A 113,002-nucleotide genomic window follows, 5' to 3' on the forward strand; every position below is an offset into this window, starting at 1 on the left:
GGCTGGACGCGGCGCCGCATCTGTCCTGCGTCGGCGGCACGCGCGAGGAGCTGGGCGAGTTGATCCGGCGCTACAAGACGCTGGGCTGCCGCCGCATCGTCGCGCTGCGCGGCGACCTTCCGTCCGGCATGGGCCACACCGGCGATTTCCGCTACGCGTCGGAACTGGTGGAATTCATCCGGCGCGAGCACGACGGCTACTTCCACATTGAAGTCGGCTGCTACCCGGAGTGCCATCCGCAATCCGACGACGCGCTGACCGACCTGCGCCACTTCAAGGCCAAGATCGACGCCGGTGCCGACGGCGCGATCACGCAGTACTTCTACAACGCCGATGCGTACTTCCGCTTCGTCGACGACGCGCGTCGGCTGGGCGTGAACGTACCGATCGTGCCGGGCATCATGCCCATCTCCAATTTCTCGCAACTGCGGCGTTTCTCCGATGCATGCGGCGCGGAGATCCCGCGCTGGATCGGCAAGCGCATGCAGGCGTTCGGCGATGACGTCGAGTCGATCCGCGAATTCGCCGCCGACCTGGTCGCGGACATGTGCCGCCGGCTCGTCGAAGGCGGCGCGCCCGGCCTGCACTTCTACACCCTGAACCTGACCAAGCCGACGCTGAACGTTCTTTCGCGGCTGGGCTGAAAAAGGCGTTCTCACACGCCTCATTGACGGTCCGGGGGAGACGATGACCGCTCCCGCTCCTCCCGGGCCGAAGCATGAACACGCCGCGTTTTTGGGCGGCATGGAGCCTGATGCTGGCGTTGTGCGCGGTCGCCCCCGCGCAGGCAGGCGGTGCCATCCACCGCTGCCAGACGTCGGACGGCATGTCTGTCTACACCGACGCAGCCTGCGCGTCGCTGGATGCGCGACCGGCTCCGATGTCCGCCGAACTGGTCAGTCGCCTGGCCATGGACCCAATGACGCCGTCGATGGACTCAACGTCGCTGCGCAATCGCATCGCGGCAGTACGACGCGCGCCGCAGTACGGCTGCGCGCGCAATCCGCGGCAGCTGACGATGGACCTGCTGGGATCGTTCGCGATGGGTGACATCAACCGCATCGCAGAAAGCTTCCACTGGCCCGGCCTGCGGCACCGTCAGGCGCATGAGGTCATGCGGCGACTGCAGCAACTGTCACGGCAATCGCTGGTCGACGCGAGCTTCTGGCCCGGCAGCCTGGCCGGCACGGGCAGTGGCGCGATGCAGCTCACGTTCGCGCAGCCGCAGCGCGTGCTCGAACTCGGAGTCGAACGATATGCAGGCTGCTACTTCGTGAGGTTCTGATACCGGCGTCGCGTCATGGACAGTCCGCCAGTGCAGAGTGCGACGGCGGCACTGTCCGGCGCATGACGCGATGGTTAGGCTGCGCCGATGCCGTTGTCGCCGCGAACACTTCCCCTCCTGTCGTTGATCGCGCTCCTCGCGTGGTCGTTGCCGGTCACCGCGCAGGTGCGCCATTGCGTCACGCCGGACGGGCAGCACATCTTCACCGACCGCGAATGCGCGGCCATGGGTGGCGTCGAACAGGTCCAGCCGCGACAACCCGTGGCTGCGGCTACGCAGGCCAGGCGCAGCGGCTGCGCGCGCAACATCGACGACCTGGTGTTCGAAATGACCAGCGCGTTCGACACGCACGACGCCAACCGCCTGGCAGGCGTCTATCACTGGACCGGAATGTCCGGCACATCGGCTTACGACGTGATGGCGCGTCTGGACACATTGGTGCAGCGGCCGCTGGTCGACATCGTTCCGGTGATGCCCGAGCCTGAACCGGTGACAGACCCGCAGTCCGATATCGCCGCTTCGTCCGATGCCTCGTTCGAGACTCCGGGGAACGCCTCTCTTTCGCTGCCGGAACCTGCCGAATCGGCGCCCCCAACCCGGCGGCAGCAACCGGTCGCCCTGCGGATCGAACAGACGCTGGCCAACGGTGTCACGCCGGCACGCACAGTCTTCGGCCTGCAGAAGCACTTCGGCTGCTGGTGGATCAAGGGCTAGACCCGGACCATGCCGCCTGCCGCATTTGGGACCGGATACCTGCGCGAGGCACAATAGCCGTTTCCTCCTGACGGAAGCCGGCGATGCAATACCCCGATTGGATCTGGCACAACGGCGCGATCAAGCGCTGGGCCGAAGCCACCACCCACGTGATGTCGCATGCGCTGCATTACGGCTCGTCGGTATTCGAGGGAATCCGCTGCTACCAGACCCCCAACGGGCCGGTGATCTTCCGCCTGACGGACCATAACCGCCGCCTGTTCGCGTCGGCGCGGATCTACGACATGGCGATGCCGTACTCGCTGGAGCAGATCAACGAGGCCTGCCGCGAAGTCATCCGCGCCAACGAGAACACCACCGACTACCTGCGCCCGGTGGCGTATCGCGGCCTGGGTGGCTTCGGCCTGTCGGCCGACACGCCCACCGACGTCGCCGTGGCGACCTGGAAGATGGGCCAGTACCTCGGCGCAAGCGTGCTGGAACAGGGCATCGATGCGTGCGTGTCCAGCTGGCAGCGGTTTGCGCCCAATACCATCCCGGCCGGCGCCAAGGCCGGCGGCAACTACCTCAGCGGCCAGTTGGTCGCGCGCGAGGCGCGCCGCCTGGGCTTCGGCGAAGGCATCGCACTGGCGTCCACGGGGTTGCTGTCCGAAGGCGCAGGCGAAAACCTGTTCCTGGTATTCGACGGCGCGCTGCACACCACGCCGGTCAGCGCCGCGCTGCTCAACGGCATCACCCGCAACACCATCATCACGCTGGCGCGCGAAGCCGGCATCGACGTGATCGAACGCGACCTCCCGCGCGAATACCTGTACCTGTGCGATGAACTCTTCATGTGCGGCACCGCCGCCGAGATCACGCCGATCCGCTCGGTCGATGGCCGCCAGATCGGCGCCGGCAAGGCGGGCCCGGTGACGCGCCGCATCCAGGACCTGTTCTTCGGCCTGTTCGAAGGCCGCACGCCGGACAAGCACGGCTGGCTGGAGCCGCTCTGACCTTGCAGCCGGCCTGACATTGCCGCTCGCGCTGGCGTCGCAACGTGCGTCATGCGTGCCGCTGTCCGCGCGGCACGCTTCAATGACGGTGACAAAGTCACTGAACCGCTTGGCTGGCCTGCCTATCTTGCGTCCCGAACGCCCGCATTCCGCGGGCCATCGCGCAAAGGCAGGGAAACAGGCATGTTCAATCGCAACATCGGAGCTGCGGATCGCACGATCCGCGTGCTGATCGGCATCGTCCTCATCGCACTGGTTTTCGTCGGCCCCAGGACGCCCTGGGGATGGATCGGCCTGGTCCCGCTGCTCACCGCCCTGATCAGCTGGTGTCCGCTGTATCAGCTGGTCGGCCTGCGCACCTGCCCGCGCGGTTCCTGCAAGTCCTGATCGCGCCACGCACATCCACGGCTCGCGGCATTTCATCGGTGCAGGGAGTCTGCACTTCTGTTAGGACCTGTCATGAACATCACTAACAAGGCACGGCGCGTGGCGCTGTGCCTGGCCATCGCCGGCTCATTGACGGCAACCACCGCGGACGCAAGGAAATACCTCCTGGTCTGGAGCGGCGACCAAGTGCTCGACAACGGCGTCTACGGTGAGCCCGACTTCCTCGCCGTCGTGGACGCGACGCCCGGATCCAGAACCTACGGCACGGTCGTCAACTCCGCACTCATGCCCGCGATCTTCGGCCAGCACCTGCTGGCCGAAACCGAGAACGTCGTGGACAACCTCGCCCGACGACTCGATCCCCGCAGTCCCGCCGGAATGGGCGATGCGCTGGACAGGGGGCTCAACCTACCTTCTTCGACGTTGAACGAGGCACATCACATCAATGTCCGTCTCTATACCGAGCCGAAAACTGGCCACAAATACTTGGGTGGTCTCATCAGCTCCAACATTTTCGCGTGCGACGTCACCGATCCACTGCACATTAAACCCGTGCCGGGAACAGCTCCCAGCCAAGTAAATCCGCTGACGTGGTCGGGAGCCGCGCCGGCCGACAACATCTGCGGGCTTGCAGTGGGCAGCCGAAAACTCCGGCGGACGAGTGCGGTGGACGATTTCCTACTGCTTCCCAACGGAAACATCGTCGTCACCCAGATGGGCTACAAGGGCCGCATCAACGACGCCGCCCTTAGCCCGCTTGGCCGGTACACAATCAGCAGTATGCCGGGCATCGCCCAGGATGCCGTCAGGTTCCCGCAGTCCACCCTGACACCGACGCTGCAGACGCCGGGCGGACTGCTGGAGTTCGATCCGCGCGGAAATGTCGTGGGCGAGTATCCCGCAGCGATCCCCACCGGTGCGCTTTACCCGACCGGCCTCCTGGCAGGCCAACGGATCGCTCCCCTGCGCTTCCGCGCCCGCCAGTATCTGGGCGATGGCCGTGCGCTCGACACTGGTCCCGAAGCCCATCCCCACGGCATAGGAGTGCGCGCGGACCTCAACTCCCGCTCACCGTACTGGGGCTACTACCACGCGGGCGGCATGAGCGCGTCGGACGCTTCGAAGGTCGGTGGCAAGGGCATTTTAGTGGTATCGGACTACGCCGACCCGCTCAGCCTCGCCGTGTCGCAGGACACGGACATGCACGTCGACCATGGCACCACGGTGCGCTTCTACCATCAAGCTCCGGGACGGGCCGTACGCCGTGGTGCAGATGCCCGATGGCCCCCGAGTGGAAGCGATCGAGCAGCACGAGGAACCAGAGGGGTTGATGGCGATGGCGACTACCAACCCTGCCCGGACATACCGGCATGTTCGTGGCCGCGATGGGTGGCGGCGGGCTTTACTACTCCGCTGACATCACGGCTCCGCGTCCGGAATTCCAACTTGTCTACGACTTCGGCCCGGGGTCGGGTCCGTCCTACTTCTTCGTCAGCGCCGACGACCGTCACCTGGTCATTCCCAAGGCATCGATGATCAGCCCGGGCATGCGGGATGCGAACGGCCCGCTGTACGACCGCGACCACTCTTCTGAACACGACCGCGAAGTAATCGTGCTCGACATCAGTCTGCTCACCAAGGGCAATCACAAACCGCTGTGCAATGCGCCCCCGGCACTACTACTTTCCAATACCGGCAAGCCACAGCCTGGGAGCGGAAAGCCGACCACAGTCGGACCTAGTCCTTGGGCTCCTCCGCGCTTGGACTCGCTGCTTACGGAAAGGACAGTGTCCAGGTTCTGGCCAAACAATGGCGCGCCGGACTGTCCGCTGCCGGTTTCCAAGGTGAAGCTCGACTCGCCCGAAAACCTCGCGACGATGGGCGGCCCTCATATCGTCGTACCCGACCGGACGCAGGACTACATCGCGGTTTCGCAATACTTCGTCGATCTGCGCAGGTTCGCCGTCGCCGGCGCATGGACCATGTTCGGCATCGAACCGTTCGATCCGTTCCGGGGCAAAGGCAATAGCCTGAACTTCGTAGCCGACTTCCTGCCGGGATCCGGATCGGTGGGCGACAACACCATTTGCATGACCCGTTTCAACAAGCTTACCGGTGCGATCGCGCTGGATCCCAAGTTCATCGATTTCACGACGAACGGGAGCACAGTCAAACCGGGGTGCATTTCATGGGCGCGGAAAGCCTGGCCGCACGGGGCGACGGGGAACGCCTCGCCGCATTCGGTGACCTTCATCGAGACCCCTTGAGGAATCGATCTCGGGCGCCCGGTACCAGACACCCGGGGCCGCTACTCACGGCCAAGTTGATCCGTCTCAGGATCGGGCTGCCCGAGCGCCGATGGGATCGACAGGCAGATGCGAGTCTGACGCATCACGGATGTTGGCAATGGGCGAAGGGAACCAGGAACTGCTGAAACACATCGGTTGCGAGAACCTGCCGCGAACAAACATCGTGCCCGCCCCGGCGGGCTCGGTGTTGTTTCGTGTCGGCGACTCCTGTCGTCGCGCGCTGATCCTGCTGCGCGGGCGCGTTCGCGTTACGCGCGTGTCGCCCTCGGGCCATGAGGTCGTGCTTTACCGCCTCTCGGCAGGTGCGGCATGCGCCATCACGACGGCCTGCGTGCTTGGAGGAGAGCCGTACCCGGTGGATGGCCATGCCGAAACCGATGTCGTGGCGCTTGCGCTGCCTGCTTCGGAGTTCCAGTTGCGCCTGATGCGGAGCGAGTCGTTCCGCGATTTCATCTTTCGCCACCACGCGCAGCACCTCAACGACCTGATCGGCCGCATCGAGAGCCTCACCAGCGAGCGTGTCGACGTGCGCCTCGCCCGTTGCCTCCTCTCCCGCGCAATCGACGACCACGTCACGGCAACGCACGGGCAACTGGCCGCGGACATCGGCAGCGCGCGCGAGGTGGTGAGCCGCCTCCTGAAACCGCTAGAACGTCAGCAACGTGTGCGGCTGCGCCGCAATTCGATCGACCTGCTTGATCTCGCGTTCCTGCGTTCGCTCGCCTCGGACGTCGACGCGCCGGCTCAGCGCGCCGTTTCGCGCCCGTTTTCCAGCACCGACGGAGCGTCGAACGTCAACGTCGCCACCACGCCGCAGCGTTCGCCCGGGCGCACCTGCACGTCCCACTCGTAGAGGTTGCACAGGCGCCGCACGATCGACAGGCCGATGCCGCCACCCTGCGAGTGGCCGGCGTGCGTGCCACGGTAGCCGCGTTCGAACAGCTTGGCCGCGTCCTCCGGGCTGAGCCCGGGGCCGGAGTCGACCACGTCCACCGAGCGTCGACCGATGCGCACGACCACTTCACCCTCGGTCGTGTACTTCACCGCATTGCCGATCAGGTTGCCCAGCGCCACCGATACCGCTGCTTCCGGCGCGTCGACGACCAGCGCACGGCCCCCTTCCAGGCGCAGCTCCAGCGGCTTGCCGCCCAGCTGCGCCCGATGCGCGTCCAGCAACTGCTCGGCCGACTTGGCCACGTCGGTCGCACCATGGCCGCGCTCGTTGCGGGACAACAACAGCAACGCGCTGATCAGGTCGGTGCACTGCTGTTCTGCACGCTGGATGCGCAGCAGGCGGTTGCGCGTCTTCTCGTCGACGTCCGGTCGCGACAGCAGCAGTTCCACCGCGCCCTTGATCACCGCCAGCGGCGTACGCAGTTCGTGGCTGACGTCGGCGTTGAACTCGCGGTCGCGCTGCACGACTTCGGTCAGGCGTTCGGCGTAGTCGTCCAGCGCCTCGGCGAGCTGGCCGACTTCGTCGTCGGGGAAGTGCGAGGCGAGGTTCTCCGGCTCCGAACTGCGCCCGGACTGCTTGAGCCGGTTGGCCAGTTCCGACACCGGGCTCATCACGCGCGAGGCCGACCACCAGCCGACCAGCAGCGACAGCAGCGTGAACACGAACACCGAAGCCCAGATCGCCCGCTGGAACTGCGCCTCGCCGCGCGATGCCTGCGACATGTCGTAGGCGAGGAAGAACCAGGCCTTCGGGGTCTTGCGTACCGCCAGCTTGTACGAGAACGGCTCGCCGTCCTGCCCCACGCCGGTCATGCCGTAGATGCCGTCACGCAGTTCGTACCACTCCGGCCAGTTCACGCGCACCGAATCGAACTTGTCCGCGGTGTAGACGTAACCGCGCATCTGGTCGACGGCGAACGACGGATCGTCCGGGTTCTGCTCGAACTGGCGCGCCGCCTGCTCGATGTTCCGGTTCATCACGTCCTCGACCAGCTGGTTTTCCACACGGTTGCGCGTCCAGTTGGTCGCCCACGCGAACAGGCCCGTCAGGCCGAAGCCCAGCAAAACGAAGGCGAGGATGATTCGGCTGCGGAGCTGGCGGCGGAAACGCGTGCGCCGCCGCGCGGGCGCGGGTTCGTCCGCGGCCACTCGCTCAGCCGTTGTCGGGGGCTGCGATGCGGTAACCGATGCCATGGCGCGTCTGGATCAGCGGAACGTCGAAGGGCTTGTCCACCACCGAACGCAGACCGTGGATGTGCACGCGCAGACTGTCGGAATCCGGCAGTTCCTCGCCCCATACGCGGGTCTCCAGTTCCTGGCGGGTCACCACGGCCGGCGAGGCCTCCATCAGCGCCTGCAGGATCTTCAGCGCGGTGGGGTTGAGCTGCAGCAGCTTGCCCTGGCGGCGCACTTCCAGCGTGTCGAGGTTGTATTCCAGGTCGGCCACATTTAGCACGCGTGTCTGCACGCCACGGCCGCGGCGCGAGAGCGCATTCAGGCGCACCTCGACTTCCTGCAGCGCGAACGGTTTGATCAGGTAGTCGTCGGCGCCTGAATCGAACCCGGCCAGCTTGTTCTCCAGCGAGTCGCGCGCGGTCAGCATCAGCACCGGCGTCTGCTTGCGCGCCTCGTTGCGCAGCTTGCGGCACACCTCCAGGCCGTCGAGGCCGGGCAGGTTGAGGTCCAGCACGATCGCATCGAAGTCATGGACCACGGCCAGGTGCAGGCCGGTGACGCCGTCGGCGGCGAAGTCCACGGTGTGACCGCGGTCTTCGAGAAAGTCGCCAAGGTTGGCGGCGATGTCCTGATTGTCTTCGATGACGAGGATGCGCATGAGACCTTTCCTGGGTAATGGGCATTCGACCGCGCGGAACCTCCGTGGTTCGCGCCGGCATGAACACGCGGCAGAGCGACTCGCCGCGGCGACCGTGTGATTCTGCCAGAGCCTTAATCGCGGACCGACGACATCACGCATGCAGTCGAGCGCAGTCAAACAAAGGCCCAGGCACGGGGCCACCGCGCCTGGGCCAAAAGGGTATTGCCCCGATTACCGTAACCTGCGTCGACCAGAGTGCTGACTTGGAGGATGGGCAGTGCTGCGGTAGGGACAGGCTACGCCGAAATCGATTAAACCGCCGTTAAAAACACGCGTTAAGATTTCGTTGTTCAGCAGGGGAAATGTTAAGCAAGCAGCCAAGGGCGGCAAAATACGGCGAACGTCGGCGAATGTGCCGAATTCAGGTTGCCAGGCGCGCTGCGGGCTTTTTGGAAGGCGGGCGCTTCACCCGCCCAGCGACATGCGCGACCACCTCGCCCGCCACGTCCACGCCGGTGGCGTCTTCGATGCCTTCCAGGCCGGGCGATGCGTTGACTTCAAGCACCAGCGGGCCGCGCTTCGAACGGATCAGATCAACGCCGGCGATACCCAGCCCGAGCACGCGCGCGGCGCGGATGGCGACCTCTTCTTCCTCCACGCTGGCGCGCACGCCCTTCGCCGTGCCGCCGCGATGCAGGTTCGAGCGGAAGTCGCCGCGTGGTGCCTGGCGCTTCATCGTCGCCACCACGCGCCCGCCCACCACGAAGCAACGCAGGTCCGCGCCACGCGCCTCCTCGATGAATTCCTGGACGAGGAAGTTGGCGTAAAGGCCGCGCAGCGCTTCGATCACGCCACGCGAGGCCGAGAGCTTCTCCGTCAGCATCACGCCGGCGCCCTGCGTCCCTTCGTTGAGTTTGATGACATGCGGCGGCGCGCCGAGCATCGACAGCAGGTCGTGGGTGTCGTCCGGGTTGTCGCCGAACACCGTGGTCGGCAGGCCGATGTTCTCGGCCGCCAGCAACTGGTGGCAGCGCAGCTTGTCGCGCGCGCGCAGGATGGCGTCCGACGAGTTGGGGGTGAAGGTGTCCATCAGCTCGAACTGGCGCAGTACCGCCGAGCCGTAGCGGGTAATCGAGGCGCCGATGCGCGGGATCACGGCCTGGTAGCCGGAGATCGGCTTGCCCTTGTAGCGCATGCTGAATCCGTCGCTGGCGATGCGCATGTAGCAGCGCAGCGGATCCAGTACCCGCACGCTGTGGCCCTGGTCGCGCGCGGCTTCGACTAGGCGCCGTGTGGAGTACAGCTTGCTGTTGCGCGACAGGATCGCAAGTTTCATCGGAGCGACTTGAGGGAGACCACCGGTGCCGCGTTCGCCGGCAGGCGGCCATGCAGGAAGGAACGCGCAGGGTCCACGGTGAACACCCTCGCCAGCGCGGTACGGCCGAGCAGCATCGGAAACAGCATGCCGCGGCGATCGGACAGATTCATTTCGATGGTGCGCTCCACCCCGGCCAGCGCCAGTGTGGTCCGCACGAAGACACGGCGCGTGCAGTGGCCGCCCGAGTCGGTCACCTCCCGCACGTCGAACACCGGGGCGGCAGCTTCGATCATGCCTGCGCCGTGCCCGGGACTGAGGCGGAAACCGACCCATGGCTCGCCGCGCTCATGAAAATTCCACTGGGTGTCCACATGCAGCGCCGAGCTGCGCGCGCCGCTGTCGACCTTGGCGCGCAGACGCCCGACGCCCAGGTCCGGCAGGGCCGCCCATTCGCGCCAACCCAGCACGATCTTCGTTGCCATCGCGCCTCCAGGCCCTGCCTGAAAGACAAAAACGGCGGCCACTGTAAAGCAGGCCGCCGCTGAAAATGTTTGGAGCGGGTGATGGGAATCGAACCCACGCTAGCAGCTTGGGAAGCTGCAGTTCTACCATTGAACTACACCCGCGCGTTGCGAAGTCTATGCCTCCCGTCGGAGGCTTGGCAACGCGGCGCCACAAGGGCGCCGCGTGCCGGTTCAGCCGATTGAGGCGCGGGTCAGAAACCTCCGCCGAAGCTCACGAACACCGTCGCGTCGTTGCCGCCCTTCTGGCCGACGGTGAGGCTGGCACCGATGTCGGTCTGCAGGCCGAACAGTTCGGTGCGCGCACCCATCATCAGCGTGCCGTAGTTCTGGTCGTAGCTCAGGCCCGGCACCGAGTAGGCGGGCGAACCCGGCAGCGAGCGCAACGATGCGGACACTTCCTCGGCGGTGTCCTCGAACTCGTGGTCGTAGGTCAGACGCGCGTACGGACGCAGGTGGCTGTTCAGCGTGTAATCGACCTGCCAACCGATGCTGCCGATCAGCGAGTCGAACTCCTGCTTGCCGAACGACAGCGCTGTCGCCTCGGTGCTGTTCTCGTCGTAGCCATCGACCTCGATGGTCTGCGACAGCACCTGCACGACCGGGCCATGCTTGAGCGCGCCCTGGCCGAAGTTCCAGCCGGCCGACAGCGCTGCGGTGAGGTTGGTGCCGTCCGGCGAACCGGTGTGGTTGCGCGACGTCGGGCCCAACTGCACGCGGCGGTCCACGTCGTAGGACACCCAGCTGTAGCTGACCTGGCCGTTCAACCAGGCACTGCCGCTGGACCAGCCCAGGTAGCCACCGAGGGTGGCGTCGTCCTGGTCGAAGTCGCCGCGGTTGCGACCCCAGTCCATCTTCTGCTGGCCGTATCCGGCAAAGCCGCCGTACACCAGGCCACCGCTGGCCCAGTCGAGGCCGACGCTGACCGTCGGGCCGATGCCGTCGTAGTTGTCGCCATGGCCGTAGCGCTGCGAATCGGCGCGCACGTCCGCCCACCAGCGCATGCCCTCGCCTTCCGGACGCGAACCGATCTGCGCGGCGACGCGCTCGGCACGGGAACGGCCGACCATCGCTTCGGAGTGCGGCAGCACGGCCAGCTGGCGCGGCGCCTCGAGCAGCGAGTACGCGTAGTCGGCCAGGATCGCGTGCGCGCCGGTGGACGGATGCACGCCGTCGGCGAACACGTAGGCCGAGGCCGCATCCGGTGCCGCGTACGAGCCCGGATTGCAGAACAGCGAGGAGTCGAGCGCCGGCGCCGGCTGCGTGAGGCAGGCGACGCCCGTCGCGTTGCGGAAGCCGTACGGTGCCGGGTTGTTCACGATTTCCTGCAGCAGGTGGAACGTATCGACCGGAATGAAGCGCGCGCCCGACGCCGCCAGGCCGGCATACAGCGCGTCGTTGTAGCCGGTGGCGAGCGCCGTGCCGCCGGCCATGCCCGCCGCGCCGCGCGCGCGGAACTGCGGCGTGATGCCCAGGTCGGGAATGTTGGGCACGAGGATGTAGCGTGCACCCGCGTTCTGCAGGGTCATCACGTTGGCGACCTGGCCGGTCACCGCGGCGCCGACGATGGCCTGTGCCTGCGCCGGCGGTGCAACAGCGGCCGCGAACAGGTCATTGGCACCACCCCAGACGGTGTACAGCGCATCCGGATTGGCGCGACCGCCATTGGCACCGAGGTAGGCATTGATCTGGCTGCGCAGCGACAGCGTAGGCAGTTGCGGCGTCAGGCCGGCGCGGTCGGTCGAGACCGTCGCACCGCCGATGGCGTAGTTGCTGCCGCCCTGGTTCACCGCGCCGGCGTTGGTGCCGTACTGGTCGGCCAGTTCTTCCGCCCAGACCAGGCCCGGGTTGGTGGTGAAGCGCCCGAGAATCGCCCCCGACGAACCCAGCTGCGCTACCAGCGCCGGGCGGAAGTAACCCGCGTCCGTCAGGCTGTCGCCGAAGAAGATCGTTTGCGAATACGTCTGGGCGAAGGCCGGTGCAGTGGCGAGCGCCAGCGCGGCGGCCAGCACGGAGCGTGCGGGTTTCATCATCGAAGGTCCTGTTTGCGATGGAAGGAATCCCGGGCACATACGCCCGCGGATGGGAGATCGAAACATGCGGCGTGAACGCACTCACGCCGCACTGCGTCAAAAACCGTGCCGACTGGCCCGGCCCGACGGAGGCGGCGACAATACAGGAATGGACATCGTTCTGAACGGCGAGCCGCGCGCGATCGCGGCGGAGACCACCGTGCTGCAACTGCTGCAGGCCGAAGGCCTGGGCGAGCGTCGCGTGGCAGTGGAAGTCAACGGCGAAATCGTCCCGCGCGGACGTCACGGCGAACACGCACTCACCACAGGCGACCGTGTGGAAATAGTCCACGCGCTGGGAGGTGGGTGAGAGCATGTGCTGGCGCGGCACTGCCGCGCGCATGCTCGAACGCCCGGCCAAGGATGGCCGGGCTGGGCTCTCCGAAAGCCCGTAACGTTCCGCCAGGGACGGCAGCAATACACATAACCGCGGCGAGCATTGCCGCGCGGCATGCCAAACGCCCGGCCAGGGATGGGTGAGAGCATGTGCTGGCGCGGCACTGCCGCGCATGCTCGAACGCCCGGCCAAGGATGGCCGGGCTGAGCTCTCCAAACGCCCGTAACGTCACGCCATGGACGGCGGCAATGCACATAGGCGAGGAGCCAGCTTGCTGGCGACCCCGTCCACGTCAGAGGTGTGTCGCACCAGTCGCCAGCAAGCTGGCTCCTACGGGCGCAAGCGACCCGTATCCGACGACGGAGCGCCCTCGCCCGCGCTGCTAGACTATTTCGATGACCGCTCCGCTTTCCCCGAATTTCCCCGCCGATCCGCTGCTCATCGCCGGCAAGGCCTACGCCTCACGGCTGCTCACGGGCACCGGCAAGTTCAAGGACCTCGACGAGACCCGCCGCGCCACCGACGCCGCCGGCGCGCAGATCGTCACTGTCGCCATTCGCCGCACCAACATCGGACAGAACCCCGGCGAGCCGAACCTGCTCGACGTGCTGCCGCCGGACCGCTACACCATCCTGCCCAACACCGCCGGCTGCTACACCGCCGAGGACGCGGTGCGCACCTGCCGCCTCGCGCGTGAACTTCTCGACGGCCACAACCTGGTCAAGCTGGAAGTGCTGGGCGACCAGAAGACGCTCTACCCCGACGTCGTGCAGACGCTGGTGGCGGCCGAGCAGCTGGTGAAGGACGGCTTCGACGTGATGGTCTACACCTCCGACGATCCGATCCTGGCCAAGCGCCTGGAGGACATCGGTTGCGTGGCGGTGATGCCGCTGGCGGCGCCGATCGGTTCCGGGCTTGGCGTGCAGAACAAGTACAACCTGATCGAGATCGTCGAGAACGCGAAGGTGCCGATCATCGTCGACGCGGGCGTGGGCACCGCTTCCGATGCTGCCATCGCGATGGAACTGGGCTGCGACGGCGTGCTGATGAACACCGCCATCGCCGGCGCGAAGGATCCGGTGCTGATGGCGCACGCGATGAAGCTGGCGGTGGAAGCCGGCCGCGCCGCGTTCAAGGCCGGACGCATCCCGCGCAAGCGCTTCGCCAGTGCGTCCTCGCCGGTCGATGGGCTCATCTCCTGATGGAGCTGGTTTTTCGACGCGGATGGACGCCGATGACCACGGATAAGGCAGTTTCTGCATCATCCGATTCATTCGTGTTGCCTGCCTTTTCCGCGTTTTCCGTGTCCATCTGCGTCCAGACGCCTCCGGGCACGCCATGAGCGACACTGGTAAACGCGTTCCGCCCAAGCCCTTCACCGTCGAGGAAGGCCGCCGCCAGGTCCGCAGCTTCGTGCTGCGCCAGGGTCGGTTCACCGATGCGCAGCAGCGCGCGTTCGACACGTTATGGCCACGCTTCGGTCTGGAGTACACCGGACAGCCGCGCGACTTCGATGTGGCGTTCGGGCGCAAGGCGAAGCGCGTGCTCGAGATCGGCTTCGGCAACGGCGAGGCCCTGCGCTTCGCCGCCGGGCACGATCCCGACCGCGACCTGATCGGCATCGAGGTGCATGCACCAGGCGTCGGCCGACTGCTCAATGCGCTGGCCGAGGACGACGCGCGTAACGTTCGCCTGTACCACCACGATGCGGTGGAGGTGCTGCGCAACGAGATCGCTGACGGCTCGCTCGACGAGATCCGCATCTACTTCCCGGACCCCTGGCACAAGAAGCGCCATCACAAGCGCCGCCTCGTGCAGCCGGAGTTCGCAAACCTGCTCGTTTCCAAACTGGCGGCCGATGGGCGCTTGCACCTCGCCACCGATTGGCAGGACTATGCCGAACAGATGTGGGACGTGCTGGATGCCACGCCCGGCCTGGTCAACCGGGCAGGACCACGCGGCAGCGTGCCGCGGCCGGAATGGCGGCCGCAGACCCACTTCGAAACCCGCGGCCAGAAACTCGGCCACGGCGTGTGGGACCTGTTGTACGACCGTATCCCCGCCCTGACCGAGAGCCGCTGACCACCCGGCATGGACACCGCGCTGACGCTCACCACCGACATGAAGCTCGTGCTCGGGCTGGTGGGCTTCACGATGGTGATGTTCCTGTTCGAGCGCATCCGCGCCGATGTCGTGGCGCTGGTCGTGCTGGTGCTGCTGGGCCTGTCAGGCTTGGTCGAACCCGAGGAACTGTTCAACGGTTTCTCGGGTAACGCGGTCATCAGCATCATCGCGACGATGGTCCTGGGCGCAGGCCTGGATCGCACCGGCGCGCTCAACCGCCTGGCCGGCTGGCTGTTGCGCCGCGCCAGGGGCATGGAGCAGCGACTGCTGCTGCTGACCAGCGCGGTGGCCGGCATCAACTCCTCGATCATGCAGAACCCGTCGGTGATGGCGCTGTACATGCCGGTCGCCGCGCGGCTTTCCTCGCGCACCGGCCTGACGCTGCCGCGGCTGCTGCTACCGATCGCCGCCGCCATCGTGATGGGCGGTGGCCTGACGATGGTGGGCAACTCGCCGCTGATCCTGCTCAACGACCTGCTGATCGCCGCCAACAGCAACCTGCCCTCCGGTGCGGCCACGCTGGAACCGCTGAAGATGTTCGCGCCGCTGCCGATCGGCCTGGCATTGCTGGGCGCGTCGCTGGCGTACTTCCATTTCTTCGGCGACAAGCGCCTGCGCGACGAGGACGGCAAGGGCGCTACGCCCGCGCGCACTCAGAGTTACTTCGCGAAGGCCTACGGCATCGATGGCGACGTATACGAACTTACCGTCAGTGCCGACAGCCCACTGGTCGGCATGTCGCTGGGTGAGGCCGAAGCCCTGCGCGGCGCGCCGCTGTTGCTCGCGCTGAAGAGTGACGGCGAGGCGCGCCTGGCGCCGCCTGCGGACACCCGCATTTGGGTCGGCAGCGTGATCGGTGCGATGGGGTCCAAGCAGCAGGTCAGCGACTTCGCGCAGAACCATTTCCTGCGCATGTCATCGCGGCTGCGCACCTTCGGCGACCTGTTCAACCCGAGCCGCGCAGGCATTTCCGAAGCCGTCGTGCCGGCCACGTCGAAGTTCATCGGCAAGAACGGCCGCGACCTCCAACTGCGCAAGCAGATGGGCCTGAGCCTGCTGGCGATCAACCGCGACAAGGCGGTGCTGCGCGAGAACGTGCGCGACGTGAACCTGCGTGCCGGCGACATGCTGGTGTTCCACAGCATCTGGACCGACCTGCACGTGGCGGCCGCAAGCAAGGACCTGGTCGTCGTCACGGACTATCCGAAAGGCGAGCAGCGCCCCCACAAGTTCAAGATCGCCATGGCGATCTTCGCCGTCGCGATGCTGCTGGCGCTGTCATCGCGCCTGCCGGTGTCGATCGCATTGATGACCGGCGTGGCCGGCATGCTCATCGCCGGCGTGATCCACATCGACGAGGCCTACGCCGCGATCAACTGGAAGACGGTCTTCCTGATGGCGTGCCTGATTCCATTGGGCTGGGCGATGGATTCCAGCGGTGCCGCAGCGTGGGTAGCGGGGCACACGGTCGAGCGATTGCCGACAGGCACGCCCGTCTGGTTGCTGGAAATCATGATCGGCCTGCTGACGACGGCGTTCTCGCTGGTCATCAGCCACGTCGGCGCGACCATCGTCACCGTGCCCATCGCCATCAACATGGCGCTGGCCGCCGGCGGCAATCCCACCGCGTTCGCCCTGATCGTCGCGCTGTCCGCCTCGAACAACTTCATGACGGCGTCCAACCCGGTCATCTCGATGATCACCGGTCCCGCCGGTTATTCCGGCAAGGACCTGTGGAGGATCGGTGGCCCGCTGTCGCTGATCTATACGGCGGTGATCGTGGCGATGGTCAATCTGCTGTACTGATTCGGGATTAAGGGTTTCGCACTACGGCCCTTCATCCCTTGGTATCGGCGAGGCCGCGACCGAGGCCTGTAACCAAGGCCATCAATCGTCCAGTGAACCGCACCGCTGCTGAAGGCGCCGCTAGGCAAGCACGTTCGCGACGACCAACGCCCACAGCCCTAGCACCGCGAGGAAGTTGACGGTAAACACCAAGCCCCGCAGCTGCACATTCGTCGTGGGAATCTGCACCAGGCTATGCAACACGCGACCGGCGATGAAGACCCACGCCAACGCCTGCGGCAGGCGGCCGGCATCGCCGGCGAGAATCAGCAGTACGCATGCGACGTGGAAGAACAGCGGCCATTCGAACTGGTTCGACAGGTTCGCGCTGATGCGCGGCTCGATCTTCGACCACGGATTGCTGCCATCGGCGCGACGGCCGATGCCCCACACCGCAGGGGCACGCGCGAGCGTCAGCAATACATAGAGGAATGCGGCCAGCGCCACATGCACCGCCATCGGAAGGATCAGCGGGCTCGCCACCTCAGCGCGCGCCCGTGCCCAGCCACACCGCCCCGTCGCGCACGCTCACGCCCACTGCGCGCAACGATTCGCCACGGCACGGACCGCCCACACATTCGCCGGCAGTGAGTTCGAAACTCGCGCCGTGGGCGGCGCAGACGAGAAGGCCTTCCTTGCTCTTCAGGAACTGGCCCGGTGCCCAGTCCAAACGGCGGCCGGCATGCGGGCAGATGTTGAGCCACGCGCGGACTTGATCGCCGTCACGGTACAGGATCAGGGATTCCGCATCGCCTTCCAGGACGGCTTCGACTTCCGCGAAAGCCCCGTCCGGCAAGCGTTCCAGCGACAACAAGGGCGCCTTTTCGGCATTCGCCACGTGCGGATTGCTTAACGAAGTTCTCACACCCTCGGTCATGGCTGGCCCGATACTCCCTTGCCCGGCAATTGCTGCCGCATTGTGTCACGACGCATTCCGATGTTTGCCCAGACCTTCCGCTTCGGTAGTTCCCAGTTCCATTCGCGCGTGCGTTCGGCGTTCGAGCCGCGCAAGCCGCGCCACCGCATGCTGCGCTTCGCGCTCGGCGTGGTCGGCCTGGGCGTGCTGGCGGTGCTGGTTATGTTCTCGGTGGTGCTGGGTGCGGCGATGATCGGCGCCGGCGTGCTCTACAAGCTGTGGAAGCAGCGCGGCAAGCCGGTCGCCGGCGACACCCGCGTGGTCGAAGGCGAGTTCCGCGTCGTCGGCCAGCCGGTGCTGGAGACCCGTCGCGAGACGCAGACCAACGCCCTGTAAGCGCATGAGCGACGTCATCGCGGCGCCGCCGCAGCCTCGCGTTCCCGTCCGCGGAGCAGCGGATCGATTCTTCCCCGTCCACCGCATCTACTGCGTCGGTCGCAACTTCGCCGACCATGCGCGCGAGATGGGCGCCGCCGTGCCGGCCTCGCGTGCGGATCGCGGCAATCCGGTGTTCTTCCTCAAGCCGGCCGACGCCATTGCGACGCAGGCCGACGTGCCCTACCCGCCCGGCACGCAGGACCTGCACCACGAGGTCGAGCTGGTCGTAGCCCTGGGCGAGGACGCGCCTGCCGGAGAACTCGACCCTGCCGACGCGCAGCGCCTGATCTACGGTTACGCCGTCGGCCTGGACCTGACCCGGCGCGACCTGCAGGGCGCGGCCAAGGCCAAGGGCCTGCCGTGGGATACCGGCAAGGCGTTCGACCACGCCGCGCCGATCAGCGCCATCGTTCCGGCAGCGGAAGTCGGCGAGCTGGGCGACCGCACGTTGCAGCTGACGATCAATGGCCAGACCCGGCAGCAGGGGTCGCTGGCCGATCTCATCTGGACCGTGCCCGAAATCCTGCACGAGTTGTCCAAGCTGTATGCACTGCGTGCGGGCGATCTGATATTCATGGGTACGCCGGCTGGCGTGGGCCCGCTGCAACCAGGCGACCGCTTCCACGCGGTCCTGGACGGCGTAGCCGAACACAGCGGCCGCATCGTCGCCGCCTGAGCGGCAAGCTGGTTGCGGCACATCGCCGCCCCTTACAGCCAACGCAGGAGAGAGAACGCTGCCATGGGTCTGGTTACCGAGTTCAAGGAATTCATCTCGCGCGGCAACGTGGTCGACCTGGCGGTCGGCGTGGTGATCGGCGCGGCGTTCGGCAAGATCGTCACCGCCCTGGTCGACGGCATCGTGATGCCCGCCATCGGCGCCTTCACCAAGGGCGTGAGCGTCAGCGACTGGAAGTACGTGATCAAGTCGGCGCAGCTGGATTCGTCGGGCAAGGAAGTCGCGGCCGAACTGGCGATCCGCTACGGCATGTTCCTGCAGACGGTCATCGACTTCCTGCTGATCGCGCTGGTGATCTTCCTGTTCCTGAAGGCCTACAACCGCGTGCGTACGCCGGCGGCGGCCCCGGCCACCCCGGAAGACATCCTGCTGCTGCGCGAGATCCGCGACGAGTTGAAGAAGTGAGGTAGCCGGCAGGCCGCCTCTGTAGGAGCCAGCTTGCTGGCGACCTGCGCATGGACACCCTGGCAGCGCAGGTCGCGAGCAAGCTCGCTCCTACGTCGATCCGTCACTTCCGCCAGACGCGGCATGCTGCGCGTGACTACCGACACCCCGCCGGACTGCCGCGAATTGCTACGCTCGCAGCTTCGTCCTGAGGGGAGTCGGTTTGATGCGCGCTACGTTGTCGGTGGCAATCGCCACGCTGTTGTCGGTCGCGGTTCTGGGCGGGTCGGTGGATGCCGCGCAGCGCGAGACGCGCATTCCCGATCAGGCCATCGCCACCGCGGCGCAACTGCGTGAAACCGCGCTTGCCAGCGACCTGGCCTACCGCATCACCGAATCGCTGACGACAGAGGTCGGCCCCCGACTGGCCGGCAGCGAAGCCGATGCGCGCGCGGTGGCGTGGGCGGTGGCCAAATTCAAGGAACTCGGCTTCGACAAGGTCTGGACCGAACCGGTGACCTTTCCGAAGTGGGAGCGCCGCAGCGAGTCGGCCCGGGTGGTCGGTGCCAATGCCCAGCCGCTGCACCTGACCGCGCTGGGCGGGAGTCCGGCCGGCACGGTCGAGGCCGAAGTGGTCCGCTTCGCCGACTTGGCCGCGCTCGAGGCTGCAGCGCCCGGTTCGCTGACTGGCAAGATCGCCTTCATCGACTACAGGATGGAACGGGCCCGCGATGGCGCCGGCTACGGCCCCGGCTCGCGCGTGCGCAGCCGCGGCCCGTCGGCGGCGATCCGCGCCGGTGCCAGCGCCTTCCTGATGCGCTCGGCGGGTACCGATTCGCATCGCAACCCGCATACCGGCATCACCCGCTTCGACGAGGGCCTGACGCCGATCCCGTCGGCCGCGCTGTCGGTGCCCGATGCCGACCAGCTCACCCGCCTGCTCAGCCGCGGTCCGACGAAGGTGCGCGTCTCGCTGGACTGCGGCTGGGACGGAACCTACACCTCGCAGAACGTCATCGGCGAGATCCGCGGCAGCCGCAAGCCCAATGAGGTCGTCGTGATCGGCGGTCACCTGGACTCGTGGGACCTGGGCACCGGCGCGATCGACGACGGCGCGGGCGTGGGCCTGACCATGGCGGCGGGCAAGCTCATCGGCCAGCTCAAGCAGCGGCCGGCGCGCACCATCCGCGTGGTGGCGTTCGCCAACGAGGAGCAGGGCCTGCACGGCGGCAAGGCCTACGCCGCCAAGTACGCGGGCGAGGTGGCCAAGCATCAGCTCGCCGCCGAGAGCGACTTCGGTGCCGGCCGGATCTACGCCTATTCCAGCTCCGCCCCGGACTACGCCAAGACCGCCGACGCGCAGATCGCGCAGGCGCTGGCCCCGCTGGGCATCGAATACGCCCCCGGCGAGGGCGGTCCCGGTCCGGACATCGGCCCGATCGCGCAGAAGGGCGCAGCCTGGGCGCGCCTGGCCCAGGACGGCACCGACTACTTCGATCTTCATCACACCCCGGACGACACGTTCGATAAAATCGACCCGCAGGCGCTGGCCCAGAACGTCGCCGCCTACGCAGTGTTCGCCTACCTGGCCGCCTCGGCCGAGGGCGATTTCGGCAGTCGACCGTCGGCTACCCCCACCAAGACGGAATAGCTCCAGGGTTTCATGGCTCAGCGGTACGACGATCCGGTTGATACCGCGGTAGACCCCATCACGGGACTGCATCGGCTGGGTGCCAACGGCCCCAGCCTGGCCACGGCCATCGCGGTGGCCGGCGCGACCAAGCGGCGCATCGCGCTGCTGCACATCGACGTGGACATGTTCCGGTCGATCAACACCAACATGGGCACCGCCACCGGCGACCAGGCGCTCGCGGCCATCGCCCAGCGCTTGCGGCGCGCGGTACCGCGCGAAGCGTGGATCTGGCGCCTGACCAGCGACGAGTTCGTGGTCGGCATCGGCTATCGGGAAGGCGAACTCGACGGCGCCGGCCTGGCCGAACGCCTGCGCGACGCCTTCGAAACCCCGCTGTCGATTCCGCCATACACACTGCCGGTGACCCTTTCCATCGGGATCGCGGTGTTCCCCGATCACGCGCCCAATGCCGCGACGCTGCTGTCGAAGGCCGAGGAAGCCCTGCGCCGGGTGAAGCAGGAAGGCCTGAACAACGTCGGTCTGTACTCGGCTGCGGTGGATCGCGCGCCGCCGAGCGACGGTCTTGCGCAGCGCTTCGTCGACGCCATCGACCGCGGCGAGTTCCGGCTGTATTACCAGCCTCAGGTGGCCGCGCACGACGGCGGGGTGACCGGCTTCGCCGCGCTGCTGCGCTGGCAGACCGACCGCGGCCTGCTGCGGCCCAGCCAGTTCCTGGAACCGATCAACCGCGTCGGCCTGGCCGCGCGGCTGGGCGTGTGGGTGATCGAATCCGCCATCGCGCAGCTGGCGCAATGGCGCGCGGAAGGACTCGACTACCTGTCGATGTCCGTGCACCTGTCGGGCCCGCTGCTGGTGCAGCGCGACTGCCTGGACCGCATCGGCGCCCTGCTCCACCGCTACGGCTTGCCGGGCAATGCGCTGGAGTTCGAGATCCCCGAAAGCGTGCTGGCCACCGACAGCCATCGCATCCACGACACCCTCGCCGGCCTGCGTTCGCTCGGTGGAACGCTGACGGTGCAGGACTTCGGCCTGGGCGGACTGAGCTTCGCCGCGCTCGGCCAGTACCCGCTGGACCGCATCAAGATCGACCGCAGCTTCATCCGCAACGTCGCCAGCGACCCGCGCAGCGCGGCCATCGTGCGCGGCATCATCGCGATGGGCCACCAGCTGGGCATGAAGGTGATCGCCAAGGGCGTGGAGAGCGAAGCTGAACTCGGCTTCCTTCGCCGCAACCACTGCGATTTCTTCCAGGGCTATCTGTTCAGTCCGTCGCTGCCGGCCGACCAGTTGGGCGAACTCGTGCGCAAGCGCTTCCTGCTGCCGGGCGCATTCGCCGCGACGCGACCGGAACGCACGCTGCTGCTGCTGGACGACGAGGAAAACGTCCTGCGCTCGCTGGTGCGGCTGTTCCGCCGCGACGGGTACCACATCCTCACCGCCAACAGCGTGCGCGAAGCCTTCGACCTGCTGGCCAGCAACACGCCGCAGGTGATCCTGTCGGACCAGCGCATGGCCGACATGAGCGGAACCGAATTCCTGACGCGCGTACGCGACCTCTACCCCGACACCATCCGCATGGTCCTGTCGGGCTACACCGACCTGTCCACGATCACCGACGCGATCAACCGAGGCGCGATCTATCGCTTCCTGACCAAGCCGTGGAACGACGAGGAACTGCGCGAGCACATCCTCGATGCCTTCCGCGCGCACGAACGCCGCGCGGCCGGCGAATCGCTGTACTGACGCTCAGCGCGCCGGTTCGATCCAGATCAACGAAGCCATTCGTCCGGTGCGCTGGTCGCGCCGATGCGAGAAGAACCGATCTGGCTCGGAGATCGTGCACAGCCCGCCGCCGTCGATGTTCGCCGCGGGCACGCCGACGGCGGTCAGCCGGCGCCGCGCCAGCGCATAGAGATCGACCCGCCAGTGTCCAAGGCGCGTTGGGGTGAAAGCCGACGCGGCCTCCGGATCGCGCGTAACGAAGGCTTCGAAGACTTCCTCGCCGATCTCGTAACGCTGCGGACCGGCCGCCGGCCCGAGCCAGGCCCGCACATTTCGCGGCGAAGTGCGCATAGCCGCGAGCGTGTTTTCCAGTACGCCGCCGGCCAGCCCGCGCCAGCCCGCATGCGCCGCGCCGATCTCGCTGCCATCGTCGGCGCAGAACAGCACCGGCATGCAGTCGGCGGTGAGGATGGCCAGCACGGTGCCCGGCGCGGAAGTGACCGCCGCGTCCGCCTCGCGTTCCTCGCTGCATGGAGCATTGAAGCGTTCGACCGCCACGCCGTGCACCTGGCGTAGCCAGCACGGCCCGGCAGGCAGGTTGGCGTGCTCCGTCAGCAGGCTGCGGTTGCGCTGCACAGCGTGAGGTTCGTCGCCCGCGCGCAGTCCGAGGTTGAACTCGTCGAAAGGTGCCTGCGACACGCCCAGCCCATGACGCAGCGTGGTGAAGCCATGCACCTTCGCCGACACCGGCCATGCGGCCTCCAGCCACGCCTTCGCCATGCTCAACGCTCCCGCTCGGCGGCCGCCACGCTGTCGTCGCGCAGCACGCGCAACAGGTGCTGCAGGTCTTCAGGCACCGGCGCGGTGCAGCGCACGGGCTCGCCCGTGACCGGATGGGCGAACTCCAAGGTCTCCGCATGCAACGCCTGCCGGCGGAAGCCGCGCAGCGTTTCGATGAGCGCTTCGGTCGCACCGCGCGGCAGCTTGAGGGGGCCGCCGTACAGCGGATCGCCCACGATGGGATGCTTCAGGTGCGCCATGTGCACGCGGATCTGGTGCGTGCGTCCGGTCTCCAGGCGACATTCCAGCAACGTGTGTGCACGGAAGCGCTCGCGCAGGCGGTAATGGGTGACCGCGTCGCGGCCATCCTCGCGCACGGCCATGCGGATGCGGTCGCGCGGGTGACGGTCGATTGGGGCGTTCGCCGTGCCGCCGGATACGAGGGAGCCGACGACCACGGCCAGGTACTGGCGGTGGACCTCGCGCGAGGAGAGCTGGTCGATCAGCGCGGTGTGCGCCTGCAGCGTGCGCGCCACCACCATGACGCCCGAGGTGTCCTTGTCCAGCCGGTGCACGATGCCAGCGCGCGGCAGCGTGTTGAGCGAGGGGTCGTGGTGCAGCAGTGCGTTGACCAGGGTGCCGGCCGGGTTGCCCGCGCCGGGATGGACCACCAGCCCCGCCGGCTTGTTGACCACGATGACGTGCTCGTCCTCGTACAGCACGTCCAGCGCGATGTCCTCCGGCTGCGAGTGCGTCTGCACCTCCAGCACGGCGTTCAGCGTGACCTTCTCGCCGCCGCGCACGGGATCGCGCGGACGGGCTTCGCGGCCGTCCAGACGCGCGTCGCCCGACTTGATCCAGCCGGCCAGCTTGGAACGGGAGAAATCGGGGAACAGGTCGGCCAGGACCGCATCGAAACGGCGGCCTGCGGCCTCGTCGGGAACGGTGGCCTGCAGGGGCGTGGCGGGGCTCGTCGGGGAGGCGGTCATCGGAGGGGGAGGATTCAGGGCTGCCGCGTGGGGACTGCTATTATCCGGTCTTCGCATCTTCGGCGCCCGTCGACCTCCCATGACCCTACGTTCCACCTCTTCGCGCCTGCTCGCCATGCTGCTGATCGTCGCCTTCGCGGGCGTGGGCTGCAGCCGATTCAAAGACAAGGACGCGGACGAGGGCGTGCCGGTCGAGCAGCTCTACGAGAAGGCCCACAAGTCCATGACCAATGGCAACTGGGCGGCCGCGGAAACCACTTTCAAGCGCCTGGTCGCGCAGTACCCCTACGGTCCGTACACCGAGCAGGCGCTGGTGGAGACGGCGTACGCGCAGTACAAGTCGGGCAAGCACGACGATGCCATCAGCAGCATCGACCGCTTCATCCGCACGTACCCGACGCACAAGAACATTGCGTACATGTACTACCTGCGCGGTCTGTCCAACTCCAGTCGCGACACGGTGTTCCTGCAGCAGGTCTGGAGCCTGGATGCCAGCCGCCGCGACCTGGCCACGCCGCTGCAGGCGTTCAACGACTTCTCCATCGTCGCCGACCGCTACCCGAACAGCCGTTACGCCGAGGACGCACGCAACCGCATGCGCGGCCTGCGCGACATGTTCGCGCGCCACGAACTCGACACGGCGCTGTACTACCTGCGTCGCACGGCCTACGTCGCCGCCGCCGAGCGCGCCAAGTTCCTGCTGGAAACCTACCCGCAGAGCAGCTACCAGTACGACGCCATCGCCACGCTGGCGGCCGCCTACGACGGCCTGGGCAACAAGGCGCTGGCGGACGATGCGCGTCGCGTGCTGCAGCAGAACCAGCCGGACCATCCGTTCCTCGCCGGTCGCTGGCCCGATTACCCCAGCAACTGGCGCAAGCTCAACCCGTTCGCGGGCGAGAAGTCGGCGCTGGACAACGACTGACCGGCCGGGCTTTCGCAGAGAGAAAAACGCCGCCCTCGGGCGGCGTTTTTTTTTGGCTCGTTTTCGTCGGCTCCGGTTCGCAGCGACTGCCTTCGCTCAGCCCTTGTATCCGTTGCTGATCGGATAGCGCCGCTCGCGTCCGAATGCACGGCGCGACACCTTCGGCCCCGGTGCGGCCTGGTGGCGCTTCCACTCGCTGATGCGTACCAGGCGCAACACCTTGTCGACGGTCGCCGGATCGAAGCCTGCCGCGACGATCTCGTCACGGGACTGTTCCTGGTCCACATGACGCAACAGGATCGCATCCAGTACGTCGTACGGCGGCAGCGAGTCCTGGTCCTTCTGGTTTTCGCGCAGTTCGGCCGACGGCGGACGATCGATCACCGCCTGCGGAATCACGCGGTCGCCAACCGTGTTGCGCCAGCGTGCCAGCGCGAAGACCTCGGTCTTGTACAAATCCTTCAGTGGCGCATAGCCACCGCACATGTCGCCGTAGATGGTGGCGTAGCCGACGGCGTATTCGCTCTTGTTGCCGGTGGTCAGCAGCAGGCCACCGAACTTGTTGCTCATTGCCATCAGCAATGCGCCGCGCGTACGCGACTGCAGGTTTTCCTCGGTGGTGTCGACCGGCAGATCGCCGAAGTGCTCGGCCAGCGCATCCAGATAACCCTGGAACGGTTTTTCGATCGGCACCGTCAGCAGGCGCACGCCCTGCATGCGGCACTGCTCCGCGGCCAGATCGTTCGACAGGTCCGCGGTGTAGCGCGACGGCATGCGCACCGCGGTGACGTTGTCCGCGCCCAGCGCATCCACCGCTATGGCCAGCACCAGCGACGAATCGATGCCGCCGGACAGACCCAGCCAGGCCTTCGTGAAGCCGTTCTTGCGGCAGTAGTCCTGGGTGCCGCGGACCACTGCCCGCCACGCCAGCGCGTCGCGGCTTTCGTCGCCGTCCTCCACCCATTGCACCGGCGAGAAACAACGCGTGTCCGGATCGAAATCGACCACCAGCCACTGCTCGGCGAACGCGACCGCGGCCGGGTGCACGGTACCGTCGCCATCGGCGACGACCGAGCCCCCATCGAACACCACCGCATCCTGTCCGCCGACACAGTTGACATAGACCAGGCCGACCCCGGTTTCCTGCACGCGCCGCGCCATCAGCTCATCGCGGTCTGCGTGCTTGTCGCGTTCGAACGGAGAGGCATTGGGCACCACCACGATTTCCGCGCCCTTGGCCACCGTGCTCGCCAACGGCTCCGGGAACCACAGGTCCTCGCAGACCAGCAGCCCGATCTGAACGCCGTCGACATCGAACACGCAGTCGTCGCGGTCCGGGTCGACGTCGAAGTACCGGCGCTCGTCGAACACCGCATAGTTCGGCAGTTCGCGCTTGCGGTACGTGTGCGAGATATGGCCGTCGCGCAACACGCTGGCCGCGTTGTACACCACGCTGCCCGCCGCCTGCGGCCAGCCCACCACCGCCACGATGTCGCGCACGCCTGTGGCGACACGCTCGATGGCGGCCTCGCAATCGGCCAGGAACCCCGGCCGCAGCAACAGGTCCTCCGGCGGGTATCCGCTGAGCGCCAGTTCCGGAAAGACCACCACATCCGCCCCGTACTCGTCGCGCGCCTGCGCGATCAGTGCCGCGATGCGCTCGGCGTTCTGGTGCACGGCACCGACGGGAAAGTCGAACTGGGCGAGGGCGATGCGCAAGTGGGTCATGGCAGGTCAGTTCACGGTGCGACCGGAAGATGATGCCGCAGTTGAACCCTTTGGACCTTTCGAAGATGTGAGCATGGGACCAACTCGACGCATGACAGCATCCGACAGCGACTGCACGTAGCTGGCATTGAGATGCTGCGCGTCCCGGTAGGCGAGTTGTCCGTTCACGGAGGCCGAACAGGCACCTTGTGGACAGACCAAATCGTTCAAATCGACAAAGTGCGCGCGTTCCACGCCAGTAGTTGCGGACTTGAGCGCGCTTATCACGTCCGTATGCTCAACTTCCTTCAGGGGCGCCGCGCAATCCGGAGCATCAAGGAATCCATCCCGCCTCTCGCGGCCCCGTGTAGCGATACAGTTCGGCGCGCTGAACGGCAGGATCGGAGTGGGCGCCAGCACGAGCAATTCCATCTCAGGGGACGCAAGCGACCCGAGCACTGCGGCGGTACCATCACGCCATTGGGTCGCGACAATCGGATATGCCCCCGATGAACCGATGACCAGCACCTTGGGACGAATCTTCCCGATCACTTCGATGGCGCGCGCTCTCCACTGTTCGCACTCTACATAGCGGCGCTTGATCCGCTCGTATACGAAGGGCACGTTCGCGATCAGGCAGGCCGACTTCGTCATCACAACGAGATCGAGACCACGATTCCTGGCGAGCGGTTCCAGTGCGGGTAGCCATTGGGCCCCCACGCTGTCCGCCAACACCACCATCGTGCCGTTCACCCCGCCATCCGTGCCGATACGGCATGGCACGACGTCGGACGAGTGATACCACTGATCACATCCTGGAGTCGAATAGATGTCAGGCACCGTGATCCGCGCCTTGATTCTGGATTCGAACGATTCCTGTTTTGCCAGATCCTGTTCGGCAAGGTGCGAGACCCCGATCGACCACTGCAGTCCAGCAGTGACAGCGAGCGCGCCGAGCACGCCCGCAACGACCGCTAAGCGAGGAGTGATGGAACGCCTGCGTCGCAACGGCTGCTCAACCAGAATGCAACTACCCCACGCCACGAGGAGGGAAACCAGCACCAAGGCAAGGCGTTGAGGCCGGGTGGGCTCACCAAACGCCATCGCAGGCAGGATGGCCAGGAACGGCCAATGCCAGAGGTACCAGCTGTAGGACACCTTCCCCAAAAAGCGAAGTGGCGGTGTGGCAAGCCATCGGTTCCCACCTCCGCCTACTACGAGCAGCACTGCGCCTAGCGTTGGAAGCAGCGCGATCATGCCCGGATACGGCGAGCTTTCGTCGATGAGGAGTAATGACACGACGACCAGAGCAGTTCCGATCATTCCCGCGCCTCGGGAAATGTTGGCGCGGCTAGTTGTCGCCACGTACGCCGCCGCACCTGCGGCGAGCTGCCACAGCCGCGTTGGCATCAGGTAGTAAGCGGCCATCGCGTCCCAGCGACTCACCGCAACGCAAAGCAGATAGCCGCACGCGCTCAGTCCTGCGTAAAACGGCCACGAACGGAAGCCCTTCTTCCAGGCAATTGCCATGACCGCTGGCCAGAGCAGGTAGAACTGCTCCTCGACGCCCAGTGACCAGGTGTGCAGGAACAGGTTGGAAGTCGCGTCGTGGTCGAAATATCCGTAATCCGCTACGGCAAAGTAGATGTTCGACACCCACAGCGCGGCCCAACGGGCCGCGGAGAGCTGATCCGAAAAAACGGACGGCGGTAACAACAGTGCGGCCATCGGCACGACCACAGCGAGCATCAGCAGCAATGCCGGCACCAAGCGACGGACGCGCCGTTCGAAGAATGCCCAGTAGTCGATCTGATCCCGGGTGCGCAGCTCACTGAGAAGCTGTCCGGTAATTAGGTAGCCGGAAATGACGAAGAACACGTCAACCCCGATGAAACCACCCTGGAGCCCCGGCACGCCGGCGTGCGCGAGGACCACCAGCAGGATTGCGACCCCTCGCAAACCTTCAATGTCCGCTCGAAACTGCATCCCCTGCCCCCGCCCCTGAATCTGGAACTTCCTGGCCCCAAACAAGGAAGGGGCCGTAAACGGCCCCTTCCTCTGAAACTATGTTGCCTTCATGCTCGGTTACTTCGCCAGCCGCTTCGCAATCGCCGCGCCCAGGTCGCCCGGCGACTTCACCGTGGTGACGCCAGCCTTTTCCATCGCGGCGAACTTGCCCTCGGCCGTGCCGGAGCCACCCGAGGCGATCGCGCCGGCGTGGCCCATGCGCTTGCCCTTCGGGGCGGAGGCGCCGGCAATGAAGCCAACCACCGGCTTGGTCACGTGCTTGGCGATGAATTCCGCCGCTTCCTCTTCGGCGCTGCCACCGATCTCGCCGACCATGATGATGCCTTCGGTCTGCGGATCGTTCTGGAACAGCTTGAGTGCGTCGATGAAGCTGGTGCCGTTGATCGGGTCGCCGCCGATGCCGATGCAGGTCGACTGGCCCAGGCCCACGTCGGTGGTCTGCTTCACGGCTTCATAGGTCAGCGTGCCGGAGCGCGACACGATGCCGATCTTGCCCGGCATGTGGATGTGGCCCGGCATGATGCCGATCTTGCACTCGCCCGGCGTGATCACGCCCGGGCAGTTGGGGCCGACCAGCACGGTGTCCGGATAACCCTTCAGCACGTTCTTGGCGCGCAGCATGTCCAGCACCGGGATGCCTTCGGTGATGCACACGATCACCTTGATGCCCGCGGCGGCCGCTTCCATGATCGCGTCGGCCGCGAACGGCGGCGGGACGTAGATGACGGAGGCGTCGGCGCCGGTGGCCTGCACGGCTTCGGCGACGGTGTTGAAGACCGGCAGGCCAAGGTGCTCGGTGCCGCCCTTGCCCGGCGTGACGCCGCCGACGACCTGGGTGCCGTACTCGAGCATCTGCTGGGCGTGGAAGGTGCCCTGCGAGCCGGTGAAGCCCTGGACGATCACCTTCGTGTTCTTGTTGATCAATACGCTCATGGTGTCGTCAGTCCTTACTTGCCGGCGACGGCCGCAACCGCCTTCTTCGCGCCGTCGTTGATGTCGTCGGCCGGGGTGATCGCCAGGCCGGAGTTCTTCAGCATCTCCTTGCCGGCTTCGACGTTGGTGCCTTCCAGTCGAACGATGACCGGGACCTTGACGTCCACTTCCTTGACCGCGGCGATGATGCCCTCGGCGATCATGTCGCAGCGGACGATGCCGCCGAAGATGTTGACGAAGATCGCCTTGACCTTGTCGGACGACAGGATGAGCTTGAAGGCCTCGGTCACGCGCTCCTTGGTGGCGCCGCCGCCCACGTCGAGGAAGTTCGCCGGCTCGCCGCCGTTGAGCTTGATGACGTCCATGGTGGCCATCGCCAGGCCGGCGCCGTTGACCATGCAGCCGATGTTGCCGTCCATCGTGACGTAGTTGAGGTCGTGCTGGCTGGCCTTGACCTCGGTCTCGTCTTCCTGGCGGATGTCGCGCATCGCGGCCAGTTCCGGGTGACGGAAGGTCGCGTTGTCGTCGGAGTTGATCTTGCCGTCCAGCACGGCGAGGTTGCCGTCGGTGAGGATGGCCAGCGGGTTCAGCTCGACCAGCGCCAGGTCCTTCTCGTTGAACAGCTTGAACAGGCCCAGCATGATCTTGCTCAGCTGGTTGACCTGCTTGGCGTTGAGGCCCAGCGCGAAGCCCAGATCGCGGCACTCGTAGGGCTGCAGGCCCTGCACGTAGTTCACGTGCAGCGTCTTGATGGCTTCCGGCTTCTCGTGCGCGACCTGCTCGATGTCCATGCCACCCTCGGCGGAGGCGATGAACGTGATCGACTTGCTGTCGCGGTCGACCAGCACGGACAGGTAAAGCTCCTTGGCGATGTCGGTGGCCTGGGTGACCAGCACCGAATCGACCGGCAGTTCGACGCCGGCGGTCTGGTAGGTCGCCATCTTCGTGCCGAGCATGCCCTTGGCGTACTCGCGGACCTCGTCGTAGGTCTTGGCGAGCTTGACGCCACCGGCCTTGCCGCGGCCGCCGGCGTGGATCTGCGCCTTGACCACCCAGAAATCGCCGCCGATCGCCTTTGCCGCGTCGACCGCTTCTTCCGGCGTGCGCGCTACGCGCCCGGCCGGAACTGCGATGCCGTAGTCGGCAAACAGCTGCTTTGCCTGATATTCGTGAAAATTCATGCGTCACCGAGGGGAGTGAAAAGAACCCCGCGGCCTGGCACCGGTGCGGGCTGGCCCGACCGGCCGAGCGCGAGGGGGCCGTATTGTCGCCCATCCATGCGGCCCGGGCAAAATCGCCGTGGCCTATCGTTTTGCCGAAACGATCCCGGGGCGACGCTGGCGAGCGACTCCCGCCGCCGGCCATACTCCGCCGGTCATTCCATGGGGTCGCCGCTTGTCGAAAGTCCTCGCCCGCCAACAGACCGACGACGCCGACCGTGCCCTGCGCCGCGAGCTGTACTTCTTCACCCTCTACCGCCTGCTCGAGGCGGCCCTGCTGGTGTTCTTCCTATTCGGGCCGGTCACCGGGCTGATCGAGCCGCTGCGCCATGCCCTGCTGGCCCGCTCCATCGCGCTGTCGTACCTCTTCATCGCAGCGCTGCTGTTCGTGTTCGGCCGTCGCGGCGAACTGCGCAGCCAGACGCTCACCGGCATCGCGGCCGACCTGTTCTTCGGCTTCCTGGCCATGCACACCATGCCCGCGGCGGGCACGGGCATCGCCCTGATGCTGCTGTTCAACGTCGGCGCGGCCGCGCTGCTGCTGCCGCCGCGCTACGGCCTGGGAGCCGCCGCGGTGGCGGTGGCGGCCCTGTTCGGCGAGTACGTATGGAGCACGCTCGACGCCGACGGCGACCCGCGCACGCTGGCCGAGCCGATGATGTTCTCGATCGGCTACGTCGCTATCGCGACCCTGACCAGCATTCTTGGCCGGCAGATGCGCGAAAGCTACGACCTGGCCGAACGCCGCGGCGCCGAGGCCGCCCACCTGGGCGAGATCAACGAACTGATCATCCGCCGGCTGCGCACCGGCGTGCTGCTGGTGGATCGCGGCGACCGCATCCGCTTGGCCAACGAGGCCGCGATGCTGCTGCTCGGCGATGCGGGCGAAAGCGTCGACCTGCAGGGTCACCGCAGCCTGGCCGTGGCCGCGCCGGAACTCGCCCGGCGCCTGGAGCGCTGGCGCCAGGACGGGACCCACAACGATAGCCCGCTGCAGCTTGCGCCCGACCTGCCCGAAGTGGTCCCGCGTTTCACCCGCCTGCTGGCCGGCAGCGAGCAGGTATTGATCTTCCTGGACGACACCTCGCTGCTGTCGCGCCATGCCGAATCGATGACGCTGGCGACGCTGGGCCGCTTCTCCGCCAGCCTCGCCCACGAGATCCGCAACCCGCTGGCCGCGATCAACTACGCCGTGCAGTTGCTGGAAGAATCCGACGACGTGCCGACCGCCGAGCGGCGCCTGCTGGAGATCATCCGGCAGCAGGGACAGCGCATGAACGGCATCGTCGAGAACGTGCTGGGCATGGCCCGCCGCGAGCCCGCCAAGCCGGAGCACGTGGAGCTGATCGGCTTCTCGCACCAGTTCGTCGAGGAGTACCTGGCCAGCCACCCACTCGATCTGGACACCTTGCGCGCCACCGGCAACGTCACGCGCCTGCCGGTGCTGATCGACCCGCGCCAGTTGCATCAGGTGCTCACGGTGCTGGTCCATAACGCGCTGACCTATGGCCGCATGCCGGGCGAGCCGGCTCGCGTGACCGTGCACGTGCACCCCGATGACGCGGGCCTGCCGTGCATCGACGTGCTAGATCGCGGGCCGGGCATTCCGGAGTCGGTGTCTTCGCGCCTGTTCCGCCCGTTCTTCACCACTTCCAGCCATGGCACCGGGCTCGGCCTGTACATCGCACGGGAGTTGTGCCGCGCGAACCAGGCCACGCTCGATTACGTCCCCATGCCAGGCGGAGGAGGATGCTTCCGTATCCGGTTGATCGGCAGCCACACGCTGCTGACGGCCTGAACTGCGCCATCCGTGCTTGGCGCTTCAGGCAACCTTAAGTTATCGTGAAGGCCGGAGGACGGGATGGCCGAAACACGCAGTGCATTGGTGGTCGACGACGAACGCGACATTCGCGAACTGCTCGTCATGACCCTCGGCCGCATGGGCCTTCGTTGCGATACCGCCTCCACGGTGGGTGAGGCGCGCAGCCAGCTGTCGCGCAACCGTTACGACCTGTGCCTGACCGACATGCGCCTGCCCGACGGCTCGGGCATGGACCTGGTCGCCGAGATCAGCCAGAAGCATCCCGAAACGCCGGTCGCCATGATCACCGCCTTTGGCAATGTCGAAGCGGCGGTGGATGCGCTGAAGGCCGGCGCGTTCGACTTCGTCGCCAAGCCGGTCGACCTGGCCGTGCTGCGCGATCTGGTCCGCCACGCCTTGGACCTGGGCGAGAGCCGCAAGGCCGGCAACGCACCGCCCGCCGATGCTGTCGCTGCCCGCCTGTACGGCCAGTCGCCCGCCATGGCCCAACTGCGTCAGACCATCGGCAAGGTCGCCCGCAGCCAGGCACCGGTCTACATCGTCGGCGAGTCCGGCACCGGCAAGGAACTGGTCGCCCGCACCATCCACGCCGAAGGCGCCCGCTCCGCTGGCCCGTTCGTGCCGGTGAACTGCGGCGCGATCCCGGCCGAACTGATGGAAAGCGAGTTCTTCGGCCACAAGAAGGGCAGCTTCACCGGCGCCCACGCCGACAAGCCTGGCCTGTTCCAGAGTGCCGACGGCGGCACGCTGTTCCTGGACGAGATCGCCGAGCTGCCGCTGCCGATGCAGGTGAAACTGCTGCGCGCGATCCAGGAGAAATCCGTCCGGCCGGTCGGCGCAAACAGCGAAGTGCCGGTGGACGTGCGCATCCTGTCGGCCACGCACAAGGACCTGGGCGCTCTGGTCGCCGACGGCAAGTTCCGCCAGGACTTGTACTACCGCATCAACGTCATCGAACTGCGCGTCCCGCCGCTGCGCGAACGCCAGGACGACCTGCCGGGCCTGGCCGCGAAGGTGCTGCAGCGACTGGCCCCCGCACAGGGCCGCGCCGTCCCGCTTCTGAGCAGCGACGCGCTGGAAGCCCTGCGCGCGTACCGCTTCCCGGGCAACGTGCGCGAGCTGGAGAACATCCTCGAACGCGCCCTCGCCCTGGCCGAGGGTGACACCTTGGCAGCCGACGACCTGCGCCTGCCCAAGGCTGCCGTGAGTTCGCAATCCGCCCCGCAGGCCCAAGGCTCTCCGGGCTCTGCGGCGCCAACTGGTGCACCGCCCGTCGTCATCCCCGGCCAACCGACCGTCGCCATCGACCCGCGCACCCTCAACCCCCGCGATACCGCCAGCAGCCCCCTGCCCTCGTACATCGAGGAAATCGAACGCGCCGCGATCCAGCAGGCGCTGCAGGAAAACCGCTACAACAAGACGCGCACCGCCGCCGCACTGGGCATCACATTCCGCGCCCTGCGCTACAAGCTCAAGAAGCTCGGCATCGATTGATCCCATCCCCCTCCCGGCGGGAGGGGGATATCGTCAGGAAATGCTCGGCGCCGCGGCTCAACGGCTGCCGGCGGCGCTCGCGTTACGGCCGGGCTGGTCGGCCCAGGCCATCAGGTAACCCCGTACCAGGCCCAGGCGCGCGGACGGCGCGATGCCTTGTCCATACGCGCGGTCGATTGCCTGCACTTCCCCGTTCGCACCGGTGCCGATCGCACCCAGTTGCGCGATGACCAGCACCTGCTCGCGAGCCGCCGGGGCCAGCGCGGCCACGTCGTCACGTCGCAACAGGGCGATGGCCGACTGATGCATCGCTGCCGGATCGCGCGCCGCGGCTGCGGCATACACCTGCATCAGCTGCTGCACGAGTTCGGGTTGCTGGCTCGCATCGATCCATGCCGGGCGGGTCCACAGGCCTTCCTGTTCTTCCGCAGGCAGCAGGCCCAGCGTGCCCCCGGCGACGCTGGCCGCCAGCCCGGACCAGTATTCGACCTGATCCTGCGTGATGACGCGCGAGGAGGCTTCACGCAACGCCCCGGCAACGTTGGCATACGACGGCGCCGCCCGGGCGACCACGCTCGCATCGCCATTGACCAGGGCGTCACGGATCGCCCCTGCACCACGGGCCGCATCGGAGAAGCGCGAAGCCTCCCGGTCAGTTTCGTGGACCGGCAGGTAGGGCTTTCGGCCATCGAGCAGGTCGAGCACGGGCAGACCGTTGTCCACCAGCATCATCAGCGAATCGGCGAGTTCTTCCCTGAAGCGACTGCGCGGCGCATTCAACGCCACGGTGGGATAGAAATCCGAGTAAGGCTTCGAACCGGTGTAGCGGACATAGGTCTCGAGCACGCGCGGCCCACCGATCCTCCGGACGGCGAAATCGCCCGGACTTTCCAGGCCGACACGGCGCAGTTCCGATGCCAGCGGCTCCTCGCCCAGCACCGACCAGTCCGGCCTGGCCCTGTTCCCCTTGGATGCGACGAAGACGATGTCGTTGGTGTTGGTGACGTAAAGCTCGGTGTTCGGGAACTCGCTGAGCAGCGCCGCGACCATGGTGCCGAGGAGCTCGTCGTTGAGTTCGTACGTCTGCAGCCACTGCACCAGCACGCCGTCGTCATTGAGGTGCTGCTTGATGAAGCCGTAGAACTCCCGAGTGAAGAGGCTGGCGACGCCACTCACCCAAGGGTTGGAGGGCTCCGAGACGACCACGTCGTAGCGGCGGTTTCCGGTGGAGAAGTACGTGCGCGCATCCTCGAAACGGACCTGCGAACGCTTGTCCTCGTACGCACGTGCCACGCGATCGCCGAACAGCCTGGCGCCGTCGTACATGGCCTGTTCGATTTCGATGGTCTCGATCGACTCGGCCCTGGCGCTGCCCGCCAGCGTATGCGTCGTGAGCCCGGAACCCCAGCCGATCACGGCGATGCGGCGCGGCTGCGAATGGTGGATATACGGAAGCACGCCCGCCATCACCATGGTGATCTCGTCGAACGTGGGCCGCTTGCGCGGGTCCATCGACAGCGACGCGTCGGGCTTGCCGTTGGTCGAAATGAGCGTATGGCCGATGGGGTGCGCACTCACAGACACCGTGGCGGTCTTGCCGTCCCTCAGGTACGGCACGCGCATCTGGGTTGCCGTGACCACCCCGGTACGGAAGACGCCCGCCACCTGCTGCCTGGCATCCGGTCGGCCGATGTACATCGCGACCAGCAGCGCCGCGACCGTGGCCGCGCCACCGATCGCGTAACCCACGGTGCGTCGTGCCGGGCTGACCGCACGGATGAGGTACAGGCCCAGGACGGCATCGGCCAGCGCCGCCAGGATCACGCCCAGCCGCACACCGATGACGGGAATCAGCAGGTGCATCATCAGCACCACGCCGGCAATGGCGCCCAGCGTGTTGGCCGCGTAGACGCGACCGATAGCGCGCTCGCCTGCGCCCTTGTTCAACAGTGCGAGCGTGAACAGCGGCAAGGTCATGCCGGCAAAGAACGCGGCCGGGAACATCACCAGCAGCGCGACCAACGCGCCGCCGAGGTTGAACAGGACATAGCCGCCATCCGTGCGCGCCAGCGCCTGCATCATCCAGCCGACCCAGTGGAACGACTGCGAGAACGCGACCAGCGACAACAGTGCGGACACACCCATCAGGATCTGCGCGCCGCCCGCGTACGCGATGGCGTCGGTAATGCGCTTCGCACGGCGGCGGATCCACAGCCCGCCGAAGGCCAAGCCGAAGATGAACGCCGCAAGCATCAACTCGAACGAGTGGACCGTCGTACCGAGGGCCTGGTTGAGCAGGCGCACCCAGCCGATCTCGTAGATGAAGGACGTAGCGCCGGTGACGAACGCCGAAGCCAGCAGGATCTTCGACAGGCGCCGGATCTCGTCGTTGTCGGCGGCCGCGGGCACGGGGTTTTCGACGACGCGTTCGGGGCGCGCGGACAGCGCCTTCGACACGCCCCAGGCGATCAGCGCGACGAGGATGTTGAGTATGCCCGCCGTCAGGATCGTGCCCGGCATGCCGACCATCGGCAGCACCACGAAGGTAGTGAGCAATGCGCCGGCCGCAGCGCCAATGCTGTTGCTGAAGTACAGGCCGCCGAGCACCTCGCCGACACCTTCCTCCTGCACGCGCAGCAGGCCCGCGCTCAGCAACGGGAACGTGGCGCCCAGCAGGATGCATTGCGGCAGGATCAGCAGCGACGCGCTCACCCACTGATACAGGTGCGCCGTCGACGCGCTGGACAGCGCCGGCAATACGGTGTGCTGCGAGAAATCGGTGTACGCGACGAAGACCCCGTGGAAGACGAGCCCCATCACGCCGATGGCCAGTTCGATCACCGCGTACGCAAGGATGAGGTGGCGCAGCCGCTGGCTCCAGCGGCTTGCCAGCCACGCACCCGCCGCCATGCCGCCCATGAAGATGGCCAGCACCAGTGCCTGCGCGTAGGCGGCATGTCCGAGGACGAGACCGAGATAGTGGGACCAGATGGACTGATAGATCAGTCCGGCGACGCCCGACAGCACGAACAGCAACAACAGCACAAACGACAACTTCGATTGCCTGAACATCCGCATCCCCTGTAAGCCCCCACGCTATATGTCAGCTGGAGCCGATTGAGGCAACTGTTTTCCGCTGACGTTGTGACAGGCGCGCACCTGCTGCGGCGTCACGCGGCCCGGCCAGTGGTAAGAGACATCGTGGCGGTGACGAGCCGTAAACGGACCTGCATCACAACGATGGGCGTGTTGCGCCCATCCGGGACGGCTGCGCAACGGGATGCGTCACAATCCGCCCCAGCCCCCTGCTTACCGGCGAAGTGACCAAAAAGGTCACCTGTCGCGGCCACTGACAATCTGCGTCACACGGCGCTTGGCGAGTTCTGACATTTAGCGTGACCTCATGTCCAGTTCAGCACCGGCGTTGTGGGAAATACCCATTGGCACGGCTTATGCGTGTACCTTTGCGGCACGTGCAGGTGAGCACGGCTGCCCGAGGACCGGATACGCCCGGCCCACAGGCACGTGAAGTTCAACACTCCTAGGGGAAATCGCAATGAAGAAGCAGCAAGGCTTTACCCTGATCGAACTGATGATCGTCGTCGCGATCATCGCCATCCTGGCCGCCATCGCTCTGCCGGCTTACCAGGACTACGTCGCCCGCTCGCAGGTTACCGCCGGCCTGGCCGACATCCGTGGCGGCGTGACCGCGTTCGAAGAGATCGTCAACAAGGGTACGCCGACGGCGTACAACAACGCGGACATCGGCCTGCAGGACAAGACCACCCGCTGCAGCACCATCGCCACCACCGCTGGCGCGGCCGGCAAGATCGCCTGCACCCTGTCCGGCAACCCGAAGGTCTCTGGCAAGATCGTGACGCTGACCCGTTCGTCGACCTCCGGCGCCTGGGCCTGCACCGTGACCAGCACGCTGGACGCCAAGTACCGTCCGGCTGGCTGCAACTGATCCATCCGTTGTCGCTTCACTGGAAACCCCGGCATTCGCCGGGGTTTCTTGTTTTCCGGGGCGCATGGCCCGTCATCGACCGATGTACGTGCTGGCGACGTGAGAATGCGCTTGCCGTCCGTCCCGCCCACGGACCGGCCATCGGCCGCGAAGCGCGATTGCGGTTCGTTGGCACGCTACATGCTTGAACAGAAGCATCGAATGCGACGGGGGAACGTCATGCGTGCACAGAAGGGCTTTACCTTGATCGAACTGATGATCGTGGTTGCGATCATCGCGATTCTGGCGGCGATCGCCCTGCCGGCCTACCAGGACTACACGATCCGCAGCCAGCTCACAGCCGGCCTGTCCGAGATCACCGGCGGCAAGTCCACCTTCGAAGCGCAGGTGGTCGCCAACAGCATGACCACCTTCAACGTCGAGGATCTTGGCCTCCAGCAGAACACCTCGCGCTGCGAGGTAACGATGGATCCCGGCGCCAGCGGCTACATCCGCTGTACGCTCAAGGGCCATCCGCTGATCGCCGGCAAGGCCATCGAGATCGATCGCAGCACCACTGGCGTGTGGACCTGCCGCGTGTCCAGCCAGATCGCCGAAAGACACCGTCCTACCGGCTGCAGCTGATGCTGCACCGGTGGATGATTCACCGTACGGGTTGCTTGAATGCACGCTAGTCGCAAGCTGTTTCTGCTGTATGTCCTGGTCGCAGTGGTCACGGCGGTCGTATTTGCCCCAGGCCTGAGCGGCGGATTCCTGCTGGACGATTTCCCGAACATCGTCACGAACTCGCGCGTGCAAGCCGAATCGTTGACGTGGGAGTCGCTGGTACGTGCGGCATCGGCGTACCAGCCAGGCGTGTACGGCCGTCCACTGGCGACGATGACCTTCGCCGTCGATTACGCGATCGGCGGGAAGAATCCCTGGGCCTTCAAGCTCACCAGCCTGGCCGTGCATATCGTCAATGCGCTGCTGGTGTTCTGGCTGGTGCGCCGCCTCTTCGCGCTCAAGGCCGACGGCATGACGCGAAGCGCCACAGCGGCGTTCGTCGTCGCCACGCTGTGGGCGATCCATCCGCTCCAGGTTTCCTCGGCGCTCTACATCGTCCAGCGCATGGAGACGCTGTCGCTCACGTTCGTACTGCTGGGGCTGGTGGCCTATCTCAAGGGACGGCTGCTGCAGAACCAGGCAAAGCGTGGATGGCCATGGCTTGCGGCTTCGGCGCTGCTCGCAGGCGTGGGAATGCTAAGCAAGGAGAGCGCGGTCCTCTTCCCGCTCTATACGGTTGCACTCGAGTTGACCATACTGGGGTTCCAGGCGTCGCGACCGGCTACCGCGCGCGCACTCAAGTGGACGTACGGCATCGGCATCGCGGCAGCGATGCTCGTCTTTGTTGCGGTCGTCCTTCCGCCGTACCTGGCACCGACGGCATTCGACGGTCGCGAGTTCACCCTGTACGAACGCCTCATCACGCAGTGCCGGGTACTCGTGCTGTACCTCTCGCAGATTCTGCTTCCGCTGCCGTCCACGCTGGTCTTCTATTACGACAACTACCCCAAGTCGACGGGCTGGCTCAGCCCGGCCAGTACGCTGTTGAGCGCGCTCTTGCTCGCTGCCCTGCTGACAACGGCATGGCGGCTGCGGAAGAAGGCACCCTACCTGTCGCTCGGCATCTTGTGGTTCTTCGCCGGCCACGCGCTAACGAGCAACGTCTTCAACCTCGAGCTGGTGTTCGAACATCGCAACTACTTCGCGTTGCTGGGCGTGTTGCTGGCACTGGCCGAACTGGCACGGCTCATTCCCACGCGGGATGGCCCCGCGCTGAAGCGCGCGGCAATCTCCGCGATCGTGGTGGGATTCGGCTTCCTGGGATTGCTGCGCGCGGCGACCTGGGGAAATCCCCTGAACTTGGCGATGGACCTGGTGGCGCGCAATCCGACGTCGACCCGGGCCAGCAGCGATCTGGCCACGCTTTACGTCGCGATGTCCGGCAGCGATCCGGGCTCCCCGTTCTACAAACTGGGACGCAACGAGTTCGAACGCGGCTCGCGCCTGCCCAACGCCTCGCCATTGCCGGAGCAGGGACTCATCCTCATGGCCGCGACGACCGGCCAGCCAGTCGAGCCGGAGTGGTGGGATCGCATGCTGCACAAGGTTAGGACCCGACCGGTCGGCACGCAGGAAATCATGGCCGTCGCCGGTCTGATGCAGCAACGTTACCGCGGCATCGAACTGGATGATCGCCGGCTGTCCGATGTCTATGGCGCGCTGCTGGACCGTGCGCCGATGCCTGCGCCCATGTATGCCCAGTACGGCGACTTCGCGCTCCGGCATCTCGGGGACGATGCACTTGCAGATCGCATGTTCGTGGCCGCCATCGAGCGCGACCCCAAGGATGCGCAGTACGCACAGAAGGTCCTCGGGGCCCTCGTGATGGACGGACACACGCGGCAGGCGGAGGCAGTGCATGCGCGTGCGCTGGCACTGGGCCTGCTTCCGGAACGTTGACGCTAGTTCGCGCGAGCTTCGGCGGCTGAACGCAGCACATCCGATAGACGAAGCGCCAGTTCGTCCCACGACACGGGGCGTAGCGTGGATGCACCCGCCGCGGCTTCCAGCCGCGCGCGCAGCTTGACCGCAAGGCCTTCATGGTCGCCGGGGGCGTACAGACTGTCGTCCCGGTAGTCCAGGCGCTCGGCGACGCCTCCCGCACGCGCCGCCAACACCGGCGTGCCGCATGCAATCGCTTCTTCGAGTTTCATTGGATAGCAATAGCGGCCGAACTCGCTATCGCGATTGCAGATGACCGCTACGTCGAGCGCGGACAGGAGTTCGGGCACGGCATGCTGCGGCAGCAGGCCGAGATCGCGCATCCTGGGGTGCGGGAAGGACCGGGGCGTGCCATCGCGTGGCCCGGCGTATGCCAGCCACAGGCGATCGTCGTGTTGCGCAAGCTTCCCGAACGCGCGGAACATGTCGTCGATGCCGCGGTGGCGCGTGATAGATCCGGCGGTGCCGATGATGCGTGCCTGCTCGGGCAGACCCAGCTTTCGCCGCATGGCGCGCCGGTCCCGTGGATGGAAGATGCTCCGGTCGACGCCGTTCCCCAGCATGGCCAACGCGCCCCGCGGCCGGTATTGCGCGCGCACCTTGTCGTGCAGCGCATCCGTGACGACCGTGACTGCGGCAGCCTCCGCGCACGCCCGGCGCAGCCCGGCGCGCAGGCCGGGCAGCCGTGTCATGCCGAAGCTCTCGTAGTTGTCGTAGAGGTCGACGACATATGGAATCGCGTAACGTCGTGCCAACGCGCGCCCGACCATGGCGTGCATCGCATCCGAGCTTGCCCAGATGACATCGGGCTTCCAGCCCGCGACCGCCTTGTCCACCTCGGCTGCGTAATGCAGCGCCCCCAGCGGAAGTGCGTTGATCGATCGCCATTCCACGCCGGCCGGACTGCGGTGTTCGACCTGTGGCCTGCGGCGATAACTCAGCGCAATCCCACGCACCTGCTGGCCCGCGGCTTGAAGGCGTTCGGGCAGCTCGAAAAGACGTCCGTACCGGTCGTCGATCAGGTCCTTGCCTGTATATTGGCGCTTGCAGACAACCAGAATGCGCATCGAAGGGGCAACCGGGCCAGGGGGCTGGTTGCAAGAGTACGAAACGCCGCGACGCGGCGAAACGCATTCGCGATACGCGTCACGTCCACCGTCCATACGACCACGCCAATCCCATGTCCCACAGCAGTTTCCTGGCTACCGTGCGCGCGTGGGAACTGACCAGGGCGCGCGAGCACATGCCGCCGGCCGCGTCACCGGCGGGCGCACGCAAGTTGCTGGAACTTGGCGCCGGCACGGGCCAGCAGGCCCTCCTGCTGCGCGACATGGGATACGACGTCACGGCGATCGACCTTCCTTCCAGCCATTACTTCCGCGAACGTGTTTTCCCGGTGACGGACTACGACGGGCACCACATCCCCTGCCCGTCCCGGAGCTTCGACATCGTCTTCAGCTCCAACGTCCTGGAGCATGTCAGGAACATCGACCAGATACTGGGCGAGACGCGTCGCGTCATGGCCGACGACGGCATCGCCATCCATCTGCTGCCCACGCCATCGTGCCGTTTGTGGAGCATTCCGGCCCACTATCTGTGGTTGATCCGGCGCGCATGGGCGGCCGCCCGACCGAAGGGACGCAGGCATTTGCCCGACGCCGCCCCCTCCACCCAGCCCCGGATGCCCGCAACCGCCCGGGAATGGGCGGGCACGCTCTTTCCCCTCCGGCATGGCGAGCGCGGCGTCACGCTGACCGAGCCCTACTTCTATTCGGGACGCTGGTGGAAACGCACTTTCGAACGCAATGGGTTTCGCATCGAGGAACTACACGGAAACGGCCTGTTCTATACGATGGCCAATTCCGCAACGCATTCGCTTTCGATAGAGACCCGGATGCGGCTGTCCCGGCTCTTTGGCAGCGCATGCAACGTCTTTGTCCTACGCAAAACCGGATCGACATGAGCCCCGAACACATCCTCGCGTTACGCAAAGCGGCCAGGCGGGCAAGCCTTGGCGGCCGCTTCCTGCTTCCTCTTCGCGTGTTGCGGCGCATGTTCAACGGCTCCCCGGGGACGATCCGGATCGACGATTTCGATGGTGACCTTTCACTGACGCTGCGCATTTCGGAACACATGCAGGGCCGCATCTTCTGGATGGGCTACTACAACCGCGAAGTGGTCGCCACGCTCAACCAGTTGCTCAAGCCTGGAATGACCTTCCTCGATATCGGCGCGAACATCGGCGAGCTGTCGATCGTCGCAGCAAGACGCGTCGGCCCGCACGGCAAGGTGATTGCCTTTGAACCCCTGCCGCAGCACGCGGACCGGCTCCAGATGCACCTTCAGGCCAATGCGATCGGATGGGCAAGCGTCGAGCGTCTGGCGTTGGCCGACCGTGCCGGAGAGCTGACCATGTACGTTCCCTCCGCCAGTGCCGGGGCGCCCGGCGAGAATTTCGGCCTAGGCACGCTGTACGGCAGCGGAAGTGACGCGCCGATCGGCACTGTGCCGGTCACCTCGCTCGACGAGTACCTGGATCAGCACCCGATCTCCCGCATCGATTTCATCAAGATCGACGTCGAGGGCGCGGAACTTCCTTGCCTGGTCGGGGCACGCAGGATGATTGCCCGCCATCTGCCGCATTTGATCGTCGAGGTGCAGGTTGCCTCCGCGCGTGCCGCGGGATACGAACAGAGCGCGATCCTCGACGAACTGCGCGCGCACGGGTACACCTTCCGCCGGATCACGCTGGCCGGTGCCGGGGATCCGATCGACGAGGGCACGCTGGGCGAGTACCAGAATGTCCTGTGCGTTCCGCCCTCGCAGGCCCCCGCTTACAACCGATGAACGTCGCGATCGTGATTAGCCGCTTGTCCAATGGCGGCCTCGAACGCGTCCAATCCCACCTTGCGCACGCTTTTGCGCAGCGAGGGATCCATACGGCGGTCGCCGCAGGCGTGATCGTCCATCGTCACGCCGGCGACTTTCCGCCCGAAGTACCCGTGGTGGAGATCGCCAGCGCTGGACGGCTAGCATTCGCTCCGGGGTTGCTCAACTTCCTCCGGCGCACGCGACCGGACTGCGTCTTCACGACGTCCAACGATGTCGCATGCATGGCCGTGGCGATGAAGCGCCTTTTCTTCCCGCAGCTGCGCGTGGTTGTCACACAGCATCTGTCGCTGTCGGGCCCGCTCGGGCACTCCAGTGGCTGGCAGCAGACGAAGTTGCGCATCGTGCGGGCCATCATGCGTCTGCTGCTTCGCCACGCGGATGCCTTCGTGGCTGTCACGAACCAGGTCGCCAATGATCTGGCCGATGAGATCGGCCTTGATCGACGGCGGATCCATGTCATTCATAACCCGATCATCGGGAGCGACTTTGCTTCCCGCCTGGACGAACGGCCACCCGTCTATCTTTGGGGAGCCGGCGAAACACCTACCATCGTCTACGCGGGCCGGCTGGCACCGGAGAAGCGTCTTGACCTCCTCCTCGATGCTTTCTCTGAGTTGCTGACGCGAAGGCAGGCACGGCTGCTGATCGTTGGAGATGGTCCGGAGCGCACGGCTCTCGAACAGCGCATTTGCCTGGCTCCGCTAAGCGGTCGCTGCATGATTAGCGGATTCGTGGACAACGTTTTCCCGCTCATTGCAGCAAGCGACGTGCTCGTGTTGCCCTCCGATTACGAAGGGTTCGGTAACGTACTGGTGGAGGCGATGGCCTGCGGCGTGCAGGTCGTGGCTACCGATTGTCCGCATGGTCCCCGGGAAATCCTCGAGGACGGTCACTATGGCCAGCTGGTGCCCACGGGCGACGCGGCGGCATTGCTGGAGGCCATCGAGCGGGTCCTGACCGGAGAAGCCCGCATCGAGCCGGAATTGTTGCGCACACGCGCCAGGCAGTTTGGGGTCGATCGCGCCGCGGACGAGTATGTGTCGCTGATGCGAGACGTCATCGCAGCCCCCGCTGGTTGACTGCCATGCGCTTCACCGCGCGCCGGATGGTCGGCACGGCCAGGCACCAGGTCAGCGTTGCAAGGAATGCCTCGGCGCAGACGATCATGGCCACGGCTCCCGCGACACCGTGCGACGGCACCCACCAGACCGCCGTGAGCGCCATCAGCACCAATGCGCCGGCGTCGATGGCAACGCGCGTCATGCGGCGGTCGTACGTCACCAGCACGTGTCCGCCGAGTTGCCGCAATCCGTAGAACGGGATCATCAACGCGATGCCATGCACGGCGTCGGCAGCGGCACGGTAGTCCGAACCGAGCAGCCACGGCAAGAACGGTGCGATCACGAACACCAGCAACGCGGCGACAAGGCCGAATGCGAGGATGGCGGCCACGGAGTGGCGCATCAGCCCGTTGTCGCTGCCACCCAGACCACCGCGCCGGAACATGCGCGGCGTCATCGCCATCACCAGTGAATCCATGGGCAACGCAACTAGCGACGCGAGGCGATGCGCGGCCGCATACAAGCCCGACACCTCCGGACCGGCGAGCCTCAGCACGAGCGCCTTGTCGAGGGAGGTCATCGCGATCCCGGTGAACCACACGGCGCTGAACGGCAGGCTTTCGCGAAGGTCGCGCCATGACGGAATTGCGGCAAGGCTGCTGTCAGGTTTCAGCAGCAGCCGCACTGCCATCAGGCTCACCGTCGCCGCGATCATCGACGATCCAAGGTGGAACCACAGGTACCCACCGACGCCCCCGCCTGCACCCGATGCCATGAAAACCAGCAGGGCCAGCAGCCTGACCGCTCCGGCAAGTGCGGGCAACGCCGCGGACCACCCCAATCGCTCGTGGGCGGCCAGTGCATACGCTGACGCCGAGACGAATGGATAGGCCAGCACTTCGGACAACGCGATCAGCCAGATCGATGCCGCCGGCACTTCAGGGAACATCGCGAACGCGACGAACGCCAGACACACGCCCAGGACGGCGCCACTGGCCAGGTAGGACACCATGGTTTTGGGCCAGTATCCATTGAAGCATTCCGGCCTCAGCGCGACCTCTCGATACGTGAGGTATCCCATGCCCAACCCAGAGAAGCCCGCCAGCGCGGTCGCCAGACCGGCCACGCCCGCGAACACGCCATAGCCTTCGACCCCAAGGCTGCGCGCCGCGAGCACCACCCAGGCGGCCAATGCCGCCATTCGGCACAGTTGCCACGCCAGCACGAGCACGGTGTCGCGCGCCACGCGACCGCGTGGCACCTTGCGCAATACGGAGATCAGGCGCGTCCGCAGATCAGGCACCGCGGCGCCCTCTGGCTTCCGCCAGCCGGAACAGGCCATCGGCGTAATCGCGCGCCACGGAGTCCCAGTCGAACGCTTCGCTCAGGCTCGAGGGCGCCCCGGGCGTGCACGGCTTGCGCAGGCGTTTAAGCACGGCATCGGCAATGGCATCGGGCTCGGCGCGAATGACGTCTACCATCGACGGGGCGGCCGTCTGGACATCGGCAACTGCGCCCACGTCTCCGAGGATGACCGGGCAACCGCAGGCGAGTGCCTCGATGGAAACCAGACCCAATCCTTCCTGGTCGCCATCGCCGGCACGGACGAACGGCGCCACCAACACGGCTGCACGGGAGTAGTAGGCCGGCAAACTCGACTGCGTCACTGCGCCAACGAACGTGACCCGATCCTGCAGGCCCAAGCGGCTCACCTGCTCGTGGCACCTCGAGAGTTCGGGCCCGAAGCCAACGATCGTCAATCGCGCCTCCGGTTCGGAGCGCGCTATGGCGGGCATCGCGTCTATCAGATGCCGCAATCCCTTCTTTTCGACCAGCCGCCCAACAAACAGTATCTCGCTTCGCGAGCGTGGCGTGTCGGGATCTGCCTTGAACCGTCCAGCAAGGTCCACGCCCATCGACCGAACCGTTGTTCGACTTTGTGGCGCGCCCAGCGCCAGGACCACAGGCAGCATGGAATGGCTGACCACGGTGATCCACGCTGCACGACGGACGACCCATTGCTTCAGCAAAGTGGGTACAGCGCCCCGTAACGTAAAAAGGTCCGCACCATGGGAAGTCACGGCGAAGGGACCTGCGCGGGGCGACCACAGGCTCAACGCGGCTATCAACCCCTGCGGAAGTAGCCAATGTGCGTGAACCACATCAGCTTGGAAGCGTCGAATCGCATTGACCGTGGCGATGATCGATGCGAGTAGGAATCCCGGAACCAGCAGCCACTTCCATGGACTACGCTTGAGGTTTCCACCGATGCCACCGTCACTCACTAAGGTTTCGAGGCTTGTAGGTGCATAGCGGAATCGCACCACCTCGACGCCGTCCATAATCTCGCAGGTGGCAGCCCCTTTCGCATGAGGTGCAATCACTCTCACATCGAAACGGTCAACAAGACGCCGGCACAGTTCGTGCACGAAACGGGGTTCAGCATCTCCGCTCCAGCGCGGATAAGTCGAGGCAAGCACCAGCAGCCGCGGCTTTACCACGCAGTTCATTCCGACTTCCCGCCGCCGCTCACCACTAGGAACTCACGTCTCATCCTGAGGTGCGCGCGCACCTAGGTAAGTTAGCCCGGTGATCTGTTCCGAAACCAGACCAATCAGGAAGATGATCACTGATGCACTGAACAGCAGCACGCTCATGTTGGTCAGGCGATGCTGGGTGAAGAAAGTGAAGCCGTAGTACCCCAGGCCGATGAGAAAGAATGTCAGTCCTGCCGGCGCAAACAGCTTCAGCGGCGAATACAGCGTCGCAATCTTGAAGATGATCAGCAGGAAGCGGATGCCGTCCTTGATAGGGCGGATGTGGCTGTTGGTACCAATTCGCTTGGCAACCGGGATTGGCACGTAGGCCACCGGGTACGCACTACGGAAGAACGCCATCGTGCTCGTCGTGGGATAGCTGAAGCCGTTTGGCAGCAGGTGCAGGAACTCGCGGAACTTCTCGGCGCGGGCAGCCCGAAAGCCCGAGGTGAGGTCGAGGATGGCGTGCCCGGTCATCCAGCTGGCCAGGCGGTTGTAGAGCGCATTGGCGAAGCCGCGGTGCAGGTTGGCCTGGCCGCTGCTGTCGCGCGCACCAACCACCATGTCGTATCCCTCCGCCAGCTTGTCCAGCAGCAGGCCGACGTGGGCGGCGCTGTGCTGGCCGTCGGCGTCCATGAATACGATGACGTCACCGGTTGCCGCACGGGCCCCACGCTTGATGGCAGCGCCATTGCCCATCGAGTACGGCGACGAGAGCACGCGGGCGCCGTTCGCGGCGGCCACGCCGACGGTGTCGTCAGTCGACCCGTCGTCGACGACGATCACTTCGGCATCCGGCCACTGCTCACGTAGTTGCGGCAGCGTCCGCGCCAGGCCCTCGGCCTCGTTCTTGGCCGGCAGTACAACAGAAACGCGCATTGCTCCCCCTTTGCCACAGAGTAGGGGAAACGCCTCTCCTTCAGAAGGTGCAGCCGTCTCCATTTCACGCCTTAACAGGGGGCCGGAGCTCCAAACGTGCGCGCTGTCCGCTACAACGCCATGGGTTTGCGGTAGAGTCGGTTCGGGGAAATTCAGGGGGTTCCATGAGCACCGTCGCCACTGCCAATCTGGTGGGGATCACCGGCATCGCCCGGCGCTTGGTGCTGGACGGTGCTCTGGACGACGCTGCCGCCCGCCAGGCCCTCGCATCGGCCACGGCCCAGCGGCAGCCGATCGCGCTCTATCTGGCCGAAAAGCGCCTGGTCACGCCGGTCCAGATGGCCGCCGCGAATTCGGTCGAGTTCGGCGTGCCGCTGCTGGACGTAACCGCATTCGACCCTGGCCAGTCCGGCATCAAGCTGGTCAGCGAAGCGACCATCCGCAAGCACACGGTGCTGCCGCTGTTCAAGCGTGGCAACCGGCTGTTCCTGGGCATCTCGGACCCGACCAACTCGCAGGCGTTGGACGAGGTCAAGTTCCAGACCAATTTCGCGATTGAGCCGATCCTGATCGACGAGGACCGGCTGCGTCGGGCGATAGATCAGTGGTTGGAGGCCAGCGACACGCTTGCCGACACGGTCGGCGACCAGGAAGGCCTAGAGACGCTGGACGTCTCTGGCGGCGATGCCGACCTGTCCAGCGAGAGCGGTGTCGACGTCAAGACGGACGACACCCCCGTCGTGAAGTTCGTCAACAAGGTGCTCGTGGATGCGATCCGTCGCGGCTCCTCGGACATCCACTTCGAGCCCTACGAGACCGAATACCGGGTCCGCCTGCGCATCGACGGCCTGCTCAAGCAGGTCACCAAGGTGCCGCCCAACCTGTCGGCCCGCATCGCGGCCCGCCTGAAGGTGATGGCACAGCTGGACATCGCCGAGAAGCGCGTGCCGCAGGACGGCCGCATCAAGCTCAACATTTCCAAGACGAAGCAGGTCGACTTTCGCGTCAGCACCCTGCCGACCCTGTTCGGGGAGAAGGTGGTGCTGCGTATCCTCGACGGCAGCGCGGCCAAGCTGGGCATCGACAAGCTGGGCTACGAGGACGACCAGCGCGAACTGTACGAGCAGGCTCTGGCCAAGCCGTACGGCATGATCCTGGTGACCGGTCCGACGGGTTCGGGCAAGACAGTCTCGCTGTACACCGGCCTGAACATCCTCAACCAGGAACAGCGCAACGTCTCCACGGTCGAAGACCCGGTCGAAATCCGCGTGCCGGGCATCAACCAGGTGCAGATGAACGCGAAGAAGGGCATGACCTTCGCCGCGGCGCTGCGCAGCTTCCTGCGCCAGGACCCGGACGTGGTGATGGTCGGCGAAATCCGCGACCTGGAAACCGCGGAGATCGCGGTGAAGGCGGCGCAGACGGGCCACCTGGTCCTCTCGACGTTGCACACCAACGACGCCCCGCAGACCATCTCGCGCCTGATGAACATGGGCATCGCGCCCTACAACATCACCTCGTCGGTCACGCTGATCATCGCGCAGCGACTCGCGCGGCGCCTGCACGATTGCAAGCGTGAAGTCCACCTGCCGGAGCATGCGCTGCTGGCCGAGGGCTTCACGCACGAGGAGATCACGGCTGGCCTGAAGATCTACGAGCCCGTCGGCTGCCCCGACTGCACCGAGGGTTACAAGGGCCGAACCGGCATCTATCAGGTAATGCCGATGACCGAACAGATCCAGGCCATCGTCCTGGAAGGCGGCAACGCGTTGCAGATCGCCGAGGCCGCACTGCGGTCGGGCGTGCGCGACCTGCGCCAGTCCGCCTTACTGAAAGTGAAGAACGGCGTGACCAGCCTCGCCGAAATCAACCGCGTAACCAAGGACTAAGCCATGTCCGCGACCCGCTCCGCCACCCGTCCGAACACCGTCCGCAGGGCCGACCCACTGAGCGTTTTTGTCTGGCAGGGCACGGACAAGCGCGGCAAGGTCATGAAGGGCGAGCAGCAGGCCAAGAACGCCAATGCGCTGCGTGCCGAACTGCGGAAGCAGGGCATTCAGCCCAAGGTGGTCAAGCCCAAGCCGAAGCCGCTGTTCGGCGCTGCCGGCAAGCGCATCACGCCACTCGACATCGCCGTGTTCAGCCGCCAGATCGCGACGATGATGAAGTCGGGCGTGCCGATCGTCGGCGCCATGGAGATCATCGCCAACGGCAACAAGAACCCGCGCATGTCGTCGCTGGTAAACACCATCCGCGCCGACATCGAGAGCGGCTCGTCGCTGTATGAAGCGCTCAGCAAGCATCCGGTCCAGTTCGACGAGCTCTATCGCAACCTGGTGAGGGCCGGTGAAGCGGCGGGTGTGCTTGAGACGGTGCTCGACACGGTGGCGACCTACAAGGAGAACATCGAAGCCCTGAAGGGCAAGATCAAGAAAGCGATGTTCTACCCCGCGATGGTCATCGCGGTCGCGCTCATCGTGAGCTCGATCCTGCTTGTGTTCGTGGTGCCGCAGTTCGAGGAGGTCTTCAAGGGCTTCGGTGCGGACCTGCCCGCCTTCACCAAGATGATCGTCGCCCTCAGCCGCTTCATGGTGAGCTGGTGGTGGGCGATGCTCCTCGGCGTCGTTGGCGTGATCGTCGCATTCATCATGGCCAAGAACCGCTCCGTGGCGTTCTCGCGCCTGCTCGACCGGATGATCCTGAAGTTGCCTGTGATCGGTCAGATCATGCACAACTCGGCCATCGCCCGCTTCTCCCGCACGCTCGCGGTCACGTTCAAGGCCGGTGTGCCGCTGGTGGAAGCGCTGGACACCGTGGCCGGCGCGACCGGCAACGTGGTGTACGAAGATGCGGTGCGCAATATCCGCGATGACGTCTCGGTGGGCTATCCGGTCAACGTTGCGATGAAGCAGGTCAACCTGTTCCCGCACATGGTCGTGCAGATGACGGCGATCGGCGAAGAGGCCGGTGCACTGGACACGATGCTGTTCAAGGTCGCCGAGTTCTACGAGCAGGAAGTCAACAACGCGGTGGACGCGCTGGCGAGCCTGCTGGAGCCGCTGATCATGGTGTTCCTGGGCGTCATCGTCGGCGGCATGGTCGTGGCCATGTACCTGCCGATCTTCAAGCTCGCGGCCACCGTGGGCTGATCGGGACGACGACTTAGGCCACAATTCCGCGCATGGCATTCCTCGATCAAAACCCCGCCATCGGTTTTCCGCTGGCGGCAGGATTCGGCCTGCTGGTCGGCAGCTTCCTCAACGTGGTGATCCTCCGGCTGCCCAAACGGCTGGAGTGGCAATGGCGGCGCGACAGCCGCGAGGTGCTGGGCGAGCCGGAAACCTACGACCCGCCACCGCCTGGCATCGTGGTGGAGCGCTCGCACTGCCCGCACTGCAAGCACCAGCTGGCGTGGTACGAGAACATCCCGGTGTTCAGCTACCTCGCCCTGCGCGGCAAGTGCCGCAACTGCAAGGCGCCGATCTCGCCGCAGTATCCGCTGGTCGAACTTCTGACCATGCTGCTGGTGATCGCCTGCGTGTGGCGGTTCGGATTCGGCTGGCAGGGCTTCGGCGCCATCGTCTTCACCTGCTTCCTGATCGTGTTGTCGGGCATCGACCTGCGCACGCAGCTGCTGCCCGACCAGCTCACATTGCCGCTGATGTGGCTGGGCCTGATCGCGGCGTCGGACAACCTGTACTTTCCGGCCAAACCCGCGTTGCTGGGTGCGGTAGCCGGTTACCTGAGCCTGTGGACCGTCTGGTGGCTGTTCAAGCAGCTCACGGGCAAGGAAGGCATGGGCCATGGCGACTTCAAGCTGCTGGCCGCCATCGGTGCGTGGACGGGACTCAAGGGCATCCTGCCGACCATCCTGCTGTCGTCGCTGGTCGGCGCCATCATCGGCTCGATCTGGCTGGCGATGAAGGGTCGCGACCGGGCGACGCCGATTCCGTTCGGCCCGTATCTCGCCATCGCTGGCTGGATTGTCTTTTTCTGGGGCGAGCAGATGATCGGCGCCTACATGCAGTACTCCGGGCTGAAGTAGCCGGCTTTCGCGCTCGTGGTAGCGCCAAGTCGCTAACATCGCGCGGATGAGCGATTTCATCGTGGGCATTACCGGAGGCGTGGCGTCCGGCAAAAGCGAGGTCACGCGCCGTTTCCAGGCGCTGGGAATTTTCGTGGCCGATGCGGACCTTGCCGCGCGCGAAGCCGTGGCCCCGGGATCGCCTGGACTGGCGGAACTGGTGGAGCAGTTCGGGCCCGGCATGCTGGCAGCTGACGGAAGCCTCGATCGGGCCGCGATGCGTCGCCACGTGTTCGCCGACGAAGCCGCGCGCAGGCGCCTGGAAGCCGTCATCCACCCACGCGTTCGGGCCGCCTTGCGCGAGACCTGCGCGGCCGCACCGGGACCGTATGCGATGGCCGCCATTCCGCTGCTGGCGGAGGGTGGCGGACGAGAGGCCTATCCGTGGTTGTCGCGCATCCTGGTGGTCGACGCGCATGTCGATGTGCAGCGCGCGCGCGTGATGGAACGAGACCGAGTCGATGCCGAACTCGCGCAGCGCATGATCGCGGCACAGGCCACCCGCGAACAACGGCTCACGATCGCCGACGACATCATCGTCAACGATGGCCCGCTGGACAGGCTGGATGCGCACGTCGCGGCGCTGGATCGTCGCTATCGCGCCTTGGCCGGCGCGTCCGTCTGAAGAAAAGCGCTCAGACGGCCGGCCACAGTCCCCGGATCGCCGCTATGCCCTGGGCACCGCACTGCCGAGCCCCGTCCAGATCCTCGGGTGCCAGCCCGCCGATGGCGTAGATCGGCAGGGACACGCCTTCGCGAAGCGCCGCAAAGCCGTCCCAGCCGATGCCGGCGCGTCCCGGATGACTCGGCGTCGGCCGAAGGTTACCCAGCACGGCGAAGTCGCAACCAAGCGCTTCGGCGGCATGCAGATCCTCGGCAGTGTGGCAGGACGCGCCGACCGGAATCGCCGTGGGCAACGGGCGCCCATCCAACGAATGCAGCAGCGCCGCCGGCAGGTGGACGCCGATGCAGAACTCGCGCGCGAGGGCGACGTCGGCGTTGACCAGCACTTCCGCCCCGGCCTGCCGGCACAGGTGCACGGCACAGGCCACCAGCGATCGCCAGCGCTGCGGTTCGACGCCGGGTGCGCGCAGCTGTACGCGCCGCACGCCGGACGCGAGTGCGGCCTCGAGGCTGGCGAGCCACGACGCATCGCCGCCGTCGGGCATAGGCGTCACCAGATAATGAGGTGGCTGCAGCAGGGCCGCGACCACCGGCCGGTCGGCCGGCGGCATCGAATAGGTGGGGAGCTTGCCAGGCGGTACCCACACCAGCGCCTGCCCTTCCCGCCCGTGCGCATTTCCGCGCCAGGCAGTGATGACGCGTACGTCCAGGCGCAGCCGCTTGTCCGGATAGCGTTGGGGTACCGTGATCAGCGCCGGGCCGATCTCGACCTCGATCCCCAGTTCCTCGTGCAGCTCACGGGCCAGTGCTTCCTCGGCCGACTCGCCGGGCTCGCGCTTGCCGCCCGGGAATTCCCACAGGCCTGCCAGATCGCGTCCTTCCGTACGTCGTGCCAGCAGCACACGGCCGCGGGCATCGCGGATCACGCCTGCAACCACTTCGACGACGCGAAGCGGCACGCCGGCGCTCGAAGGCGTCGCAACGCGGCTGTCTGACAACGGAGGTACCGAAGTGACCGAGGGCATCAGGCGCCTCGCGTCACGACGCCTTCCCCCTCATGCGGGGAAGGCGATGTGCGGGCCGATGACTCAGGCCAGCTGTCCATGGCAGTGCTTGTACTTCTTGCCGCTGCCGCATGGGCAGGGGTCGTTGCGGCCAACATTGGCGAACGCGTCGCCACCGGCCGCGCCACGCGCCTGCGCCTGCTCGGCTTCCTCGTCGGCGCCGTAGCCACCGGCACTGGCGTGCTGAAACTGCATCTGCCGCGCCTGCGCCTCGGCGGCGGCGCGCTCCTGCGCCTCCAGGGCCGCGACTTCCTCCTCGCTGCGGATGCGCACACGCGCCAGCAACGTGACGACTTCGCGCTTCACCTTCTCCAGCATCTCGGAGAACAACTCGAAGGCTTCCTTCTTGTACTCCTGCTTGGGCTGCTTCTGCGCGTAACCACGCAGGTGGATGCCTTGGCGCAGGTAATCCATGCGGGCCAGGTGCTCCTTCCAGTTCTGGTCCAGCACGTTGAGCATGATGTGCTTTTCCAGCAGGCGCATGGTTTCGCTGCCGAGTTGCTTCTCGCGCTCGTCGAAGTGCTGGCGCACGGTTTCCTGCACCCGCTCCTCGATCGTCTCCGCGTCCAACTCCTCGCTTTCCTTCGCCATCGCGACCAGCGGCATCTGCACGCCGAATTCCTGCGCAAGCGTCGCTTCCAGGCCCGGCAGGTCCCACTGCTCGTCGATGGAGTTGGGCGGCACGAAGCGGGCGACGATGTCGGCGACCACATCGCCGCGGATGCCCTCGATGTTCTCCTGCACGCTTTCGGCTTCCAGCAACTCGTCGCGCTGGGCGTAGATGACCTTGCGCTGGTCGTTGTTGACGTCGTCGAAGTCCAGCAGGTTCTTGCGGATGTCGAAGTTGTGGGCCTCGACCTTGCGCTGCGCGTTGGCGATCTGCTTGGTCACCAGCGGGCTTTCGATGATGTCGTCTTCCTTCAGACCCATGCGCGCCATCACGCGCTGCACCCAGTCTGCCGCGAAGATGCGCATCAGGTTGTCTTCCAGCGACAGGTAGAACCGGCTGGAACCCGGGTCGCCCTGTCGGCCGGCGCGGCCGCGCAGCTGGTTGTCGATGCGGCGGCTCTCGTGGCGCTCGGTGCCGACGATGTGCAGGCCGCCGGCGGCCTTGACCGCTTCGTGACGAGCTTGCCATTCCGACTTCAGGCGCGCCTTGGTGACCTCATCGATCTCGCCGTCGTTCTTGGCTTCCAGCTCGGCCAGTTCGTTCTCCAGCGAGCCGCCCAGCACGATGTCGGTACCGCGGCCGGCCATGTTGGTGGCGATGGTGATCGCGCCCGGGCGACCCGCCTGCGCGACGATCTGCGCCTCCCGCTCATGCTGCTTGGCGTTGAGCACCTCGTGGTGGATGCCGGCGTCCTTCAGCTGCTGGCTCAGCATTTCGGACACTTCGATCGAGGTCGTGCCCACCAGCACCGGCTGGCGGCGCGCGTTGGCTTCCTTGATCTCGTTCAGCACCGCGCGGTACTTGCCGTTGCGGTTGAGGAACACCGCATCCGGGTGGTCCTTGCGTTGCACCGCCTTGTTGGGCGGGATCACGATGACTTCCAGGCCGTAGATGCTCTGGAATTCGTACGCCTCGGTGTCCGCCGTGCCGGTCATGCCGGACAGCTTCTTGTACATGCGGAACAGGTTCTGGAATGTGATGCTGGCCAGCGTCTGGTTCTCGCGCTGGACCGGCACGCCTTCCTTCGCCTCGACCGCCTGGTGCAGGCCGTCCGACCAGCGACGGCCCGGCAGCGTGCGTCCGGTGAACTCGTCGACGATCACCACCTCGCCATCGCGCACGATGTAGTCCACGTCGCGCTGGTAGATGGCATGCGCGCGCATGGCGGCGTTGAGGTGGTGCACCACGCTCAGGTTCTGCGGGCTGTACAGCGAGTCCTCGTCGCCCTGCAGGATGCCCGCCTGGCGCAGCAGCGCCTCGGCATGCTCCTGGCCCGATTCGGACAGGTGCACCTGCTTGCTCTTCTCGTCGACCCAGTAGTCGCCCTCGCTCTCTTCCGTCGCCTGGCGGACGAGGTTCGGAACGATGCGGTTGACTTTGATGTACAGCTCCGGCGACTCGTCGGCCGGGCCCGAAATGATGAGCGGCGTGCGCGCCTCATCGATCAGGATCGAGTCGACCTCGTCCACGATGGCGTAGTGCAGGCCACGCTGGAAACGGTCGTCCTTCGACAGCGCCATGTTGTCGCGCAGGTAGTCGAAGCCGAACTCGTTGTTGGTGCCGTAGGTGATGTCGGCGGCGTAGGCGGCGTGCTTGTCCGAGTGCGGCATGCCGGGGTACACGACGCCCACCGTCAGGCCCAGCCAGTTGTACAGCTTGCCCATCCAGGCGGCGTCGCGGCGGGCCAGGTAGTCGTTGACGGTGACCACATGCACGCCCTTGCCTTCCAGGGCATTGAGGTACACCGGCAGCGTCGCGACCAGGGTCTTGCCCTCGCCCGTGCGCATCTCGGCGATCTTGCCCAGGTGCAGCACCATGCCGCCGATCAGCTGCACGTCGTAATGGCGCATGCCCAGCACGCGCTTGCCGGCCTCGCGGCAGACCGCGAACGCCTCCGGCAGGATCTTGTCGAGCGACTCGCCGTCGGCGATGCGCTTCTGGAATTCCGGTGTCTTGGCCTGGAGGTCGGCGTCGGAGAGCTTCTGCATCTCCGCTTCGAGCGCGTTGATCTTGGCGACGGAACGTTGCAGTTGACGCAGCAGGCGTTCGTTGCGACTGCCGAAAACGCGGGTAAGCAGGCTGTTGAGCATGTACGGATCCGGAAAGCGGAGCAGGAGACCGGCAGGCAGGACGCATTCAGAGTCCGCGTCCGCCGGCAAGTTCCCCTGGAGGATGTCTGGCCGGCTCAAATGGAATCGGGGCGCCGTGCGCCCCGATCGTATCGAGCCTGAACTGTGGCCGCGCCGATTGTATCTTGAGGCGCCCGGACGTGCTTGCAAGCCCGGACCGGTAACCGGCATGCGGCCTTCGCGGATGGCGGGCGGCTCAGCCCTTGATCTGCATCTTCAGCGGAGACTGCTGGCTTAGAAAATTACGCGGGTTGACCACGCGGCCGTTTTCCCAGACCTCGAAGTGCACGTGGGCGCCCGTGGAGCGACCCGTCGAGCCGGCCTTGGCGATCTCCTGCCCGGCACGGACCAGCTCGCCGACCTTGCGGGTCAGGCGCGAGTTGTGCGCATAGCGGGTCACGTAGCCGTTGCCGTGATCGACCTCGATCACGTTGCCGTAGCCCGAGCGCACGCCCGAGTAGCTCACCACGCCGTCCGCCACCGCCAGCACCGGATCGCCGACGTTGGCCTTGAAGTCGATGCCCTTGTGGTTGGCATGGCCACCGCTGAACGGATCGGCGCGACCGCCGAAGCCGGAGGTGATGTAGCTGTTGGCGATCGGTTCGCGGCCTGGCACGGCGTTCATGTCGAGCTGGCGGTTGAACAGCAGCGACTCGAGCACCGAGAGCTGCTCGCCCGACGCCTTGAACTGCGCGTCCAGCGTGGCCATGCCCTCGTCGAGTTCCGGCTTGGTCATGTCGCGGACCGGGCCGACGCCACCGACGCCGACCGGCTTGTCGAAATCGAACTCGCCGTCCTGGAGCTGGCCGATGCGGGTCAGGCGCTCGCCGAGGGCGTTGAGGCGGTTGGCTTCGGCCTGCAGCTCGCCCATGCGGGCCGCCAGGGCGTTGATCTCGCGCTGGGCGTCCCGGCGCGTCACTTCGAGCATTGCTTCCTGGCGTTCGACCTTGCCGCGCAGCAGCGCGTTGTCGGCCAGGCCCACGCCGGCACCGAGTGCGGTACCGGTACCCAGCAGCAGTGCCATCGCCAGGGCGGGACGCTGTGCGCCCCAATGAGCCGCCCGCTGCAGCCAGTACGCCAGTTGCACGCGGGTTTTGTTTACGATGGTTGGATAGGTCATTGTCTGAATGTCTGATTCCAAGCCCAGGTCGCCGCGAGGCCACCCTTCGACCCCACGCGCCGCGCTCGAAGCGCTGCTCGCCGAGCCCGCTGGCGGCCCGGTTCGTCGTGCACTGTGGCTAGACGAACTGGACCAACGGTTTCGCCCACTCCTGCCGCCTTCGCTGGCCGCCCATGCGCGGCTGGCCAACTACGAGCGCGGCAGGCTCGTGTTTGTCGTCGATGCCCCGGTGTGGCGAGCCAAGCTTCGGCTCGCAGCCCCTGAACTACTCGACGCGGCCCGTTCCATCGGGCTGGATGCGGCTGAACTCATCGTCAAAACGACAACGCCGGTGACTGCCTCCCCGCAATCGGACCGGAAAGCCAAACCCATCTCCGCGGCTGCACTACAGGCTCTGCAGGCAGCCCTGGCGTCCCTGAAGGAACCGGACCCCTCCGGGTCCAAGGACGCCACCTGAGCTTCACGCCGGCTCGGCAGTTGGAGTGCCGGGAACGGTCGATACGCCAGGGTTCGGGGCATGCTAAAGGCCTAACCCCTTGAAATTGTTAAGAGGTTAGAAACCTTTCGCAAGGGTTTCGTTATAAATACGTTAACACGTCACGCGATGTTCACGTCTGTGACGTTCGCCCAATTCAGGAAAACGATTGCGGCGATCAATGCGCCGCACTGCTGCCGCCAAGCTCAGGCCGTGGCGGGGATGCCGTAGGTGACCGGCGGTTCGCTGGCCTCGGTGTCGGCGAAGGTGACCTCGTCCCAAGCGGAACGTTCGGCCAGCAGGGCGCGCACGAGCTTATTGTTGAGCGCGTGGCCGGACTTGTAGCCGGTGTAGGCGCCGATGATCGGATGGCCGGCGAGGTACAGGTCCCCCACCGCATCGAGGATCTTGTGGCGGACGAATTCGTCGGCGTAGCGCAGGCCGTCCTCGTTGAGGACGCGGAACTCGTCCAGCACGATCGCGTTGTCCATCGAGCCGCCCAGGCCGAGGTTGCGGTCGCGCATGTACTCCAGGTCGCGCATGAAGCCGAAGGTGCGGGCGCGGCTCACTTCCTGGATGTAATTGGCGGTGGAGAACTCGACGACGGCACGCGACTGCGACGCCGGGATCGCCGGGTGGTCGAACTGCACGGTGAAGTCTAGGCGGAAGCCGTCGTAGGGTTCGAAACGGGCGATCTTGTCGCCATCGCGCACTTCCACGGGGCGGCGGATGCGGATGAAGCGCTTGGGCGCCTCCTGCTCCATGATCCCCGCCGATTGCAGCAGGAACACGAACGGTCCCGAGGAGCCGTCCATGATCGGAACCTCGGCAGCCGAGAGTTCCACATATAGATTGTCGACGCCGAGACCGGCCAATGCTGACAGCAGGTGCTCGACTGTCTGGATCTTGGCCGGACCGCAGGTGAGACCCGTGCACAGGGTCGTCTCGGTCACCAGTTCGGCGCTGGCGGGCACCTCCACCACCGGGTCCAGATCGACGCGGCGGAACACGATGCCGGTATCGACCGGTGCCGGGCGCAGGGTGAGAAAGACCTTCTCGCCGCTGTGCAGGCCCACGCCGGTGGCGCGGATCACGTTCTTGAGGGTGCGCTGGCGCAGCATCGGAGGGGACCTGTGGGGCGGCCTGTGTTCTTGTCGGAATCTGGGTACTGCGGCGGGCGGATGCAAATCATTCCCGCCTGAACGGCCGGGAAGAATAGCACCGCGGGGCCTGAACCTTGTCGGAAACGGGTCACGCCCGCCACGCAAACTGGCCGGTCGGGCCCGGAGGCGCCGACCGGCCCAAAAGCCCCGGACGGGTCCGGGGCGCTAGGGACGACGCATCCCGCCCCGGCTGGCGGGCCGGGACGGAGGTGGGAATCGCGCGTCCGGGTGCAAACGCGCGGTTCCCGGCTCCCACGGGGGAGCAACTGCTACTGCTTCAGTCTCCCTGGCGACGCAGAGCCGGCAAGCCAGCCGGCCCTGCGATCCAAGGCGGAGCTACTCAGTCTGCCTGGCGACGCAGGAACGCCGGGATGTCCAGGTAGCTGCTGTCGCTGCCGAAATCGGCCACGGCCGGCGTGGACGACGGCTCGACGGCGCGACCGCTGGCGCCGCCGCGCAGGCTGGCGCCGAACCCCGGACGGGCGGCCGGCGTCGGCTCGCTCATCGAGGTGAATTCCGGCTGGCCGGTCGTGGCGTTGCGAACCAGCGAGATCGGCGCACGGGCCACCTCGCGTTCGTTGCCACGCACGGACTGGCGGGCGACCGCGCGGTTCAGGCCCGTAGCGACCACGGTCACCTTGACCTCGTCCTGCATGTCCGGATCCAGCACCGTGCCGATGACGACGGTCGCGTCCTCGGAGGCGAAGTTCTCGATGGTGCGGCCGACCTCGTCGAACTCGGCCATCGTGAAGTCCGGACCGGCGGTGATGTTGACCAGGATGCCGTTGGCGCCGGACAGGTTCACGTCGTCCAGCAGCGGGTTCTGGATCGCCGCCTCGGCCGCGGCCTGCGCACGGTCGTCGCCGCGCGCCGCGCCGGTGCCCATCATCGCCAGGCCCATCTCGCTCATCACGGTGCGCACGTCGGCGAAGTCGACGTTGATCAGGCCCGGACGCACGATCAGGTCGGCGATGCCCTGCACGGCGCCCAGCAGCACGTCGTTGGCCGCGCGGAAGGCCTGGATCATCGTGGCGTTGCGGCCCAGGACGGTGATCAGCTTCTCGTTGGGGATGGTGATCAGCGAGTCGCAGTGGTGGCTCAGCTCCTCGATGCCCTTCAGCGCGACCTGCATGCGGCGACGGCCTTCGAACGGGAACGGCTTGGTCACCACCGCCACCGTCAGGATGCCCATCTCCTTGGCCAGCTGCGCCACGACCGGAGCCGCGCCGGTGCCGGTGCCGCCGCCCATGCCGGCGGTGATGAACACCATGTCGGCGCCGGTCAGTGCGTCCATGATGCGTTCACGATCTTCCAGCGCGGCCTGGCGGCCGACTTCCGGATTCGCGCCCGCGCCCAGCCCCTTGGTCACATTGCTGCCGAGCTGCAGCTGCAGCTTGGCGCCGCAGTTCTTGATGGCCTGCGCGTCGGTGTTGGCGGTGATGAACTCCACGCCATCCACGTTGCCGCTGACCATGTGTGCGACGGCGTTGCCGCCGCCACCGCCGACGCCGATGACCTTGATCACCGCATTCGGGGCCATTTTTTCAACCAGTTCGAAATGTGCCATGTCGTCGTCCTCGTTATGTATTGCTAGTTATGTGATGTGTCTTTCGAAATCGCTGATGCCGCACAACCGCAAGTACCGCTTCGCCTTCGCCTCGCCTTCCCGCGTGGCCCGGGCTGCCTCCCCGGACCGGGAACCGGCGTCGGCCCGTGCCGCGTCGATTCCGTGAAACCTGTGGCGCGTCCGATCATCAGAACTCGCCGCGATACCAGTTCTTGAGCTTGCTGAAGAAGCTGCCGGCGCGACCGGTCGGAATGACCGGGCGACGCGGATGTTCGATCTGGCTGCCCATCAGCAGCAGGCCGACGCCGGTGGCGTGCACGGGATTGCCGACCACTTCGCCCAGGCCCGTCACGTGCTGCGGAATGCCCACGCGCACCGGCATCTGCAGCATTTCCTCGGCCAGCTCGACCACGCCTTCCATCTTCGCGGCGCCGCCGGTGAGCACCATGCCGGCGCGCACGTGCTGCTCGAAGCCGCTGCGACGCAGTTCGGCCTGGATCATTTCGAAGATCTCCTCGTAGCGCGCCTGCACGGCCTGCGCGAGCGAGGCGCGCGGCATGCGGCGCGGCGGACGATCGCCGACGCTGGGCACCTGGATCGATTCTTCCGCCGTCGCCATCTGCGCCAGCGCGCAGGCATAGCGCACCTTGATCTGTTCTGCTTCCGGCGTCGGCGTGCGCAGCATGTGCGCAATGTCCTCGGTGACCTTGTCGCCGGCGATCGGCAGGCTCGCGCTGTGCGCGATCGCGCCCTGCACGAACACCGCGATGTCGGTGGTACCCGCGCCAATGTCGACCAGCACCACGCCAAGTTCGCGCTCGTCGTTGGTCAGCACCGCCTGGCTGGAGGCCAGCACGCTCAGCACCAGGTCATCGACCTGCAAACCGCAGCGCTGCACGCACTTGCTGATGTTGGCCGCGGCCGACTGCGCACACACCACCAGGTGCGCGTGCACTTCCAGGCGCACGCCGGTCATGCCGACGGGATTGCGGATGCCTTCCTGCGAGTCGTCCAGCACGTAGTCGCGCGGGATCGCGTGCAGGATCTTCTGGTCGGCCGGAATGGCAACGGCCTTGGCCGCCTCCAGCACGCGGTCCAGGTCGCCGTAGGTCACTTCGCCGTCTCGGATCGGCGCGATGCCCTGCGAGTTGCGGCACTGCACGTGGTTGCCGGAGATCGACGCGTAAACCGAGCGGATCTCGCAGCCGGCCATCAACTCGGCCTCCTCGATGGCGCGCTGGATCGACTGCACCGTCGATTCGATGTCCACGACCACGCCGCGCTTGAGGCCGCGCGATTCGTGCGAGCCGATGCCGATCACCTCGATGGGGTTGCCCGGCGAGTATTCGCCGACCAGCGCCACCACCTTCGAGGTGCCGATGTCGAGGCCGACGATCAGCGACTTGTCACCCTTGCGATTCATGTTGACCCTTGTTGTTGCGGCACGGGCGCGGGTGCCGGCATCGGCGCCCACGTCAGTGCGAATCCGTTGGTGTAGCGAAGGTCGGCGCGCTGCAGGATCTGCGCCTGCTGTGCCAGCAACTGCGGCAGCAGGCGCACGAAGCGCCCGAGTCGTGCGCGTGCCTCGCTGCGCCCGACGACGATGCGCGCACCGTTGTCCAGGCCCAGCGTCCAGCTGCCGCGCGCGTCGAGGCCGACCTCGCGCACGTCCAGCCCGATCGGCGCGAACATCGCGCGCGATTCGTTGTAGATCTCCACCACTTCGCCCACGCGCGTCGCCGGGCCGCCCAGCAGCGGCAGGCCCTTCGGCACGTCGATGCCCTTGGCCGGGAACAACTTGCCCTGCTCCGAAAGCAGCTGGTCGTTGCCCCAGCGCGCGAACGGTCGGTGCTCGGACACGGTCACTTCCAGCACGTCCGGCCAGCGCTTGCGCACTTCGGCGCGTTCCACCCACGGCAGCTTCGACACTGCGTCCTGCGCCGCTGCCAGGTCCACCGCGAAGAAGCCACGCTGCGCGTAGGGCAGCAGCGTCTTCTGCAGCAGCGCGGCATCCACGCGTTCGAACTCGGCGGTGGCGCGCAGCTTGGTCAGCGGCCAATGGCGCGCACCGACCCAGCCGTTGAGCACGGCAACGATCGGCAGCACCACCAGTGCCAGCGCGAGGACCCACCCGACGAGGCGAAGCATGGCGTTCACGCCGCCGCACCTCCGGTGTCGGGGAAGCTCGACTCCAGCACGCGCCAGCACAGTTCCTCGAACGCAATTCCGACCTGGCGCGCCGCCTTCGGCACCAGCGAATGACTGGTCATGCCCGGCGCGGTGTTGATCTCCAGCAGGTACAGCTGGCCGCTCGCGCGGTCACGCATGAAATCCACGCGCCCCCAGCCGCTGCAGCCGGCGGCAATGAACGCCTCGCTTGCGAGACGTCGGATCTCGTCCTCTTCCGCGCCTTCCAGCCCCGGGCACAGGTACTGCGTGTCGTCCGCGAGGTACTTGGCGTGGTAGTCGTACCACTCGCCCTTCGGCACGATGCGGATGGACGGCAGCGCGTGGCCACCCAGCATCGGCACGGTCAGTTCCTCGCCCACGATCAGCTGCTCCATCAGCATCTCGCCGGGGTAGTTCGCGGCCAGCTCCACCGCGCCGTCGATGTCGGATTCCTCCAGCACGCGCGACACGCCGACGCTGGAGCCTTCGCTCGACGGCTTGATGAACACCGGCAAGCCCAGCGAGCGCGCAGCAGCATGCACGTCGTCGCCCTTGCCCAGTCGCACGTAGCGCGGCGTCGGCAGGCCGACGCTCAGCCACACCTGCTTGGTGCGGATCTTGTCCATACTCAGCGCCGAACCGAGCACGCCCGAACCGGTGTACGGCACGCCCAGCGCGTCGCATAAGCCCTGCAGGACGCCGTCTTCGCCACCGCCCTTGTTGCCGTGCAGGATGTTGAAGACGCGATCGACCTTGCCGGCGCGGATGGCATCCACCAGCGCCGGTATGCCGTCGATGGCGAACGCATCGACGCCGCGCGAGCGCAAGGCCTCGAGCACGTTGCTGCCGGAATCGAGCGAGACCTCGCGCTCGGCACTGGTGCCGCCCATCAGCACGGCCACGCGGCCGAATGCAGCGGGGTCGCTGATGCGGGGCGGGCCGATCTGCGGCGTTGCGGACTGCGCGCTCACTTCCTGCTGTCTCCGTTGAAACCGTTGGCCGCGATCTGCTGCGCGGCGTAGCCGATGTCGCCCGCGCCCATCATCAGCAGCAGGTCGCCATCGTTGAGGACGTCGGGGAGCACGCCGGACAGGTCGCCCGCGCCGCACACCACGATCGGATCGATGCGGCCGCGCGCGCGGATCGCTCGCGCCAGCGACTTCGCGTCGGCACCGGCGATCGGCGCTTCGCCCGCGGGATACACCTCGGTCAGCACCAGCACGTCCACGCTGGACAGCACCGCGGCGAACTCGTCGAACAGGTCGCGCGTGCGGCTGTAGCGGTGCGGCTGGAACGCCACCACCAGTCGCCTGTCCGGCCAGCCGCCGCGCGCAGCGGCGAACACGGCTTCCAGTTCCTTGGGGTGGTGTCCGTAGTCGTCGACCAGTTGCACGGTCGCGCCTTTGGCGGTGGTCGGGCTGGCCAGCAGGTTGAAGCGACGGCCGACACCGGCGAAGTTCTGCAGCGCGCGGGCGATCGCATCGGCCGCCACACCGAGCTGCCACGCCACCGACGCCGCGGCGAGCGCGTTGAGCACGTTGTGGCGGCCCGGCAATGCCAGCGTGATCGGCGTACGCGTCGCGTCGGGCAGGCACAGCACGAACTGCATGTGCGGACCATGCTGCTGGACGTCTTCCGCACGGACGTCGGCCTCGGCGCTGAAACCGTAGGTCATCACATGGCGCGGCGTCTTCTTTGCGAGTGCCGCGACTTCCGCATCGTCGATGCACAGCACGGCCAGGCCGTAGAACGGCAGGCGATGCATGAATTCCTCGAAGGCCGCCTGCACCTTGGCGAAGTCGCCGCCGTAGTTCTCCAGATGATCGGCATCGATGTTGGTGACGATGGCGATCTGGGGATTCAGGCGCAGGAAGCTGCCATCGCTCTCGTCGGCTTCCGCGACCAGCCAGTCGCCCTTGCCCAGGCGCGCGTTGGCGCCGGCCGCGAGCAACTGGCCGCCGATCACGAAGGTCGGGTCGATGCCGCCCTCGGCCAGCACGCTGGCCGTCAGCGAGGTCGTGGTGGTCTTGCCATGCGTGCCGGCCACGGCGATGCCGCGCTTGAAGCGCATCAGCTCGGCCAGCATCTCCGCACGCGGCACCACCGGAATGCGCTGCGCGCGCGCTTCCATCAATTCCGGGTTGTCGGGTTTGATCGCGCTAGACACGACCACGCAATCGGTACCGAGCACGTTGGCCGCGGCGTGACCGCGCTGCACGTCCACGCCAAGCGAGCCGAGCCGCCGCGTGACCGCGTTGTCCGCGTTGTCCGAGCCCGACACCTGGTAGCCCAGCGTGCACATCACTTCGGCGATGCCGCTCATGCCTACGCCGCCGATGCCGACGAAGTGCACACGCGGGAACGCCTTGGCGAGGTCGCCGGTGTGCTGCAGGCGGCGACGCAGGGCCGTACTCATTTCACTTGCTCCAGAACCAGTTGGGCGACGCGGTCTGCCGCGTCGGGCTTGGCCATCGCGCGCGCGGCCTGCGCCATCTGCAGCAGTGCGCCGCGTTCGCCGAGGATTTCGATGGTGGCCGACAGGCGATCGGCGAGATCGCCGCCCTGCCCCTGCGGCACCAGCTGCGCGGCACCGCGATCGACCAGGTACTGCGCGTTCTTGGTCTGGTGGTCGTCCACCGCCTGCGGGAACGGCACCAGCACGCTTCCCACGCCTGCTGCGCACAACTCCGCCAGCGTCAGCGCACCGGCGCGGCACACCACCAGGTCGGCCCAGGCGTAGGCTCCAGCCATGTCGGCGATGAACGGTTCGACCGATGCGTGCACGCCCGCCTCCGCATAGGCACGCTCGGCCTCCTCGCGCAGCTTCTCGCCGCACTGATGGCGCACGTCGCATTCGATGCGGCCGCGCAGGCCTGCAACAGCCTTCGGAACCGCGGTGTTGAGCGCGCGCGCGCCCTGGCTGCCGCCCAGGACCAGCACGCGCAGCGGGCCGCTGCGGCCGGCGAAGCGCTGCGCCGGAGCCGGCACGTTCGCGATCTCGGCACGCACCGGATTGCCCACCACTTCCTCGCGCAATTGCGGGAAGGTATCGGGGAATCCGGCCAGCACGTGCCGCGCGAAACGCGCCAGCACGCGATTGGTGAGGCCCGGCGCGCGGTTCTGCTCGTGCACGATCAGCGGGACGCCGGCCAGTCGCGCGGCGATGCCGCCGGGGCCTGCCGCGTAACCGCCGAAGCTGATCACCGCGCGCGGCTGGCGTTCGCGCAGCGTCTGCAGCGCGGCTCGCACCGCACCGATCATCCGGAACGGCGTGGCGATTAGCGCACCCACTCCCTTGCCACGCATGCCGCGCACCGCGATGGTGTCGATGGCGATGCCGTGCTGCGGGACCAGGCGCGTTTCCATGCCGCCCTCGGCGCCCAGCCACAGCACCGGCACGCCGCGATCACGCAGCGCACGCGCAACGGCCAGCCCCGGGAAGATGTGCCCGCCCGTTCCGCCGGCCAGAATCATCACCGGATGCAGATCGGAGTCGGTCGCGGCATGCATCACGCGATCCTCCCGAGCGTCGGCTCGACGCGCTGCTGCAGGCGGCTGGTGCCACGTACCGCGGCCGGCTTGCGCGAGGGCAGCGGCGTCGGCGAAGAAGGTGTCGGCGTTGAACCTGCCGTTGCGGGCTGCGACGGCAGCGGTGCGTTGTCGTTGCGCACGCGCGCCACCTGGCGCTGCGCGCGGTCGAGCTCGTACGAGACGCGCAGCAGCAGGCCGAGCGCCGCACAAGTCATGATCACGCTGGAGCCACCGTACGAAACCATCGGCAGCGTCAGGCCCTTGGTCGGCAGCAGGCCAAGGTTCACGCCGATGGAAACGAAACTCTGCAGGCTCATCCACAGCGCGATGCCGAACGCGCAATAGCCGGCGAAGTGGCGACGCATCTCCACGCACTTCAGGCCGATCCAGAACGCGCGGCCGGCAAGGCCCGCGTAGAGCGCGACGACCAGGCACACGCCGAAGAAGCCGAACTCCTCCGCGATGACCGCCATGATGAAGTCGGTATGCGCTTCGGGCAGGTACGAGAGCTTCTGCACCGACGCGCCCAGGCCGACGCCCAGCCATTCGCCGCGACCGACCGCCATCAACGCATTGGTCAGCTGGTATCCGGTCTTGAACGGGTCCTGCCACGGATCCAGGAACGAGGTGAGGCGCGTGACGCGGTACGGCTCGGCGATGGCGACGATGGCCAGCACCGGCAGGCCCACCAGCACCGGGCCGAACATGCGCGGCATGTTCACGCCGCCCAGCACCAGCATGCCGGCGGTGATCGCCAGCAGCAGCGAGGACGAACCGAAATCCGGCTGCAACAGCAGCAGCACCACCAGGCCCACGGCGACGCCGATCGGCTTGAGCATCGCACCCCAGGTCGCGGTGACTTCCTCGCTGTAGCGCTTGAGGTAGCTGGCCAGCCACACGATGTAGAGCAGCTTCACCGCCTCCACCGCCTGGAAGTTGGACAAGCCCAGGTTCAGCCAGCGCCGCGCGCCGTTGACGCTCTTGCCCAACCCGGGCACGAACACTGCGATCAGCAGCACGAAGCACACCAGCAGCAGCCACTGGCTGTGCTGCTCGACGGTCTTCAGTTCGGTGCGCATCACCCAGCCGGCCGCGACCAGGCCCACGACCAGGAACATCGCGTGCTTGGCGAGGAAGTAGAACGGGCCCACGTCATGCCCGTCGGCGACGCCGATCGAGGCCGAACCCACCATCACCACGCCCAGGCATGCGAGCGCGCACGAGATCCCGAGCAGCCACGGGTCGAAGTGGCCGCCGATCGCGTCGAGTCGTGTCGCCTGGCGCGCGGTTTCGCTCATCAGCGCACCTTCAGCGTCGCAAGGCCGACCAGGACGAGTACCACCGAGATGATCCAGAAGCGCACGATCACGCGCGGCTCCGGCCAGCCCTTGAGCTCGAAGTGGTGGTGGATGGGCGCCATCCGGAACACGCGCTTGCCGGTGAGCTTGAACGACGCGACCTGGATCATCACCGAGAGCGTCTCGATGACGAAGATGCCGCCCATGATCACCAGCACCAGTTCCTGGCGCACGATCACCGCGACGGTGCCGAGCACCGCACCGAGCGCGAGCGCGCCGATGTCGCCCATGAACACCATCGCCGGATAGGTGTTGAACCACAGGAAGCCCAGGCCCGCGCCGGCGATGGCCGCGCAGATGATCACCAGCTCACCCGCGCCGGGCACGGCCGGGATCTGCAGGTACTTCGAGAACTCGGCGTGGCCCGAGGCGTACGCGAAGATGCCCAGCGCGCAGGCCACCAGCACCGTCGGCATGATCGCCAGCCCGTCCAGGCCGTCGGTGAGGTTGACCGCGTTGGAGAAACCGACGATCCAGAAATACGCGATGGCGACGAAGCCGATGCCCGCCAGCGGCAGCGCGATCGACTTGAAGAACGGCACGTAGAAGTTGGTCGCCGCCGGAACGTCGGCGAAGTACCACAGGTACAGGCCGGCGCCGAGGCCGAAGATGGACTGCAACAGGTACTTCCAGCGCGACTTCAGGCCGTTCGGATCGCGCCTGACGATCTTGATCCAGTCGTCGTACCAGCCGATCGCGCCGAAGGCCAGCATCACCAGCAGCACCACCCACACGTACTTGTTGCGCAGGTCGCCCCACAGCAGCACGGAGGCCATCACGGTGAACAGGATCAGCGCGCCGCCCATGGTCGGCGTGCCGGCCTTGGAGAAGTGCGACTGCGGGCCTTCCTTGCGGATCGGCTGGCCGCCCTTGAGCTGACCAAGGCGGCGGATCACCGCCGGACCCCACCACAGCGACAGGAACAGCGCGGTCAGTGCGCTGAGGATGCCGCGGAAGGTCAGGTAGCCGAACAGGCCGAACAGGCTCTGCAGTTGCTCCAGCCAGCGCGCGAGTTCAAGCAGCATGGGTGTCCCCTTGTTGTGTGCCCACGAGCGCGGCCACGATCTTGTCCATCGCGCTGCCGCGCGACCCCTTCACCAGCACCCGCACTCCCTCGCGCAGTCCGTTGTTCAGTTCGCCCGCCAGCGACGCGTGATCGGCGAAGTGCGACGCACCCTCGCCGAAAGCCTGCGCCGCCGCCGCGCTGAGTTCGCCCAGCGTGAACAGCCGGCGGATGCCGGCGCTCTTCGCGCGGCGCCCCGCTTCGGCGTGCATCGCTTCGGCGTCCCCACCCAGTTCGCGCATGTCGCCCAGCACCAGCCAGGCCTCGCCACCGCCCGCGGCCAGGGTGTCGATCGCCGCAGCCAGCGAGCCGGGATTGGCGTTGTAGCTGTCGTCGATCAGCACGGCGCCATTGCCCAGGCGATGCGTGATCAGGCGTCCAGGCACCGGCTGCGCGGCGTTCAATCCTTCGGCAACGGCCTGCAGTGATGCGCCGACGTTCATCGCCAGCGCTGCGGCGGCCATGGCGTTGCGCACGTTGTGGCGGCCCGGCAACGCGAGCGTGATGTCGACTTCGCCGTGCGGCGTGACCAGCACGAAGCGGGAGCCTTCCGGCAGCGGCGCGATATCCCGCGCGGTGATGTCGGCGGTTGCATCGAGGCCGAAGCGCACGATGCGATGGCCGTGTGCGCGCTCGGCGAAGTACGGCGCGAAGGCATCGTCGGCGTTGATCACCGCCACGCCGTCGGCCGGCAGCGCGTCGTAGATCGCGGCCTTGGTGTCGGCCACGCCCAGCAGGCTGCCCATGCGTTCCAGATGCCCGGGCGCGATGTTGTTGACCACCGACACGTGTGGCCGCGCGATCGCGGTGAGGTACGCGATGTCGCCGGGCTTGCCCGCGCCCATCTCGTAGATGGCGAATTCGGTGTCTTCCGGCGCATCGAGCACGGCCAGCGGCAGGCCGATCTCGTTGTTGCGGTTGCCGGGCGTGGCGTAGGTCTTGCCGACGCGCTGCAGGATCGACTGCGTCAGCGACTTCACGCTGGTCTTGCCGTTGCTGCCGGTGATGGCCACGACCTTTGCGGCGCGCTCGCGCTGCACGGCGGCGGCGAAATCGGCCAGTGCACGCTCGGTATCGGCGACGACGACCTGCGGCACCGGCGCGTCGACCTCGCGCGAGACCAGCGCTGCTGCGACACCGGCCTGCGCGGCTTTTGCGACGTGGTCGTGGCCATCGAAGCGCTCGCCCTTGAGCGCGACGAACAGCGCCGCGCCGCCCTGGGGCAATGCGCGGGTGTCGGTGGCGACAGCATCGACCGTGCGGTCATTGCCCACGAGGCGCCCGTGGGTCATGCGCGCGATGTCGGACAGGCGGAGCTTCTTCATGCCTGTCCCTCCGTGTGCCGCGCCCTTCCATTCCCGTGCGGCGTCCTCGCCTGCAGTGCGGCGCGCGCCACCTGGGTGTCGTCGAACGGATGCTGCACGCCCTGGATATCCTGGTACGGCTCGTGGCCCTTGCCGGCCACCAGCACGATGTCGTTGGCAGAAGCGGTACCCACGGCGACGCCAATCGCCGCCGCGCGGTCGCGCTGCACGGTCACGCGCTGCGGATGCGCGAAGCCGGCCATGATGTCGGCGACGATGGCGTCGCCGTCTTCGAAGCGCGGGTTGTCGTCTGTCACGATGACCGCATCGGCATGCTGCTCTGCGATGGCCGCCATCTGTGGACGCTTGCCGCGGTCGCGGTCACCACCGCAACCGAACACGCACACCAGACGCTCCGTCACGTGCGCGCGCAGCGAAGCCAGTGCCTGTTCCAGCGCGTCCGGCGTGTGCGCGTAGTCGACCACGACCAGCGGTGCGTGGCCGTCGCCGCCGAGACGGTTCATGCGCCCATGGATCGGCTGCAGTTGCGACAGCGTGGCGGCGACCTGCGCCGGTGCATCGCCCAGTGCGAGCAGTACGCCCGCCACGGCCAGCAGGTTGTCGACGTTGAAGCGGCCGAGCAGCGGCGACGCGACCGGATGACGTTCCTCGCCGACCACCAGGTCGAAACCGATGCCGGCGTTGTCGAAGCGCAGGTTCTCCGCGCGCAGCGTCGCGGACGCGTCGCCGCGCGAGCTGACGCCGATCGCGCGGATTTCCGGGCGCAGCGACGCGATCAGCTCACGGCCGAACGCATCGTCCAGGTTGATCACGGCCGCCTTCAGCCCCGGCCACGCGAACAGGCGCGCCTTGGCCGCGCCGTAGGTCGCCATGTCGCCGTGGTAATCCAGATGGTCGCGCGTGAGGTTGGTGAACACCGCGACGTCGAAATGCACGCCATCAACGCGACCCTGGTCGAGCGCGTGCGAACTGGCTTCCATCGCGATGGCCTGGGCACCTTCGTCGTGCATGCCCGCCAGAAGTTCGTGCGTCTGCAGCACCAGCGGCGTGGTGAACCCTGTGGGCACCACCTGACCGTAGAGACCCGCACCGAGCGTGCCCACGCTGCCGCTGGTGATGCCGCGCAGGTGCCAAGCCTGCGTCAGCAACTGCACGGTCGAGGTCTTGCCGTTGGTGCCGGTCACGCCAACCACGGTCATCGCCGCGGTCGCGCGCCCGTGGAAGCGGTCGCCCATCTCGCCCAGGCGCGCACGCAGGCCCGGCACCGCGATGGCGTCGTGTGGGGCGGGCAGATCGGCGGGCGCCGGCGGTTCGAACAGGATCGCGGCCGCGCCGGATGCGCGGGCCTGGTCGACGAACTTCAATCCGTGCGCGCCGAAACCCGCGATCGCGACGAAGGCATAACCCGGACGCACCGCACGGCTGTCGAGCACCAGCCCGCGGATGGTGAGCTCCGGCGGGATGCCGGCCACATCCGGCAACAGTTCGACCAGCGGCATGAGGCGGCTCATCGCGCACCACCCGGTGCGGCGACCATGCCGGTGGACACCGGCACCGCCGTCGCGTGGGCCGGGACCGGCAGCACGGTGCCGGTCGGCTTGCCGCCGTTGGCCTTGGCGCGCTTGGCCTCGGCCTCGGCCTGCGCGGCCAGCCAGGTGTCGATGTCGTCGGGCGCGACGTCCATCAGGCGCAGCGCGCCTTCCATCACGCTCTTGAACATCGGCCCCGAGACGTAGCCTCCGAAGTAGCCCTTGGCCGGGTCCGGATCGTTGACCACCACCACCATCGAGAAGCGCGGGTTCTGCACCGGCACCACGCCGGCGAAGAACGAGATGTAGCGGCGCGAATAGCCGCCGGACTCGTTGAACTTGCGCGCCGTGCCGGTCTTGCCGGCAACGTGGTAGCCCAGGATCGCGGCCTGCGTGGCGGTGCCACCCGGCTCCGTCACGGTCTGCATCATGCGCATGACCTGGCCGGCGATGACCGGATCGAGCACCTGCACCGGTTCGTGGCGCTCGCCCTTGACGAACGTCGGCGTGATCAGCTTGCCGCCGTTGCCCAGCGCGGCGTACGCCTGCGCGATCTGCAACGGCGTGGCCGACAGGCCATAGCCGTACGACATGGTCTGCTTGGTCGTGCCACTCCAGCGCGAGGGCGGCGCCAGCACGCCGGACGACTCGCCCGGGAAGCCGCTGTTGGTCTTGCGGCCATAGCCGAAGCGCTTGAGGAACTCGTAGTACTGCTGGTTCGGAAGCTTGGCGACGATCTTCGAGACGCCGACGTTGGAACTCTTGGTGATCACGCCGGTGGTGTCGAGGATTCCGTAATTGCGATGGTCGGTGGTGCGATAGCGGCCGTTGGGCATCCAGCCCGGATTGGTGTCGAAGATCGTCTTCGGCGTGATCACGCCCGCTTCCAGCGCGGCGGCCACCGTCAGCGGCTTCATCGTCGAACCCGGCTCGATCACGTCGGTCACCGCGCGGTTGCGGTGCGTGTCCTGCGTGCCGACGCTGGGCGAATTGGGGTTGTAGGTGGGCAGGTTCGCCATCGCCAGCACTTCGCCGGTGGCGATGTCGAGCACCACCGCCGAGCCGCTGCTCGCGCCGGTGCGTTCCAGCGTGGCGCGCAGCTCGCGCGCCGTCAGGTACTGGATGCGGCGGTCGATGGTCAGCGTGAGGTCGCGGCCGGGCTCGGCCGGCTTCACCAGGTCGACGCTCTCGACGATGCGGCCCGCGCCGTCGCGGATCACGCGCTTGGCGCCCGGCTTGCCGCGCAGCCATTCGTCGAAGGCCAGTTCCAGGCCCTCCTGGCCCAGGTCGTCGATGTTGGTGAAGCCCAGGACGTGCGCCATCGCCTCGCCCTGCGGGTAGAACCGACGGAACTCGCGCTGCGAGAACACGCCCGGCACCTTGTAGGCTAGGATGCGGCGCGCCTCGTCCGGATTGATGCGGCGCTTGAGGTAGACGAACTCCTTGCCTGCGCGCTGGCTCAGCTTGCGCGTCAGCGCATCCGGCGAAACACCCAGGGCCTTGGCCAGCACCGGAATGCGGTCGGGATACTTCAGCAGTTCCTGCGGGTTGGCCCACACCGACTCGACCGGCGTGGACACGGCCAGCGGCTCGCCGTTGCGGTCGGTGATCATGCCGCGCGAGGTCGGGATCGGGATCTCGCGCAGCGAGCGCGCATCGCCCTGCTGGCGATAGAAATCGTTGCTGATGACCTGCAGGTCCAGCGCGCGACCGACCAGCGCCACCGAGCACAGCCCCAGCGCGCCGCCCACCAGCAGCAGGCGGTTGCGCAGGTTGAACGAAGCGCGCGATCGGCCCTTGCCGGCGACGCGGTCGCGCTCGCCGAACCTGTCGCGCAGCGCCAGCACGGCATCGAGCGGACCGCTGCGGCCAAGCTTGCTGCGGGGATTCTTCGACGAGCCGCTCATGGACGGATCACCACGGTTTCGGCGCCTTCGGGAAACTTCATGCCGAGGCGGTCGCGCGCGACCTGATCGATGCGGTTGCTTTCCGCCCAGGTCGCCTGCTCCAGCTGCAGACGGCCGAATTCGATGTTGAGCTCGTCGCGCGCGCGCTCCAGGCGGCTCAGCTGCACGAACAGCTGCCGATGCTGGTGGCGCGCCTGCACGACAGCCAACGCCGACACGACGTTGGCCACCACCAGCACGCTCAGCAGCAGGCGCAGCACGCTCATGCGGGCGCTCCCGCACTGGCCGCGATTCGGGAATGGGGAACGCGGAATCGCGCGAACACCGACTCGCCGGGCGCCATCGCTTCCCGTCGATGCCCACGGCGCGTCGCCTGCTTCGCCGTCGCGGAGGCACCTTCCGATGCGATGTCCGTGTCCCCATCCCCGATCGCCATCTTTTCCGCCACGCGCAGCACGGCGCTGCGGGCACGCGGATTGGCCGAGGTCTCTTCTTCGTTCGCCTTCTGCGCCGAACCGATCGCCAGCAGCGTCGGCGTGAACGCGACTTCCACCGGCATGCGGCGATTGGCCGGCGGCGCCTTGCTGTGACGCGCGATGAACTGCTTGACGATGCGGTCTTCCAGCGAATGGAAGCTGATCACCGCCAGGCGGCCGCCCGGCTTCAGGCGCGCCAGGGCCGCGTCCAGCCCGGTTTCCAGGTCGGCCAGTTCGCGGTTGATGAAGATGCGGATGGCCTGGAAGCTGCGCGTGGCCGGATGGATCTTCTGGTCGCCGCGCGGCACCACCGAGGCGATCAGGTCGGCCAGCTGCGCGGTGCGCAGCAGCGGCTGGTCGCCGCGCCGGGCAACGATGGCGCGCGCGATCCGGCGGCTCATGCGCTCCTCGCCGTAGGTCCATAGCACGTCGGCGATCTCGCGCTCGTCCGCGTGGGCCAGCCACTGCGCCGCGCTTTCGCCGCTGTCGGGATCCATGCGCATGTCCAGCGGACCGTCCTTGCCGAAGCTGAAACCGCGCTCGGCCACGTCCAGCTGCGGCGAGGAAACGCCCAGGTCGAACAGCACGCCATCGAGGCCGGACGCGGTCGCATCCCACTGCGCGAGTTGCGCGAAGCTGCCACGGAAAACGGACACGCGCGGGTCCGACCCGAACTCGCGTTCGGCGACGGCGATCGCTTCGGGATCCTTGTCCATGACCAGCAGCCGGCCTCCGGGGCCGAGTTGTTCCAGCACGCCACGCGCGTGACCGCCACGCCCGAACGTGCCGTCCAGGTACGTTCCATTCCCGTGCACACGCAGGCCGTCGAGCACCTGCGCGTACATCACGGGAAGGTGGCCGGAGAGCGCGCCGCGCCCCATGCCACCCACCGTCACAGCTGCAGGTCGAGCAGCTCGTCGCTCAGATCCTCGTCGGACACCGTCTGACGGATCTGCGCGTGATGCGCCTGCTCGCTCCACAGTTCGAACTTGTCGCCCATGCCCAGCAGGACGGCCTTCTTCTCGATGCCCACCGCCGCGCGGTGGCTGGCCGGAATGCTGATGCGCCCGTTGCCGTCCAGCTCGACGAACGCCGCGGCGCCGACGAGCTTGAGTTGCATGCTGCGGTTAACCGCCTTCGCCTTCGGCAGCGCATTGACCTGGTCGCGCAGCCGCTCCCAGATCGCCTGCGGATACAGGTAGAGCGATCCCGACTCGAAGGGGTTGTAGGTGATGACCAGCCGGTTGCCGCAATCGCGCGCGACGACGTCCCGGTAGACGGTGGGTACCGCCAGCCGGCCCTTGTCGTCGATCGTGATGGCGGTCTCGCCCTGGAACATTCCGCACCTGGTTGGTGCCGCCTCTACTCGGACGGCTTGGTCACGGAAAACCACAAAAAACCCGGTTTTCCCTCAGATGCCCACCTTAGGCACGCCTCACAGGGTTGTCAACAAGTTTCGAGACGCAAATTCACCTGTCACATCAATGGCTTGCGAAGAACTTCACAGGTTTGTTCAAGACTTATCCACTAACCTTTGTTTCGTCTCATTTTTTGAGACTGGGGCATCGTTCAGCCCGCAGTGCGGTTGGGTCAAAACAGCGGCTCCAGCGGCATGCTGCGATGCAGCGCCCCGCATGAATGCGCGCCAGCTATCGGAGTGGAGGAAGCGATTGAAAGGTGCTATGCACCGCTGCGCGTCAGGAAGCTCCCAAGAAAACCCTGCCTCCAGTGCGGGCACCAGATCACCCGCAGCAAGCCACGCACAGCCGATAGCCCCCTTTGGTAAAGGGGGCGCCGCGGCAGCGGCGGGGTATTGGGGGCATGAGCCCGGGCCCGAAGTTTTGCGCGCAAAACTTTGGGGCGCTTTTTCATCCGCGCTGGCGCACGGATGAAAAAGCGCGGAGCCGGCCGATAAGCCGGGTTCTGTCGTGGACAGTCATTCCTCTAGGCGCCGCGTCACCGCGACGCTCAAGCAACCTACCCGGAGACACCGCGGGCCGCGGCATTGCCTCCCTATTTGGTCTTGCTCCCGGTGGGGTTTGCCGTGCCGGTCCGTTGCCGGACTCGCGGTGCGCTCTTACCGCACCGTTTCACCCTTACCACGCGCGTCTTGCGACGCCGTTCGGCGGTCTGCTCTCTGTTGCACTTTCCGTCGGCTCGCGCCGCCCAGGCGTTACCTGGCACCGTGCCCTGTGGAGCCCGGACTTTCCTCGGCATCCTTTCGGATGACGCGACTGCCTGGCCGACTCCGCGGTGCGAATTCTACGGCTTTCGCCTTCGGATTCCCCAAAGTTTGCCGCACAAACTTTGGGCCCCGCTCAGGTTCGCCTCCAATTCCCCGCCGCTGCCACGGCGCCCCCTTTACTAAAGGGGGCTCGTCCCTCCGGTACGGCGCCCACCTTTTGCTCGTCATTCCCGCGAAGGCGGGAATCCATCTGTAACCACATCAGCTTCGACCGGGCTCGTAGCGCTTAACGATGGATCCCCGCTTTCGCAGGGATGACGCCTGACGGGAGGCCGCAACCCTGCCGAGGACTACTCCGCCGAGTTGTACAGCGCCTTGCGCGGCGCGCCGCTCAGTTCGGCCGCGAGCTTCGCCGCCTGCGAGGGCTTGAGGTATTCGGTCAGCTTGGCGTACAGGCGCTGGCCTTCGGCGATGCGGGCGTCGGCGTCCTCGCCGGCGCCTTCGACGATCAGCACGAACTCGCCCTTGCGCTGGTTGGGATCGGCGGCGACGCGCGCACGCAGATCCTCGAGCGTTCCGTCCAGGACGGTCTCGAACAGCTTGGTCAGTTCGCGCGCGATCACTGCGGGACGCTGCGCGCCGAACACGGCGACCAGGTCGTCCAGCGATTCCTCGATCCGATGCGCCGACTCGTAGAAGATCAATGTGCGCGGTTCGGCGGCCAGCCGCGCCAGGCGCTCGCGGCGCGCGGACGCCTTGGCCGGCAGGAAACCTTCGAACACGAACCGGTCGCTCGGCATGCCGGCCACGCTCAGCGCGCCGATCGCTGCGCACGCGCCCGGCACCGGTGACACGCGCAGGCCCGCGGCGCGCGCGGCGCGCACGAGACGGAAACCCGGATCGCTTACCAGCGGCGTCCCGGCGTCCGACACCAGCGCGAGCGATTCGCCGCCCAGGAGCCGCTGCACGAGTTGCGCCGCCTGCGCGTCCTCGTTGTGCTGGTGCAGTGCGATCAGCGGGCGCTCCAGCCCGAAGTGCGAGAGCAATTGCCGTGTATGCCGCGTGTCTTCGGCGCAGATCGCATCGACCGTCTTCAGTGTCTCCAGCGCGCGCGCGGACAGGTCGCCGAGGTTGCCGATCGGCGTGGCGACGACGTGCAGGGTGCCGGCAGCGGCGGGTGCGCCCGGTTGGGACGTAGGCATCATGGCGAGTACGGTGGGGCCGGTTAGAATCCTAACCGGTCCTCCATAACGCCGCGCCGCGGCCCTGATGCCGATGAGCCAAGCTTCCAACGGACGTGCGATGAACCGGGTGATGAACTTGATGTTCGCGGTGGCCATAGGCGCCGCCCTCCTGGGCGGATGCGCCACCACCACGACCACGCGCACGGGCGCCTCGGAACTCAGCCGCAATCCAGTGATCGCGCAGGCTGGCGAACTGGCGCGCAACGGCGCTGCCCTCACCGGTAGCGCGCGTCACGCCAACGAGCGCGAGATCGAACGCCTGCTCGCCACGCTGGACAACGCCACGCTCTCGCGCGAAGCCGCTGCGCTGGCGCCGGGCGATCCGCTCTACAACTACGTCGGCCAGGGCCTGCTGCTGCGCGGCCTGCCGTTGCCGCGCCCGTTTGACCGCAGTGCATGGAAGTTCGACTTCCCTGGCCGCCCCGCGGCCGATCGCGACGGTTACCGCCCGCCCGCGAAGGTCGCAGTGCTGCTGCCGATGTCGGGCAATCTCGCGGTTGCCGCCACGCCGGTGCGCGACGGCTTCCTCGCGGGCTACTACAACGAGACGCGCCTGCGTCCCGAGGTGAACTTCTACGACACCGCCGGCTCGCCTGCGGGCGCATTGTCGGCCTACGACCGTGCGGCCGCCGAGGGCAACGATTTCGTCGTCGGCCCGCTCGGCCGCGACGAGGTGAACGCACTGTTCGCCAAGGCCCAGCTTCCGGTACCGGTGCTGACACTCAACCGTGGCGAAGGCCTGCCGCTGGCGGGCAATGCGAGCTTCTCGCTGTCGCCAGAAGACGAAGGCGCCGCTGCGGCCGAGCACCTGCTGGGGCTGGGCGCGCGTCGCGTGCTGGTGATCGCCGCGATGGACGACACGCAGCAGCGTGCGGTCGCCAGCCTGCGTGACCGTCTGGTGGCGCGTGGCGCACAGGTCACCGACGTCGCCGGCGAAGGCGTCTCGGATTTCGCGCCGTTCGCGCAGAAGGAAGGCGGCGTCGACGCCGTGTTCCTCGCCGTGAAGGGCAGCAGTGCGCGCCTGCTGATGCCCAAGCTGGCGCTGGCCGGCCTGGCAGGCAAGCCGCGCGTGGCGACCTCGCAACTACTGTCGGGCACCGGCAAGCCGGAGGAAGACCGCATCCTCGACGGCATCGCGTTCCCGAGTGAAGCCTGGACGACGCGCGGCGTGCGCGGCCTGCCGCCTGCAGCGACCGTCGGGGCGCAGCTCAACAGCGCGAAGGGACCGGCCGCGCGCCTGTTCGCCTTCGGCTTCGATGCGTGGCAGATCACCGCCTACCTGCAGCACCTGGCCACCACCGCGGACGGTCGCATCGATGGTGCCACCGGCACCCTGCGCCTGGATGGCTTCGGCAACCTGCTGCGCACGCCGACGTGGTCGACCTTCAGCGCGGGCGTGCCGATGCCGCTGCCGGATGCCACCCGTCGCTGACCGGCGCTCGCGCGGCGCGGCGGTGGAGGCTGCCGCGCGCGCCTATCTGCGCAGGGCCGGGCTGCGCGACGTCGCGGCCAATGCCAACTACCGTTTTGGCGAAATCGATCTGGTGATGCTGGACGAGCGTGGCGCCACGCTGGTGTTCGTCGAGGTGCGGTATCGCCGCGACTCGCGTTTCGGCGGCGGTGCGATGTCGGTGGACGTGCACAAGCGGCGCAAGCTGGTGCACGCGGCGCAGGCCTTCCTGGCCGCGCATCCACGCCATGCGCAGATGCCGTGCCGCTTCGATGTAGTGGAAGCTGATGGCGATCCGGATGCACCGCGGCTGACCTGGCTGCGCGATGCGTTCCGCGCCGACGACGTCTGATGCCCACCGTCTTCACCCATGCCGTAGTGCCGTTGGCCGCCTGCATCGCGTTGGGTTCGCGTCGGATCGGCCCGCGCCTGCTGGTTGCCGGCGTGCTGGTCGCGATGCTGCCCGATGCGGACGTCGTGGCGTTAAAGCTCGGCATCGCGTACGCGGACGCACTCGGCCATCGCGGTGCTAGTCATTCGCTGCTGTTCGCATCGGTGATCGGCCTGATCGGCGCACTCGCGCACCGCACGTTGCGCGCTCCAGCCTGGCTTGCAGCGCTCTGGTTGTTCGCCTGCACGGCGTCGCATCCGCTGCTGGATGCGCTGACAAACGGCGGCCTCGGTGTCGCCCTTTTGTGGCCGTGGTCGGATGCGCGGCATTTCGCGCCGTGGCAGCCGATCCAGGTATCGCCGATCGGCACGGGGTTCTTCAGCGCGCGGGGTCTGGCAGTACTGCGCTCGGAAATGCTGTGGGTGTGGCTGCCTGCGGCCGCGATCGCCTTCACCGGCTTCGCACTGCGCCGCAACGCGGCGCCAGTATCCTCCGCGCCATGAGCACGCTGCCCGCCGAACTGGCCTCGCGCCTGCAGGCATCGCTGGGCGAAGGCTGGCGGACCGATCCCAGCGAACGCCTGTCCTATGCCTTCGACAACTCGCGCCGGCAGGCGCTGCCGGACGCCGTCGCACTGCCGACGACTGCGGGACAGGTCGTCGAACTCGTACGCGCATGTCGCGCAGCACGCGTGCCGGTCGTCGCGCGCGGCCGCGGCACCAACACCACCGGTGCCAGCGTGCCGGTCGCCGGCGGGGTCGTGGTTTCGTTCGAACGGATGAACCGCATCCTCGACATCCGCCCGGGCGACCGCTGCGCCGTCGTCGAGCCGGGGGTGCTCAATGGCGACCTGCAGGCCGCGCTGAAGCCGCACGGCCTGTTCTGGCCACCCGACCCGACCAGCGCCGGCTACAGCACGGTCGGCGGCAACCTGGCCTGCAATGCCGGCGGCCCGCGCGCGGTGAAATACGGCGCCACGCGCGACAACGTGCTCGCATTGACCGCCGTGACCGGCACCGGCGAACTGATCCGCTGTGGCACCGCAACCACCAAGGGCGCCACGGGCTACGACCTGCAGCGCCTGCTCGTGGGCAGCGAGGGCACGCTGGCGCTGATCGTCGAGGCGACGCTGCGCCTCACGCCCACGCCACGGCAGCGCCGCGCACTGCGCGCGATCTATCGCGACGTCGGTGCCGCGGCACAGGCCGTCGCGCGGCTGATGGCGCAACCCGTCACGCCGTCGATGCTGGAATTCATGGATGGATTCGCGGTGCGCCTGGCGCGCGATGTCGGTGGCGCCGAGTTGCCGCCCGAAGCCGGCGCGCTGCTGATGATCGAAGCCGATGGCGATGGCGAGACACTGCCGCACGACATGGAAGCACTGATGCGTGCGGCCGACGGCGATGGCCTCGTCTCGCTGGACGACGCCGCCGACGAGGCCTCGCGCGACCGGCTGTGGGCAGCACGCAAGGCGTTGTCGCCTTCGCTGCGCACGCTGGCGCCGGGCAAGATCAACGAGGACGTGGTGGTGCCGGTATCGTGCATCCCAGCGCTGGTCGACGGCGTGCAACTGCTGTCGCGCGAATTCGATCTGCCCATCGTCTGCTTCGGTCACGCCGGCAACGGCAACCTGCACGTCAACCTGCTCTATCACCCCGACGACGCGGCGCAGACGGCACGCGCGCACGAGGCGATGGGCCGCGTGTTCTCCCTGACGATCTCGCTGGGCGGCACGCTTTCTGGCGAGCACGGCATCGGCCTGGCCAAGCGCGATTTCATGCCGCAGGCGGTCGATGCGCCGACGCTGGGCATGATGCGGGCGATCAAGACCGCATTCGATCCGGACGGGATCCTCAATCCGGGCAAGCTGCTGCCGGATTGAGCTTGTAACCATGCGACTTGTGATCGACGCGGCAGGCTGCGTATCATCCGCCGCGCAGCCGACACCGTCGGCCGTCGTAAGCGTTCACGTCAACCAACGCGCCAACCCTTCCGGCCATGCCGGGCTTTGGGCCTCCCGTACGCGGGAGCGATGGCGCCTTGCCTGACCGGATTCCAGGAGATCCACATGAACGCTACACGATCGAAAGACCGCTTCCTCTTCGGCATCCCCAAGTTGCCCGCACGCTACGCCGCGGTGGTGATGCCCCTGCTGCTGTCCGTCTTCATGACGTGCATCGTCTCGATGATCAGCACGTTGCGAGGCGTGGGCATGGTTCCGCAGTTCCCGCGTATCTGGCTGGGTGCGTGGGGCCTGTCGTGGGCCATCGCATTTCCCACGTTGCTGGCGATACTGCCGGTGGTTCGCCGCGTCACATCGGCACTGGTCCGCAGCGCGTAGGCGGCGCCCGCCCTCTCCACCGCGAAGGGGGCGTTCGGCTCTGCTCAAAGAAACTGATCGAGCTTCCTCATCACCAGCATCATCCCGACCACCCAGCACAGGATCACCATCAGCACGGCGCCCCAGTTGCTGCCGACCTGGCCGCGCCTGCGCTTGATGATGAACCACAGCACCAGCAAGACGGTCGGCACCACGAAGAAGAGCATGCCGATCAGAAAACTTGTGTCCATGTTCACGCGAATCCTCCGTCTGGGATGAGCGACGCGGCGGGCGATGTCTCGCCCAGTCCATGCTCCTGCTTCCGATGCAACCGGCAGACATCAAGCTCGGAGCAGGGGGGTCGATCGTAACGCGACCGGCACGCTCGTCGCTGATCCAGATCAGGGATGGTCACTTGGGATGCCGAACCGGCCCGGGATGATCAGCCGAAGTGCTCGTACCCCGCGCGTGACGCATTCCAGACGGCGCCGTCGGCATCCACGGCCTGCACGCCCTGCCCTTCGATCACGGTGCCGATGCGTGTCACGGCGGTATCGGCCTGTGCGGCCAGCCGTTGCACTTCGTCGCGCAGTTCGCCCGGCGCGGTGAAACACAGTTCGTAATCGTCGCCACCGCCGGCCTGCAGCGCGCGGCGTGCGTCTTCGTCGAACGTCGCGCGCAACGCGGGCGATGCGGGCAGGTCCCCCACACGTAAAGACACACCGACGCCGCTCGCACGGCACACGTGCGCCACGTCGGCGAGCAGCCCGTCGGAAATATCGATGCAGGCGTTGGCCACGTCCGCCAGCGCGAGTCCTAGTGCGATGCGCGGCGTGGGCCGGTCCAGACGTTGCCGCAGGAAGGCATCCCGCGGAGCGCCGTCGCGCCACTGCTGCAGCGCCGCGCCCGCATCGCCCAGGGTTCCGCTCACCCACACGTCGTCGCCCACGCGTGCGCCATCGCGGCGCAAGGCGCGTCCAGGCGCGACGAGGCCGTGCACGGTGACGCTGATCGACAACGGCCCGCGCGTGGTGTCGCCACCGACCAGCGATACGCGGCGCTGCGCGGCGAGTTCGAGGAAACCGTCCAGGAAACCGTCCACCCAGCCCGCATCGGACTGCGGCATCGACAGCGAGAGCGTGCACCAGGCCGGCTCCGCGCCCATCGCGGCCAGGTCGGACAGGTTCACCGCGAGCGCCTTCCAGCCGATGTCGGCCGGTGCCGTGTCCTCGGGGAAATGCACGCCGGCATTGAGCGTGTCCATCGCGACGACGAGGTGCTGGCCCACGGGCACCTGCAGCAGTGCGGCATCGTCGCCGATACCGAGCACGACGTCGTCGCGGTTGGCGACGCGCGCGCGGATGCGTGCGATCAGGTCGAACTCGGCCGCGCCGTGAAGTGTGTCGGTCACGGTTCCTCCAGACGCCGGGCGGCGGTGCTATGGAGCCGCGGCATGCGCGGCGTCAGCGGCCGCGTGGGGCCTTCACTTCCACCGCACGCCAAGCTGCGGCTGCATGGTCCAGCACGCCGTTGACGTAGGTGTGGCCGTGCTCGGCGCCGAAGCGCTTGACCGTTTCGATGGCCTCGTTGATGACGACGCGATACGGCACGTCCGGGCGCATGCGCAGTTCGTATGCGGCGATGCGCAGCGCGGCGCGCTCGATCGCATCGACCTGCTCGATGTCGCGGTCGAGGAACGGCTTGAGCGCCTCGTCCAGATCCTCGCAGTGCTGCTCCACGCCGCGCACCAGGTCCTCGAAGTACTCGAGATCGGCCTGCTCCTTGGCCTGCTCGTGCGCGAACTGCGCGATCACCTCGCGCGCGCTGGCGCCGGACATTTGCCACGCGTAAACGGCCTGCAGCGCGCGACGGCGCGCACGCGAGCGGGCGACGGGATCGATGCCGTCCGGACGACGACGGTTCATGACAGCACGCTCATGGCAGTTGCCCCAGCAGATGACTCATTTCCAGCGCGGCCAGCGCCGCTTCCTCGCCCTTGTTGCCATGGCTGCCGCCAGCGCGGGCCTCGGCATCCTCGTGACGCTCCACCGCGAGCACGCCGTTGGCGACCGGGATGCGGTAATCCAGCTGCACGCGCATCAGGCCGTCGGAACACCCATCGGCCACCTGTTCGTAATGCCGCGTATCGCCGCGCACCACGCAACCGAGCGCGACGATGGCGGCATGCGTGCCGGCCTCGGCCAGGTGCGCGGCGACCACCGGGATTTCCCAGGCGCCGGGCACGCGGATCACGTCCACCGCCTCCTCGCCCACGCCGTTGTCGGCGAACGTCTTGCGCGCGCCGGCGACCAGCGTATCGGTGATGCGCGGGTTCCAGCGGCTGGCGATGATCGCGAAGCGCGCCCCCGGAGGGCAGCGCAGGTCGCCTTCGTAGTGGGTCATGGGGCGTTCTTGGTGAAGGGCGGGAATTCTAACCCGGGTCGCGTGTTCCCCCTCCCCTGGCGCGTTTCGCTCAACGGGGCGGATCGGAATGCTCCCTCCTCTGCGTGCAGGGGAGGGCTGGGGAGGGTGAGGCAGGCCGCCGACGTGGCACTGCCGCGTGGCCTGCCGAACGCCCAACCATGGATGGCTGGGCTGGGCATTCCGTCCATAGTCGCGCCGCGCCATGATGGCGGCGGGTACGACGATCGATGCGGCCGTGACGGCGAACTCGGCGCTGACGCGCCTCACGCCCCCCTCCCAACCTCCCCCTGCAAGCAGGGGGAGGAGACAACGGTGCTTCGGCTCGGCATCTGGCCTCGCGTGCTCTGCTCCCTCCCCCTGCAAGCACGGGGAGGGGCAAAACACTCAGTGCGGAATCTCGACGTACTCGACCACTTCCAGGCCGAAGCCCGCCAGGCCGATCTGCTTGCGGGGCGTGCCCAGCGCGCGCAGCCGGCCCAGCCCCAGGTCGGCCAGGATCTGGCCGCCGGCACCGTTGCGGCGCCATTCGGCCAGGGCGTGGCCGCGGGCGGGCGGGGTCTCGTCCGGGTGCTGGGCGGCGCGGATGCGCGACAGCAGCGCGTCCGCATCGGCGTGCTCGGCCAGCAGGACCAGCGCGCCACGGCCTTCGGCCGCGATCATCCGCAGCACGTCGCCCACCGCAGGGCCGAAGTCGGGACGGCGCCAGTGCAGCGCATCGACCAGCGGGTTCTGCACGTGCACGCGCACCAGCGTCGGCGTGCCCGCATCGGCCTCGCCACGGCGCAGCGCGAAATGCAGCGCGTGGCTGACGCGGTCGCGATAGGTGAACAACCGGAACGGGCCGTGTTCGGTATCGATCTCACGCTCGTCCACGCGCTCGATCGTGTGCTCGGTGGCCAGGCGGTAGCGGATCAGCTCCTCGATCGAGCCGATCTTCAGGCCGTGCTCGGCGGCGAAGACCTCCAGCTCCGGCCGGCGCGCCATGCTGCCGTCGGGATTGAGGATCTCCACCAGCACGCCGGCCGGCTCCAGCCCGGCCAGCAGCGCCAGGTCGCTGGCCGCCTCGGTGTGCCCGGCACGGTTGAGCACGCCGCCGGGCTGCGACTGCAGCGGGAAGATGTGGCCCGGCTGCGCCAGGTCGCTGGCCGACGCGTCCGGGCGCACCGCGGTGCGGACGGTGTGCGCGCGGTCGTAGGCGGAAATGCCGGTGGTGACGCCCTCGGCGGCCTCGATGCTCACCGTGAAGTTGGTGTGGTGCGGCGACGTGTTGTCGCGCACCATCGGCGGCAGGCCGAGCTGGCGGCAACGTTCGCGCGTGAGCGACAGGCACACCAGGCCGCGCGCATGCGTGACCATGAAGTTGATGTCCTGCGGACGCACGAGTTCGGCGGCCATGATCAGGTCGCCTTCGTTCTCGCGGTCTTCGTCGTCCACGATCACGACCATGCGGCCGTTGCGGATTTCCTCGAGCAGTTCGGGAATCGGGCTGAAAGGCATCGTCGTTCTTCCTTATTCCGTGCGACCGGCGAGCAGGCGCTCGACGTAGCGCGCGACCAGGTCGATCTCGAGGTTCACCGCGTCGCCGACGCGTGTGTCGGCAAAGCGCGTATGCGCGACGGTGTGCGGGATCAGCGCGACCTCGAAGCCGGACTCGTCCACTTCGTTGACGGTGAGGCTGACGCCATCCACGCAGATCGAACCCTTTTTCGCGACGTAACGCAGCAGCGTGGCCGGTGCGCTGAAGCGCCAGCGCTGCGCGCGCGCGTCCTCGGCGATGCCTTCGACGCGGCCCAGACCATCGACGTGGCCGCTGACCAGGTGGCCACCCAGGCGATCGGTGGGGCGCATCGCGCGCTCCAGGTTCACCGCATCACCGGGCTTGAGGTTGCCCAGCGTGGTGAGCGACAGCGTCTCGTTGGACGCATCCGCCGCGAAGGACGTCGCGTCGAACTCCACCACAGTCAGGCATACGCCATTGACGGCGATGCTCTCGCCCAGCTGGACGGCCTGGAACGGCAATGTGCCGACTTCGACGGTGAGGCGCACGTCGCCACCGCGACGCTCGCTGGCGGCCAGTCGGCCGACGCCTTCGATGATGCCGGTGAACATCAGCGCGCCTCCATCCGGCAGGGACGCAGGCGGTGGTGCTCGAGGGCATTTCCTGAAGATCCCGTAGATGGACGTACGGGCTTCTGTGGAGAAATCTGCATATGAAACGTTTCCCGCATTCGTGAGGAATGAACGAAAAACGCCCCAAGGCATGAGGCAGGCGCACGGCGTTGCGGCCGTGTGCGGCTGTCTTCTTTCATCCGGACTTTCCGGCAAGCGCGGTTGCCCGCGATTTCCGACCGTCGGCTCCGGCATCGGACCGGATCTGCTGACCTTCGCCATTGAAGCGTCCGCACAAGGAATGTGCGGGGCGTTGCGAGGGGACTCGCATCAATGTCGAAGCGCTCGCGGGCTCGCACGCGTGGCTGTGACAGCCTGGTCGTGCCTACCGCCGGTGGGGAATTTCACCCCGCCCTGAAGACGTTACGAATTGTCTGCCGGCGAACCGGCGCGGGGGATTCTAGCATCTGACGTGTTCGGCCCCCTGCGGATCCATCGTTCCGCTCGTGGTTCGGGCAGTTCCAGCGACGGCATGCGATGGACGCTTCGTAGGAGCCGGCTTGCTGGCGACCCGCCAGTCCGACCCCCAGTCGCCAGCAAGCTGGCTCCTACGGAGCTGCGTCAGGGCTTGCGCCGCAGGTGCAGGAACAGCGGCCACTGGATCGTGCGCGTCTCGTCGGCATCGCCCCAGGCTGCGGCCAGCGCGGGCGCGTGATGGGCGACGGCGTCGATCCCGGTCCCCGCCCGACAGCGGGCCGTGGCGGACATGCTGGCCAGGTAGCGCAGGAAATGGGCCAGATTCCATTCCATCTCCAGCCACAGTTGCGGCGCGGGCAGCGCCGGGAACGGCCAGTCGTAGCCGGCGTAGTGCGCGATGATCTGCGCGCGCTCGGGCGGCCAGTACGCCTCGATGCGCGCGCGGAAGTCCGCGATCTCATCCGCCATGCCTTCCGGCGGCAGGAAATCCCCGTAACCCCAGGCGGCCAACACGCCACCCGGAGTCAGCACGCGCCGGCATTCGGCAAAGAAGCGCTCGCGATCGAACCAGTGCAGCGCCTGCGCGATCGCGACCAGTTGCACGCTGTCTTCGGCGAGTGCGGTCTTCTCGGCCGGCTCCACCGCCAGGCTTACGCGGTCGCTGCCGGGCTGCGCCCAGTGCTGCTCCAGTTGCCGGGCGCTGGGTTCGGTCGCGTGGACATGGGCGAAACGCGACGCCAGCCCCCTCGTCGCCTGCCCGCTGCCGCAGCCGGGTTCCCAGACATGCGCGTTCGGCGGCACGACGCCCGCGATGGCATCGAACAGTGCGTCCGGATATTCGGGCCGTGCCGCGGCGTAGTCGGCGGCGATGCCGGAGAAGTGGTCCTTGAAGGACGAACCGCCGGCGCCTGCTTCACTCACGCGGTTGCCCCGCCTGCCTGAGGCTGCAGCAGCAGGCGCACATCCTGCCCAAGGTAACGGGACTCGACGATCGACATCTGCAGCTTCTGCGCCATCGAATCGATGCCCAGGCCGTCGAACATCGGCCGCGCACGTTCGCCCAGGAGCACCGGCGCCACGTACAGCAGGACCTCGTCGACCAGACCCGCGCCGAGGAACGCGCCGGCCAGGGTGGCGCCGGCTTCCAGCTGGATCTCGTTGACGCCACGCTCGGCCAGCAGACGCAGCACGGCTTCCAGGTCGAAACGGCCCTCGCGCACCGGCACGGCGGCGAGCTGCGCCTGGATTCCGCGTGGCGGCTTGGCATCGGGCGCGTGGATGTAGAGCGTGGGCGCGTCGCCTTCGCGCACGCGGCCGCGCGTGATGGTCGCCAGGCCGGGGTCGAGCACCACGCGCAGTGGCGGCACGAACGGCGTGTCGTCGCCCAGGCGCACGGTCAGCTGCGGGTCGTCGGCCAGCACCGTGCCTGCGCCGGTGAGGATGGCGCCGGAACGTGCGCGCCAGCGCTGCACGTCCTCGCGCGACGGAAGGCCGCTGATCCACTTCGACTCGCCACTGGCGAGCGCGCTGCGCCCGTCCAGGCTGGTGGCCAGCTTCACGCGCAGCCACGGCCGTCCGCGCTGCACGCGCGAGATGAAGCCGCGGTTGAGCGCGCGCGCCTGCGCTTCCATCAGGCCGGATTCGACCTGGATACCGGCGGCGCGCAGCTTGTCGAAGCCGGCACCGTCCACCTGCGGGAATGGATCGCGCATCGCCGCGACCACGCGCGAAACGCCTGCGACGACCAGTGCGTCCGCACACGGACCGGTGCGGCCGGTATGGGCGCATGGTTCGAGCGAGACGTAGACCGTCGCGCCACGAGCACGTTCGCCCGCTTCACGCAACGCGAAGACCTCGGCGTGCGGCTCGCCCGCGCGCTGGTGCCAGCCCTCGCCTACCACTTCGTCGCCATGCGCGATCACGCAGCCGACCATCGGATTGGGCTTGGTCGTGTAGGCGCCACGTTCGGCCAGGCGCAACGCGCGCGCCATCATCGCGTGGTCGGTGGGAGTGAATGCACTCATCGTTTCAGCGTTTGCGGTTGCGGGGCGCGGGCTCGGATTCGCCGTCCAGCAGCGGCAACTGGCCTTCGCCGGAGTTGTCGCTTTCCAGGCGGTCGAGTTCTTCGCGGAAATCCGCCACGTCCTGGAACGAGCGGTACACCGAGGCGAAACGCACGTAGCCGACATGGTCGAGCTTGCGCAGTTCGGTCATCACGAAATCGCCGACGCGACGCGACGGCAGCTCGCGTTCGGCCGTCATGCGCAGGTGGTGCACGACGGCGCGGACCGACGCTTCGATCTGCTCCTCCGCCACCGGCCGCTTCTGCAACGCACGGTCGAAGCTGGCGCGCAGCTTGCGGGCATCGAATGCCTCGCGCCGGCCGTCGCTCTTGATGATCAGCGGCAGCTTCAGCTCGATCGTCTCGAGCGTGGAAAAGCGCTCACCGCAGGCCTCGCACACGCGGCGCCGGCGGATGGTGGCGCCGTCGTCCGACACGCGCGAATCGATCACGCGGGTGTCGGGATGCTGGCAGAAGGGGCAATGCATCAGCGGGCCGGCAGTAGGGAATGGGGAATGGGGAATCGGAAAGCAGGCCCGGAGCGTCGAGTTGCTGCCATTCCCGATTCCCGATTGCCGATTCCCGTATCAGCCATACACCGGGAACTTCTTGCACTGCGCCGTCACCTTGCCGCGCACCGCTTCGATGACCTTGTCGTCGTTCGGCGCGTCGAGGACGTCGCAGATCCAGTTGGCCAGTTCGACGCAGTCGGCCTCGCCATAACCACGCGTGGTCACCGCCGGGGTACCGATGCGCAGGCCCGAGGTCACGAACGGCTTCTGCGGATCGTTGGGCACGGCGTTCTTGTTGACGGTGATGTGCGCCTTGCCCAGGGCTTCCTCGGCAGCCTTGCCGGTCACGCCCTTGCCGATCATGTCGATCAGCATCAGATGGTTCTGTGTGCCGCCGGAGACGATCTTGTAGCCGCGCTCGATGATGGTCCTGGCCATCGCCTGCGCGTTCTTCACGACCTGCTGCTGGTACGAGGTGAAGTCCGGCTCCAGCGCTTCCTTGAAGGCCACCGCCTTGGCGGCGATCACGTGCATCAACGGGCCGCCCTGGATGCCCGGGAAGACGATGCTCTGCAGCTTCTTCACCAGCTCCTCGGACGGGTCCTTGGCCACGATGATGCCGCCGCGCGGGCCGCGCAGGGTCTTGTGCGTGGTGGACGTGACGACGTGGGCGTGCGGCAGCGGATTCGGGTAGACGCCGGCGGCGACCAGGCCTGCGACATGCGCCATGTCGACGAAGAGGTACGCGCCGACCTTGTCGGCGATGGCGCGGAAGCGCGCCCAGTCGATGTGCTGCGAGTACGCGGAGAAGCCGGCCACGACCATCTTCGGCTTGTGTTCCAGCGCCAGCTTCTCGACTTCGTCGTAGTCGATCAGGCCCTGGTCGTTGACGCCGTACTGGACGGCGTTGAACAGCTTGCCGGACGCGTTGACCTTGGCGCCGTGGGTCAGGTGGCCGCCGTGGGCCAGCGACATGCCCAGGATGGTGTCGCCCGGGTTGAGCAGGGCGAAGTACACGGCCTGGTTGGCCTGCGAGCCCGAATGCGGCTGCACGTTGGCGTAATCGGCGCCGAACAGCTGCTTGAGGCGGTCAATGGCCAGCTGCTCGGCGATGTCCACGTACTCGCAGCCCCCGTAATAGCGCTTGCCCGGGTAGCCTTCGGCGTACTTGTTGGTCAGCACGCTGCCCTGCGCCTCCAGCACGCGCGGGCTGGCGTAGTTCTCCGAGGCGATCAGCTCGACGTGGTCCTCCTGGCGACGCGCCTCGTTGGCGATGGCCTGGGCGAGTTCATCGTCGTAACCGGCGATACGGGCGGAGCTGGGGAACATTCGCGAACCTCGGACGTGGGGTGATTGGGCCTCAAGGGCTGGCGCGGCCCGGTCGAAGATGGTAGCCCAGGGCTTAAAATGCGGCCAGCAAAGGCCCGCGGGCCGAGCGCCCCCACCCCCCACTGGAAAACTCTCCGACCATGAAATGGGTCTTCGTCCTGCTGTTCCTCGCCAGCGCGGTGTATGTGCACCTGCGCGGCCGGGTGCGGCACCGCCTGGGCCGGCAGTTGCTGGACCACTCCACCTTCATGGCGCCGGTCAACGTGCTGATGTACGCGTTCTCGCGCGTGCCCACCACGCCCTTCATCGACGATCCCGGCCGCCATTTCCCCGAGCTGAAACCCCTGCGGGACAACTGGCAGATCATCCGCGAGGAGGCCCGGCGCCTGCGCGAGTTGCAGCACATCAAGGCCGCCGACGGCTACAACGATGTCGGCTTCAACTCGTTCTTCCGCCGCGGCTGGAAGCGGTTCTACCTGAAGTGGTACGACGACGCGCACCCGTCCGCGGCCGAGCTGTGCCCGCAGACCACCGCGCTGTTGCGGCAGATCCCGAGCGTGAAGGCCGCGATGTTCACCGAACTGCCGCCGGGCAGCGAGCTGCGTCCGCACCGCGACCCGTACGCCGGTTCGCTGCGCCTGCACCTGGGGCTGGAAACGCCGAACGACGACGGCTGCTTCATCGAGGTCGACGGCCAGCGCTACAGCTGGCGCGACGGCGAATGGACCATGTTCGACGAGACCTACATCCACAGCGCCCGCAACGAGACGCAGAGCAACCGGATCATCCTGTTCTGCGACGTCGAACGGCCGCTGCAGTTCGGCGCGGCGCGGGCCTTCAACCGCTTCGTGGCGCGACACCTGATCGCGGCCGGGGCATCGCCCAACATGGAAGGCGACAAGACCGGCGGCATCAACCGCCTGTTCAAGTACTTTTATGCCCTGCGCCTGAAGGCCAAGGCCCTGCGCGAGCGCAACAAGTCGCTGTACTACGGCCTGAAGTACGCCAGCGTGGCGCTGGTGGTGGCGTTCATCGTCTGGATCTGACGCCTTGGCCCGGGCTGAGCCGCTGGGCCACCCGCGCCAGGTCCGCCGGAACTCCGGGTGCGCTTCGCTTACCCGGGGCTACGACCGGCGCCACGTCAAGCTGAAGCCTGCCCGCTCCCGCGCTGGGAAACCGACCGGCTCTGCGGGATAATTGCCGCTTCCACCCGCCCGATCAGGCCGTCCCGGCCGGCATGGGCGCGTCCCGGTTCCGGAGAGCGCATGCAATACATCTACACCATGAACGGCGTCAGCAAGACGGTGCCGCCGAAGCGTCAGATCATCAAGGACATCTCGCTGTCGTTCTTCCCGGGCGCCAAGATCGGCCTGCTGGGCCTCAACGGCGCGGGCAAGTCGACCGTGCTGAAGATCATGGCCGGCGTCGACACGGACTTCGTCGGCGAGGCGCGTCCGCAACCGGGCATCAAGGTCGGCTACCTGCCGCAGGAGCCGCAGCTCGATCCGGAGATGACCGTCCGCCAGGCGGTCGAGGAAGGCGTGGGCGACGTGATCAACGCCCAGGCCGCGCTCGAAGCCGTCTACGCCGCCTACGCCGAGGAAGGCGCGGATTTCGACGCGCTGGCCAAGGAACAGGAACGCCTGGAGGCCATCCTGGCCGCCGGCGACGCGCACACGCTTGAAAACCAGCTGGAAGTCGCCGCCGACGCGCTGCGCCTGCCGCCTTGGGACGCGAAGATCGGCAACCTGTCGGGTGGCGAGAAGCGCCGCGTCGCGCTGTGCCGCCTGCTGCTGCAGAAGCCGGACATGCTCCTGCTGGACGAACCGACCAACCACCTCGACGCCGAGTCGGTGGAATGGCTGGAGCAGTTCCTGGCGCGCTACACCGGCACCGTGGTGGCCGTCACCCACGATCGCTACTTCCTCGACAACGCCGCCGAGTGGATCCTCGAACTCGACCGCGGCCGCGGCATTCCGTGGAAGGGCAACTACACCGAATGGCTGGTGCAGAAGGACGAGCGCCTGAAGCAGGAAGAGAACCAGGAGAAGGCGCGCCAGAAGGCCATCCAGAAGGAACTGGAATGGGCTCGCCAGAACGCCAAGGGCGGCCGCTCCAAGGGCAAGGCCCGTCTTGCGCGCATCGAGGAACTGCAGTCGGTCGACTACCAGCGCCGGCAGGAGACCAACGAGATCTTCATTCCGCCGGGCGAGCGCCTGGGCAACAAGGTCATCGAGTTCAAGAACGTCAGCAAGAAGTTCGGCGACCGACTGCTCATCGACAACCTGAGCTTCAGCGTGCCGCCGGGCGCGATCGTCGGCATCATCGGCCCCAACGGCGCCGGCAAGTCGACGCTGTTCAAGATGATCACCGGCCAGGAAAAGCCGGACTCGGGCGAGATCGACATCGGCCCGACCGTGAAGCTGGCCTACGTGGACCAGAGCCGCGACAAGCTGGAAGGCAACCACAACGTCTTCCAGGAAGTGTCGGGCGGCCTGGACATCCTCAACATCAACGGCATCGAGATCCAGTCGCGCGCCTACATCGGCCGCTTCAACTTCAAGGGCCAGGACCAGCAGAAGCTGGTGGGCACGCTGTCGGGTGGTGAACGCGGCCGCCTGCACATGGCCAAGACGCTGCTGCAGGGCGGCAACGTGCTGCTGCTGGACGAACCGTCGAACGACCTGGACATCGAAACGCTGCGTGCGCTGGAAGACGCGCTGCTGGAGTTCCCGGGCAATACGTTCGTCATCTCGCACGACCGCTGGTTCCTGGACCGCATCGCCACGCACATCCTCGCCTTCGAGGGCGACTCGCACGTGGAGTTCTTCCAGGGCAACTACCGCGAGTACGAGGAAGACAAGAAGCGCCGCATGGGCGCCGACGCCGGCCCGCACCGCCTGCGCTTCAAGGCGCTCAAGTGACGATCTGACCCGCGCCCGCATCTGCGGGCGCGGCTTTGTCAGATCGTCATCCCGGCGAAAGCCGGGATCCGTCTGCTCTTGATCTTGTTGTTGCCGTGCTCTTGCTGTCGCTCTTGCTGTTGCTCGTCATTCCCGCAAAAGCGGGAATCCAACCCCACCGTCGTCAAGCGTGATGCAACGCAGGCATGGATCCCCGCATTCGCGGGGATGACGGCTCAAGAAACAACAACGTCGCTTGATCTCCGCATTTGCGAGGATGACGGCTCAAGAAACAGCGTCGCTTGATCTGCGCGTTTGCGGGATGGCGGCTCAGAACAACGACGCTGGCTCCCCGCCGCGGGGATGACGTCACAAGGGCGGGGAGCGCACGGAGAACGTCGCTCGGCCGCAGCGCACGCACTGAAACCACGAGGAACCCGCCATGTCCTTCATCGCATCCCTGAAGCAGCGCTGGAGCCAGGCCGGCACCCTCGTCTGCGTCGGCCTCGACCCCGAGCCAGCCAGGTTCCCCGCGAAGTTCGCCGACGAGCCCGATGCGGTCTTCGCGTTCTGCCGCGACATCGCCGATGCCACGGCCGAGTACGCCTGCGCCTTCAAGCCGCAGATTGCGCACTTCGCCGCCATCGGCGCCGAGGACGCGCTGCAGCGCCTCATCGCCCACTTGCAACAGGCGCATCCCGACGTCCCCGTGATCCTGGACAGCAAGCGCGGCGACATCGGCAGCACCGCTCAGCATTACGCCAGCGAGGCGTTCGACCGTTACCGCGCGGACGCGGTGACGGTGAACCCCTATCTCGGACGCGACTCCGTGCAACCCTTCCTGGACCGCGCCGACAAGGGCGTGGTGATCCTGTGCCGCACGTCGAACCCGGGCGCCGGCGACCTGCAAGACCTGCAGATCGATGGCAGGCCGCTGTACCAGCACGTGGCGCGGAAGGTCGCGCACGAATGGAACGGCCATGGCAACTGCGCGCTGGTGGTGGGCGCGACCTGGCCGGCACAACTGAAGGAAGTGCGCGCCATCGTCGGCGACGTGCCCTTCCTGGTGCCCGGCGTGGGCGCGCAAGGCGGCGATGTCGAGGCCGTGGTGACCAATGCGAAGACGGGCGACGGCACCGGCCTTATCGTCAGCAGCTCGCGCGCGATCCTGTATGCATCGAAGGGCGAGGATTACGCGGAAGCTGCGGCCGCCGAGGCGCGGCGCATGCGCGACGAGATCAACCGGTCTCGCTGAGCACGGCGTTCCTTCTAACACTCTGTAGGAGCGAGCTTGCTCGCGACGGGCAAGAACGGGACGTGGGTCGCCAGCAAGCTGGCTCCTACGCTCGCGAGACGAGACGAGACGAGACGAGACGAGAAGGCTCGGGCGCGCTCCGGCGCTGGCAAGAGGCACTCGAGCAACATGGCTCCCGGCTTTCGCTGGGATGACGGCGATCTTCCCAGTTGCGTCATTCTCATTGGGCGACGTTCCCGCGAACGCGCCGCTGTCAGCGCACCACGTCGATGAAGCTGTTGATCGACAACCGGCCCGTCACGGGATCCGGCGGCGGTACGCGTTCGCTGTCGATGTTGCCCGAGTGCAACGAGTTGCGCCGGTAGACCACCATCCGGTTGAACACGCCGTCCACCTTGGCCACCTGTTCGAACAATGGGGTATCGCCGTCGATGTAGCGCGGCTGTGGCGCGTCGCGGCCACGCCGCTCCTCGGCCAACGCGCTGAAATAGTGCTCGCGGCGTGATTCGTCGATGACCTCGAAGCCGGTGCCGCGATGCCGGTAGAAGCCGGTGCCGCCCCAGTCGCCGCGGAACAGGTAGTGCACCGTCGCCAGGCCATTGCCGTCGGTCGAATCGATGTGCGGCACGCGTTGCAGGAACTCCAGCCTGGCCGCGTCCAGTGCGACGAGCGAGTAATGGCACATCGGGAACACGAAGCGACCTTCGGGCAGATCGAAGGCCTGCATCAGCAGCGGCTTGAGCGCGGTGGCGAGGAACTGTTCGTAGGCCAGCGGCGCACGTGCGCGCACGCCGGGAAACATGGCGCCCTGCGGTGCGAAATGGTTGCTCGCGGCCTTGCGGACCAGGCGTTCCGGGTCCGCCACCAGCTGGTCGATGACCAGCAGCGGCGCCTGTTCGGCGCCGATGGCGAGGCGCTGCACGCGCACGTCGCGATGCAGGTTCAGCAGCATGTCGAAGTCCGCCGTGCGGTCATGCCTCGATGGCCGGCCTCTTCCGTTCCCACACCTCCGGCGATGCCTTGCAGTAGCGGTCCAGGAACTCCTGGTGCGACGGCATGGTGGCGACCGCGCCCTGTAGCGGCTGACGGATCGCGTCGAACAACCGCTGCATGTCGGCATCGGGCAACGCGCGCGCGAGCATGTGATGCTGTTTCGGAATGATGCCCTGGCCCAGCATGACGTGGGTCCACGAATCCAGGCGGAACAGCTCGTCCTCGCCCTGCCATGCATGCGCACGATCCCGGAACATCTGGATGCGTTGCGCGAGGTCGTCGGGCAGCGACATCTCGCGGCATTGCCGCCACAGCGGCTCGTCGCGCTGGTTGGCGTGGTAGTGCAGGATGATGAAGTCGCGTACGTGTTCCATCTCCGCGCGGCTGACATCGTTGTAACGCTGCACCAGCGACTCGTCGATGCCGTGGTGCGGGAACAGATGCAGCAGCCGCGCGATGGCACTGAGCGAAAGGTGAATGCTCGTGGATTCCAGCGGCTCGATGAAACCGCTGGCGAGGCCCAGCGACACCACGTTCTTGTTCCAAGCCTTGAGGCGGCGGCCGGTGCGGAACGGCACCAGCCACGGATCGCGGATCGCCGGCGCGCCCGCGTCGGCACGCAGCTTCGCCGCTGCTTCGTCGTCGGACATGTGGCGGCTGGAGAACACCAGGCCGCAGCCCACGCGATGCTGCAGCGGGATGTGCCAGCGCCATCCGGCCTCGTGCGCGATGGCGCGCGTGTACGGCACCGCCGGGCCGGTGGATTCGGTCTGCAGCGCCACCGCGCGATCGCAGGGCAGCCACTGGTTCCAGTCCTCATAGCCGGTGCGCAGCGTCTGCTCGATCAGCAGGCCGCGGAAGCCGGTGCAGTCGATGAACAGGTCGCCTTCGACGACCTGCCCGTCCTCCATCACCAGCGACTGGATGAAGCCGTTCTCCGGATCCTGCCGCACCTCGCGGATCTTGCCCTCGATGCGCGTCAGGCCGCGCCCCTCGGACTTGCGGCGCAGGAAGGCGGCGTACAGCGCGGCATCGAAGTGATAGGCATAGTTCACTTCCATGCGCTCGGGCGACAGCGGCGTGTTGGCCCAGCGCATCGACCACTGCTGCGCCGCCTCACCGCGGTTGAGCAGCGCGAAGCGATCGCCGCGCGAGGCGATGGTCTCCAGGCAGAAATCGCCGAGTTCGGACTTCATGCCCCTCTGCAGGCTTTCCAGCCAGAAGTGGTGGAACTCGCACGACCACGTGCCCAGGCCGGTGTAGCCGAACGGATGGAAGTAACGCTCGCCCGGCCGGCGCCAGTTCTCGAACGAGATCGACAGCTTGAAGCTGCCGGCCACGCTGCTGAGGAACTCGCGCTCGTCGATCTGCAACAGCCGGTGGAAAGTGCGGATGGTGGGGATGGTCGATTCGCCGACGCCGACGGTGCCGATCTGTTCGGACTCGATCAGCGTGATGTCGAGCAGGTCGCGGAACTGGTGCGTCAGCGCGCATGCGGCCACCCAGCCCGCGGTGCCGCCGCCGGCAATCACGACTCTGCGAATTCTGCCTGTTTCCACCTTGTCACCTCTCCTTCAGACCTGTGGCCGTCATCCCGGCGAAGGCCGGGATCCATCTTGCTGTTGCGTCGACACGCGACCTTGGAAATCAAATAGATCCAGGCTTTCGCCAGGATGATGGTTTCGGGTTTCCATCGACTCGCTGCGGGATTTGGAACCTCTACTTCAGGACACCCCTCACCGGTTGAGCTTGCCGATCAGCATCGCGCGCATCTGCCGCGACATGGCTTCGTCGAACGGCCCGAGCACGTTGCGTACGTGCCCGGGCAGGTGTTCGCCGGCACGATCCGCCGGACCGAACACGTAGTAGTCGAACACCTCGCGCCAAGCCCGCTTCTCGCGCTCGGGCCGGTCACGGATGGTCCACATCGCGTGGTACAGCGCGTGCATCGGCGTGGGCATGTACGCCGGCATGCTGCTCCACCAGTAGTTGATCAGCACGTTGAACGAATCCAGCGCCTCGACGTGGTGCCACCACATGCTGGGGATGAACACCGCATCGCCCGGCTCCAGCAGCGCGCTCTGGCCTGCGGCCAGAGCTTCGCGGAAACGTGGATGACGCTCGAAGTCCGGGTTGGCGAAATCGACCACGCTGACCGCCTGCCCGCCCGGCGTGGGTTCCAGCGGACCTGGATACAGGTTGACGATCTGCTCCGGCGGGAACAGCGTGAAGCGGCGGCGACCGACCGCGCAGCAGGCGATGTTGTTGGGCGCGTCGTAATGGCACGACGCGATGACGCGATTGCCGATCCAGATGCTCGGCGGCGCGCTGATGCCGTGCGCGGCGAAATCAAGATCGTTCGACTCACGAAGCCCCGGCAGGCAGCCGTCGGTGAGCAGCGAGGCGACGTAGTACGTCGGCGGCTTCGCGTCGTCGGCATGCGACGCGATCTCGTCCAGCACCTGGTCGAGGCTGCTGCGTCGTACGTCGCAGTTGAGGTCGCTGAAATCGGCGTTGTAGAACGGCCGGCCGGCCACTTCCGGGCCACCATACGAATAGCGCACCGGCTGGCCGTTGTAGAAGCCGCGCAGGTACTGCATCGCGGCCTGCATGCCCTGCAATCCCGCCTGCACCAGGCTCCAGTCGCGCACCAGGCCCTTCAACACCACGGGCTGGCCGCCTTCAAGCAATGCATCGAGCGGCAGCGCATCCGGGCGGCAGCCCTCCAGTACGCGAATCGAACCCGCCACCTCGACCATGTCAGTGCCCGCTCAGGCGGCCCGCTCCGATGTCGCCACGCCATCCTGCTCGCGCAGGCGACGCTGCTTTTCCGCCATCAGGCGCCGCATGTTGTGCATGGAAGCCAGCAGCAGGAATGCACCTTCGAGCCATCCGGCGCGATTGAGCCGCTGCAGCGATTCGCCGTCCAGTGCGGCCAGCCGCTCGCGATCGATGGCGTGCAGGCCGGTGAGGTTGACGCCATGCGCGTCGTCCAGCTTCACGTCCATTCCGATCGGCTGGATCAATCCCAGCGCGTCGAACTGCGCGAACATCGCCTTGCCTGCGTCGACGCCGTCGCGGATGCCGCGCAGCACGGTGATGATGTGCTGCAGGTACGGGCTGTGTCCGCCGTGTGGCAGGAACACCGCCTCGCCCTCGCTCAGGCTGACGCGCGGGTGTTCCATGTCGACGTGGATGACCGGTTCGCGGCGCAGTTCGCCCTCGATGCGCTGCTCCTGGAAGCCGATCAGGAACGGGCCCTTGGCAATGGCGCCCGGCAGGTACGCGGCATTCCAGCGTCCGTCGCGCAGATAGAGGTTCTCGCCACGCTCCAGGCCCAGCAGCGCGACGGTCTGGTATTCGCCGCTGTCGCGATCCTTGCGGAAGAAGATCGGGTACTCCTGCTGCAGTTGCGCGTATTCGGTGGGGAACGCCGGCACCATGCCGACCTCGTCGCCGAATTCGCGACCGAAGCGCGTGATGACGCGCAGATCCTTGTGCGTGAGGTTGTCCAGCAGTTCGTATCGGGCCATCGGTATTCCAGCGGTGGATCGGGCCTCAGCGCGTGCCGGCGATGCCGGAGCCGTTCGTCCGGACCATTCCAGAAAGGTGCGGTGCCCGCAAGACGCACTGCGCAAAGAAAGGAGGACCGCTGCTTTCGCAGCGGTCCCGGCCTATCGCATCAGCCTCAAAGTCCATCACGGGAGAGACTTCAGAAGCGGTACCTCACGCCCAGCATGTAGCGCGGGCTCTGGTCGACCAGTCGGATGATCTGCTTCTCGGAGCGGCCGTGCCAGCGCACGTCCTCGCCGGTCAGGTTGATCGCCTCCAGGGTCACCGACAGGTGATCGTCGAAGGCGTAACCCACGTTCAGGTCGAACTGGTCGTATTCCTCGACATAGAACGGGTTGCGGTTGGAGCCGTTCTGGTTGGCCAGAATCAGGTACTCGTCGCGCCAGTTCCACGCCAGTCGCGCGGACCAGCCGTACTTCTCGTACATCAGCACGACGTTGGCGGTGTCGCTCAGGCCCACCAGGGCGAACTGGTCGACGCTCGGATCGCCCGCGTCGTCGAAGCCGACATCGCCATCGACGATGGTGTAGTTGGCGAGCACGCCGAAGCCGGTATCGCCGAGGAAGTACTGGCCACCGATCTCCCAGCCGTGCAGCTTGGCCTTGTTCTGGTTGACCGGCCGCTGCACGTCGAACTCGTACAGCGGGTCGTCCGCCTCGCCCACCAGGTTGTAGGCGGTCTCCATTGCCAGCACCTGCGCCGAGCTTCCGTTGTAGGCGCCAAGACCGCCGGTTTCCGGATTGCGCAACATTGCCAGTGCCGTGAACAGCGCGGTGTCGTCGGACGCGCACGCCGTGGAGGCGTCGCCGCCGGCCGCGGTCACCTGCGACACGCACGCAGCACTCGTCAGGAAGTCCAGCGCGGCCTGCGCATCCGGACCGGAAGTCGGATCCCGCAGACCGAACAGCGACTCGCGGACCACGCTGGTACCGACGAAGTTGTCGACCCGCTTGTCCCAGTACGTCACCGACACGTAGCTCGCGTCGGCGAAGTACCACTCCAGCGCCAGGTCGAAATTGTCCGACTCCAGCGGATCCAGCATCGGGTTCTGCGAGTCGCCGTCGGCACGCGTCGACGGGTTCACCAGAATCGAGCCGGTAGGCTGGTTCGGATTCGGCGCGGCGATGAGGTTCTCGTACGGCGCACGCGCGATGGTCTGGCTGAACGAAGCGCGGCCCTTCAGCTCTTCGGTGAAGTCGATGCTGAAGTCGAGGTTGGGCAGCAGGTAGCTGTAGTCGTGCTTCTCGCTGAACGGCTGCACGTCGTCCGAACGCACGATGCGGAAGTCGTTGTTGGCCTGCCACTCGATCGCGCTGGGAATGGCCACCTGCGAGGTCGAGACCAGGTCGGTCTTCTCGTAGCGCACGCCGATGCGCGTGCGGGTGGTCATGCCGCCCAGTTCGCCGTCCATGTCGACCTGCACGTAGGCGGCCTGGGTCTCCTCCTCGATGCGGTTGTCGGCGGCCAGCTGCGGATCGAGGCTGAAGTCCACCCCGTATGCGCCCGCCGCCCACTGGCCCAGCTGGGTGGCGTTGCCGCGCCACGCGCCCGGGGCGGCGCCGGCCGGGTTGAAGTCCTCGAACAGGCGGATGATGCTGATCGGGCTCAGCAGCGACACCATGCCGGGCTCGTTGCCGGCATTGGTCACGCCCCAGTCGCCCAGCGTGGCGAAGTTCTCGGTGTGCTGCTGGCGCTTCATCGTGACCTTCGACGAATCGACGCCGAACTGGAATCGGCCGTCGTCGAAGTCCAGGAAGCCGTCGATGCGGCCCTGCTTCACTTCCGTTTCCTGCCGCAGCGCATTGACGCGCAGCACCTGCGAACCCAACTGCTCCGGCGGGAAGTCCGGATTGACGGTGCCGTTGGTGCCCGCCAGCGCATCGGCCATGGTCGGATACCAGGTGCGCGCGCCGATCGGCAACGAGTTGTTGAATCGCAGCTCCTGCGCCCAGTTGCCGCCGCAGTACGGACCCACGGTGCAGTTGTTGGTGCCCGCCATACTGAAGTAGGTCGCGCCGCCGCCGGTCACCGGGTCGTTCGGGTTGCTCTCGGACGTGGTGTTGTGCGCGTCGAACTCGAGCATGAAGCGGTCGGTGACGTTCCACTTGGCGTTCAGGCCCAGCGAGTCGAGCTTGTACTCCTGCTCGTTGCGCTGCTGCTCGTAGCCGAAGTCCTTCAGGCCGACGACGTCGCGCAGGTACACCGGCGTGGCGACCTGTTCGCCGGTATCGAACTCCAGGTGCGTGAAGCTGTTGTTGCGCTGCAGCCAGATGGTCTGCTCGCCGCGATCCTCGATGATCTCGTTGGTCGAGTACGTGTAGTCCAGCGTGAAGGTCAGCGCGTCGGTCGGCGCGAACTGCACCACCGCCTGGCCGTTGATGCGCTCGCGCTCGAACTCGGAGAACGCATAGCGGATGTCGTTGGGCATGCCGTACAGCTGGCCGATCGCCGGCGCGTTGACGACGGTGGCGTCGGGACGCAGCGCCGGATCGGTACCGGTCCAGCGCTGGATGTTCCAGGCGTTCTCGGTGGACTGCACCGAACCGCCCTCGCGCTTCTGGTAGCTGGCGCTCAGGCCCACGCCCCAGGTCTTGTCGTCGTTGGTGTAGCTGAAGATGCCGGAGACTTCTGGCGTAACTTCGTTGTCGAACGGCGCCGACTCGTCCATCACCGCCTTGGCGCCGACGTTGGCCACCAGGCCGGTGTGGTTGAACGGCCGGTCGGTGAGGATGTTGATGGTGGCGCCGATGCCGCCGCTGGGCACGTGCGCCTGGCCGGTCTTGTACACCTCGATGCCGCTGATCGACTCGGACGCCAGCTGCGCGAAGTTGAACGCGCGCGTGCCCGATTCCACGCCGCCGATGGGCACCTGTCCGGCCGCACCGAATGCGTCCGCGCCGGGAATCTGGCGGCCGTTGAGGGTCACCATGTTGAACTGCGGGCCGAAGCCGCGCGCGGTCACCTGCGCGCCTTCGCCGTCGCGGCGCTCGATCGAGATGCCGGTGATGCGCTGCAGCGATTCGGCGAGATTGGTATCGGGGAACTTGCCGATGTCCTCGGCGCTGATCGCGTCCACCACGCCGGCGGAGTCGCGCTTGATCGACATCGACTCGGCCAGGCTGTTGCGCATGCCCGTCACGGTGACGGTGTCGAGCGTCGTCGCCTCGCTGGGTTGCGCCGGCGTTTGCGACGCTGATTGCGATGGCGACTGCGCGGCGGTGGTCGCGGTGGCGGCCGGAGTGGTCGGCTGCGTCTGCGGGTCCTGCGCGAAGGCCGGGTTGATGACGATGACGCCACCGACGATGGTGAAGATGGCCTTCGACTTGAATCGCTTCAGCTTGTGATTCATGAGCTTGTCCTCAGCACTGGAGTTGGACGACCAACGACGTTGCGAACCGGCGATGCGTTGCGTTTCCCCGTCGCCGCGGTCGTCGTCAGTGCGAGACACCTGCACCCTCTCATCTGATTACCCTCGCCTTTTGTTTTCTGGTTGTGGTGGTTGTCATCGCCACGCTGCGGTCCCCCCGGCCGCGCCGCCCCGTGCGAGGCGCCGCCCCCGATCCTCAGCGTGAGCGCAGTGGCATGGGCGCGCCCGTGCGTGCGGCGCGTCCATCGGCGGGAAAGGCGGACAGGCGAGGATGTACCGCGGCAGACACGCACGGCCGTGCGCCACACGGCGTCCATGGACGCTGCGTACGGCGATCACGGCGATGGCACAGACCCGGCACGTCCATTCCGATCGTCCTTCCCATAGCGGCCGGGCTGCGTTGGCCCGGCATCTGTCGCGGTCAGCCTTCAAAGCCCCCTGACGCACGCAACGCGCGTGCGCGGGACACGCATGCGCGTCGCGCTGCATGCCCCGGGATTCGTGTCGAACTAAGCGGGCCCCGGCCTGGCGAGCGCCAGCACGTGGGCGTGGACCACCGGCTCCCGAACGGGTCCGGCATGGACGAGCTGTCTTGCGCTTGCGTCACTGCTGCTCATGCTCCCTCCCAAGATGCATGGCCGTGTCACTTCGCCAGTGTGTTACCGGTAACATGGGCCGACGACCCATGTCACCGTGCAGTGCAACAAAGTCCGCCAGACTCGGCTAATCGAGTGGCCTCGGTGAGAAATGTGAGGGAGTTCGTCACGGGTCGCCCGAGCGACTGCGACCACAGCTACAACCGGAATGCTGCGCCGCAGCATGGTTACGGAATAGCGAGCGGCCCGCTGTCCGGCCGATCGCAAGCGCGGTTCGTTCCCGCCCGTTGCGGGCGGGACGCGTGGTCGGTGAAGGTCGCGCTGCGCCGGCCGCACTCGGGGCGGCCGAGGCAAGTCAGCCCAGGAAGCCCAGGCGCGACTGCGCGAAGTTCTCGATGCCCGGGAAGATGGCCGCGGCTTCCGCCGCCGGCAGGCCGAACCACTGCGCCAGCGTGGAGCCCATCTGGTTCACCGACATGGTCGGCACCATGCGGCCACGGCCCACCGCCTGCGCGCCGTCGAGTTCGAGCAGCGGATAGCTGCCCCAGACCTGGCCGCCGCGCAGGGCGCCACCGCCGTTGGCCGAGCCGCCCATCACCAACTGCACGCCGCCCCAGCCGTGATCGGTGCCGTTGCCGTTGCTGTTCAACGTGCGGCCGAAGTCGCTCATGGTGAAAGTGGTGGTGTCGTTGAGCGCGCCGATCTCCGCCAGTGCGGCGCGGAACGCGGCCAGCGAGTCGCCCAGTTGCTGTAGCAGGGCGCCGTGGCCGTTGTCGGCCATCTGGTTCTGGTGCGTGTCGAACCCGCCCAGGCTCACGTAGTAGATCTGGCGGCGGTGATTGATGGCAGAAGTCCGGCTGGCCTTGATCATGCGCGCCACCATGCGCAACTGCGAAGCCAGGCCACCGGCGGGGAATACCGTGGCGATATCACCGCCATTGGTCGGATTGAGCGCCACGCGCAGGGTGTCGTTGAGGTTGATCGCGCTGTCGCCGATCACCGCGTACTGGTCCTGCATGATCGGCTCGTACGACGATTCGATCAGCGCACGCAGCGATTCGGAGCGGATCTTGTCGGCCGCGCTGCCGTCGTTGCGGAAACGGTTGATCACGGCCGGGCCGCCGGACGACATCGCGAACGGCAGCGTCGTCTCGCCCAGCTGGAACAGGTTGTTGCCGGCGATGGAGATCGACGGCGGCAGCGACTGCAGGCCCAGGTTCGACGCCTCGACGCGATCGCCCAGCTTGCCGCCCCAGCCGGCGCTGCCCGTGCGATTGCTGTGTCCGCGCATCCACAGCTTCTGCTGGTCGTTGTGCGAGTACAGGTACGGCGGCAGGCGCTTGAGCCGGCGCACGACGTCGTCCTTGGTCAACGGCTCCACCAGCGGACCGACGTTGGCCATGAACGCCAGTTCGCCGGCGTCGAACAGCGGCTTCATCGCGGCGCAGCGCGGATGCAGGCCCCAGTTCCTGCCCTGCGTGTCGGTCACCGCAACCAGTTGATCGTGCGCGATGCCCAGGCCGAACGGATTGGTCGCGGCGTCGTACACGCCGCCGCGGCTGGTGAGGTAGATCTGATGCTCCGCGCTGTCGTGCGGAATCAGCATGTTGAACGAATCGCTTCCGCCGAACAGGAAGATGCACACCAGCGCGCGGTAGTCGCTGCCGGGCAGCGGATCGGCGGCGAAGGCGCGTCCTACCAGTTCCAGCTGAGGGATCAGCGCGCACGCGGCGCCGCCTGCGACGACACCGGTCACGCGCCGCAGGAAGTTGCGACGGTCTTCGCGAAGGGAACGGCTCATGGGGATCTCCTTACCGCTGGATCGCGAATTCAGGTGAGGCCAGCGCGATCAGCACCAGCGATTTGGCGCGCGCGGTAGGCGTGTCCCTGGCGGTCGCCAGGCGATCGAGCATGCCGACCATTGCCTGCGAACTCCGGCTGCCCAGCGAGCCATGGAACAGCAGCACGTTGACGTACTGCACCATGCCCGCGTGATCGCCGGCTTCGGCAAGCGCGATCAGCCGGCTGATGTCGAGCACCGGCGCATTGGTGGTGGTGCTGCTGTTGTTCCAGACCAGCGAGTCGTGCTGGTTGAGCATGCTCAGGTAGCTGGCTTCGGTCAGGATCTGGAACTCCGGCGCGAAGATGCCCTGCACGCCGTTCGCGGCAGGCAGGCGGTTGTCGGGTTCGAAGAAGTTGAACACCGACGGTGCGCGCTGCGAGTCCTGTAGCAGCGACGCGGTCAGGTCGCCCGAGTTGGAGAACGAGAACCGCACTTCGCCCATCGCCGACGGCGTGTAGCTCGCGCCGAACGCGCGCCACAGCGTCGCCAGCTTGACCAGCGGTTCGCGCGCCTTGCCGAAGCCCGCGTCCGTGGTCGGCATGCGTGCTTCCGTATCGAGCAGGATCGCGCGGATCACCTGGCCGAGGTTGCCGTTGCTGCTCGTCCACACGTTGGCCACGCGTTCGACGTAGGCGGCGCTGGGATTGCTGGTGACGAAGCGCTGGATCAGCTGGCGGCTGATGAAAGGCGCCACATTGCGATGCCCGGCCAGCGCGTCGAGGGTCTTCTCCAGGCTGGCGACGCAGTTGTTGCCTTCGTTGATGACGATGCCGTTGAAGATCTGCTTGGGCTGGTCGTCGTGGAAGGCCGGATGGCATTCCATCGGCGCGTAGCTGGTGTTGTTGCCGCGGCCGAACTGCGCGTCGGTCTGACCGGCGTACGTCCAGCCGGTGAACACGCGCGCCATCGCGCTCACCACCTGCTCGTCGTAGGTGGGCACGGTCTGGCCGCTGCCGTCCAGCACGGGAGTGAAATCCTTGTTGCGCTCCACCAGGCCGATGGAGAACAGCTGCATCACCTCGCGCCCGAAGTTCTCGTCCGGCGCGATGTTGCGGCGTGGATCGGCCTTGCGGTTGCCGACGTGGCTGAGGAAGTAGCCCATCGCCGGATGCAACGCCACCGCTTCCAGCAGTTCGCGGTAGCTGCCGAACGCGCCGCGCGCCAGTGTGTCCTGGTAGTCGGCGATGCGGTTGACTGTGGAGTTGCCATCGGCGACCTCGCGGTCGGACACCACCAGGATCTGGCTCAGCGCGAACGCCATGCGCATGCGCAACTGGTCGCGTCCCGCCGCTGCCTGCCAAAGCCAGTAGTTGCGCCGATGCTGCGGCACCGGTGTCGTCACGCCGTTGGCCACCAGTTGCTGCAGGTGCGGAAGGATAAGCGTCGGCGGCGTGGTCGCAGGGTCCATCTGCTCGTCCAGCCAGCGCCTGTAGCCGATCTGGCGCAGGCGCGCGATGTCGGCCGTCGTCGGGCCGAACGTCGCCTGCGTGAGGAAGCGCGCGGCCTCCGCGTCCGTGCCCGGAATATCCGGGTAAGGCGATGGCGTCGTGGGCGGCGTGGCAGGCGACCCGCCGCCTGCACTGCCGCCGTCAGCGGTACCGCCGCCGTCGTCGTCCCCACCGCCGCCACCGCACGCCGCGAGCGCGCAGAAGGCGAGCGCGAGCATTGCGGCCCGCAAGCCCTGCCTGATGTTCATGAAGCCCCCTGTGGCCGCGATGCACGCGGCAAGCGGCGCGCACGTTAGCAAGTGCGCCATCGCACAACCGGAGATCGGTCAGGGTTTGAAGAAGCTGAACGTGATCGCGATCGCAGCTTCGTCACGCCGCGTGCACACGACGCCCGCCACTCGTGCGATCGCCGGACGGGCGCAGCGGGTGCCCACCTTTCACGCGCCGCGCTACGCTGCGCGCCGAAGTGGCGGGTCGCCGCAGGAACGAGGTGCACGATGCGCTGGCTGGAATCGTGGTTCAGGTTGCGCGAGCACGGCAGCGACGTGCGCACCGAGACGGTGGCCGGCATCACCACGTTCCTGACGATGTCGTACATCGTCTTCGTCAATCCCAGCATCCTGGGCAGCACCGGGATGGATACCGGCGCCGTGTTCGTGGCGACCTGCCTGGCCGCGGCGCTCGGTTCGACGGTGATGGCGCTGGCCGCGAACTATCCGGTCGGCATGGCGCCGGGCATGGGCCTCAACGCGTTCTTCGCGTTCACCGTCGTCGGCGCAATGGGGTACACGTGGCAGCAGGCGCTGGGTGCGGTGTTCGTCTCGGGCGTGGTGTTCCTGCTGCTCACCATCAGCGGTGCGCGCGCCTGGATCATCGCCGGCATCCCGCATTCGCTGCGCAGCGCGATCACCGCGGGCATCGGCCTGTTCCTGGCGATCATCGCGCTGCAGAAGTCCGGCGTGATCGTCGGCAATGCGGACACGCTGGTGTCGCTGGGCGACCTGCGCGAACCGGAGCCGCTGCTGGCCATCGCCGGGTTCCTGCTCATCGCCGTGCTCGAAGCCTGGCGCGTGCGAGGCGCGATCCTGATCGGGATCCTCGCGGTGACCGGCGTGGCGCTGCTCTCGGGCCTGGTCGAGTATCGCGGCGTGATCAGCATGCCACCCAGCCTGGCGCCGACGTTCCTGCAACTGGACATCGCCGGCGCACTGGGCGGCGGCGCGGGCTTCTCGCTGGCGGCGATGCTGCACGTGGTCATCGTGTTCGTACTGGTGGAAGTGTTCGACGCCACGGGCACGCTGATGGGCGTGGCGCGGCGCGCCGGCCTGCTGCCGCTGGATGACGCCTCCGCCGCACAGCAGAAGCGTTTCGGCCGAGCGCTGTTCGCCGACAGCACCGCGATCCTCGCCGGCTCTGCGCTGGGCACCAGCAGCACCACCGCCTATATCGAGAGTGCCTCCGGCGTGCAGGCGGGCGGCCGCACCGGCCTGACCGCGCTGGTGGTGGCGGCCCTGTTCCTGCTGGCGCTGCTGTTCTCGCCGCTGGCGCAGATGGTGCCGCCGTATGCCACCGCACCGGCGCTGCTGTTCGTCGCCGGGCTGATGCTGCGCGAACTTGGCGACGTGCACTGGGACGACCTTACCGAAGCCATTCCCGCCGCACTGTGCACGCTCGCGATGCCCTTCACCTATTCCATCGCCAACGGACTTGCATTCGGCTTCATCGTCTATGCGGTGCTCAAGCTGTGCACGGGCCGCGCGCGCGAGGCGCACGCGGCGGTGTGGCTGGTGGCGGGGCTGTTCGTGCTGCGGTTTGCGTTGGCGTGAGCTGCCAAGAACTGCGCGGATCGGCGGCGCTTGGTGAAGCCTCTTCGACGCGGATCACGCAGATGAACACGGATCACGCCATACGTGAGCGCTGAGCCGCCGGACGCAACGCGAGGCAATAGAGACGCGGCGAACTGCCCAACGCAGCTCCCGCGCTTCCGCGCTTGTCTGCGTTCGTCCGCGTTTGTCCGTGTCGAACTTCTTCTGCGGATCCTGAATCGCTACTTCAGCCGCGCGCGCAGATAGGCGACCGGAAACCGCAGCCAGATGGCGGCGAACACCGCCAGGCGCAGCGGCGCGCTGCGGTGCGGCGCCTCGAACTTGTGGAAATAGCGCCACAGGCCGCGGTGCTTGTGCCACTCGACGAACAGTGGACGCGAGCGGCTCGACACGCCGCGAACGTGCAGCACGCGTACGTGGTTGGCTACCGCCACCAGCGCGCCGGCCTCGCGTGCACGGCGGCAAAGGTCCAGGTCTTCCGCATGCAGGCGATAGCCTTCGTCGAACCCACCCAGGCGCACGAACAGTGCGCGCGGCATCAGCATCAGCGCGCCCGAGATGGCCTGCACCGGCTGCAGCGCGCGCGAGTCGTCGACGGGCACGTCGAGCTTCGGCACGGACTTCGCGCCCAGCGCGCCGCCAAGCATCGCGGCGAAATCCGGATCGTGCCTGCGCGCAGCGCCATCGCGCACGCCATGGTCGTCGACGAGATCGGCACCGATCAGCGCATCGCCCTGCGGTTCGGCCAACGCGCGCAGTCGCGCGAGCGTGTCGCGTTCGACCAGGCAATCGGGATTCACGAACGCCAGCCAGGCGATGCCTTCGCCCACGTCGGCCGCGCCTTGGTTGCACGCAACGCCGAAGCCCGGGTTGTCTGGATTGGCGATGAAGCGCACGCGCGCGTCGGCGCTGGCGTGGCGCTGCACGATTTCCAGCGTGCCGTCGTCGGAGCTGTTGTCGACCACGCGGATCGCGGCGACACCGTCGGCGGCACGCAGCCGCTGCATGCAGTCGTCGATGGTCTCGGCGCTGCGGTAGGTGACGACGACGGCGGCAATGTTCTGCATGTTTCGGGAATCGGGAATCGGGAATCGGGAATCGGGAATCGGGAATCGGGAAAGGCTAATGGCGTTTGTCGCACGTGGCATACGTCGCGGACTCATCCGCCGGCCACCGCGAACACTGCCGGTCGAATGACGTCCGAAGCTTGATGACTGCACCGGGCATGACGCCTCCCTCAGAACCGGTTCGCGAATTCCCCGTCACGACTTCACACAAACAAGTCACGCTGCGCCTCCGGCTCACCCAGGCTTTCGAGCAGCGCGGACAGCTGCACGCGCGAGGCGCGCAGCGGATCGAGCATGAGGTAATTCGCCAGGCGCGGATGCCAGTCGGGCCAGCGCGCGGCCAGCGCATCCATGTCGCCATCGAACGGCAGGCCCTCGCCGTGACGTGCGACGTATGCGGTGTCGCACAGCACGTTCCGCCAGCCCAGTCCAGCCAGGCGCAACGACAGGTCGGTCAACGCCGCATACCACGAACCGTAACTGCTGGCGTCGAGGCCGCCGGCGCGCTTGCGTGCAGTGCCGCGAACCAGCACCGCATGCGTCACCGCGGCGGGCAGTTCGGGATGCAGTGCGGGCATGCCTGCGGCTGCGCGCGCGATGCGGTCCAGGTCGGACGGGATCGGGTCGATCTCGCCGATGCGCGGCCATGCCGCGGCCTCGCCCGCATTGCTCCAGGGCGTGGCCGTTGCGATCGAACCGTCGCTGGCCAGCGCCGCCACGAGTCGCCGCAACCAGCCCGGCGCGGGCACGGCGTCGGGTGCGATCACCGCGACGTCGGCATCGCCGCACGCCGCCAGCACTTCGTCGAGATGCGCGACCTCGCCGACGCTGCGCTGTCGGCGGGTGTAGTCGGCGCGCAGCGTCGTGCGCGCGATCCAGCGCTCGATGATCGCGTAGCCGCGCGGCCCCGCCTGCGCATCGTCGGCCAGCCACACGGGCGTGCCCGGTGGCGTGGATACGTCGAGTGCGGCGAGGCAGGCGTCGAGCGCCTCGTCGTCGCGGCCCACCGGCACCACGACGACGGGCATGGACACCGTCGGGTTCACTGCTCGCCCGTTCGGCGCGGCTTGTTCTGCAACGGCTCCATCGCGCGGAAGCGGCGCGTGTACTCGTCGGTCAGCTCGGTCGCCTCCTGCGGATTGCGCACGATGGTCGGCGTGAGCAGCACGATGACTTCGTTGCGGGTCTTGCTGGAATTCTGCGAGCCGAACAGCGCGCCGATGACCGGAATGCGGCTCAGACCCGGCAGGCCGGAGGCACCGCGTTCGACGCCGTCGCTGATCAGGCCGGCCAGCATGACGGTGTCGCCGCTCTGCACCGCGGCCTCGGTCTTGAGCTTGCGCGTGTCGATGCGCACGTTGCCGTTGGGGTCGGCCGTGTCCTGCGCACCGGGCGAACTGACCTCCTGCACGATGTCGAGGAACACCACGCCGTCCTTCGCCACGCGCGGGCGCACTTTCAGGATGGTGCCGGTGTCCAGGTACTGGACCTGCGCATACGTGTTGTCGCTGCCCGACGTGGGATTGAACGTGACCGACGAGATCGGGATGCGGCTGCCCACGTTGAGCGTCGCCTCGGCGTTGTTGCGCACCATGACCGACGGCGTCTGCAGCAGTTGCAGGTCGGTCACCGCATCGAGCGCGTTGATCACCGCGACGGCGTCGTTCTTGAACAACTGCCAGACCAGGCCCGGACCGCCTGCGCCACCGATGCTGGCGCCCAGCGTGCTCCACTTCGGTGGAATGTCCGTCCCGCGACTGACGACGTCGGGGAAACCGTTCTCGAGCGCGGCGTTCTCCAGGAACCAGTTCACGCCGTAGCGCAGTTCGCCCTTGAGCTGCACCTCCACCACCTGGGCCTCGATGTGCACCTGCAACGGCATCACGTCGAGGCGCTCGATCACGTCGCGGATCGACTTCCACGCCGAGGGACTGCTGCGCACGATGAGGGAGTTGGTTTCCTCCACCGCCGACACGCCGACGCGGTCGCCATCGACCTCCAGCGTCAGCGCGGCGTTGCCGCTCTGGCGCTGGTTGAGCGACAGCGATCCACCGGTGCCGCTGGAGCCCATGCCGTTGGTGCTGCCGGTGCCCGTATCGAAGTTGCCCAGCGTCGCGGTGCTGGTATCGCCGCTGTCCTTGAGTTCCACCGAATCCAGGCCCGGCATCAGCGAAGGCGCACCGCCCGCATCGCCGCCGCCACCGCCACGCCCGCTGCCGAAGACGTCGGCCAGGCGGTCGGCCAGGTCCTTGGCCTTGATGTACTTCAGCTCGTACGAATACAGCTGCACGCTGCCGCCGGCGCTGTCGATGCGGTCCAGCCATTGCTGGATGTCGTCGAGGTAATTGGCCTGCGAGGTGATCACCAGCACCGCGTTGGCGCCTTCCAGCGGCATGAAGCGGAACATGCCGGCGACCGGCGACTTGCTCTGCTCGCCGAACACCTTCTCCAGGTCGGCCACCACCTTGCTCGCCTTGCCCGACTGCAGCGGGAACACGCCCACCGACATGCCCGACAGCCAGTCGACGTCGAACACCTCGATGGTGCGCAGGTAGTTCTCCAGCTCCGCGCGGCTGCCGCCGACGGTGATGACGTTGCGCGAGTTGTCGACGTTGACGATGGCGTTGGGACGCGCGTACGGCTTGAGGATCTTCTCCATCTCCGTCGCCGAGACGTACTTCAGCGGCACGGTGCGCACCTCGAAGCCGCGGGCGGTACCGGGCGCGCCGGTGCGCGCGGCGACGTTGCCCGCCAGCGCTTGGTCGGACGGGACGATGTTGTAGCGGCCGCCGCTGAAGACCAGCCGCGCGTTGTTCCAGCCCAGCACCATCTCCAGCAGGTTGAGCGCCTCGGCCGGGCTCACCGGCTTGGGCGTGGCCAGCGTCACCGTGCCCTGAACGCCCGGGGCGATCACGTAGTTCTGGCCCAGCATGTCGCCCAGGATCGCCTTGACCACCGCGTGCAGCGATTCGCCTTCGAAATTGAACGTGGCCGACCCGGTCGTGGCGCCCAGGCCCGGCGGCGGCGCGGAGGCCGCACTGCGGTTGATGACCTGCCCCGTGCCGCGACGGATCTGCGGGCGTGCATCGCCGCCGGTTTCGGGCAGCGGCTGGACCTCGGTGCCGG

At 67.0% G+C, this 113,002-nt stretch carries 97 protein-coding genes, 1 tRNA gene, 1 other RNA gene and 1 riboswitch (1 of these 100 running past the window's edge); of the genes, 40 read left to right on the forward strand and 59 right to left on the reverse strand.

What is annotated here, in order from left to right:
• The 8 genes from metF to VFE83_RS08465 all read left to right on the forward strand — a co-directional run.
• On the forward strand, nucleotides 1-644 hold the 3' portion of the coding sequence (gene metF / locus VFE83_RS08430; protein WP_324905013.1) for a methylenetetrahydrofolate reductase [NAD(P)H]. It extends 187 nt beyond the left edge of the window; the window shows 644 of its 831 coding nt (coding positions 188-831); its start codon lies beyond the left edge, outside the window; its stop codon occupies nucleotides 642-644.
• Between the two features lie 74 nt (nucleotides 645-718).
• On the forward strand, nucleotides 719-1,285 hold the full coding sequence (locus VFE83_RS08435) for a hypothetical protein (RefSeq protein WP_324905015.1): 567 nt from the start codon (nucleotides 719-721) through the stop codon (nucleotides 1,283-1,285).
• A 123-nt stretch (nucleotides 1,286-1,408) separates the two neighbouring features.
• Nucleotides 1,409-1,999, forward strand: coding sequence for a hypothetical protein (locus tag VFE83_RS08440; protein WP_324905017.1), 591 nt, complete (start codon nucleotides 1,409-1,411; stop codon nucleotides 1,997-1,999).
• An 83-nt stretch (nucleotides 2,000-2,082) separates the two neighbouring features.
• Nucleotides 2,083-2,994, forward strand: coding sequence for a branched-chain amino acid transaminase (locus VFE83_RS08445; RefSeq protein ID WP_324905019.1), 912 nt, complete (start codon nucleotides 2,083-2,085; stop codon nucleotides 2,992-2,994).
• Between the two features lie 183 nt (nucleotides 2,995-3,177).
• Nucleotides 3,178-3,381, forward strand: coding sequence for a DUF2892 domain-containing protein (locus tag VFE83_RS08450; RefSeq protein ID WP_324905021.1), 204 nt, complete (start codon nucleotides 3,178-3,180; stop codon nucleotides 3,379-3,381).
• 72 nt (nucleotides 3,382-3,453) lie between these two features.
• Nucleotides 3,454-4,917 (forward strand): hypothetical protein, encoded by a 1,464-nt coding sequence (locus VFE83_RS08455; RefSeq protein ID WP_324905023.1) that lies wholly within the window; start codon nucleotides 3,454-3,456, stop codon nucleotides 4,915-4,917.
• On the forward strand, nucleotides 4,914-5,648 hold the full coding sequence (locus VFE83_RS08460; RefSeq protein ID WP_324905025.1) for a hypothetical protein: 735 nt from the start codon (nucleotides 4,914-4,916) through the stop codon (nucleotides 5,646-5,648). Before VFE83_RS08455 ends, VFE83_RS08460 begins: the two co-directional genes overlap by 4 nt.
• A gap of 139 nt (nucleotides 5,649-5,787) precedes the next feature.
• Complete coding sequence (locus VFE83_RS08465) at nucleotides 5,788-6,543, forward strand: Crp/Fnr family transcriptional regulator (RefSeq protein WP_324905027.1); 756 nt, start codon at nucleotides 5,788-5,790, stop codon at nucleotides 6,541-6,543.
• Here VFE83_RS08465 and VFE83_RS08470 read toward each other — a convergent pair.
• The 6 genes from VFE83_RS08470 to VFE83_RS08495 all read right to left on the reverse strand — a co-directional run bounded on the left by VFE83_RS08470 (nucleotide 6,435) and on the right by VFE83_RS08495 (nucleotide 12,308).
• Nucleotides 6,435-7,838, reverse strand: coding sequence for a HAMP domain-containing sensor histidine kinase (locus tag VFE83_RS08470; protein ID WP_324905029.1), 1,404 nt, complete (start codon nucleotides 7,836-7,838; stop codon nucleotides 6,435-6,437). The genes VFE83_RS08465 and VFE83_RS08470 overlap by 109 nt on opposite strands.
• On the reverse strand, nucleotides 7,798-8,478 hold the full coding sequence (locus tag VFE83_RS08475) for a response regulator transcription factor (protein ID WP_324905031.1): 681 nt from the start codon (nucleotides 8,476-8,478) through the stop codon (nucleotides 7,798-7,800). The genes VFE83_RS08470 and VFE83_RS08475 overlap by 41 nt, the downstream gene beginning before the upstream one ends.
• Before the next feature lie 403 nt (nucleotides 8,479-8,881).
• Nucleotides 8,882-9,796 (reverse strand): 30S ribosomal protein S6--L-glutamate ligase, encoded by a 915-nt coding sequence (rimK, locus tag VFE83_RS08480; protein WP_324905033.1) that lies wholly within the window; start codon nucleotides 9,794-9,796, stop codon nucleotides 8,882-8,884.
• Nucleotides 9,793-10,260, reverse strand: coding sequence for an ATP-dependent zinc protease (locus VFE83_RS08485; protein ID WP_324905035.1), 468 nt, complete (start codon nucleotides 10,258-10,260; stop codon nucleotides 9,793-9,795). The genes rimK and VFE83_RS08485 overlap by 4 nt, the downstream gene beginning before the upstream one ends.
• Before the next feature lie 70 nt (nucleotides 10,261-10,330).
• Nucleotides 10,331-10,404 (reverse strand) — tRNA-Gly (locus tag VFE83_RS08490).
• An 89-nt stretch (nucleotides 10,405-10,493) separates the two neighbouring features.
• On the reverse strand, nucleotides 10,494-12,308 hold the full coding sequence (locus tag VFE83_RS08495; protein ID WP_324905208.1) for an autotransporter domain-containing protein: 1,815 nt from the start codon (nucleotides 12,306-12,308) through the stop codon (nucleotides 10,494-10,496).
• Between the two features lie 172 nt (nucleotides 12,309-12,480).
• Here VFE83_RS08495 and thiS point away from each other — a divergent pair, with 172 nt between their 5' ends.
• From thiS to VFE83_RS08515, 4 genes are all read left to right on the forward strand, one after another.
• Nucleotides 12,481-12,681, forward strand: a complete 201-nt coding sequence (gene thiS / locus VFE83_RS08500; RefSeq protein ID WP_324905036.1) for a sulfur carrier protein ThiS — start codon at nucleotides 12,481-12,483, stop codon at nucleotides 12,679-12,681.
• Nucleotides 12,682-13,103: 422 nt separating this feature from the next.
• Nucleotides 13,104-13,910 carry a thiazole synthase gene (locus VFE83_RS08505; RefSeq protein WP_324905038.1) on the forward strand — a complete coding sequence of 269 codons (807 nt, stop codon included), beginning with the start codon at nucleotides 13,104-13,106 and terminating at the stop codon, nucleotides 13,908-13,910.
• Between the two features lie 136 nt (nucleotides 13,911-14,046).
• Nucleotides 14,047-14,790 carry a tRNA (guanosine(46)-N7)-methyltransferase TrmB gene (gene trmB / locus VFE83_RS08510; RefSeq protein ID WP_324905040.1) on the forward strand — a complete coding sequence of 248 codons (744 nt, stop codon included), beginning with the start codon at nucleotides 14,047-14,049 and terminating at the stop codon, nucleotides 14,788-14,790.
• A gap of 9 nt (nucleotides 14,791-14,799) precedes the next feature.
• Entirely contained in the window at nucleotides 14,800-16,638 is a 1,839-nt protein-coding gene (locus VFE83_RS08515) for an SLC13 family permease (protein ID WP_324905042.1), read from the forward strand.
• Nucleotides 16,639-16,758: 120 nt separating this feature from the next.
• Here the strand turns inward: VFE83_RS08515 and VFE83_RS08520 are convergent, their stop codons facing one another.
• A complete protein-coding gene (locus VFE83_RS08520; RefSeq protein ID WP_324905044.1) occupies nucleotides 16,759-17,136 on the reverse strand; it encodes an MAPEG family protein in 378 nt (125 codons plus the stop codon).
• 25 nt (nucleotides 17,137-17,161) lie between these two features.
• Nucleotides 17,162-17,554, reverse strand: a complete 393-nt coding sequence (locus tag VFE83_RS08525; RefSeq protein WP_324905046.1) for a Rieske (2Fe-2S) protein — start codon at nucleotides 17,552-17,554, stop codon at nucleotides 17,162-17,164.
• Nucleotides 17,555-17,614: 60 nt separating this feature from the next.
• Here VFE83_RS08525 and VFE83_RS08530 point away from each other — a divergent pair, with 60 nt between their 5' ends.
• The 5 genes from VFE83_RS08530 (at nucleotide 17,615) to VFE83_RS08550 (ending at nucleotide 22,488) form a co-directional block, all read left to right on the forward strand.
• Nucleotides 17,615-17,929: a hypothetical protein gene (locus VFE83_RS08530; RefSeq protein WP_324905048.1), complete on the forward strand. Its 315-nt coding sequence runs from the start codon at nucleotides 17,615-17,617 to the stop codon at nucleotides 17,927-17,929.
• A 4-nt stretch (nucleotides 17,930-17,933) separates the two neighbouring features.
• Nucleotides 17,934-18,647, forward strand: coding sequence for a fumarylacetoacetate hydrolase family protein (locus VFE83_RS08535; protein WP_324905050.1), 714 nt, complete (start codon nucleotides 17,934-17,936; stop codon nucleotides 18,645-18,647).
• 63 nt (nucleotides 18,648-18,710) lie between these two features.
• On the forward strand, nucleotides 18,711-19,112 hold the full coding sequence (gene mscL / locus VFE83_RS08540) for a large-conductance mechanosensitive channel protein MscL (protein ID WP_324905052.1): 402 nt from the start codon (nucleotides 18,711-18,713) through the stop codon (nucleotides 19,110-19,112).
• Nucleotides 19,113-19,317: 205 nt separating this feature from the next.
• Nucleotides 19,318-20,742, forward strand: a complete 1,425-nt coding sequence (locus VFE83_RS08545) for a M28 family peptidase (protein ID WP_324905054.1) — start codon at nucleotides 19,318-19,320, stop codon at nucleotides 20,740-20,742.
• Nucleotides 20,743-20,754: 12 nt separating this feature from the next.
• Nucleotides 20,755-22,488, forward strand: a complete 1,734-nt coding sequence (locus tag VFE83_RS08550; protein ID WP_324905056.1) for an EAL domain-containing protein — start codon at nucleotides 20,755-20,757, stop codon at nucleotides 22,486-22,488.
• 3 nt (nucleotides 22,489-22,491) lie between these two features.
• On the opposite strand, the gene pgeF is transcribed toward VFE83_RS08550, so the two are convergent.
• Both pgeF and rluD read right to left on the reverse strand, forming a co-directional pair.
• On the reverse strand, nucleotides 22,492-23,247 hold the full coding sequence (gene pgeF, locus VFE83_RS08555; RefSeq protein ID WP_324905058.1) for a peptidoglycan editing factor PgeF: 756 nt from the start codon (nucleotides 23,245-23,247) through the stop codon (nucleotides 22,492-22,494).
• A gap of 2 nt (nucleotides 23,248-23,249) precedes the next feature.
• Entirely contained in the window at nucleotides 23,250-24,236 is a 987-nt protein-coding gene (gene rluD, locus VFE83_RS08560; protein WP_324905060.1) for a 23S rRNA pseudouridine(1911/1915/1917) synthase RluD, read from the reverse strand.
• Nucleotides 24,237-24,315: 79 nt separating this feature from the next.
• Between rluD and VFE83_RS08565 the strand changes: the two genes are divergently transcribed.
• Entirely contained in the window at nucleotides 24,316-25,161 is an 846-nt protein-coding gene (locus tag VFE83_RS08565) for an outer membrane protein assembly factor BamD (protein ID WP_324905062.1), read from the forward strand.
• Nucleotides 25,162-25,257: 96 nt separating this feature from the next.
• Here VFE83_RS08565 and VFE83_RS08570 read toward each other — a convergent pair whose 3' ends face one another.
• The 4 genes from VFE83_RS08570 to sucC form a co-directional block, all read right to left on the reverse strand.
• Nucleotides 25,258-26,889: an NAD+ synthase gene (locus tag VFE83_RS08570; RefSeq protein ID WP_324905064.1), complete on the reverse strand. Its 1,632-nt coding sequence runs from the start codon at nucleotides 26,887-26,889 to the stop codon at nucleotides 25,258-25,260.
• 6 nt (nucleotides 26,890-26,895) lie between these two features.
• On the reverse strand, nucleotides 26,896-28,854 hold the full coding sequence (locus tag VFE83_RS08575; RefSeq protein WP_324905066.1) for an acyltransferase family protein: 1,959 nt from the start codon (nucleotides 28,852-28,854) through the stop codon (nucleotides 26,896-26,898).
• A gap of 99 nt (nucleotides 28,855-28,953) precedes the next feature.
• The gene (gene sucD, locus VFE83_RS08580; RefSeq protein WP_324905068.1) at nucleotides 28,954-29,829 is read right to left on the reverse strand and encodes a succinate--CoA ligase subunit alpha; all 876 of its coding nucleotides are present in this window, start codon (nucleotides 29,827-29,829) and stop codon (nucleotides 28,954-28,956) included.
• Nucleotides 29,830-29,843: 14 nt separating this feature from the next.
• Nucleotides 29,844-31,010 carry an ADP-forming succinate--CoA ligase subunit beta gene (sucC, locus tag VFE83_RS08585; protein ID WP_324905070.1) on the reverse strand — a complete coding sequence of 389 codons (1,167 nt, stop codon included), beginning with the start codon at nucleotides 31,008-31,010 and terminating at the stop codon, nucleotides 29,844-29,846.
• Between the two features lie 214 nt (nucleotides 31,011-31,224).
• Between sucC and VFE83_RS08590 the strand changes: the two genes are divergently transcribed.
• Both VFE83_RS08590 and VFE83_RS08595 read left to right on the forward strand, forming a co-directional pair.
• Nucleotides 31,225-32,847 carry a sensor histidine kinase gene (locus VFE83_RS08590; protein ID WP_324905072.1) on the forward strand — a complete coding sequence of 541 codons (1,623 nt, stop codon included), beginning with the start codon at nucleotides 31,225-31,227 and terminating at the stop codon, nucleotides 32,845-32,847.
• Between the two features lie 63 nt (nucleotides 32,848-32,910).
• Nucleotides 32,911-34,365, forward strand: coding sequence for a sigma-54 dependent transcriptional regulator (locus VFE83_RS08595; protein ID WP_324905074.1), 1,455 nt, complete (start codon nucleotides 32,911-32,913; stop codon nucleotides 34,363-34,365).
• 57 nt (nucleotides 34,366-34,422) lie between these two features.
• Here the strand turns inward: VFE83_RS08595 and VFE83_RS08600 are convergent, their stop codons facing one another.
• Complete coding sequence (locus VFE83_RS08600; protein WP_324905076.1) at nucleotides 34,423-37,437, reverse strand: spermine synthase; 3,015 nt, start codon at nucleotides 37,435-37,437, stop codon at nucleotides 34,423-34,425.
• 484 nt (nucleotides 37,438-37,921) lie between these two features.
• Between VFE83_RS08600 and VFE83_RS08605 the strand changes: the two genes are divergently transcribed.
• The 3 genes from VFE83_RS08605 (at nucleotide 37,922) to VFE83_RS08615 (ending at nucleotide 40,837) form a co-directional block, all read left to right on the forward strand.
• A complete protein-coding gene (locus VFE83_RS08605; RefSeq protein ID WP_324905078.1) occupies nucleotides 37,922-38,332 on the forward strand; it encodes a pilin in 411 nt (136 codons plus the stop codon).
• 219 nt (nucleotides 38,333-38,551) lie between these two features.
• Nucleotides 38,552-38,956, forward strand: coding sequence for a pilin (locus VFE83_RS08610; RefSeq protein ID WP_324905080.1), 405 nt, complete (start codon nucleotides 38,552-38,554; stop codon nucleotides 38,954-38,956).
• A gap of 39 nt (nucleotides 38,957-38,995) precedes the next feature.
• Nucleotides 38,996-40,837: a hypothetical protein gene (locus tag VFE83_RS08615; RefSeq protein WP_324905082.1), complete on the forward strand. Its 1,842-nt coding sequence runs from the start codon at nucleotides 38,996-38,998 to the stop codon at nucleotides 40,835-40,837.
• Between the two features lie 2 nt (nucleotides 40,838-40,839).
• Here VFE83_RS08615 and VFE83_RS08620 read toward each other — a convergent pair whose 3' ends face one another.
• On the reverse strand, nucleotides 40,840-41,946 hold the full coding sequence (locus VFE83_RS08620) for a glycosyltransferase (RefSeq protein ID WP_324905084.1): 1,107 nt from the start codon (nucleotides 41,944-41,946) through the stop codon (nucleotides 40,840-40,842).
• A 113-nt stretch (nucleotides 41,947-42,059) separates the two neighbouring features.
• On the opposite strand from VFE83_RS08620, the gene VFE83_RS08625 reads away from it, so the two are divergent.
• Genes VFE83_RS08625 through VFE83_RS08635 form a run of 3 tightly spaced genes read left to right on the forward strand, consistent with a single transcriptional unit; the run spans nucleotide 42,060 to nucleotide 44,850 of the window.
• Nucleotides 42,060-42,842, forward strand: a complete 783-nt coding sequence (locus VFE83_RS08625; protein WP_324905086.1) for a class I SAM-dependent methyltransferase — start codon at nucleotides 42,060-42,062, stop codon at nucleotides 42,840-42,842.
• Nucleotides 42,839-43,726: an FkbM family methyltransferase gene (locus VFE83_RS08630; RefSeq protein ID WP_324905088.1), complete on the forward strand. Its 888-nt coding sequence runs from the start codon at nucleotides 42,839-42,841 to the stop codon at nucleotides 43,724-43,726. Before VFE83_RS08625 ends, VFE83_RS08630 begins: the two co-directional genes overlap by 4 nt.
• On the forward strand, nucleotides 43,723-44,850 hold the full coding sequence (locus VFE83_RS08635; RefSeq protein ID WP_324905090.1) for a glycosyltransferase: 1,128 nt from the start codon (nucleotides 43,723-43,725) through the stop codon (nucleotides 44,848-44,850). Before VFE83_RS08630 ends, VFE83_RS08635 begins: the two co-directional genes overlap by 4 nt.
• Here the strand turns inward: VFE83_RS08635 and VFE83_RS08640 are convergent.
• The 3 genes from VFE83_RS08640 to VFE83_RS08650 are packed head-to-tail and all read right to left on the reverse strand — an operon-like array spanning nucleotide 44,828 to nucleotide 48,248.
• Complete coding sequence (locus VFE83_RS08640; RefSeq protein WP_324905092.1) at nucleotides 44,828-46,174, reverse strand: lipopolysaccharide biosynthesis protein; 1,347 nt, start codon at nucleotides 46,172-46,174, stop codon at nucleotides 44,828-44,830. The genes VFE83_RS08635 and VFE83_RS08640 overlap by 23 nt on opposite strands.
• Complete coding sequence (locus VFE83_RS08645; protein WP_324905094.1) at nucleotides 46,128-47,342, reverse strand: glycosyltransferase; 1,215 nt, start codon at nucleotides 47,340-47,342, stop codon at nucleotides 46,128-46,130. The genes VFE83_RS08640 and VFE83_RS08645 overlap by 47 nt, the downstream gene beginning before the upstream one ends.
• A 33-nt stretch (nucleotides 47,343-47,375) precedes the next feature.
• Complete coding sequence (locus VFE83_RS08650; RefSeq protein ID WP_324905096.1) at nucleotides 47,376-48,248, reverse strand: glycosyltransferase family 2 protein; 873 nt, start codon at nucleotides 48,246-48,248, stop codon at nucleotides 47,376-47,378.
• Nucleotides 48,249-48,412: 164 nt separating this feature from the next.
• On the opposite strand from VFE83_RS08650, the gene pilB reads away from it, so the two are divergent.
• Genes pilB through coaE form a run of 4 tightly spaced genes read left to right on the forward strand, consistent with a single transcriptional unit; the run spans nucleotide 48,413 to nucleotide 52,957 of the window.
• Nucleotides 48,413-50,137 (forward strand): type IV-A pilus assembly ATPase PilB, encoded by a 1,725-nt coding sequence (gene pilB / locus VFE83_RS08655; protein WP_324905098.1) that lies wholly within the window; start codon nucleotides 48,413-48,415, stop codon nucleotides 50,135-50,137.
• Between the two features lie 3 nt (nucleotides 50,138-50,140).
• Nucleotides 50,141-51,397, forward strand: coding sequence for a type II secretion system F family protein (locus VFE83_RS08660; RefSeq protein ID WP_324905100.1), 1,257 nt, complete (start codon nucleotides 50,141-50,143; stop codon nucleotides 51,395-51,397).
• A gap of 32 nt (nucleotides 51,398-51,429) precedes the next feature.
• A complete protein-coding gene (locus tag VFE83_RS08665) occupies nucleotides 51,430-52,293 on the forward strand; it encodes an A24 family peptidase (protein WP_324905102.1) in 864 nt (287 codons plus the stop codon).
• Between the two features lie 46 nt (nucleotides 52,294-52,339).
• Nucleotides 52,340-52,957 carry a dephospho-CoA kinase gene (gene coaE, locus VFE83_RS08670; RefSeq protein ID WP_324905104.1) on the forward strand — a complete coding sequence of 206 codons (618 nt, stop codon included), beginning with the start codon at nucleotides 52,340-52,342 and terminating at the stop codon, nucleotides 52,955-52,957.
• 10 nt (nucleotides 52,958-52,967) lie between these two features.
• On the opposite strand, the gene VFE83_RS08675 is transcribed toward coaE, so the two are convergent.
• The 3 genes from VFE83_RS08675 to VFE83_RS08685 form a co-directional block, all read right to left on the reverse strand.
• Nucleotides 52,968-53,915 carry a Nudix family hydrolase gene (locus tag VFE83_RS08675; RefSeq protein WP_324905106.1) on the reverse strand — a complete coding sequence of 316 codons (948 nt, stop codon included), beginning with the start codon at nucleotides 53,913-53,915 and terminating at the stop codon, nucleotides 52,968-52,970.
• A 129-nt stretch (nucleotides 53,916-54,044) separates the two neighbouring features.
• Nucleotides 54,045-56,780, reverse strand: coding sequence for a preprotein translocase subunit SecA (gene secA, locus VFE83_RS08680; protein ID WP_324905108.1), 2,736 nt, complete (start codon nucleotides 56,778-56,780; stop codon nucleotides 54,045-54,047).
• A 235-nt stretch (nucleotides 56,781-57,015) separates the two neighbouring features.
• Complete coding sequence (locus VFE83_RS08685) at nucleotides 57,016-57,939, reverse strand: M23 family metallopeptidase (protein ID WP_414674711.1); 924 nt, start codon at nucleotides 57,937-57,939, stop codon at nucleotides 57,016-57,018.
• A gap of 7 nt (nucleotides 57,940-57,946) precedes the next feature.
• Here VFE83_RS08685 and VFE83_RS08690 point away from each other — a divergent pair, with 7 nt between their 5' ends.
• Complete coding sequence (locus VFE83_RS08690; RefSeq protein WP_324905110.1) at nucleotides 57,947-58,396, forward strand: DUF721 domain-containing protein; 450 nt, start codon at nucleotides 57,947-57,949, stop codon at nucleotides 58,394-58,396.
• 224 nt (nucleotides 58,397-58,620) lie between these two features.
• On the opposite strand, the gene lpxC is transcribed toward VFE83_RS08690, so the two are convergent.
• From lpxC to rsmI, 17 genes are all read right to left on the reverse strand, one after another.
• Complete coding sequence (gene lpxC / locus VFE83_RS08695) at nucleotides 58,621-59,535, reverse strand: UDP-3-O-acyl-N-acetylglucosamine deacetylase (RefSeq protein WP_324905112.1); 915 nt, start codon at nucleotides 59,533-59,535, stop codon at nucleotides 58,621-58,623.
• A 382-nt stretch (nucleotides 59,536-59,917) separates the two neighbouring features.
• A complete protein-coding gene (ftsZ, locus tag VFE83_RS08700; protein WP_324905114.1) occupies nucleotides 59,918-61,144 on the reverse strand; it encodes a cell division protein FtsZ in 1,227 nt (408 codons plus the stop codon).
• Nucleotides 61,145-61,331: 187 nt separating this feature from the next.
• A complete protein-coding gene (gene ftsA / locus VFE83_RS08705) occupies nucleotides 61,332-62,567 on the reverse strand; it encodes a cell division protein FtsA (protein WP_324905116.1) in 1,236 nt (411 codons plus the stop codon).
• Complete coding sequence (locus VFE83_RS08710) at nucleotides 62,564-63,301, reverse strand: cell division protein FtsQ/DivIB (RefSeq protein ID WP_324905118.1); 738 nt, start codon at nucleotides 63,299-63,301, stop codon at nucleotides 62,564-62,566. The genes ftsA and VFE83_RS08710 overlap by 4 nt, the downstream gene beginning before the upstream one ends.
• The gene (locus VFE83_RS08715) at nucleotides 63,298-64,257 is read right to left on the reverse strand and encodes a D-alanine--D-alanine ligase (protein ID WP_324905212.1); all 960 of its coding nucleotides are present in this window, start codon (nucleotides 64,255-64,257) and stop codon (nucleotides 63,298-63,300) included. Before VFE83_RS08715 ends, VFE83_RS08710 begins: the two co-directional genes overlap by 4 nt.
• A gap of 23 nt (nucleotides 64,258-64,280) precedes the next feature.
• A complete protein-coding gene (gene murC / locus VFE83_RS08720) occupies nucleotides 64,281-65,729 on the reverse strand; it encodes a UDP-N-acetylmuramate--L-alanine ligase (RefSeq protein WP_414674712.1) in 1,449 nt (482 codons plus the stop codon).
• Nucleotides 65,726-66,823 carry an undecaprenyldiphospho-muramoylpentapeptide beta-N-acetylglucosaminyltransferase gene (gene murG, locus VFE83_RS08725; RefSeq protein WP_324905120.1) on the reverse strand — a complete coding sequence of 366 codons (1,098 nt, stop codon included), beginning with the start codon at nucleotides 66,821-66,823 and terminating at the stop codon, nucleotides 65,726-65,728. The genes murC and murG overlap by 4 nt, the downstream gene beginning before the upstream one ends.
• Complete coding sequence (gene ftsW / locus VFE83_RS08730; protein WP_324905122.1) at nucleotides 66,823-68,142, reverse strand: putative lipid II flippase FtsW; 1,320 nt, start codon at nucleotides 68,140-68,142, stop codon at nucleotides 66,823-66,825. Before ftsW ends, murG begins: the two co-directional genes overlap by 1 nt.
• Nucleotides 68,142-69,227 (reverse strand): phospho-N-acetylmuramoyl-pentapeptide-transferase, encoded by a 1,086-nt coding sequence (gene mraY / locus VFE83_RS08735; RefSeq protein ID WP_324905125.1) that lies wholly within the window; start codon nucleotides 69,225-69,227, stop codon nucleotides 68,142-68,144. The genes ftsW and mraY overlap by 1 nt, the downstream gene beginning before the upstream one ends.
• On the reverse strand, nucleotides 69,217-70,590 hold the full coding sequence (locus tag VFE83_RS08740) for a UDP-N-acetylmuramoyl-tripeptide--D-alanyl-D-alanine ligase (protein WP_324905127.1): 1,374 nt from the start codon (nucleotides 70,588-70,590) through the stop codon (nucleotides 69,217-69,219). Before VFE83_RS08740 ends, mraY begins: the two co-directional genes overlap by 11 nt.
• Entirely contained in the window at nucleotides 70,587-72,101 is a 1,515-nt protein-coding gene (locus VFE83_RS08745) for a UDP-N-acetylmuramoyl-L-alanyl-D-glutamate--2,6-diaminopimelate ligase (protein WP_324905129.1), read from the reverse strand. Before VFE83_RS08745 ends, VFE83_RS08740 begins: the two co-directional genes overlap by 4 nt.
• Nucleotides 72,098-74,026, reverse strand: coding sequence for a penicillin-binding protein 2 (locus VFE83_RS08750; RefSeq protein WP_324905131.1), 1,929 nt, complete (start codon nucleotides 74,024-74,026; stop codon nucleotides 72,098-72,100). Before VFE83_RS08750 ends, VFE83_RS08745 begins: the two co-directional genes overlap by 4 nt.
• Nucleotides 74,023-74,286, reverse strand: a complete 264-nt coding sequence (ftsL, locus tag VFE83_RS08755) for a cell division protein FtsL (protein WP_324905216.1) — start codon at nucleotides 74,284-74,286, stop codon at nucleotides 74,023-74,025. Before ftsL ends, VFE83_RS08750 begins: the two co-directional genes overlap by 4 nt.
• Nucleotides 74,287-74,288: 2 nt before the next feature.
• The gene (gene rsmH, locus VFE83_RS08760) at nucleotides 74,289-75,383 is read right to left on the reverse strand and encodes a 16S rRNA (cytosine(1402)-N(4))-methyltransferase RsmH (protein ID WP_324905134.1); all 1,095 of its coding nucleotides are present in this window, start codon (nucleotides 75,381-75,383) and stop codon (nucleotides 74,289-74,291) included.
• Nucleotides 75,384-75,394: 11 nt separating this feature from the next.
• Nucleotides 75,395-75,841 carry a division/cell wall cluster transcriptional repressor MraZ gene (mraZ, locus tag VFE83_RS08765; protein ID WP_324905135.1) on the reverse strand — a complete coding sequence of 149 codons (447 nt, stop codon included), beginning with the start codon at nucleotides 75,839-75,841 and terminating at the stop codon, nucleotides 75,395-75,397.
• Nucleotides 75,842-76,398: 557 nt separating this feature from the next.
• Nucleotides 76,399-76,752, reverse strand: an RNA gene (gene rnpB, locus VFE83_RS08770) — RNase P RNA component class A.
• Between the two features lie 285 nt (nucleotides 76,753-77,037).
• A complete protein-coding gene (rsmI, locus tag VFE83_RS08775; RefSeq protein WP_324905218.1) occupies nucleotides 77,038-77,889 on the reverse strand; it encodes a 16S rRNA (cytidine(1402)-2'-O)-methyltransferase in 852 nt (283 codons plus the stop codon).
• 73 nt (nucleotides 77,890-77,962) lie between these two features.
• On the opposite strand from rsmI, the gene VFE83_RS08780 reads away from it, so the two are divergent.
• The 5 genes from VFE83_RS08780 (at nucleotide 77,963) to VFE83_RS08800 (ending at nucleotide 82,113) form a co-directional block, all read left to right on the forward strand.
• On the forward strand, nucleotides 77,963-79,363 hold the full coding sequence (locus VFE83_RS08780) for a penicillin-binding protein activator (RefSeq protein WP_324905137.1): 1,401 nt from the start codon (nucleotides 77,963-77,965) through the stop codon (nucleotides 79,361-79,363).
• The gene (locus tag VFE83_RS08785) at nucleotides 79,347-79,733 is read left to right on the forward strand and encodes a YraN family protein (RefSeq protein WP_324905139.1); all 387 of its coding nucleotides are present in this window, start codon (nucleotides 79,347-79,349) and stop codon (nucleotides 79,731-79,733) included. The genes VFE83_RS08780 and VFE83_RS08785 overlap by 17 nt, the downstream gene beginning before the upstream one ends.
• Nucleotides 79,733-80,275, forward strand: a complete 543-nt coding sequence (locus tag VFE83_RS08790) for a metal-dependent hydrolase (protein ID WP_324905141.1) — start codon at nucleotides 79,733-79,735, stop codon at nucleotides 80,273-80,275. The genes VFE83_RS08785 and VFE83_RS08790 overlap by 1 nt, the downstream gene beginning before the upstream one ends.
• Nucleotides 80,272-81,654, forward strand: coding sequence for an FAD-binding oxidoreductase (locus VFE83_RS08795; RefSeq protein WP_324905143.1), 1,383 nt, complete (start codon nucleotides 80,272-80,274; stop codon nucleotides 81,652-81,654). The genes VFE83_RS08790 and VFE83_RS08795 overlap by 4 nt, the downstream gene beginning before the upstream one ends.
• Nucleotides 81,655-81,840: 186 nt before the next feature.
• Nucleotides 81,841-82,113, forward strand: coding sequence for a DUF2798 domain-containing protein (locus tag VFE83_RS08800; RefSeq protein WP_324905145.1), 273 nt, complete (start codon nucleotides 81,841-81,843; stop codon nucleotides 82,111-82,113).
• Between the two features lie 44 nt (nucleotides 82,114-82,157).
• Here VFE83_RS08800 and VFE83_RS08805 read toward each other — a convergent pair whose 3' ends face one another.
• The 10 genes from VFE83_RS08805 to glyA form a co-directional block, all read right to left on the reverse strand.
• Nucleotides 82,158-82,349 carry a hypothetical protein gene (locus VFE83_RS08805; RefSeq protein WP_324905147.1) on the reverse strand — a complete coding sequence of 64 codons (192 nt, stop codon included), beginning with the start codon at nucleotides 82,347-82,349 and terminating at the stop codon, nucleotides 82,158-82,160.
• 185 nt (nucleotides 82,350-82,534) lie between these two features.
• Nucleotides 82,535-83,503 carry a thiamine-phosphate kinase gene (thiL, locus tag VFE83_RS08810; protein WP_324905148.1) on the reverse strand — a complete coding sequence of 323 codons (969 nt, stop codon included), beginning with the start codon at nucleotides 83,501-83,503 and terminating at the stop codon, nucleotides 82,535-82,537.
• A 52-nt stretch (nucleotides 83,504-83,555) separates the two neighbouring features.
• Nucleotides 83,556-84,017: a transcription antitermination factor NusB gene (gene nusB / locus VFE83_RS08815; RefSeq protein WP_324905150.1), complete on the reverse strand. Its 462-nt coding sequence runs from the start codon at nucleotides 84,015-84,017 to the stop codon at nucleotides 83,556-83,558.
• 10 nt (nucleotides 84,018-84,027) lie between these two features.
• Nucleotides 84,028-84,495 (reverse strand): 6,7-dimethyl-8-ribityllumazine synthase, encoded by a 468-nt coding sequence (ribH, locus tag VFE83_RS08820; RefSeq protein WP_324905152.1) that lies wholly within the window; start codon nucleotides 84,493-84,495, stop codon nucleotides 84,028-84,030.
• A gap of 405 nt (nucleotides 84,496-84,900) precedes the next feature.
• Nucleotides 84,901-86,013: a 3,4-dihydroxy-2-butanone-4-phosphate synthase gene (gene ribB / locus VFE83_RS08825; protein WP_324905154.1), complete on the reverse strand. Its 1,113-nt coding sequence runs from the start codon at nucleotides 86,011-86,013 to the stop codon at nucleotides 84,901-84,903.
• A gap of 12 nt (nucleotides 86,014-86,025) precedes the next feature.
• Complete coding sequence (locus tag VFE83_RS08830; RefSeq protein ID WP_324905157.1) at nucleotides 86,026-86,625, reverse strand: riboflavin synthase; 600 nt, start codon at nucleotides 86,623-86,625, stop codon at nucleotides 86,026-86,028.
• A 184-nt stretch (nucleotides 86,626-86,809) separates the two neighbouring features.
• Nucleotides 86,810-87,051: riboswitch (FMN riboswitch) on the reverse strand.
• 195 nt (nucleotides 87,052-87,246) lie between these two features.
• Nucleotides 87,247-88,023 (reverse strand): class I SAM-dependent methyltransferase, encoded by a 777-nt coding sequence (locus VFE83_RS08835; protein ID WP_324905159.1) that lies wholly within the window; start codon nucleotides 88,021-88,023, stop codon nucleotides 87,247-87,249.
• Nucleotides 88,020-89,126 carry a bifunctional diaminohydroxyphosphoribosylaminopyrimidine deaminase/5-amino-6-(5-phosphoribosylamino)uracil reductase RibD gene (gene ribD / locus VFE83_RS08840; RefSeq protein ID WP_324905161.1) on the reverse strand — a complete coding sequence of 369 codons (1,107 nt, stop codon included), beginning with the start codon at nucleotides 89,124-89,126 and terminating at the stop codon, nucleotides 88,020-88,022. Before ribD ends, VFE83_RS08835 begins: the two co-directional genes overlap by 4 nt.
• A 4-nt stretch (nucleotides 89,127-89,130) precedes the next feature.
• On the reverse strand, nucleotides 89,131-89,652 hold the full coding sequence (gene nrdR / locus VFE83_RS08845; RefSeq protein ID WP_324905163.1) for a transcriptional regulator NrdR: 522 nt from the start codon (nucleotides 89,650-89,652) through the stop codon (nucleotides 89,131-89,133).
• Between the two features lie 99 nt (nucleotides 89,653-89,751).
• Entirely contained in the window at nucleotides 89,752-91,005 is a 1,254-nt protein-coding gene (gene glyA / locus VFE83_RS08850) for a serine hydroxymethyltransferase (protein WP_324905165.1), read from the reverse strand.
• Between the two features lie 140 nt (nucleotides 91,006-91,145).
• Between glyA and lpxO the strand changes: the two genes are divergently transcribed.
• The 3 genes from lpxO (at nucleotide 91,146) to pyrF (ending at nucleotide 95,163) form a co-directional block, all read left to right on the forward strand.
• Complete coding sequence (gene lpxO / locus VFE83_RS08855; RefSeq protein ID WP_324905167.1) at nucleotides 91,146-92,051, forward strand: lipid A hydroxylase LpxO; 906 nt, start codon at nucleotides 91,146-91,148, stop codon at nucleotides 92,049-92,051.
• Between the two features lie 219 nt (nucleotides 92,052-92,270).
• The gene (gene ettA, locus VFE83_RS08860; RefSeq protein ID WP_324905169.1) at nucleotides 92,271-93,929 is read left to right on the forward strand and encodes an energy-dependent translational throttle protein EttA; all 1,659 of its coding nucleotides are present in this window, start codon (nucleotides 92,271-92,273) and stop codon (nucleotides 93,927-93,929) included.
• A 421-nt stretch (nucleotides 93,930-94,350) separates the two neighbouring features.
• A complete protein-coding gene (pyrF, locus tag VFE83_RS08865; protein ID WP_324905171.1) occupies nucleotides 94,351-95,163 on the forward strand; it encodes an orotidine-5'-phosphate decarboxylase in 813 nt (270 codons plus the stop codon).
• Nucleotides 95,164-95,416: 253 nt separating this feature from the next.
• Here the strand turns inward: pyrF and VFE83_RS08870 are convergent, their stop codons facing one another.
• The 7 genes from VFE83_RS08870 to VFE83_RS08900 form a co-directional block, all read right to left on the reverse strand.
• Nucleotides 95,417-96,115, reverse strand: coding sequence for a DUF6445 family protein (locus VFE83_RS08870; RefSeq protein ID WP_324905173.1), 699 nt, complete (start codon nucleotides 96,113-96,115; stop codon nucleotides 95,417-95,419).
• A gap of 19 nt (nucleotides 96,116-96,134) precedes the next feature.
• Nucleotides 96,135-97,715, reverse strand: coding sequence for a tryptophan halogenase family protein (locus VFE83_RS08875; RefSeq protein ID WP_324905175.1), 1,581 nt, complete (start codon nucleotides 97,713-97,715; stop codon nucleotides 96,135-96,137).
• Nucleotides 97,716-97,892: 177 nt separating this feature from the next.
• Nucleotides 97,893-98,915, reverse strand: a complete 1,023-nt coding sequence (locus VFE83_RS08880; protein ID WP_324905177.1) for a cupin-like domain-containing protein — start codon at nucleotides 98,913-98,915, stop codon at nucleotides 97,893-97,895.
• Between the two features lie 12 nt (nucleotides 98,916-98,927).
• Complete coding sequence (locus tag VFE83_RS08885) at nucleotides 98,928-99,689, reverse strand: SapC family protein (protein WP_324905179.1); 762 nt, start codon at nucleotides 99,687-99,689, stop codon at nucleotides 98,928-98,930.
• A gap of 179 nt (nucleotides 99,690-99,868) precedes the next feature.
• Entirely contained in the window at nucleotides 99,869-103,078 is a 3,210-nt protein-coding gene (locus VFE83_RS08890) for a TonB-dependent receptor (protein WP_324905181.1), read from the reverse strand.
• Between the two features lie 969 nt (nucleotides 103,079-104,047).
• Nucleotides 104,048-105,493 carry a DUF1501 domain-containing protein gene (locus tag VFE83_RS08895; protein WP_324905183.1) on the reverse strand — a complete coding sequence of 482 codons (1,446 nt, stop codon included), beginning with the start codon at nucleotides 105,491-105,493 and terminating at the stop codon, nucleotides 104,048-104,050.
• 10 nt (nucleotides 105,494-105,503) lie between these two features.
• Entirely contained in the window at nucleotides 105,504-107,231 is a 1,728-nt protein-coding gene (locus VFE83_RS08900; protein WP_324905185.1) for a DUF1800 domain-containing protein, read from the reverse strand.
• Between the two features lie 249 nt (nucleotides 107,232-107,480).
• Here VFE83_RS08900 and VFE83_RS08905 point away from each other — a divergent pair, with 249 nt between their 5' ends.
• A complete protein-coding gene (locus VFE83_RS08905) occupies nucleotides 107,481-108,809 on the forward strand; it encodes an NCS2 family permease (protein ID WP_324905187.1) in 1,329 nt (442 codons plus the stop codon).
• Nucleotides 108,810-109,030: 221 nt separating this feature from the next.
• Here the strand turns inward: VFE83_RS08905 and VFE83_RS08910 are convergent, their stop codons facing one another.
• The 3 genes from VFE83_RS08910 to gspD all read right to left on the reverse strand — a co-directional run.
• Nucleotides 109,031-109,876, reverse strand: coding sequence for a glycosyltransferase family 2 protein (locus tag VFE83_RS08910; protein WP_324905189.1), 846 nt, complete (start codon nucleotides 109,874-109,876; stop codon nucleotides 109,031-109,033).
• Between the two features lie 203 nt (nucleotides 109,877-110,079).
• Nucleotides 110,080-110,904, reverse strand: coding sequence for a glycosyltransferase family 2 protein (locus VFE83_RS08915; protein WP_324905191.1), 825 nt, complete (start codon nucleotides 110,902-110,904; stop codon nucleotides 110,080-110,082).
• 14 nt (nucleotides 110,905-110,918) lie between these two features.
• Nucleotides 110,919-113,002: type II secretion system secretin GspD (gene gspD, locus VFE83_RS08920; protein ID WP_324905193.1), on the reverse strand; the 2,084-nt coding region annotated here is incomplete at its 5' end.

Source organism: Lysobacter sp. (assembly GCF_035655815.1).
Lineage (GTDB): Bacteria > Pseudomonadota > Gammaproteobacteria > Xanthomonadales > Xanthomonadaceae > Lysobacter_J.

Excerpts from the sequence above, each read along its gene's own strand:
- VFE83_RS08470 (WP_324905029.1), bottom strand. The coding sequence starts at position 7,838 with ATGGCATCGGTTACCGCATCGCAGCCCCCGACAACGGCTGAGCGAGTG.
- VFE83_RS08605 (WP_324905078.1), top strand. The coding sequence starts at position 37,922 with ATGAAGAAGCAGCAAGGCTTTACCCTGATCGAACTGATGATCGTCGTC.
- rsmI (WP_324905218.1), bottom strand. The coding sequence starts at position 77,889 with ATGCCTACGTCCCAACCGGGCGCACCCGCCGCTGCCGGCACCCTGCAC.
- VFE83_RS08525 (WP_324905046.1), bottom strand. The coding sequence starts at position 17,554 with ATGACCGAGGGTGTGAGAACTTCGTTAAGCAATCCGCACGTGGCGAAT.
- ftsW (WP_324905122.1), bottom strand. The coding sequence starts at position 68,142 with ATGAGCGAAACCGCGCGCCAGGCGACACGACTCGACGCGATCGGCGGC.
- VFE83_RS08505 (WP_324905038.1), top strand. The coding sequence starts at position 13,104 with ATGACCGCTCCGCTTTCCCCGAATTTCCCCGCCGATCCGCTGCTCATC.
- sucC (WP_324905070.1), bottom strand. The coding sequence starts at position 31,010 with ATGAATTTTCACGAATATCAGGCAAAGCAGCTGTTTGCCGACTACGGC.
- pilB (WP_324905098.1), top strand. The coding sequence starts at position 48,413 with ATGAGCACCGTCGCCACTGCCAATCTGGTGGGGATCACCGGCATCGCC.
- rluD (WP_324905060.1), bottom strand. The coding sequence starts at position 24,236 with ATGACCGCCTCCCCGACGAGCCCCGCCACGCCCCTGCAGGCCACCGTT.
- VFE83_RS08645 (WP_324905094.1), bottom strand. The coding sequence starts at position 47,342 with ATGAACTGCGTGGTAAAGCCGCGGCTGCTGGTGCTTGCCTCGACTTAT.
- VFE83_RS08625 (WP_324905086.1), top strand. The coding sequence starts at position 42,060 with ATGTCCCACAGCAGTTTCCTGGCTACCGTGCGCGCGTGGGAACTGACC.
- VFE83_RS08660 (WP_324905100.1), top strand. The coding sequence starts at position 50,141 with ATGTCCGCGACCCGCTCCGCCACCCGTCCGAACACCGTCCGCAGGGCC.
- VFE83_RS08475 (WP_324905031.1), bottom strand. The coding sequence starts at position 8,478 with ATGCGCATCCTCGTCATCGAAGACAATCAGGACATCGCCGCCAACCTT.
- coaE (WP_324905104.1), top strand. The coding sequence starts at position 52,340 with ATGAGCGATTTCATCGTGGGCATTACCGGAGGCGTGGCGTCCGGCAAA.
- murG (WP_324905120.1), bottom strand. The coding sequence starts at position 66,823 with ATGCATGCCGCGACCGACTCCGATCTGCATCCGGTGATGATTCTGGCC.
- mraY (WP_324905125.1), bottom strand. The coding sequence starts at position 69,227 with ATGCTGCTTGAACTCGCGCGCTGGCTGGAGCAACTGCAGAGCCTGTTC.
- thiS (WP_324905036.1), top strand. The coding sequence starts at position 12,481 with ATGGACATCGTTCTGAACGGCGAGCCGCGCGCGATCGCGGCGGAGACC.
- VFE83_RS08445 (WP_324905019.1), top strand. The coding sequence starts at position 2,083 with ATGCAATACCCCGATTGGATCTGGCACAACGGCGCGATCAAGCGCTGG.
- ftsZ (WP_324905114.1), bottom strand. The coding sequence starts at position 61,144 with ATGGCACATTTCGAACTGGTTGAAAAAATGGCCCCGAATGCGGTGATC.
- mscL (WP_324905052.1), top strand. The coding sequence starts at position 18,711 with ATGGGTCTGGTTACCGAGTTCAAGGAATTCATCTCGCGCGGCAACGTG.
- VFE83_RS08880 (WP_324905177.1), bottom strand. The coding sequence starts at position 98,915 with ATGGTCGAGGTGGCGGGTTCGATTCGCGTACTGGAGGGCTGCCGCCCG.
- VFE83_RS08465 (WP_324905027.1), top strand. The coding sequence starts at position 5,788 with ATGGGCGAAGGGAACCAGGAACTGCTGAAACACATCGGTTGCGAGAAC.
- VFE83_RS08665 (WP_324905102.1), top strand. The coding sequence starts at position 51,430 with ATGGCATTCCTCGATCAAAACCCCGCCATCGGTTTTCCGCTGGCGGCA.
- VFE83_RS08650 (WP_324905096.1), bottom strand. The coding sequence starts at position 48,248 with ATGCGCGTTTCTGTTGTACTGCCGGCCAAGAACGAGGCCGAGGGCCTG.
- sucD (WP_324905068.1), bottom strand. The coding sequence starts at position 29,829 with ATGAGCGTATTGATCAACAAGAACACGAAGGTGATCGTCCAGGGCTTC.
- murC (WP_414674712.1), bottom strand. The coding sequence starts at position 65,729 with ATGAGTACGGCCCTGCGTCGCCGCCTGCAGCACACCGGCGACCTCGCC.
- VFE83_RS08895 (WP_324905183.1), bottom strand. The coding sequence starts at position 105,493 with ATGAGCCGTTCCCTTCGCGAAGACCGTCGCAACTTCCTGCGGCGCGTG.
- VFE83_RS08745 (WP_324905129.1), bottom strand. The coding sequence starts at position 72,101 with ATGAGCCGCCTCATGCCGCTGGTCGAACTGTTGCCGGATGTGGCCGGC.
- VFE83_RS08890 (WP_324905181.1), bottom strand. The coding sequence starts at position 103,078 with ATGAATCACAAGCTGAAGCGATTCAAGTCGAAGGCCATCTTCACCATC.
- VFE83_RS08740 (WP_324905127.1), bottom strand. The coding sequence starts at position 70,590 with ATGAAGAAGCTCCGCCTGTCCGACATCGCGCGCATGACCCACGGGCGC.
- ribD (WP_324905161.1), bottom strand. The coding sequence starts at position 89,126 with ATGAGTGCATTCACTCCCACCGACCACGCGATGATGGCGCGCGCGTTG.
- VFE83_RS08630 (WP_324905088.1), top strand. The coding sequence starts at position 42,839 with ATGAGCCCCGAACACATCCTCGCGTTACGCAAAGCGGCCAGGCGGGCA.
- VFE83_RS08550 (WP_324905056.1), top strand. The coding sequence starts at position 20,755 with ATGGCTCAGCGGTACGACGATCCGGTTGATACCGCGGTAGACCCCATC.
- VFE83_RS08905 (WP_324905187.1), top strand. The coding sequence starts at position 107,481 with ATGCGCTGGCTGGAATCGTGGTTCAGGTTGCGCGAGCACGGCAGCGAC.
- VFE83_RS08515 (WP_324905042.1), top strand. The coding sequence starts at position 14,800 with ATGGACACCGCGCTGACGCTCACCACCGACATGAAGCTCGTGCTCGGG.
- VFE83_RS08615 (WP_324905082.1), top strand. The coding sequence starts at position 38,996 with ATGCACGCTAGTCGCAAGCTGTTTCTGCTGTATGTCCTGGTCGCAGTG.
- nrdR (WP_324905163.1), bottom strand. The coding sequence starts at position 89,652 with ATGCATTGCCCCTTCTGCCAGCATCCCGACACCCGCGTGATCGATTCG.
- VFE83_RS08545 (WP_324905054.1), top strand. The coding sequence starts at position 19,318 with ATGCGCGCTACGTTGTCGGTGGCAATCGCCACGCTGTTGTCGGTCGCG.
- VFE83_RS08785 (WP_324905139.1), top strand. The coding sequence starts at position 79,347 with ATGCCACCCGTCGCTGACCGGCGCTCGCGCGGCGCGGCGGTGGAGGCT.
- ribH (WP_324905152.1), bottom strand. The coding sequence starts at position 84,495 with ATGACCCACTACGAAGGCGACCTGCGCTGCCCTCCGGGGGCGCGCTTC.
- VFE83_RS08690 (WP_324905110.1), top strand. The coding sequence starts at position 57,947 with ATGTCTGATTCCAAGCCCAGGTCGCCGCGAGGCCACCCTTCGACCCCA.
- VFE83_RS08570 (WP_324905064.1), bottom strand. The coding sequence starts at position 26,889 with ATGACCCACTTGCGCATCGCCCTCGCCCAGTTCGACTTTCCCGTCGGT.
- VFE83_RS08795 (WP_324905143.1), top strand. The coding sequence starts at position 80,272 with ATGAGCACGCTGCCCGCCGAACTGGCCTCGCGCCTGCAGGCATCGCTG.
- VFE83_RS08900 (WP_324905185.1), bottom strand. The coding sequence starts at position 107,231 with ATGAACATCAGGCAGGGCTTGCGGGCCGCAATGCTCGCGCTCGCCTTC.
- VFE83_RS08450 (WP_324905021.1), top strand. The coding sequence starts at position 3,178 with ATGTTCAATCGCAACATCGGAGCTGCGGATCGCACGATCCGCGTGCTG.
- VFE83_RS08870 (WP_324905173.1), bottom strand. The coding sequence starts at position 96,115 with ATGCTGCTGAACCTGCATCGCGACGTGCGCGTGCAGCGCCTCGCCATC.
- pgeF (WP_324905058.1), bottom strand. The coding sequence starts at position 23,247 with ATGGCGAAGGCGTGGCTGGAGGCCGCATGGCCGGTGTCGGCGAAGGTG.
- ftsA (WP_324905116.1), bottom strand. The coding sequence starts at position 62,567 with ATGAATCGCAAGGGTGACAAGTCGCTGATCGTCGGCCTCGACATCGGC.
- ribB (WP_324905154.1), bottom strand. The coding sequence starts at position 86,013 with ATGCCTTTCAGCCCGATTCCCGAACTGCTCGAGGAAATCCGCAACGGC.
- VFE83_RS08830 (WP_324905157.1), bottom strand. The coding sequence starts at position 86,625 with ATGTTCACCGGCATCATCGAAGGCGTCGGCCGACTGGCCGCCAGCGAG.
- glyA (WP_324905165.1), bottom strand. The coding sequence starts at position 91,005 with ATGTTCCCCAGCTCCGCCCGTATCGCCGGTTACGACGATGAACTCGCC.
- VFE83_RS08780 (WP_324905137.1), top strand. The coding sequence starts at position 77,963 with ATGAGCCAAGCTTCCAACGGACGTGCGATGAACCGGGTGATGAACTTG.
- VFE83_RS08640 (WP_324905092.1), bottom strand. The coding sequence starts at position 46,174 with ATGGCCTGTTCCGGCTGGCGGAAGCCAGAGGGCGCCGCGGTGCCTGAT.
- trmB (WP_324905040.1), top strand. The coding sequence starts at position 14,047 with ATGAGCGACACTGGTAAACGCGTTCCGCCCAAGCCCTTCACCGTCGAG.
- rimK (WP_324905033.1), bottom strand. The coding sequence starts at position 9,796 with ATGAAACTTGCGATCCTGTCGCGCAACAGCAAGCTGTACTCCACACGG.
- mraZ (WP_324905135.1), bottom strand. The coding sequence starts at position 75,841 with ATGTTCCAGGGCGAGACCGCCATCACGATCGACGACAAGGGCCGGCTG.
- VFE83_RS08635 (WP_324905090.1), top strand. The coding sequence starts at position 43,723 with ATGAACGTCGCGATCGTGATTAGCCGCTTGTCCAATGGCGGCCTCGAA.
- VFE83_RS08535 (WP_324905050.1), top strand. The coding sequence starts at position 17,934 with ATGAGCGACGTCATCGCGGCGCCGCCGCAGCCTCGCGTTCCCGTCCGC.
- VFE83_RS08915 (WP_324905191.1), bottom strand. The coding sequence starts at position 110,904 with ATGCCCGTCGTCGTGGTGCCGGTGGGCCGCGACGACGAGGCGCTCGAC.
- lpxC (WP_324905112.1), bottom strand. The coding sequence starts at position 59,535 with ATGCTGCGCCAGCGCACCCTCAAGAACGTGATCCGCGCCACCGGCGTG.
- nusB (WP_324905150.1), bottom strand. The coding sequence starts at position 84,017 with ATGAACCGTCGTCGTCCGGACGGCATCGATCCCGTCGCCCGCTCGCGT.
- lpxO (WP_324905167.1), top strand. The coding sequence starts at position 91,146 with ATGAAATGGGTCTTCGTCCTGCTGTTCCTCGCCAGCGCGGTGTATGTG.
- VFE83_RS08600 (WP_324905076.1), bottom strand. The coding sequence starts at position 37,437 with ATGTTCAGGCAATCGAAGTTGTCGTTTGTGCTGTTGTTGCTGTTCGTG.
- VFE83_RS08790 (WP_324905141.1), top strand. The coding sequence starts at position 79,733 with ATGCCCACCGTCTTCACCCATGCCGTAGTGCCGTTGGCCGCCTGCATC.
- pyrF (WP_324905171.1), top strand. The coding sequence starts at position 94,351 with ATGTCCTTCATCGCATCCCTGAAGCAGCGCTGGAGCCAGGCCGGCACC.
- VFE83_RS08620 (WP_324905084.1), bottom strand. The coding sequence starts at position 41,946 with ATGCGCATTCTGGTTGTCTGCAAGCGCCAATATACAGGCAAGGACCTG.
- VFE83_RS08520 (WP_324905044.1), bottom strand. The coding sequence starts at position 17,136 with ATGGCGGTGCATGTGGCGCTGGCCGCATTCCTCTATGTATTGCTGACG.
- VFE83_RS08685 (WP_414674711.1), bottom strand. The coding sequence starts at position 57,939 with ATGACCTATCCAACCATCGTAAACAAAACCCGCGTGCAACTGGCGTAC.
- VFE83_RS08800 (WP_324905145.1), top strand. The coding sequence starts at position 81,841 with ATGAACGCTACACGATCGAAAGACCGCTTCCTCTTCGGCATCCCCAAG.
- VFE83_RS08435 (WP_324905015.1), top strand. The coding sequence starts at position 719 with ATGAACACGCCGCGTTTTTGGGCGGCATGGAGCCTGATGCTGGCGTTG.
- rsmH (WP_324905134.1), bottom strand. The coding sequence starts at position 75,383 with ATGGGGCGCGGCGCGCTCTCCGGCCACCTTCCCGTGATGTACGCGCAG.
- VFE83_RS08885 (WP_324905179.1), bottom strand. The coding sequence starts at position 99,689 with ATGGCCCGATACGAACTGCTGGACAACCTCACGCACAAGGATCTGCGC.
- VFE83_RS08595 (WP_324905074.1), top strand. The coding sequence starts at position 32,911 with ATGGCCGAAACACGCAGTGCATTGGTGGTCGACGACGAACGCGACATT.
- VFE83_RS08565 (WP_324905062.1), top strand. The coding sequence starts at position 24,316 with ATGACCCTACGTTCCACCTCTTCGCGCCTGCTCGCCATGCTGCTGATC.
- VFE83_RS08750 (WP_324905131.1), bottom strand. The coding sequence starts at position 74,026 with ATGAGCGGCTCGTCGAAGAATCCCCGCAGCAAGCTTGGCCGCAGCGGT.
- VFE83_RS08610 (WP_324905080.1), top strand. The coding sequence starts at position 38,552 with ATGCGTGCACAGAAGGGCTTTACCTTGATCGAACTGATGATCGTGGTT.
- VFE83_RS08910 (WP_324905189.1), bottom strand. The coding sequence starts at position 109,876 with ATGCAGAACATTGCCGCCGTCGTCGTCACCTACCGCAGCGCCGAGACC.
- VFE83_RS08575 (WP_324905066.1), bottom strand. The coding sequence starts at position 28,854 with ATGCAGTTTCGAGCGGACATTGAAGGTTTGCGAGGGGTCGCAATCCTG.
- VFE83_RS08460 (WP_324905025.1), top strand. The coding sequence starts at position 4,914 with ATGATCAGCCCGGGCATGCGGGATGCGAACGGCCCGCTGTACGACCGC.
- VFE83_RS08485 (WP_324905035.1), bottom strand. The coding sequence starts at position 10,260 with ATGGCAACGAAGATCGTGCTGGGTTGGCGCGAATGGGCGGCCCTGCCG.
- VFE83_RS08455 (WP_324905023.1), top strand. The coding sequence starts at position 3,454 with ATGAACATCACTAACAAGGCACGGCGCGTGGCGCTGTGCCTGGCCATC.
- VFE83_RS08530 (WP_324905048.1), top strand. The coding sequence starts at position 17,615 with ATGTTTGCCCAGACCTTCCGCTTCGGTAGTTCCCAGTTCCATTCGCGC.
- ettA (WP_324905169.1), top strand. The coding sequence starts at position 92,271 with ATGCAATACATCTACACCATGAACGGCGTCAGCAAGACGGTGCCGCCG.
- secA (WP_324905108.1), bottom strand. The coding sequence starts at position 56,780 with ATGCTCAACAGCCTGCTTACCCGCGTTTTCGGCAGTCGCAACGAACGC.